Below are 113652 nucleotides of genomic sequence, written 5' to 3' on the forward strand. Positions count from 1 at the left end.
TCTACAACTCGCCGTTCAACGTCGTCGCGGTGCAGGCCATGGCCAAATGGCTGCATCCGGCGCTGTTCGCCGACATCGATCCGCGCCGCACGCTCGACACGATGGTGCAACGCTTCCAGCCGGTTCCGCTGCAGGGCGAATACTGGGTGCAGGAAGGGTCCTGACATGTCGCGCCCCGCTTCCACGATGCGTCGCTCGCTGCTCGTCGCCGGCCTCGCGGGCCCGCTCGGCGCCCACCTCACCCCCGCGCTCGCCGCGCGCGCACCGGACTGGCCCGCGCTCGACGCCGCGCCCGCCGTGCAGGTGCCGAACAGCCGCCAGTTCGACGTCACGGTCGGCGGCAAGCCCCGCCGCCTGTTCGTCGCGCTGCCCGCCGAGCGGGCCGTTACGGGATCCCATCCGGTACTGACCGTCCTCGACGGCAACGCGCTCTTCCCGCTCGCCGCGCAACTCGTGCGCAACCGGCGCGCACGCCCAGACGCCCCGGCCGATCCTGAACCCGTCGTGATCGGCATCGGTTATCCGACTGACGCCGCCTACGACATGACGGCCCGCGCGGACGACTACACGCTCGCGCCGCTGCCGGACGGCCGCGGTGTCGTCGCCGACCGCCTGCTCGATTTCATCGAGCACGACGTGCAGCCCTGGCTCGCGCAACAGGTGGCCGTCGACCCGGCACGCCAGACGCTGTTCGGTCATTCGTACGGCGGCCTGCTGACGCTGTACGCGATGCTGACGCGCCCGCACCTGTTCGCGCGGTATGTCGCGGCCAGCCCGTCGATCTGGTGGGGCGACCGCGCGCTGCTGCCCTATGCGGATCGTTTCGCCGCGCAAGCGGCGCCGCTTTCGCCCGCGCTGCGGCTGCTGGTCACCGCGGGCAGTCTCGAAGAAGGCACGCCGAATCCCGACGCCGAACGCATGCGCCGGCAGCAGGCGCGCAAGCAGGTCAGCTCCGCGCGCGACTTCGTCAGTCGCGTCGGCGCCCGCCCGGGCCTCGACGCGACGTTCCGCCTGATCGACGGAGAGGATCATGGCGGCGTCGTGGTGCCCAGCGCGATGCTGGCGGCGCGCATCGCGGCCGAAGCCGTCGCGGGAGCGGCCGCATGAGCACCGCGTCGCCCGCATCGTCGCCTTCGCGCCGCTCGTCCGCTTCGCTGAAGCTGCGTTACCGCGCAGTCGCCGCGCGGCGCGTCGGCGCGCTGATGTGCCTCGCCTGTGTGCTCGGCACGCTGCTCGTCGTCGACATCGGCACCGGCCCGTCGCCGTTCCCGATCGCGGATCTGGTCGCGGGGCTGTTCCGGCCGGACGCGCTGCCGCTCGAGCAGCGCGTGATCCTCTGGGACGTGCGCCTGCCTTATGCGCTGATGGCCGTGCTCGTCGGTGCGTCGCTCGGCCTCGCCGGCGCGGAAATGCAGACCGTGCTGAACAATCCGCTCGCGAGCCCGTTCACGCTCGGCATGTCGGCCGCCGCGAGCGTCGGTGCGTCGCTCGTCGTGATCTCGGGCTGGCATGTCGTGCTCTGGAACGAGAACATCGCGCTGTCGCTCGGCGCGTTCGGCTGCGCGAGCCTCGCGACGCTGCTGATCGTCTGGCTCGCGTGGCGCCACGGCGCGACGACCGAAACCGTGGTGCTGTTCGGCATCGGCCTGATGTTCAGCTTCGAGGCGCTGCTGTGGCTGCTGCAGTTTCTCGCGGACGCGAACGCGCTTCAGCAGATCGTCTTCTGGAGCATGGGCAGCCTCGCGCGCGCGACGTGGGGCAAGATCGCGCTGCTGTCGTGCATGCTCGCCGGGTGCGCGTTGTGGGCGAGCTTCGACGTCGCGTCGCTGACGGCGCTGCGCGCCGGCGACGAACAGGCGCGCAGCATGGGCATCGCGGTCGAGCGGCTGCGACTCGTCGCGCTGATCCGCATCAGCCTGCTGTCGGCCACCGCGCTATCGTTCGTCGGCACGATCGGGTTCATCGGTCTCGTCGGGCCGCACGTCGCACGCCTGCTCGTCGGCGACGAGCATCGCTACTACCTGCCCGGCGCCGCCCTCGCCGGCGCGATCATGCTGGCCGGCGCGTCCGTGCTCAGCAAGGCGCTGATCCCCGGCGTGACGCTGCCGATCGGGATCATCACCGCGCTGGTCGGCGTGCCGCTGTTCATGATCCTCGTCAGCCGGCGCAGGAGGCTCGATGGATAAGCGCACGCTGTGCGTCGACGACCTCGTCGTGCGGTATGGCGCGAAGGTCGTGCTCGACCGCTTGTCGCTCGCGCCCGTGGCGCCGGGCACGATGGTCGGATTGCTCGGACCGAACGGCGTCGGCAAATCGACGCTGCTGCGCGCCCTCGCGCGGCTCGCGGCCGCACGCGGCAACGCAGCGTTCGGCGGATTCGACCTGCTGCGCGGCGCGCGCCGGGAACACACGCGGCAGGTCGGCTACCTGCCGCAGACGCTGCCGCAACCGTCGTCGCTGCTCGTGTACGAAGCCGTCCGCAGTGCATTGCGCGCGACCTGCCCTGGTTTGTCCGACGCGGCGCGCGACCTGCGCCTGCAGAACGTGTTCGAGCGATTGCGGTTGCAAGCGCTTGCGATGTCGCCGCTCGACCGGCTGTCCGGCGGACAGCGGCAGATCGTCGGACTCGCGCAGGTGCTCGTGCGCGACACGCCGCTGCTGCTGCTCGACGAACCGACGAGCGCGCTCGATCTGCGCTGGCAATTGCTCGCGCTGGAGGCGGTCGGGGACGCGGCACGCCGACACGGTGCGGTCGTACTGGTCGCGATGCACGACCTGAATCTCGCATCGCGATTCTGCGACCGGCTCGCGCTGCTCGGCACCGACGGCCTCGTCGCCGACGGCACCCCCGCCGAAGTCCTGACACCGCCGCACCTGCGGCGCGCGTATCGCGTCGACGCCCGGGTCGAACGGACGGCAGCCGGCGATTACGTCGCGCTCGCGGAGCGAGCCATAACGGATGACGCGTGGGAAGCGTGCGACGCTTGAGCGCGGATCGGTCGTCGCGCTGACGACCGGTCCGGCTTGCGGTCATCAGGCCGCCATGCCCTTCGCGCGGCCGCATCGGACGCCGGTAACAACGCGTGCCGGCGCGGGCAAAGCGTCATAGAATCGCGCGGCGGGGCCGTCGGGTCCCGCCCCACCGCGACCTCGGCAAACGAATGCACGGCCGCCATGCGCGGGGCGACCTGTTCCTCTACCCTGCAAGGACGATCGCGTGATGCGCGCATACCGACTTCTGCTGACGGCCAGCACCATGGCCATGCTGGCCGGCTCGGCTGCGGCAGCGGCAGCGGCTGCCCAGCCGGTGCCCGTCACCGCGGCGGCCGCCCCAAACTGCCCGTCACCGTCGTTCGAACGTTATCCGGCGCGCACGGCACCCGCGCCGCACACCACGGCCCACGCGCCACGATTGACCAGCAAGGAAGCCCGCCTCTACCGCACCGTGATTCGCGACGAGTTCACGCAACCGGCGAATTTCGCCGGCCACTACCGCGTCGCGATCTGGGGTTGCGGAACCGATTGCCGGAATTTTGCGATCGTCGACAAGTACACGGGCGCGACCTACACGATGCCCGGCGTGCAGGCCGTCGCGGGTGTGATGGGCAACGACGACGAGCGCGTCGATTTCCGCGCCGACAGCAGGCTGCTGATCATCGCGGGTTGCTTCAACGACGACTGCGACTACGACAGCAAGAAAGCGGCCCGGCTCTTCTATGAGTGGACCGGCACACGGTTGCGCCGGGTCGGCACCTGTCCGCTGGCCATCGAGCGAATCCAGTAGCCGGCCGATGAACGCGCCGGCCGCCGCTCGCCGCGACTTGCGCTATCGTTCTTCCGGTACACCTTGAACGGCCCCCCCGCTCGCGATGTCCATTCACCTCAGTTTCGACGACGGCCCCGGCCCGTCAACGCCTGCCTTGCTCGATGTCCTGCGCGACGCGTCGTGCAAGGCGACCTTCTTCCTGCTCGGCAAGCACCTGACGGGCGGAGCGCTCGACGTCGCCGCAAGGATGGCGAGCGAAGGCCATCGGCTCGGCAATCACACCCGTTCGCACGCGAGGCCCGGCGCGCTGGCGGACGACGCGCTGATCGACGAGATCGAGACGACCGACGCGCTGATCCGCGACGCCTGTCGCCAGGCCGGCGTTCCTGTGCCGGACACGATCCCGCTGCGCCTGCCTTATGGACTGATGCCGCACGACAATCGCGCCGGCGTACTGGCGCGGCTGCAGCGCGAACACACGGGCTGGACCGCGATACTGGATGACTGGCAGCGGCCGGCGCCGTCGCCGCAGGCGCTGTTCGACGCGATGTGCGCGCATGTCGATGCCAGCACGGCACGACAGCGCGACGTGCTGTTCTGCCTGCACGACGGATCGCGGCACGGCGACGCGCGGCCCAATACGGTCGAAGCGGTGCGCCTGTTCCTGAATCGGCAGCGCTGAATCGGCAGCCGGCTAGCGTCCGGGCGCCGCGCCATCCAGCAACTGCCGCCAGCCGCCGAGAAAGCCGATGCCGGGCCCCGGCGTCCACAGGCCGCGCTGCGCGGCTTCGAGGTGGATCAGCGTCTGGTCTGCACAGAACAGGGCCATCAGCGCATCGCGGCGGGCATGCATCCAGTCCGGCGCAGGATCGGGCCGCGTCGCTGCATAGGCTTGCAGGCCGGCGTCCCAGCGCTGCATATCGAATACGAAGCGATCGTCCCTGCCCGCATCGCGCGACAGCGCGAACAGCGCAAAGGCCGCCTCGAGCCATTGCGCGCCCTGTCCGACATCGTCGAAATCGAGCACACCGTTCACTGCGTGCCCCACGTACAGCAGGTTGCCCGCGTGATAGTCGCCGTGCAGCCAGTGCACCGCCCCCGTCAGCCAGCGCGCTGCCGTGTCGAGCTGTGCGCCGATCAGCCGGATCATCGTCTCGTAGTGGTCGTTCAGGTCTCCCGGCAACGACGGCGCGGCACGCGCCGCTACGCGTGCGTGACGCGCCGACAGCCACGCCAGCGGCGCCGATTCGGTCGCGGGTATCGCCGCCAGCGCGGCATGCAACTGCGCGAGCGCACGCATCGCATCGATCGCGCCCGCGCGCCCCTCGTCCGGCAGGCCGGGAATGCCGTCGATATGCTCGAACAGATGCAGCCAGCTTCCATCGGGAAGCCGCACACCGGACTGTGCATCCACGGTCGGCCGCAGGCGCGGCAGCGCGGGCAGCATCGGCGCAGTACGCAGATGGCCGAGTATCGCTACCTCGCGATGCACCTGCTCGACCGGCTTCCCGGACCACGACACGCGCAGCACCGCGCGCGCCGAATCGCACTCGACGAGATACGTTTTGTTAGTATGGCCCGACGCCAGCGCCTGCAGGCGCGCCGGCCCGAGGTTCCAGTACCGGTGAAGCCACGGTTCCAGCGTTTTCACGTCACTCCTACTCGTTGCATTGACCATGTCAGAGCGTCCTTCGGCCCGCATGCGGGACATCAACATCGAATGGCTGACGCGCGCTGCCGAATTCGACCATCTGTTCCAGACGCGCTGGCTCGGCGAGCGCTTCTTCCATCTGCCCGGCGACATGCTCGCGCTCCAGGAACTGATCTGGCGCGTGCGTCCCGACTGCATCGTGCAGACCGGCATCGCGGCGGGCGGCGGCGTCGTATTCTCCGCGTCGATGCTGGAACTGGCGGGCGACAGCGGCCGCGTCGTCGCGATCGAGCCGCGCCTGCGCGACGAGGTCAGGCAGCGCCTGCAATCGCACCGGCTCGCCCACCGCATGACGCTGATCGAAGGCGAATCGTGCGCGGCCGACACGCTTGCGTCGGTGCGCGCACTGATACCGGACGGCGCACGCGTGATGGCGATCCTCGATCTCACGCACACTCACGCGCACGTGCTGCGCGAACTCGAATGCTATGCGCCGCTCGTGACGCCCGACAGCTACGCGATCGTGATGGATACCATCATGGAGTACCTGCCCGCGTCGATGTTCGACGGCAAGCCGTACGGCAAAGGCAACAACCCAGCCACCGCCGCGCATGAATTCCTCGCCCGCGACGACCGGTTCGAGGTCGACTACGACATCGAGGACCGCGTACTCATGACGCTGTCGCCAGGCGGTTTCCTGAAGCGAGTGCGCTGATCAGGCGCGCTGCCTCGGCCGACCCGTCGCGCGCATAGCTCGCACGGATCCGCGCCGCCTGCTCGCGCAGCGATCCAGGCCGCAACAGGCGTTCGAGCGCATCGGCGATGTCCGCCACGCCGGCCTGCTGCAGATCCAGCACGCACCCCGCGCCGGCCCGCTCGACGAAGTGCGCCGAATGGAACTGGTCATTGCAGAACGGCGACAGCAGCATCGGCACGCCGCATGCAAGCGACTCCATCACCGAATTCGCGCCGCCGTGGCTGACGAACGCGTGCGCGCGCTGCAACAGCGCCAGTTGCGGCACGTAGCGCACCGCGACGACGCGTTCGTCGTCGGTCGGCAGCAGATCCGAATCGACCAGTTCGCCCACCGACAACACCAGTTGCGCCGACGTCGCGCGCGCCGCCTCGATGACTTTCGCGAACACGTCGGGATGGTAGTAAAGCTGGCTGCCGAGCGACATGTAGACGAGCGGGCGATCGGCGTCGAGGCGCTCCCACGGAAACGGCGTCTCGTCGCCGCGCGCGCCGGACGGCAGTGCCGGACCGACCAGCTCGACACCGTGCGGCGGTGCGCCGACCAACGCATCGGTCGTGAACGCGAGCGTCAGGTGCGGAGAGAGAATGTCGCAACCGCGAAAACGCGCATCGAGCCCGTAGCGCGCGAACAGGCGCGTGCGTTCCGGCGCGAGCCATCGCACCGTGCGCAGCAGTTCGGAATCGAGATCGTCCGGCAGCACCGGATTCAGCGAATTCGACATCGAAACCCACGGCAGCCCTTCCAGCTCGGCGGCAATCGCCGCCGCATAGAGCAGCGGATCGATCACCACCACGTCGGGCCGCCAGTCGCGTAGCACCGCTCGGATGCCGTCCACCTGCGCGGGCGCGAGATCGATCAGCAGTGTGCGGATCCAGTGCCGCAGCCAGTCGGCGTCGCGAATGTTCGCGGCGAAGCTCGCGCCGCGCGACAGGTCGTGGCGCTCGGGCGTCTCGCGCGGCCCCACAAATGTGAAACCGCCAGCGCCGTCGAGCTGTGCGCTGATGTCGGCCGGCGCATAGAACGCGACGTCGCAGCCGGCATCGCGCAGATGCTGGGCCGGGCCGATGCACGGATTGACGTGCCCTTTCTCTGGCACCACGCAGAACAGGATGCGTTTCATGAGCGGCTCAGGTTGGGCGATGCGCGGCATCGAGGGCGTCGAAATGATCGAGGATCAGCGACAGCGTCGTCCACAGCACGCGTTCGTTGTCCGTCTGCAGCGTGGGGACGGCCAGACCGAGCTTGCCGGCCAGCGCATGCGTACGGTCGCGATCGAGCAGCGTCGCGAGGTCCATCGCCGGGGCGAGCCGACCGCGCTTGGGGCCGTGCACGAGCCGGTCCGGCAGGTTCAGGCGCGCACCGAGATCGCGCAGGCATTGCTTGTCCGGATCGGGCGCGATGCTCGTCAGATGCGCGACGACGGCATCGTCGACGAACGGCGGATGCAGCTCGACCGACGCCACATCGAACAACGCATGGCACAGCGGCAGATAGTTGGCCGACTGGTCGCGGCGCAGCACCTGGTCCGCGCCGTCGCCCGTGATGGCCACCTCGACACCGTCCGCGGCCATCGCGTCGGCGAGCAGCAGCTTCGCGACCGGATGCAAGTTGAACATCGGCTCCTCGACCGCATGCGTCGTTCTCGGCAGCGCCGCGACGAAATCGGCCTCGTTCGCGCGCACGATCTTCACGTTCGCCTGCATCTGCCCGGCCAGTTCGAGTGCGGCATCGCGCTCGCAATAGTCCGGCATGTCGGTCACGAGGATGTAGGACGTCACGTGCCGCTGCGCACCGAGTTCGCGCAGCAACGCGAGCAGCAGCGCCGAATCGAGCCCGCCGCTCAACGCCAGCGCAACACGCTTGCCGCTGTCGAGCGCGCGCTGCAGCGACGCACGCAGCACGGTTTCCAGATCCGCGTGCTGCGGCTGCTCGGGGGCCGGCTGCACGGTCAGCCCTTGCGGCGAACGGATCAGCGCATGGCCGGGCGGCACCGCGCGCACGTCGCGCAGCACGGTGCGGCCGATCAGACGCTCGCCGCTCAGATAGCCAGCAATGGCCGCCGCGTCCAGCTCGCCGGCCGGTTGCCCCGCTGCACGCAGGACGGCCCGGATGCCGGACGCCGTCGTACCGCTGCGCGGATGATAGTGAAGCCGGTCGAAGCCGAACAGGTCGCGCGTGCCGACGATCATGGATAACGTGCCTTCAAGGAGTCCACTTCAATGCGTTTGAGGATGCGATGCGGCGCCACCGGCGCGCTGCCGCCCTGGCAATGCAGACACGCTTCGAGCGGCGCGTCGCGGTGCAGATAGGCGAGCATCGCGTCGAGCATGTCCGCGTCGTCGCGCAGCGGCAGGCCGTCGGATTGAAAATCCTTCTCGCCCCTGTAGAGCGTATGGAAATGCGCCGGACGCGTGCACGTGTAGAACATGCCGTCGCGAATCATATGGCAGCGCTCGCGGATCCAGCAATCCTGATAGAGGCGCTGTGCTTCGTCGCGATCGGTGCCGGGTTGCGTGCGGTTCATCGTCGTGAACACGTCCTGCACCTTCCAGTTCAGACGCACGTCGAAGCGCGCGGCCTGATGCTCGATGTGCGCGACCAGCTCGGGCGACAGCGACGGCTTCGGATAGCGCGAGATCGTCAGCGCATCCACCGCCTGCCAGAACGCATCCGTCATCTCGCCGAGCTTCAGGCCGTTCGTCGTGACGGAGATCACGGGCGCGATGCCCGTGGCGCGCACGCGCTCGACGAGTTCGACGAGCGCCGGATGCAGCAGCGGCTCGCCGCCGACCAGCTTGAACATGCGCGGACGCAGCACCTTCGCGGCGCGGCGCAGATCGGCCTCGAGCGATGCGGGGCTCGCGTACCACTCGGGCAGCAGCGGCGACAGCGAGCAGCATTCCGCGCAGGTCAGGTTGCAGTGATCGACGATATGCGCTTCCAGCGAGCGCGTCAGCACGCGCCCGTCTTCGACGCGATAGTCGCGATCCAGCGGCGGCGGAAACACATGCTGCCGCTCGCCTGGCGGCGTCGGATTCGAGATCCGGTTCAGATTCGCATTCACTTCAGCGTCCTGCTTCGATGCATCGGGAAAAGAAATCGACGAGACGGTCGCGCGCATCCACCATCGCGGACGCCATCGTCACCGCGCCGCTCACATGCGATGCAAAGCGCGACGGATCGTCGAGCCAGCCGTGCACGATCCAGAGCTTGAGCGCGTGCTGCAGGCACGCGGCATCGACCGCCCATGCAATGCGTGCCGGATCCACCGGCCGGGCCCGCCGATACGCCAGCACGAACGCTTGCGCCAGATGCGGCGCCTCCAGCGGCAGATGGTTCAGGCAACGCACCAGTTCGTATTCGCGCGGCGCGCCGATTGACGCTTCCCAGTCGAGAATGAGCGGCGGCAGCGTGCCCGTGAACAGATAGTTGAACTGGTTGTAGTCGTTGTGGATCGGGTGCTGCGGATCGTCGGCGGGAAACGCGTCGATGCTGCCTGGATAGTAGCGATCGAGCAGGCGCAGCGCGAGATCGACGTAGCGGCGGAGGTTCTCGGCGGCGTCGCTCGAACGTGCGCGATCCAGCGCATCGAGCAGGCTGCGGCGCACCGCGTCCGCGTCGATCGCGGTCAGCCGGGCGTGGATCGTGTCGAGCGCCGGCAGATGAAGCTGTTCGAGGCTCGTGTGCAACGCGCCCAGACTCGCGCCGAGCGCATCCCATTCGGCCGGCGAAAACGTGTCGTAGGTCCTGGACTGGCCGGTTTCCCAGCGCGTCAGCATCGCGTGGGCGTTTGACCCCGTCCACATCGGTGTGCCGGCCACCGTGCGTTTCAACGCCTGCACATGGAAGCGTGTATCGCCGTGCGTCTCGAAGTGCGCGAGCACCGCAGCTTCCTTGGCCGCACGCGCATGATGTTCGGATGCGTAGAGCTTGATCGCTACGCCGCCGTCATCGGTCGGCAGATGCCACACGCGTTCGCCGACCTGGCGCGGCGGCCCGCTGCGGCCCAACGCATAGGCGTCGCGGATCTCGTCGAAGGTCGCGGCGAGCGAGTCCATTCAGATATGCTCGGCCGGCCCGAATCGATACGGATGGCCGCTCAGGAACGTGTTGTGCCCGACGTAGCGCACCTTGTACATCGCCGGGCGGAACAGCACCGAAGGCGCGTTGTTTGCGATGCCGAGCAACGGATACAGGTCCTGCCGCACGAAGAACGCGTTGTTGCCCATGTCGTCGCAGCACACGAGTTCATAGCCCTTCTGCTTGCCGAGATGCACAAGCGATTCGAGGCTCGCGCCGTAATAGGTCGAGCCGTCCCATTCATGTTCCGGGTTGAAGCACATGACCCAACGCTCGGGCGGTGTGTAGTACGGGTTGTATTCGATCACGACGATGCGCGGCTGGAATGCTTGCAGGCCGCGCCAGACCCAGTAGTCGTTGCCGTCGATGTCGATCGACAGCAGGTCGAAGTCGGTTGGCGTGTTTGCGTCGGCGAGCAACGTGTCGATCGTGTCGGGCTGAACGCGATCGTGGTGCAAGCGAACGCGATCCGCGCCCGCGTAATGGGCGGCAAGCTTGCCGAAGCGGTACGCGCTGCCTTCCACCAGCACGCCGGACCAATCCTGTTCGCGCAGCAGCCGCGCCGTGTTGCTGTTGCGCAGGCCGTCGCTTGCACCGATATCGACGCAGAAGCGGTTGGTCGGCGCGATCCGCTCCATCAGGCGCGACAGGATGCCTTCCTCGGTGCCTTGCGCGTACAGGCTTGGCGAAAGGCCGGATAGATCGAGCGGGAGAGGATGGTCCTGCATCGAGGGGGCGGCTCCGGGTCGGAAATTAGGTAGGTATTCGGAGCGTAATTTACCCGAAGTCGATTGACGGAAGGAAACGGGAATTCACGACGCCGCCGGGTCTCACCGGTGCGGCAATGAAAAAGCCCGCATCGACAATGTTGTCGATGCGGGCCCAATGCGTTTCTGGCAGCTTCGTTCTATGCGTCCCGGCTTCGTCCTACTGCCAGGCCGTGACGCATGAGCGGAAGCGTCAGGACAATTACTCCTGCCCCTGACTCGTCAGGAACTCCTCGTAATTCCCACCGAAGTCGAACAACGTCCCATCAGTCCGCACTTCAATAATCCGGTTCGCCAGCCCGCTCACGAACTCACGGTCGTGCGACACGAAAATCAGCGTGCCTTCGAACTGCTCGAGCGCGATCTGCAGCGACTCGATCGATTCCATGTCCATGTGGTTGGTCGGCTCGTCCATCAGCAGCACGTTGTGGCGGCCGAGCATCAGCTTGCCCCAGATCATGCGACCCTTCTCGCCGCCCGACAGCACCTTCACCGACTTCCTGATGTCGTCCGACGAGAACAGCAGGCGGCCCAGCGTGCCGCGCACCATCGTTTCGTCGTCGCCGTCCTTGCGGTACTGGTCGATCCAGTCCATCAGCGTGATGTCGTTCGGGAACTCCTCGTACGTGTCCTGCGGCATGTAGCCGACATTCGCGTTCTCGGACCACTTCACCGTACCGTGCTCGAGCGCGAGCGCGCCGAGCAGCGAACGCAGCAGCGTCGTCTTGCCCGCGCCGTTCTCGCCGATGATCGCGATGCGCTCACCCGGCTGCACCGACAGGTTGAAGTTCTGGAAGATCGTGCGCTCGTACTTCTTCGTGATGTCTTCCGCCACCACCGCGACGTTGTGCAGCTTCTTCTCGAACTCGAAACGGATGAACGGGTTCTGGCGCGACGACGGCTTGAATTCCTCGATCTTGATCTTGTCGATCTGCTTCGCGCGGCTGGTCGCCTGGCGGGCCTTCGACTTGTTCGCCGAGAAGCGGCGCACGAAGTCCTGCAGTTCGGCCACGCGCTCCTTCGCGCGCGTGTTCGCCGCGGCCTGACGCTCGCGCGCCTGTGCCGATGCGAGCATGTAGTCGTCGTAGTTGCCCGGCCAGACCTTCAGCGTGCCGAAGTCCATGTCGGCCATGTGCGTGCACACCGCGTTCAGGAAGTGACGATCGTGCGAGATGATGATCATCGTCGAGTTGTACTCGTTGAGCGTGTGCTCGAGCCAACGAATCGAGTTGATGTCGAGGTTGTTGGTCGGTTCGTCGAGCAGCAGCACGTCCGGCTTCGAGAACAGCGCCTGTGCGAGCAGCACGCGCAGCTTCCAGCCCGGCGCGACGTCGGCCATCGTGCCGGTATGGAACTTCTCCTCGATGCCGATGCCGAGCAGCAGTGCGCCCGCGCGCGCCTCGGCGTCGTAGCCGCCGTATTCGGCGAACTTGCCTTCGAGCTCGGCGGCGTGCATGTAGTCGTCGTCGGTGGCTTCCGGGTTCGCGTAGATCGCGTCACGCTCGGTCATCGCGGCCCACATCTCGGTGTGGCCCATCATCACGACGTCGAGCACGCGCACGTCTTCGTACGCGAACTGATCCTGGCGCAGCTTGCCGAGACGCACGTTCGGCTCCAGCGCGACGTTGCCGGCGCTCGACTCGAGGTCGCCGCCGAGGATCTTCATGAACGTCGACTTGCCGCAGCCGTTCGCGCCGATCAGACCATAGCGGTTGCCCTCGCCGAATTTGACCGAGATATTCTCGAACAAGGGCTTCGGCCCGAATTGCATCGTGATGTTGGCAGTAGAAAGCACGGCAGGTCCCGTTAAGAGAGAAATCGACGGAAAACCGTGTATTTTAGCAGGTGTCGGAGAAACTGCCGACCGCACCCGTTCCGGCCCCGCCAATTCACCCGCCGTGCGGGGCGACCGGCCACGCCTGAGCGCCCCGCCAGTCGCCGCACTGCTCCCTTACTTGCCGGCCTTCGCCGCCGCCCGCTGCGCCGCTTTCGCGTTCATCTGCCCGAACAGCTCCGAGCACGGCACGTCCTTGTTGTTGCTCGGCGCGATCAGCGGGATCAACGCGGCGAACGGATTGATCAGCCCGAGCCCGACCATCGCGCCGGCCCGCAGCGCGAGCGCGCCCGCATCGACGCCGACGTCCGGGTTCTTGAACGTGCCCTTTGCATACAGCGGCGAGCGCAGCGAGAAGATCCGGAAGCCCTTCGTGTGCGGATGGATCTTCAGGTTCAGCGTTTCGTCGCGCAGGCTGATCGGGCCGTCGACGTTGATCAGCGCGTCGTCGGTATCGAACGCGAACACCTTCGGGTCGAGGATCCCGTTGGTCGCGACGAAGTCGACCGCCGCGCAGTTGATCTTCACGTCGTTGTTGCCGAACAGCTTCTCGTAGACGACGTTCGCGACGTTCAGCCCCGCCGCTTCCATCAGCAGGCGGCTGATGCGGCCGTCCGTCACGAGCGCCTTCACTTCACCGTTCGACGTCGCGGCCAGCGCGGCCGGCGAGTTGCCGGTCGCCGACAGCGACGCATCGCCGTTGATCTCGCCGAGCGCCGACTGCATGACCTTCTGCGCCGGGAACAGCTGCTTGAGCTTCAGGTGTCGCGCGGCCACCGTGAAGCGGCCTTTCAGCGGCGTGCCGCTGCCGTCGAGATGCGCGGTCGTCGCGAGCGTGCCGCCTGCGACGCCGAACTGCAGCGGCTCGAGCGACAGCACGCCGTCCTGCATCACGATGTGCGTGTACAGGTTGGTGATCGGCAGGTCCGAACTCTTGACCAGCTTGCGGCCCGTGAACTTGACGTCCGCGTCGAGCGCGCGCCAGCGGTCGGTACGGAACGTCTCGACCGGCAGCACGCGGCTCGACGGCTGTTTCGTCGTGTCGCCGCGCTTGGCCTTGCTCGCGGCCGTATCCGCGCCGATCACCGGGGCGAGATCGGAGAACTGCAGCAGGTTCGACACGAGTTCGCCCGACAGCTTCGGCCGCGGCTCACGCTGCTCGTACGCAAGCGTGCCGCCGAGATCGCTGCCGCCGACGCGGCCGTTGAAATTCTCGTAGCGGAACGTGCTGGCCTTCCGTTTGAAGTTGCCGATCAGCCGCCCTTCGGTCGCGTAAGGCGGCGTATCGGGCAGCGTGATGCCGCTGAGCTGATAGAGATGCGACATCGACGTGCCCTGCAGCCACAGCCGCAGGTCGATGGCCGCAAGATGCATCGGATCGGTCAGCGTGCCGACGATCGCGAGCCGCGTGTCGCCGGCCTTCACGTCGGCCTGCAGCGGGAACGGCCGCGACGCATCCTGGATCGCGAGCACGCCGCCGAGCTTGCCGGTACCGCTGATCGGCACGTTCTTGTAGCGGCCGTCGACCGTCAGCCCGAACGCATAGGTCGGGCCGGACGGCTTCGCGGGCGCCGCGACGCTGCTCGCACCGCTGGCGCCGGACGCGGCGGCAGCGGCCGATTTCGAAGAGGCGGACGACGCGGACGAGGACGAAGCCGACGCCACGGCAGACGCAGCGGACGCACCCGCCGCCGACGCGCCACTCGCAGCCTGCGCGGCGGAAGCGCTCGACGCGGCCTCCGCGTTGGCCTTCGCGCTCAGCTGCGCGGCGCCGTGCTTGCCGACACGCTGCGCCGATGCCGCGCGCGACGTCTGCTCCTGCTCCTTCAGCACATCGCCGAGCGGAATCGGCTGCCCGAGCGTATCGATCGCGACGGTCAGGTCGGCCTTGGTGATCGCATCGCGATACGTGACGGTGCCCTTCGCGAAGCCGAAGCTGTCGAGCCGCACTTTCCACGGCGACGGCTGCGCCGATTGCTTGAACTGGAAGGTCCACGTGTTGCGGCCGTCCGCGAGCCGCTCAAGGTCGACGGCCGGATTCACGACGTCGATCGACGGGATCACGATTTCATGCGCGAGCAGCGGCAGGATCGCGAGATCGAAGTGCGCGGCATCGAGCGTGACGAACTTGGGCGTCTTCGCCCAGTCGGGGTTGCCGATTTCGAGGTGCGTGGCCGAAAAGCTCGGCCAAGGCACCCATGCGCGCCAGCCGGTTTCGCCGTCGGGGCGGCGCCAGCCGACCTTGAGGTCGCCGTTGATCGCGAACGGGCGGCCGAGTGCGGCTGTGACCTGCTCGTTGACCCACGGCTTCGCGCGATTCCAGTCGAAGGCGAAGAGAAAGACGCCGGCCGCCGCGATGAGCACCGCGACGATACCGACGATCCATGCAGCCGATTTGCCGATGGCTCGGGTTAGCGTCATGGCGGTTCCGTTGTTGTTCTGAAATGTTGCCGCACCATGCCGGGCCGCTTGCGTGGACGAACGGCGCACGACACCCGCGGCTTTTCAATCGGTATTATGACGCACGCCCTGGTGACGTTTCGGCGCCATTAACGCTTTTTTTCATTTGTGACATGACAGCCCCCACCGGCCTCATCGATGCACAGCGCATCACGCGGCGCGACGCCAGCAGCGGCAAGACCTTGCTCGCCCCGACCGATTTCAGCCTCGCGGCGGGATCGCGAATTGCTATCACCGGGCCGTCCGGGTCGGGCAAGAGCGTGCTGCTGCGCGCACTCGCGCTGCTCGATCCGCTCGACGGCGGCCACATCCTGTGGCGCGGCCACGGGATCCGGCGCAGCGCGATCCCGCGCTACCGGCGCAGCGTCGCCTATGTACGCCAGCGCCCCGCGCAGATGGACGGTACCGTCGAATCGCAGTTGCGCTATCCGTATTCGCTCGCGATCTATCGCGACGTTGGGTTCGATCGCGCGCGCGCCGAAGCGCTCGCCGCGCAGGCCGGCCGCGGCCCCGACTTTCTCGACAAGCGCGCGAGCGACCTGTCGGGCGGCGAAGCGCAGATCGCCGCGCTGCTGCGCGTGCTGCAACTCGATCCCGACGTGCTGCTGCTCGACGAGCCGACGTCCGCGCTCGACCCCGAATCGGCGCGCGCGATCGAGGCGCTCGTCGGCGCATGGTTCGACGCGGCGCCCGACGCCCGCGCGTACATGTGGATCTCGCACGATCCCGCCCAGGCCGCGCGAATCGGCACGATACGGCTCGTGATGCAGGCTGGCGTGATGCACGTGGCCAACCCGACGGAGGCAACGCAATGAGTCCCGTCCTGCAGGACCTGAGCCTCGTCGACGTCGGCATCGCCGCCGCGCTGGTCGCGGTCAACGGCGCGATCTCGATGGCACTGTCGCTCGGCCTCGGCCGCAAGCTTGGGCTCGCGGCCGTGCGCACCGTCGTGCAGTTGCTCGCGATCGGCTACGTGCTCGGCTGGGTGTTCGGCCATCCGCACTGGTACGTCGTGCTGCCGCTCACCGCACTGATGACGCTGATCGCCGGGTTCGCCGGCGCGGGGCGCGGCAAGCGCACGTATCGCGGCCAGCGCATCGACAGCATCGCGTCGATCTGGTTCAGCAGCTGGTTCGTCGCGGCGGTCGGCCTGTTCGTCGTGATCCGCATCCATCCGTGGTACGCACCGCAATACGCGATTCCGATCCTCGGGATGATTCTCGGCAATACGCTCACGGGCGTGTCGCTCGGCGTCGAACGGATGATGGAAGAGCTCACGGCGCGCCGCGACCGTGTCGAAACCGCACTCGCGCTCGGCGCGACGCGCTGGGAAGCCGCTCAGGACGCTGCACGCCAGGCCGTGCGGGCGGGCATGCTGCCGACGCTGAACCAGATGGCCGTCGTCGGCGTCGTGAGCCTGCCGGGGATGATGACGGGCCAGGTGCTGGCCGGCCAGTCGCCGCTGCAGGCCGTGCGCTACCAGATTGTGATCATGTTCCTGATTGCCGCGGCCTCCGCGCTCGGCACCGTCGGTGCAGTGCTGATGACCTACCGCCGGCTGTTCTCGGCCGATCACCGCTTTCTCGCCGCGCGGCTCGAAGAACGCGCGCACTGACACGCGGCGTCACCGCGCGATGCGTTCGCGCGGTTCGCCGGTCAGCGCACGCCGCGGCGCTTGCCGAGCGCCTGCCGCAACGCGGCCGCGATGTCCGCGTCCGGCGCGAGCCCGTCGACCGACGCAACGAGCCGCACCGCGCGCGGCGTCGTCACATAGGCCTGCGCACCGACATAGCCGCCACTGCCGGCCGAGCGCGTCGTCACGACGAGCGCCTGCGGCGCACGTGCACCGAGGTCGGCCGTGAATGCATCGGTGACCGTACCGTCACGCGCATGCAGCGCGCCCGTCACGTAATCGTCGGTATCGAAGCCAGGAGCCGCATGCGCGGTCGAATACACGCGCACCGCGTAACTGCCGGTCGAGCACGGCTCGAGCGCACCGCTCGACACGACGGCCACCTGCTGCCGCGACGGCAACTCGACCTTTTTCACAAAACCACAATCGTCGGCCGCGTGCGCGTGCGCGGCGACGAACGCAATGGCACACAGCCACGCGCGCATTCGGTATTTCATCGGGATGTCGTGACAGGAAGGTGATGATGCGGGCGAGCATAGCGTGACAATCGCATGACGTCACGCAGGTCGCCACGCGATGCTGTCGTACGTCGAACGGCTGCCATGCCGCTGAGGCAGCATGCATGCTACCGCGAAGCAGGTCGCGGGAATTCACCGTGACGGCGACACGAAACGGTCACGTGCGCGGGGCAGGCGCGAGTCGAAGCCGTTGTGCGCGCACCGGCTCCGGCACCAGCCCGCGCGCACCGCTCAGCGCTTGATCGACACCGTCACCTTCGTGCCATCGCTCATCGCGACGGACTTCGACCCGCCGTTGGTCGAGATCGACACCCACTTCACCTGGCTCACCGACACGACGTCCGGACACTGCAGCGACTTGCCGCCGACCGTCACGTTGCGCGTGCCCTTCGGCGCGGCCGCCTGGAAGCTCATCTGCACGTTGGCGATCCCCTTCGCGTCGATCGACGGCGCGAGCCGCACCTGGGTCTGGCGCACCATCGCGCCGTTCTCGTCGCGCGGCAGGCTGTCGGCGTTCGGGCACCCGTCCGGCATCGCGACCGCCCCGCTCGGCGGCACCGACTTCCAGTTGAAGTCGTCCGTCTCGCCCGAGCGGATCTTGCGGGTCTCCTGCGTATTGCCGAAGGTCTTCGAGTCGACCTTGACGGTGTATTCGAGCTGTCCGGTACCGCCGCCCTTCAGGCTGCCCTTGACCGGCGGCGCCGCGAATACGCTCGCGCTGACGCACGCCGCCGCGAGCACGACCGACCACGATGCGGCGACTGACAAGCTGCGTTGGCTCATGCTGACCTCCTTGGTATGCGGCGGCACGCGCGTGCCGCGCGGTTTTCGATGCATGATGCGCTGCCAGTCTACCGCCAAGCGGCGGGCAATGCGCCGCAAACGCATCGGGTGTTACCCCGCTTGCGTTCGCGGCGCCGCAACCTTACGTGCGATGCCGGCTCAGAAGCCGCTCAGCACGAGCTTGCCGATCGCGCGCCCGGCCTCGAGCAGCTGGTGCGCGCGCCGCACGTTCGCCGCATTGATCGGGCCGAGCTGCTCGCCGAGCGTCGTGCGCAGCGTGCCGCCGTCGACCAGCCGCGCCACTTCGCCGAGGATCCGGTGCTGCTCGATCATGTCCGGCGTCTCGAACATTGCACGCGTGAACATGAATTCCCAGTGAAACGCGGCGCTCTTCGCCTTCAGCAGTTCGACCGGCACCGGCTTGCCGTTCTCGACGATCGTGCAAATGCCGCCCTGCGGCCGGATGACTTCCGCCGCGGCAGGGAAATGACGATCCGTGTCGTTGAAAATCAGCACGTAGTCGACGTTCGGATGCCCGGCCTCGCGCAACTGTGCGGGCAAGTCGCCGAAATGGTCGACCACCGTATCCGCGCCCAGTGCGCGCACCCAGTCGGCCGAGGCCGGCCGCGACGCGGTCGCGATCACGTGCAGCTTGCCGAGCGTCTTCGCGAGCTGGATCGCGATCGAGCCCACGCCGCCCGCGCCGCCAATGATCAGCACCGACTTGCCGGCGTCCGCACCCTGCGGCGACACGCGCAGCCGGTCGAACAGCGCTTCCCAAGCGGTCAGCGCGGTGAGCGGTAGCGCGGCCGCCGCGGCGAAATCGAGCGTGCGCGGCTTCAGCGCGGCGATCCGCTCGTCGACCGTATGGAATTCACTGTTCGCGCCCGGCCGCGTGATGCTGCCCGCGTAGAACACTTCGTCGCCGGGCCGGAACAGCGTGACGTCGGCACCGACCGCGACCACCGTGCCGGCCGCATCCCAGCCGAGTACGCGCGGGGTGTCCTCGACCTGCGGCTTCGGCGCGCGCACCTTGGTGTCCACCGGGTTCACGGAAATCGCCTCGACCTTCACGAGCAGGTCGCGCGGGCCCGGCACGGGCTGCGGCAGCTCCACGTCGAGCAAGGCCTGCGGGTCGTCGATCGGCAGATAACGGGTCAGTCCAACGGCTTTCATCACGAAACTCCTTCAGGAAATCCTCCGGGCCACGGCGCGGCCCCATGAACGTCATCGTAGGCAACCCGATCATTTGAGAAAACCGCTATATTTCCTGAAACATTTTCAGGATTTTCAGAATAATGGCCTCCGATCCGATTCCGGCCCCCGACAAACCGCTCGACCTGCTCGACGTCGCGCTGTTCGTGCGCGCGGCGCTGCTCGCGAACGTCACCGCGGCCGGGCGCGAGTTCGGCGTGTCGGCCGCGGTCGCGAGCGCCCGCATCGCGCAGCTCGAGCGCCAGCTCGGCGCACGGCTGTTGCACCGCACCACGCGCCGCATCAGCCTCACGCAGGACGGCGAAGTCTTCATGGCGCACGCCGATACGCTGCTGTCGGTCGCCGACGCCGCGCGCGCGTCGGTCGGCCACGGCCGCACCGAGCCGTACGGGCGGCTGAAGGTGTCGATGTCGTCGTCGTTCGGCCGCCAGCATGTCGCGCCAGTGATTCCCGCGTTCCTGCGCCGTTATCCGTCCGTGTCGCTCGACCTGCGGCTGTCGGACGAGATCGTCGACCTCGTCGACGACGGCTACGACGTCGCGATCCGCCTCGGCACGCTAAAGGATTCGACGCTCGTCGCCCGCAAGCTCGCCGCGAACCGCCGCGTGCTGTGCTGCTCGCCCACCTATCTCGCCGAGCACGGCACGCCGCGCCATCCGGCCGACCTGGCTCAACACGAGTGCGTGATCCTCGGCGACCAGCGCGACTGGTCGTTCGCCACGCCCCAAGGCCCGCTCACGGTGCGGGTCGGCGGCCGGCTCGTCGCGAGCAACGGCGAGGCGATCCGCGAAGCGCTCGTCGACGGCTTCGGAATCGCGATCAAGTCGACCTGGGACGTCGGCCCGCTGCTCGCGAGCGGCGCGCTCGTCACGGTGCTCGACGACTATCCGTTCGCGGAAGACATCGCGATCTGGGCCGTCTACCCGAGCCGCGCGCACGTCCCGCTGAAAACGCTCGCCTTCATCGCGTTCCTGGCCGAGCATTTCGGCGATCCACCGTACTGGGATCGCGCGGACCAGTAATGACCGCCGCACCGCGCACGGTTTCGATCCGCCCCCGACCGCCGCGCGCGGCCAACCGGCTACAATGGCGCGTTCGCCACGCAAGGGCCCGACGCCGGACGGGGCCCGCATCGGCAGGCGGCCACCCGGTGGCCGCATCCGCACTTCATTCGCTTCCCAACCATCCCGTCATGACCCACAACCTCGTCATCCAGAGTCTTGCGCCGCTGTCGGACGCCCATCACAAACCGCTGCTCGCGCTGTCGCGCGGCACCCGCATCGTGCGGATCGACGATCACGCGCTGCGGATCGACGACGCGAGCCCGGCGCAACGCCTCGACATCGACGCGTACTGCGGCACGCACGCACTCGACTTCGCGTTCGTCGAGGCCGGCCGCACGCTCGGCGATTTCGGGCTCGCCGTGATGGACATGGATTCGACGCTGATCACGATCGAGTGCATCGACGAGATCGCCGATTTCTGCGGACTGAAAACGCAGGTCGCCGAGATCACCGAAGCGTCGATGCGCGGCGAGATCCGCGACTTCAACGAAAGCCTCACGCGCCGCGTCGCGCTGCTGGCCGGGCTCGACGCGCACGCGCTCGAACGCGTGTACGAGGAGCGGCTGCAATTGACGCCGGGCGCCGAGAAAATGCTCGCCGGCGTGAAGGCTGCCGGCATGAAGACGCTGCTCGTGTCGGGCGGCTTCACGTTCTTCACCGAGCGGCTGAAGGCGCGCCTCGGCCTCGACTACGCCCATGCGAACACGCTCGAGATCGTCGACGGCAAGCTGACCGGCAAGGTGCTCGGCGAGATCGTCAACGCCGACGTGAAAGCGCGCCTGCTGCGCGAGACGTGCGCGTCGCTCGGCCTCGAGCCGAGCCGTGCGATCGCGATGGGCGACGGGTCGAACGACCTGAAGATGATGGCCGAAGCCGGGCTGTCGGTCGCGTATCACGCGAAGCCCGTCGTGCGCGACGCGGCGACGGTCGCGTTCGATCACGTCGGCCTCGACGGGCTGCTGCGGCTGTTCTGATCCTGCGGAATCCGCAATGAAAAACGCCGGCGCGATATTGCATCGCGCCGGCGTTTTGTTTTTCTGCTGAACGTAATCGACTAGCGATCAGCCCAGCGCAGCCTGCATCGCGCGCTCGATGTCCGCACGCAGGTCGGCTTCGTCTTCCAGGCCGACATAGAAACGCACCAGCGTGCCGCGATGCGGCCAGTCCGGACGCATCGACGCGACGTCGTAAGGCATCGCAAGGCTGCACGCGCCGCCCCAGCTCCAGCCGATCGCGAAGAGTTCGAGCGACTCGACGAAGCGGTCGACCTGCTCCGCACTGTAGCGTTCGTCGAACACCACCGAGAACAACCCGCCCGCGCCGGTGAAGTCGCGCACGAACGATGCGTGCCCCGGGCAATCGGCGATCTGCGGGTGCAATACCGCCGCGATCTCCGGCCGCGCCTTCAGCCATTGCGCGAGCGCAAGCGCGCTCTTGCTGTGCGCGTCGAAGCGCACCTGCATGCTCGGCAGGCTGCGCAGCACGAGCGAGCAATCGTCGACCGACACGCCGACGCCGCAGCGCATCCGCGCGAGCTTCAGCTTTGCGTGCAGTTCCGCATTCGCGGTGATCGTCGCACCCATCAGCACGTCGCTGCCGCCCGACTGGTACTTGGTCAGCGCCTGCACCGAGATGTCGACGCCGTGTTCGAACGGCTTGAACGCGAGCCCGGCCGAGAACGTGTTGTCGATCGCGGTCACGACGCCGCGTGCCTTCGCGGCCGCCGCGATCGCCTGCACATCGGGCACTTCCATCGTCACCGAGCCGGGCGCCTCGATCCAGATCAGCCGCGTGTTCGGCTGGATCAGGTCGGCGATGCCGGCACCGATCAGCGGATCGTAGAAGCGCGCGGTGATGCCGAAATCCTTCGCGAGCCAGTTGCCGAAATCGGCGTTCGGCCCGTACACGTTGTGCGGAATCAGCACGTCGTCGCCGGCTTTCACGATCCCGAAGTAGACGTTCATGATGGCCGCGAGGCCCGACGGCTGCAGCAGCGCATGCGTGCCGCCCTCGATCTCGGCGAGCCGCTGCGCGAGCGCGAGCGACGTCGGCGTCGCATGCAGCCCGTAGCGCCACTGGTTGTCGTTGTGCCAGACGAGCGCACGCATCGTCGCGAGATCGGGGAACACGACCGTCGACGCGCGCGCGACGGGCGGCACGAACGAACGGAAGCCTTCCGGGATCACGTCGTCGGGTTGAACGATACGGGTTTGCAGCGCGCGCTTGGGAGTGGATGCAGTCATGACAGGAAGCCGGGCACGAGGCCGTTCGGTTGCGGAATATGTCGCTAGATTAGCCAAAATCGGCGCGGCTGGCCCGGTACAATGCGCGCCGCGCGCACCGAGCCAGCGCGGGTTCAGTCGTCGGTGCGCAGGTTGACGACGCCGCCCACCGTCTCGATTTCCTGCACGCGGCCGTCGCGCACCTGCAGCGCCGCGCGCTTGCCCGGCGCAAGCCGCAGCACGACGGGCTGCGGATCCGACTCGTCCGAATTCATCCGGTCGGCCTTCAGGTCGCCCGTCGCGTCGAAGCGGCCGATCCACACGCCGGTGATGTTCGTGCCGTCGTTCGATTCCTCGATTTCGAGCGTGTCGCCATCGCGATCGCCCGCGAGCAGCACGACTTCGCCCGTATCGGCGAACTGGTATTCGCCGTGCACGCCTTCCTCGTCCGTCTTCGGGCCGAGATGCACGACGATCGGCCGGTCGCCGAGCGTGCCTTCGTAGCGCGGCAGGCGGGCGAACTCGGGATTCGGCTTCAGCGGCCGCGCCAGTGCCGGTTCATCCTGCTGCACGCCCGGCGCGACGGCCTGCGCCGCGCTCACACCCGGCATCGCCATGCCCGCCGCCAGCGCGCCCGCGACGACGAGCGCCCGTTGCCATTGCGAATATCGACCCACCTTGTGTTGCTCCTTGCTTCAGATTCGCTCGAAAATCGCGGCGATGCGCTGCCCGCCGCCGATGCGCTGCAACTCGTACGGCGCCTCGACGGTGATCGGCGCGATGTCCTTCAGGCTGCCGCCGAAATCGCCGATCGCGGTACGCACGCCGCTCACCACCACCCCTTCACGTTGCATGTCGGCTCCTCATCCTGCTGATCGAATGAAGCGTTCGTGCGGTGCCGTGGCCGGCGTGCGCATGCCGCATCAGCCTTGCATCAGGCGCTCCACCGCATCGCGGTGCGGAATCGGCGCGACCGCGCCGTAGCCCGTCGTCGACAGTGCCGCCGCGGCGTTCGCATAACGCGCTGCCGCGAACGGATCGTCGCCCGCGACGATCCGCGCGACGAAAGCGCCGCCGAAGCAGTCGCCAGCACCTGTCGCGTCGACGGCGTTAACCGTGAAGCCCGGCACGACACGCCGTTCGTTCGGCGTCGCCACGTAAGCGCCTTCCTTGCCGAGCTTCAGCGCGACGACCTGCGGCCCGTGTTCGAGCATCGCATCGACGATCGCGTCGCGATCGTTCGCGCCCGTGAGCGCCGTCACGTCGTCCCAGCTGGGCAGGCAGATGTCCGTCTGGCGCAGCGCCTCGCGCATCACCGCGCGAGCGCGCGGCAGCGGCCACAGCTTCAGGCGCAGGTTCGTGTCGAAGCTGACCTTCGCGCCGTGGCGGCGCGCATGGTCGATCGCCGCGAACGCGGCGTCGCACGCAGCCGTGCTGATCGCGAGGCTGATGCCCGACAGGTGCACGGCCTTCGCGGCGGCCAGCGCGTCGAGCGGCAGGTCGCCCACCGCATAGCGGCTCGCCGCCGAGCCCGCGCGCAGGTAGTCGAACTGGTGACCGTCGGCGCCGTGCGTGACGAAATACACGCCGGTCGGCGCCGCACGGTCGATCCGCACGTACGTCGTGTCGACGCGTTCCGCGCGCCACATGTCGGCCAGCAAGCGGCCGAACGGATCGTCGCCGATCGCCGACACGAAGCCCGTCGACGCGCCCTGGCGCGCCGCGGCGATGCAGAAGTTCGACGTGTCGCCGCCGAAGCCCTGCAGGAATTCAGGCCGGCCCGGCTGCGACTGGTTGAATTCGATCATCGCCTCGCCGAGCGCGAGGATCTCCGGAAATGCGGCGCTCATCGCTTACACCTCGCCCCACAGATCGTGACCGTCGGCGCCCGTGATCTTCACGGACACGAAATCGCCGACCTTGTAGCGCTTCGATGCCTTCGCCGCCGGCTCGACATAGACGACACCGTCGATCTCCGGCGCATCGGCCGCCGTGCGGCCGATCCCGCCTTCCTCGCTGACTTCGTCGATCAGCACCTTGAGGGTCTTGCCGACCTTGCGCTGGATGCGGTTCGCCGACACTTCCTCGGCGACTTCCATGAAGCGCGCGCGGCGCTCTTCGCGGACTTCGTCCGGCAGCGCACCGTCGAGTTCGTTTGCAGTCGCGCCTTCGACCGGCGAATACGCGAAGCAACCGACGCGATCGAGTTCCGCCTCGCGGATGAAGTCGAGCAGCGTTTCGAACTGCTCTTCCGTCTCGCCGGGGAAGCCCGCGATGAACGTGCTGCGGATCGTCAGGTCCGGGCAGATCTCGCGCCACTTCTGCACGCGCTCGAGCACCTTCTCGGCGTTCGCCGGACGCTTCATGCGCTTCAGCACTTCCGGATGCGCGTGCTGGAACGGCACGTCGAGGTACGGCAGCACGTGGCCCTTGAACGGACCTTCGGCCATCAGCGGGATCACTTCGTCGACGCTCGGATACGGATACACATAGTGCAGGCGCACCCATGCGCCATACTGCGCGGCGAGTTCGCCGAGCGCGGCGACCAGGTCGGTCATGCGCGTCTTGATCGGCTTGCCGTTCCAGAAGCCCGTGCGGTACTTCACGTCGACGCCGTACGCGCTCGTATCCTGCGAGATCACGAGCAGTTCTTTCACGCCCGACTTGAACAGGTTCTCGGCTTCCAGCATCACTTCGGCGACCGGGCGCGACACGAGGTCGCCGCGCATCGACGGGATGATGCAGAACGTGCAGCGGTGGTTGCAGCCTTCGGAAATCTTCAGGTACGCGTAGTGGCGCGGCGTGAGCTTGATGCCGGCCGCGGGCACGAGATCGGTAAACGGGTCGTGCGGCTTCGGCAGGTGCGAATGCACGGCCTGCATCACTTCGCCCACTGCGTGCGGGCCGGTGACGGCGAGCACCTTCGGGTGGACTTCCTCGATCAGGTTCGAGCCGCTCGCGCTCGACTTCGCGCCGAGACAACCGGTGACGATCACCTTGCCGTTCTCGGTCAGCGCTTCGCCGATCGCGTCGAGGCTTTCCTGCACGGCTTCGTCGATGAAGCCGCAGGTGTTCACGACGACGAGGTCGGCACCGTCGTAGGTGCCGGAGATTTCATAACCTTCGGCGCGCAGTTGCGTGATGATCTGTTCGGAGTCGACGAGCGCTTTCGGGCACCCGAGGGATACGAACCCTACTTTGGGGGATTGGGACATCTGGAATGTGGGGGCGTGGCAGCAAAAGCGTGAGTTTACAGCGATTTAGTGTCCGGCGATCCAAAAACGAGCGGTTGACGACGATACGCGTCGCCCGCTCGAATGCCCGGTGCGTTCCGGGCCTGCTGCCGAGCCTGCTCCGATATGCCCCTTCATTTCTGGCGCAGCCGCGTTGCGGCTCTGTCCCCAACGCCCGTCAGCCAGCAAGAATCGCCCCGTCGCCGCAGCCCGCTATGAGAAAATCCACGCGTCCATCCTTTTCAATCGACCCAACGGGGCTCGCATGACCACCCACATCACGATCGAATTCACCGAGCACGCAGCGGAAGCCATCGGCGAACAGACCAGCACCAGCTTTTCGTATGACCAGGGCGCGCATGTGCCGCAACCGGGCGACTTCGTCGAACTCGAGAATTCGCGACAGACGTTTTTCGTGATCGGCCGCGTGTTTTCGCTCAAGGCCAACTACAGCGCCGTCAAGCTCGTGCTCGACCTGCCTCCGTCGGACGACGGGCAGGATTTCGATCCGATGCACTGACGGACTACGCGAGACGCGTGACTCTCGTCTGAACCGACAACGCTGCAGCGCCGCCCCTGGCGCTGCGCGCAGCATCACGACGCGTGTCACCCCTTCCTGATCTTCCTGACGGGCGCGTGCGTCGAATTACGCGCCCGTGATCGCGCTCGCTGCCAGTCGCCCAAGCTGCGGCGCCAGGATCACGCCGGGATGCGCGACGACGGCATAAACCCCTGCAACACCCGGCAGAAATCCGTTGATCGGCACCCCGTCGTTCGTCATCGGCCGAAGCGCCGATTTCGCGGAGAGTGGCGTCAGGGTCGGCGGATCGGCAAACAGCGCCGAAATGTCCGAGGCGGTACGGGCAGCGAGCGCGGCAAGCCCGCTGTCACCCTCTTCCGGAGCATCCGCGGCCGACACCAGGCTGCCCGACGGGCCGACACGCACTTCAAGATCCTGTCCGTAGAGCAGGTGGCTGATGAGGCCCGGCTCCGCAGCGAAACGCATCAACACGGCCGGCTTCTCGCGAACGGGCAAGGCCACGCCCAGGCCCGCGGCGATGGCAACCGCGGAAGCGGCATTCGCCAGGACGACGACATCCGCCGGCACATCCCCATGCGCGGTATGCACACCGACAGCGCGTCCATTGCGCGTTTCGACCGCGTCGACTGCGCAACCGCACCGAACCTGCGCGCCGGCCGCATGCGCACCGGCCAGCAACTGATGCGTCAAGTCGATCGGCTCGACCACGAAATCGTCCGGTGCCCATGCAATCAACTCGGGAAGCCGCGCAAGACGCGGCTCCATCCGGGCCACCTCTCGACGGCCCAACGCTTCCATGTGCACGCCGGCCGCGCGCTGTTCGTCGATCAATGCTGAGGTCTGCGCATCCGTGTCCAGCCAGACGAGCGCCCCGCGCGTCGTCACCGGCAACGGGCCCAGGTCGCGCGCCAGCCGGGCGAACTCCGGGAGCGCTGCGAGCGTGCGGGAGAAGCTGGACGGGTTTTCAGAAGGAAGCGCGCTGCCGGTACCCACCCAGCCGAACGACCAGTGGGTCGCGCCGACTGCGGCCGTCACCTGCTGTTCCAGCAGCGTGACCTGCGCGCCCGATCGCGCAAGATGCCATGCGGTGGATGCGCCGACGATGCCGCCGCCGACCACGACGACGCGGAGCATGTTGTTTCCCATGAATGACATTCGGACGTTGCGGGATTCCGACTATACCGTCCGCCCCTCTTCGCCGCTGGGCGGTTGCCTGCCGCCCGGCATCGCGAATCATCTCGCCCGCTCGCTCGGCCTGGCATCAAAACGATCAATCGATCGACATCCGCTGCGCCTGACGCGGACTAAGGAAACGAAAAAGCCCGCCGAGGCGGGCCCTGCTCAAACACTCGATCCGGCGCGTCACCGCATGTCCGGAAACACCGACGCCTTCAGGCACCGTTCGAACCACATCGCATCGTCTCCATCGCCGATCGGCCACATTTCCGCATCGAGTTGCGGCAACCCGGCTACCGGCGCTGACGCGTGATTATCGCCACCGGACGTCCCCGCCCGCATCCACGCCGAATGCGCTCCACCGTTGTCGCACGCACTCCCATGCGCCTGCGCTTCGCAGAACGCCACGGGGCGCACCTTCCCGCCGTCCGCCGCGCTCACCGACCGGTACTGATAGACCGCGCCGGTCGCCCAGTCCTCGCTCTGGCTGCAGACCCGCGCCCGATGCTGCACATGGACCGCACCAAAGCACGCGTAGGTAACGTGCGCGCCACTCGCATCGTCGGGAAGGAAATCGCAGTTTGCATCGAAACCGGTGAGCGGGCCGCCCGTATATTTCGCGAGCCACTGGCGCTCGGCCTGCGCACGCGCGATCAAGCCTTTGCTCGATTGATCGGCCAGCACGGCGGTGCGCCGATCGATGGCCTTGCGCACTTCGTCGACGGCCAGCGGGTGGCCTTCGTAATCGGCGTCGAGACGGTTGTTGCGCGCGTCGATCCAGCGGCGCTGGCTACGCACCAGCATGTCGCGGATAGCGGTATCCGGCGCGGCCTTCAACGCACCCGCATAAGCCGAATTCATGCGCGCGTCGGCCGCGCGCAGCGCGGCGTTCGCGCAGATGCGCTTCTCGATCGGTTGCACGGCTTTCGCGCAATCCATCGCAAAGGCCGGTACCGCCACGCCAACGCCCATCGTGAATATCGCAGCAAGACCGGCCAGCCTGCGGGCCCATGCCATTCGAATCCCTCGCATGCTCTCTCTCAATCGGTTTTTCTTGGTCGCACTGCATCGATGCCGCATCGCCCATCACGGCCTGTCGTGCCCGGTCGCCGATACGCATTTCGCAGAAGGCAGCGTCCATGCTTCGCCGTGCAGCGCCGCTCATGGTACGCGCGCCGGCAGGAATGCACACCATCCGGCGTGGCATGTTCCGGGTTTCCTGCGTAGGTGGCTGGATCTCGATCGACTGGACAACGGTCATGCACGCCCGACCCGGCGCGCGCATTCGGTACCGACGGCCATGAACGACCGTCGGCGAGAGGGTTCGGCAGGCGGCGGCCGCACATCGTCGCGCCCGTATGCACGATCGGCCGACCCGCACCGCGTGGCTTCGCGGCACCGACGCCCGACGGGTTGCCCGCCGCGGTCGGCCTGCCGCGAAACCGTTACTTCTTTTCCGGCTCCGTCGCGCCCGGCTGCTTGAACGGGAACGTGCTGAACATCGACTTCGCCTGGTTCTGCATCTGCTCCTGCATCTGCACGAACATGTTCTTCGACTGCTCGATGTAGCTGGTCATCATCCCTTGCATCATCGGCGCCTGCATGTTCATGAACTGCGACCAGACCTCCGGATTCATCGCATTGCCTTCGTACAGGTTCTTCGACTGATCCGCGAGCTTGTTCTGGATGTCGATGAACGCCTGGATGTTCTTTTCCAGGTACGTGCCCATCATGCCCTGCATCGCATGCCCGTAGAAACGGATGATCTGCGACAGCATCGACGACGAGAACATCGGCACGCCGCCGCTTTCCTCTTCGAGGATGATCTGCAGGAGGATGCTGCGCGTCAGGTCTTCGCTGGATTTCGCATCGACAACCTTGAAGTCCTCCTGCTCCAGCACGAGTTGCTTCACGTCGGTCAGCGTAATGTACGTGCTTGTCTCGGTATCGTAGAGCCGGCGGTTCGGGTACTTCTTGATGAGCCGTTCGGCCGTCTTCTTTGTAGTAGTCATGTAACGCCTTTGAGTGCAGCGTAGCGCAAGTGACGAATCCCCGCCGCCCGAATCCGGGAGGCGGGGGCCTTCGGAACACGCCCGGCTGCGCGGCCACCCGGCCCGCGCAGCGCGGACGCTCAGCCCATGTGCAGGCCGCCGTTCAGCGAGAAGTCGGCGCCCGTCGCGAAACCGGAATCGTTCGACGCGAGCCACGCGACGATCGAACCGATTTCCTCCGGCCCGCCGAGACGCCGCACCGGGATCGTCGCGACGATCTTCTCGAGTACATCCGGGCGAATCGCCTTCACCATGTCGGTGCCGATGTAGCCCGGCGACACGGTATTGACCGTCACGCCCTTCGTCGCGACTTCCTGTGCGAGCGACATCGTGAAGCCGTGGATGCCGGCCTTCGCGGTCGAATAGTTGGTCTGGCCGAATTGCCCTTTCTGGCCGTTCACCGACGAAATGTTGACGATCCGGCCCCAGCCGCGCTCGACCATCCCGTCGATCACCTGCTTCGTCACGTTGAACAGGCTCGTCAGGTTGGTGTCGATCACGGCGGTCCAGTCTTCGTGCGTCATCTTGCGGAACACGACGTCGCGCGTGATGCCCGCGTTGTTGACCAGCACGTCGATCTCGCCGACTTCGGCCTTGACCTTGTCGAACGCTTCCTTGGTCGAGTCCCAGTCGCCGACGTTGCCTTCCGACGCGATGAAATCGTACCCGAGCGCCTTCTGGTCCTCGAGCCATTTCACACGGCGCGGCGAGTTCGGGCCGCAACCTGCGACCACCTTGAAGCCGTCTTTCAACAGACGCTGGCAGATGCTGGTGCCGATGCCGCCCATCCCGCCCGTTACGTACGCAATTCGCTGAGACATAAATCTCACTCCATTTTTTGGTTTCGAGAGCTGCCTGAGGCCCCCTCTGACTTCACGGGACGCCGGCCGAAGCCGCAATCGGCCGGCACCCGGATTCGGTTCGCGGGTCGCGAATGGCCGGTTACGGACGCTCGACCGCGAGCGCGACGCCCATCCCGCCGCCGATGCACAGCGACGCCAGCCCGCGCTTCGCATCGCGCTTGGCCATCTCGTGCAGCAGCGTCACCAGGATCCGGCAGCCCGACGCGCCGATCGGGTGGCCGATCGCAATCGCCCCGCCGTTCACGTTCACCTTCGACGTGTCCCAGCCCATCTGCTTGTGCACCGCCAGCGCCTGCGCCGCAAATGCCTCGTTGATCTCCATCAGGTCCAGGTCGCCCGGCGTCCAGCCCGCGCGCTCCAGCGCACGGCGCGATGCCGGCACCGGGCCCATGCCCATCACGCTCGGATCCACGCCCGCGTTCGCGTATGCCTTGATCCGCGCCAGCGGCGTCAGACCGAGTGCCGCCGCCTTCTGCGCCGACATCACCAGCACCGCCGCCGCGCCGTCGTTCAGCCCCGACGCGTTTGCCGCCGTCACCGAGCCGTCCTTCGAGAACGCCGGCTTCAGCCCGGCCAGCGATTCCGCCGTCACGCCGTGACGCACGAACTCATCGGTGGCGAACTGCAGCGGCTCGCCCTTGCGTTGCGGAATCGCCACCGGCACGATCTCGTCGTCGAAGCGACCGGCCTTCTGCGCGGCTTCCGCCTTGTTCTGCGACAGCGCCGCGAACGCGTCCTGCTCTTCGCGCGTGATCCCGTATTCCTTCGCGACGTTCTCCGCCGTGATGCCCATGTGGTACTGGTTGTACACGTCCCACAGGCCGTCGACGATCATCGTGTCGACCAGCTTCGCGTCGCCCATCCGGAAGCCGTCGCGCGAGCCCGGCAGCACGTGCGGCGACGCGCTCATGTTCTCCTGACCGCCTGCGATCACGATCTCCGCGTCGCCCGCGACGATCGCGTTCGCCGCCAGCATCACGGCCTTCAGGCCCGAGCCGCACACCTTGTTGATCGTCATCCCCGGCACGGCCGTCGGCAGCCCGGCCTTGATCAGCGACTGGCGCGCCGGGTTCTGCCCGGAACCGGCCGTCAGCACCTGGCCCATGATCACTTCGCTGACCTGCTCGGGCTTCACGCCCGCACGCTCCAGCACCGCGCGGATCACCGTCGCGCCCAGCTCCGGCGCCGCAATCTTCGCAAGCGAACCGCCGAATTTGCCGACCGCGGTCCGCGCGGCCGATACGATCACTACGTCCGTCATTTCCCTTTCCTCCAGGCCCGCACGACACGGCGCATCGCTACCGGCCCTGTTAAAAAAACTGCGGTGCATCGGACAGCGTGCGCCGCTGTCCGGTTTTCGTCAATCGCGCTGCAACACGTAGCGGCCCGGCGCCGGTTCGATCACCGGGAACTGCGCAGTACCGGGCTGGGCGGGCGGCGCCACCTTGCGGCCGCCGTACTGGTCGAGCCATTCGACCCAGGTCGTCCACCAGCTGCCCGGTTGCTCGGCCGCACCGGCGAACCACGCGTCCGCCGACTCGGGCAGGTCGCCGTCGTTGACCCAGTAGCTGCGCTTTTTCTTTGCCGGCGGATTGATCACGCCCGCGATGTGCCCCGACGCGCCCAGCACGAACTTCAGCGGGCCCGACAGGATCGACGTCGACGCATAGGCCGTCTGCCACGGCACGATGTGATCCTCGCGCGAGCCGTAGATGAAGGTCGGCACGTCGATCAGCGTCAGGTCGACCGATTCGCCGCACACGGTCAGCGCACCCGGCTCGCGCAGCTTGTTCTCGAGATAGGTATGGCGCAGGTACCACGCGTACATCGGGCCCGGCAGGCTCGTCGAGTCGCTGTTCCAGTACAGCAGGTCGAACGCCGCCGGCGTGCGGCCCTTCAGGTAGTTGTCGACGACGTAGTTCCACACGAGGTCGTTCGGCCGCAGGAACGAGAACGTGTTCGCGAACTCGACGCCGCGCATCAGCCCCGGCTGCGTGCCGTTCTTGCCGCCGATGGTCTGCTCGCGCATCTGCACGTGCGCCTCGTCGACGAACACGTCGAGAATGCCGGTGTCGGTGAAGTCGAGCATCGCGGTGAGCAGCGTCATCGATGCAGCCGGATGTTCGCCGCGCGCAGCGAGCACCGCGAGCGCGGTCGCGAGCATCGTGCCGCCGACGCAGAAGCCGAGCGTGTTGATCTGCTCGCGCCCGCTGACCTGCTGCACCGCGTCGATCGCCGCGAGCAGCCCTTCGTTCATGTAGTCGTCCCACGTCTTGTGCGCGACCGACGCGTCCGCGTTGCGCCACGACACGAGGAACACCTGGTGCCCGTTCGACAGCGCATGCGCGACGAGCGAATTCTCGGGCTGCAGGTCGAGGATGTAGAACTTGTTGATGCACGGCGGCACGATCAGCAGCGGCCGCTCGAACACGGTGTCCGTCTTCGGCGTGTACTGGATCAGCTGGATCAGGTCGTTCTCATAAACGACCGCACCTTCCGTACACCCGAGGTTCCTGCCGACCACGAACTGCGATTCGTCGGTCTGCGAAATCTTGCCGCGCTGCATGTCGCCGAGCAGGTTCATCATCCCCTGCCGCAGGCTTTCGCCCTGCGTCTCGAGGATCGATTTCTGCGCGTCGGGGTTGAGGGCGAGGAAGTTGCTCGGCGCGGCCGCGGCCGTCCATTGCTGGACCGTGAAGCGAATGCGCTCGCGCGTCTTCGGATCGGCCTGAAGCGCGTCGGCCAGCTCCTGCAGATAACGCGCGTTGAGCAGATACCACGCCGCCGCGAACGCATGCGCCGGCGACGCCTTCCACGCATCGCCGCTGAAACGGCGGTCCTTCAGTTCGGGCGACTCGAGCTTCGCGGCGGCCGCCTGCTGCATCAGCGCCATGCAATCGCGCGCGTAGTCGGCCTGCAGCGCCTGCAGCCGCTCGGGCGGAATCGCGGCGGCCGGCAGCTTGAGCCCGGCGAACGGCGATGCCATCGCGCCGAGATCGGGCATCGATGGCATCGACGGCATCTGGAACGGAAACGATGTCGGAAACTGGAATGTTGCGAACGGATTCACGGTGGCCGACGCAGTCGCGGCGCGTGCCGGATCTGCAAAACCGCGCCACGCGTTCAACCACGACTCGAACATCTGCTGCATCGGCTGGGCGGCCGGATCGAAACCAATGCTGCCCGTGGAAGTGCCCGCCTGAGCGGACGTCGACGATTTTTTCGATGCTGTCATTACCTGCCTTACCGGTGATTCGTGAGCGTCTATCGTGAAATCCTGCTCGCGCGCGGCATGCCGGCGGCGAGCCGGGCCGTCATGCTCTGGAGAGGCGTCTCCAGATTCTGCCGCAGTGCGGTATTTTTATCATTATCGTTTTCCCCATGTGAAGCGCCATGTCAAACCACTGACCATTTCCGCACGGAGATAATCCTCGCGCAACAGACGGGACAAGGGTTCCGGCGAAACATAAAACATTTTGGCCGACTTGACTTTGCGATTTTTCATTCAATCGCGCATGCCGCGCGGCATGACCGCCTAAATATCGAGATAACCCGATTTTGCGGCGCAGCAAACCCCACGCGCATGCGCATCCCGTCAATCGGCCAGCCAGATCGCCGCCGCCATGCGACCCGTCACGCGGTCGCGCCGGTACGAATAGAAGCGCGCCTGTTCGGTGACCGTGCAGGCCGCCCCGCCGCTCACGTGCGCCACGCCCGCACGCGCGAGACGCAGGCGCGCGAGCGCATAGAGATCGGCCAGAAACTTGCCGGGCGCGCCATCGATCGCGACGAACGCAAGCCGGGTTTCATCATGCTCCGACTGCGGGGCCGTGTCGAGAAACGCGTCACGCACGTCGGCGCCGACCTCGAACGCCCGCGGGCCGATCGCCGGCCCGAGGTACGCATGAAGCGCGTCCGTCGCACCGCCCGCGAGTGCCGCGACACGCGCCGCGGTCTGCTCGACGATGCCGGCCGCCAGCCCGCGCCAGCCCGCATGCGCGGCGCCGACCGCGCGGCCCTGTGCGTCGCACAGCAGCACGGGCAGGCAATCCGCGACCATCACGACGCAGACGGCACCCGCCCGGTCGGTGACGCTCGCATCGGCCTGCACCGGCACCGCAGCCGCGGGCGCCGCTGCGATCACCTCGTCCGCGCGCACGATCTGCGCGCCGTGAACCTGCTCGAGCCAGGCAGCGCTCGACTGGCCTGCCAGCGCGAGCAGGCGCGCGCGATTCCCGGCGACATGGGCCGGGTCGTCACCGGTATGCAGGCCGAGATTCATCCCGCCCGGCAGCGCGTCTCCGCCCTGCCAGCGCCCGTACGGGCCTTCGCTCAGCCCGCCGTCGCGCGTCGTGATCAGCGCGCGCACGCGCGGCGACACCTGCCAGTCGGGCTGTACGCAGTCCTGCCACGTCAACGGCGCCAGGTTCGTCATCGGCACTCACTCCTCCTCATCGTCCAGGTCCGGCTCGTCATCCTGATACTCGTCGCCGAAATCGTCATCGTCGTAGACACCGTCATCGTCGTCGAATTCCTCGTCGCCCTGCCCGAAGCCGAGCGCCGCGACGAGTGCGTTCATGTCGTCCGGCAGCGGGCAGCGCCATTGCATCGCCTTGCCCGTGACCGGATGCACGAGACCGAGCCGCCACGCATGCAGCGCCTGCCGCGCGAACCCGTCCGGCAGCGGCGTGACCGAGCGCTTGCCACGCGCGCGCCCGTACACGGGATCGCCGAGCAGCGGGTGCCCGGCATGCGCGCAGTGCACGCGGATCTGGTGCGTGCGACCGGTCTCGAGATCGCACTGGATCGCCGAAACCGGCTGACGTTGCCACAGGCATGTGTCAACCGTGCGGAAATGCGTGCGCGCGGGCTTGCCCGACGCGCCCGTGACGACGGCCATGCGCGTGCGTTCGCGCGGATCGCGGCCGATCGGCGCGTCGATCGTGCCTTCCTCGGGCATCGTGCCCCACACGAGCGCGAAATAGCGGCGCTTCACCGTGCGGGCCTGCAACTGGCGCACGAGGTCCGTCTGTGCGGCCAGCGTGCGCGCCACCACCATCAGGCCCGACGTTTCCTTGTCGAGCCGGTGGACGATCCCTGCGCGCGGCAGGCCGGCCGCCGCGTCGCCATAGCGATGCAGCAGCCCGTTGAGGATCGTGCCGCTCCAGTTGCCGGCGGCCGGATGCACGACGAGGCCGGCCGGCTTGTTGATCACGACGAGCGCGTCGTCCTCGTAGATCACGTCGAGCGGCACGGGCTCCGGCGTAAAGGCGAGCTGCTCGGGGAGCAGGTCGGGCACGAGCTCGATCTTCGCGCCGAGCGGCACCGGCTGGCGGATCTTGGCCGGCGCGCCGTCGACGAGCACGCGCTGCGCCTCGATCCAGCTCTGCAGGCGGCTGCGCGAGAATTCGGGGAACAGTTGGGCAAGCGCCTTGTCGAGTCGTTCGCCCGCGAGCGACAGCGGCACTTCGACGACGCGCGGCGCCTCATCGACCGCCGCGGACGGCACGACGGGCGGCTGCATTGCGTCGCCGGTCAGATCGTCATCGAGGGAATCCCCCGAGGCAGCGTCGGCGGGCCGATCGCTTGGGCTATAATCTTCGCGATTTGGTGTGCCCGGCTGGGCATTCTGCGAACTTGAACGGGTCATTTAGACTGGGTCACCGAGACTTGAAGCTAGGACATGCGAGCATGATGAATTCGACCAAACGCACGGCCATCACCGTCGCCGCCCGGGCTGCGGCGGTAGCGGCCGCGGCCCTCATCGCCGGCTGCCACGGCTTGCCGCAGAAGCAGGACGAGACGGCTACCTGGTCGAACAACAAATTATACTCAGAGGCCCAGGACGCGCTGTCCGGCGGCGACTGGGGCAAGTGCGCGAAATATTTCGAATCGCTGCAAGGCCGCGATCCGTTCGGCCACTTCGCGCAACAGGCGCAGATCAACGTCGCGTACTGCAACTGGAAGGACAACGAAGCGGCCGCCGCCGACCAGGCCGTCGATCGCTTCATCCAGCTCCACCCCGATCACCCGGATATCCCGTACGCGTACTACCTGAAGGGGATGATCCACTTCAACGACGATCTCGGCCTGTTCGGACGCTTCTCCGGCCAGGACATGAGCGAGCGCGATCCGCAGGCACTGCGCGAATCGTACGATGCGTTCAAGGTCGTCGTCGACCGTTTCCCGAAGAGCAAGTACGCGCCCGACGCCGCCGCGCGGATGCGCTACATCGTCAACGCGCTCGCCTCGCACGAAGTGCACGCGGCCGACTACTACTACCGGCGCGGCGCCTACGTCGCGGCGATCAACCGTGCGCAGCTCGCGATCAAGGACTACAAGGGCGCCCCGGCGATCGAGGACGCGCTGCACATCATGATCCTGTCGTACGGCAAGCTGAACCAGCCGCAACTCGCCGAGGACACGAAGCGCGTGCTCGCAGGCACGTTCCCCGACAGCCCGTACGTCACGGGCCACTCGCGCCCCGGCACGAAGAAGTCGTGGTGGCAGTTCTGACGAACGCTCCGTGCAGCACCCGCTGCACGAACAAAAAACCCGGCCATCGAGCCGGGTTTTTTTATGGGCGCCGCATTCAGGCGGCGCCGGTGCGAGGGCGCGACGATCGCCGCGCACGCCGTCACGTGCGCTTTGCCGAACGGTGCTCGTCGAAGAAGTCCTGGACGACCGCGATCTCGCGGGTCCGCTTGAACGGCGGCAAGCTCTGCCAGATCCGGCGCCCGTACGGCTTGTCGACGAGCCGCGTGTCGCAGATCATCAGCACGCCGCGATCCGTCTCCGCGCGAATCAACCGGCCCGCCCCCTGCTTCAGCGTGATCACGGCCTGCGGCAACTGGTGCACGGCGAACGGGCTCAGCCCTTTCTTCGTCAGCGCGTCGAGCCGCGCAGCCAGCACCGGATCGTCCGGCGGCGCGAACGGCAGCTTGTCGATCACGACGAGCGACAGCGCATCGCCGCGCACGTCGACGCCTTCCCAGAAACTTTGGCTGCCGACCAGGATCGCGTTGCCGTAAGCGCGGAAACGGTCGAGCAGTTCGGTACGGCTCGCATCGCCCTGCACGAGCAGCGGCGTATTCCAGCCGCGCGATTCGATCACGTCGCGCAGCTTCGACGCGATCCGGTCGACCGCGCGCAGCGTCGTGCACAGCATGAACACGCCGCCACCGGACGCCTCGATCGCCGGCAGCGCGGCGTCGAAGACGGCATCGGTAAATGCCGGCGAAGACGGTTGCGGCAGGTTGCGCGGCACGTACAGCAGCCCTTGCGACTGGTAGTCGAACGGACTGGCGAGCGTCATCGAGCGACGCGAGCTGAGGCCCATCTGCGCCGCGTAGTGCGTGAAATCGCCGCGCACCGACAGCGTGGCCGACGTGAACACCCAGGCACGCGGCACGCCCGCGCGCTGCTTGGCAAAGATCGGCGCGACCGACAGCGGCGTTTCGTGCAGCTGGACGGTATGCGCGAACACTTCGACCCAGCGCACCTTCTCGTTCGGATCGCCGTCGGATGACGCCTTGTCGCCGGCCGCCGCCGCGTCGGCCTTCGCAGCCGCCTCCGTCGCGCCGGGCGCAACCCAGCCGGCCAGCAGGTCCTGCAGTTCGCGTGCGCGCCGCAGGCACGCGCCGAGCGATTCCGCCCGTTCGGCCTGGCTCGCAAGCGCCGATGCCAGCGCGTCGAGCGCCGCCTCGAGCGCGTCGAGCGCGCCGAACATCGGGTGATCGTCGCCGAGCTGGGCGAGCGACATGCGGACGATCTGGTCGTTCGCGAACGCAAGGCGCAAGTCGCGCGCCGCGCGCTCGAGATCGCCGCCGAGCTTCACCCACTCGACCGCGTCGCGCGCATGGCTCAAGCCTTCCGCCACCGTGTCGCGTGCGAGCTCGAGAATCTGCGTCGTCGACAGCGTCTCGCCGAAGAACAGCGTCGCCGTTTCCGGCAGCTGGTGCGCTTCGTCGAAGATGACCGTATTCGCGTTCGGCAGCAGCTCGGCCATCCCCGTATCGCGCAGCATGATGTCCGCGAAGAACAGGTGGTGGTTGACGACGACGACGTCGGCCTGCTGCGCCTCCCGCCGCGCCTGCATCACGAAGCAATCCTTGTAATGCGGGCATTCCTGGCCGAGGCAGTTGTCGCGCGTCGACGTGACCATCGACCACACGGGCGCCGTTTCCGGCACGCTTGCGAGCTCGGCCTTGTCGCCGCTCTTCGTGATCTTCGCGAAACGGACGATTTCCTGCAGATAGGCCGTATCCTGCCGCGACGGCAACCGGCCGTTGTCGGCCGTGCGTTGCAGGTAGTAGTGGCACAGGTAGTTGGCGCGGCCCTTCAGCATCGCGACCGACACCGGCACCGCGAGCGCGTTGCGCACGGTCGGGATATCGCGCTGGAACAGCTGATCCTGCAGGTGTTTCGTGCCGGTCGACACGATCACCTTGCCGCCCCACAGCATCGCGGGCACGAGGTACGCATAGGTCTTGCCGGTACCCGTGCCGGCCTCGACGATCAGCGTATTGTCGCCGGCGTCGCTGTCGGGCTCGGCCGCCGCAGCGGCGTCCGAGCCCGGTTCGGCCGTTTTGTCGCCGTCGCCAAGGCGACGCGCCGGCCGCTTGCGGGTTTCGAAGATCTCGGGCTCGGGCATCCGGCGCGCGGACGCTTCCATCGCGGACGCGACGGCACGCGCCATCTCGATCTGCGACGTACGCGGCCGATAGCCGTCGATCGCACGCGCCAGCAACCCGCCTTCGCCGAAGATCGTGTCGAGTTCGTCGACACGTTTGCGGCTCAGCTCAAAGGTGCCTTCGGGCGCACGAACACGCCCGGCGGACGACTCGTCGCGCCGGGCATCGGGGGTGGCTTCAAGCGGTGAATTCAAGGCAAGCGTTCCTGTGTCCAGCGCCCGGGCGGCGCCGGCGCTTGCCAGGCCGCGCTCAGGCGCGCTTATCCGGTTCCAGCTGCGATTGCAGCAAAATGATTTTGTCCTTGGCCGCCAGCTTTTCCTTCTTCAGCCGGTGCAGCGTGATGTCGTCGATGTCGGAGTGTCCTTCCTTCAGCTCGATCTCCCGAGCGAGCTGCTGGTGCTGCTCCTGCAATGCAGCCAAACGGTTGTGCAATTCCTGCTGCTGTTCCGTGGGACGGTTTTGCATACTTGCCTCCTCATCGAAGCAGCGCGCCGGCTGGCGTGCCAGCGCGCGAGACTGATTCCGGATCAATCCAACACGTTACTGCCCCTGCTGCTGCTTCTGCTGCGCCTTCTCGGCCGCTTCCTTCTGGCGCTGCTCGACATCGGCCTTGTGCTGCACGGCTTCCTTCTGCTTCTGCTCGTAGCGCGCGGCGTTGTCCGCCCGCTCCTGCGCCTTCTGCGCGGCCTGCTGGTGCGCCTGGTCGAGCTTGCGCTGGAAGTCGCCCTGCTTCTGGTCGTATGCCTGCTTGCTCGCCGCGCGCTGCGGCGCTTCCGCGCCGCGCTGCGCCTGCTTCAGCGCATTCTGCTCCTGCTTGTCGCGGAACGCAGCCGCGTTTGCCGCGTCGTTCGCCGCGCGCTGCGGCGCTTCCGCCGCATCCCGCGCTTGCTTCAGCGCCTGCTGCTGGTCGCGCTGCTGCGCGCGCACCGCCCGCTGCTCGTCGTTGAGCGCGAGCTGCTCCTGGCGGATGCTCGCCCGCTCGTCGCGCATCTGCTCACGCGCCTTGCCGAGACAGTGATTGACGAAGAACTTGCTGTAGCAATCGTGCTCGGCCACCGCATAACGATAATCGTTTTCCGCGGAGCGTTGATTGAGCACTTTTTGACGGGCGTCGAAATCCGGTGCGGTTGTGGCTGTCGTGGGCGCAGCCGCGGCGGCGGCCGGCGCGGTGGCGCCCGAAGCCTGCGCGAACGCGCCGGAAGGCCCCGCAGACAAAGCCGCGGCGAGCGCTGCGCCGAGCGCGACGAGAGAAATTCGGGAAGTTGGCAACGTCGTAGGAAAGCTGCGGGACATGTGTCAAATTCTATCACCCCCGGCTGGGCGCTCCGCCATTTATGGCAAAATGCCCCGCTTCACTCACCCGCGGCATCTGGCCCGTCGGGCCCGCCACGCAGCCCGCCGCTTCGGGCCTGCCGGCCCGCGCCGCGATTTCAGCAGGCAGATCATCCACGACATGACGGAAACCGTAGCACTCAAGATCGTACAGCGCATCGCCACCGAACTGTCCGTCCAGCCGCGCCAGGTCGCGGCGGCCGTGCAACTCCTCGACGAAGGCTCGACCGTTCCGTTCATTGCCCGGTACCGCAAGGAAGTGACCGGCAACCTGGACGACACGCAGTTGCGCCAGCTCGAGGAACGCCTCCTGTATCTGCGCGAACTCGAGGATCGCCGCGCGACGATCCTGGCGAGCATCGACGAACAGGGCAAGCTGACCGACGAACTGCGCGCCGCGATCGACGCGGCCGACAGCAAGCAGGTGCTCGAAGACCTTTATCTGCCGTACAAGCCGAAGCGCCGCACGCGTGCGCAGATCGCCCGCGAGGCCGGCCTCGAGCCGCTCGCCCAGGCGCTCCTCGCGAACCCGCTGCTCGACCCGCAGGCCGAGGCAGCCGCGTACGTCGACGCCGAGAAAGGCGTCGCCGACGTGAAGGCCGCGCTCGACGGCGCGCGCGACATCCTGTCCGAACAGTTCGGCGAGACGGCCGAGCTGCTCGGCAAGCTGCGCGACTACCTGCACAACCAGGGTGTCGTGTCGTCGGCCGTCGTCGAGGGCAAGGAAAACGAGGAAGGCGAGAAATTCCGCGACTATTACGACTACGCGGAAACGATCAAGACCGTGCCGTCGCACCGCGCCCTCGCGTTGTTCCGTGGCCGCAATGCCGGCGTGCTGACCGTCAAGCTCGGCCTCGGCGAAGAGCTCGACGCGCAGGTGCCGCATCCCGGCGAGGCGATGATCGCGCGCCATTTCGGCATCGCGAACCAGAACCGTCCGGCCGACAAGTGGCTGTCCGACGTGTGCCGCTGGTGCTGGCGCGTGAAGGTGCAGCCGCACATCGAGAACGAGCTGCTCACGCAACTGCGCGAAACGGCCGAAACGGAAGCGATCCGCGTGTTCGCGCGCAACCTGAACGACCTGCTGCTGGCCGCGCCGGCTGGCCCGAAGGCCGTGATCGGTCTCGACCCCGGCCTGCGCACGGGCGTGAAGGTCGCGGTCGTCGACCGTACCGGCAAGGTGCTCGCGACCGACACGATCTACCCGCACGAGCCGCGCCGCGACTGGGACGGCTCGATCGCGAAACTCGCCCGCATCGCCGCACAGACGCAAGCCGAGCTGATCAGCATCGGCAACGGCACCGCGTCGCGCGAAACCGACAAGCTCGCGAGCGAGCTGATCGCGAAACACCCGGAACTGCGCCTGCAGAAGATCGTCGTGTCGGAAGCCGGCGCGTCGGTCTACTCGGCGTCCGAACTCGCCGCGAAGGAATTCCCGGAGCTCGACGTATCGCTGCGCGGCGCCGTGTCGATCGCACGCCGCCTGCAGGACCCGCTCGCCGAGCTCGTGAAGATCGAGCCGAAGGCGATCGGCGTCGGCCAGTACCAGCACGACGTGAACCAGCGCGAACTCGCCCGCTCGCTCGACGCGGTCGTCGAGGATTGCGTGAACGCGGTCGGCGTCGACGCGAACACGGCGTCGGCCCCGCTGCTCGCCCGCGTATCGGGCCTGAACGCGACGCTCGCGCGCAACATCGTCGACTACCGCGATGCGAACGGCCCGTTCCCGTCGCGCGAGCACCTGCGCAAGGTGCCGCGCCTCGGCGACAAGACCTTCGAACAGGCCGCCGGCTTCCTGCGCATCAACGGCGGCGAGAATCCGCTCGACCGCTCGTCGGTGCACCCGGAAGCGTATCCGGTCGTCGAACGGATGCTCGCGAAGATCAGCAAGCGCATCGACGACGTGCTCGGCAACCGCGAAGCGCTGTCGGGCCTGTCCCCGACGGAATTTGTTGACGAACGTTTCGGCCTGCCGACCGTGCGCGACATCCTGTCCGAACTGGAGAAGCCGGGTCGCGATCCGCGCCCCGAATTCAAGACCGCAACGTTCCGCGAAGGCGTCGAGAAGGTGTCGGATCTCGTGCCGGGCATGACGCTCGAAGGCGTCGTGACGAACGTCGCCGCGTTCGGCGCGTTCGTGGACATCGGCGTCCACCAGGACGGCCTCGTCCACGTGTCCGCGATGTCGACGAAGTTCATCAAGGACCCGCACGAAGTCGTGAAGGCCGGCCAGGTCGTCAAGGTGAAGGTGATCGACGTCGACGTGAAGCGCCAGCGCATCGCGCTGACGATGCGCCTCGACGACGACGCGGCAGCACCCGGCATGTCGTCGCGCGGCGGCCAGGATCGCGGCAACGCGGGGCGCGGCGCCGCCCGCCCGCAGCGTTCGCGCGAGCCGGAACCGGCCGGCGCGATGGCTGCGGCGTTCGCGAAGCTGAAGCGCTGAGCACGCGCAAGCTTTCGCGACGCACAAAAAAGCCCGCCGAAAGGCGGGCTTTTTTATGGCTGCGGCGAACACGGTGCGCGGCCGGACGGCCCGCGCACACACCGCACATCAGATCTCGATCTTCGTCCCGAGCTCGACCACGCGGTTCGCCGGGATCGAGAAGAAGTCGGTCGGCTTCGCGGCATTCTGGTGCATCCACGCGAACACGCGCTCGCGCCAGATCGACATCCCGGGCAGATGCGTCGGCACGACCGTTTCGCGCGCGAGGAAGAACGACGTATCCATCAGCTCGAACGTCATGTCGTGCGTGCGGCCGAATTCCTCGAGCACCGCCTTCACGTCCGGCGTCTCGTTGAAGCCGTACTCCGCCTTGACGATGTACAGCCCGCCGCCCGCATCGCGCGAGGTCTGGCGCTTGTCGTCGCGCACGTAAGGAATGTCGCGCGTGACGAACGTGAGGAAAATGGTTCGCTCGTGCAGCACCTTGTTGTGCTTCAGGTTGTGCAGCAGGCTGACGGGCACGAGCTTGTCGTTGCCGGTCAGGTAGATCGCGGTGCCCGACACACGGTGCGGCGGGTGCGCGAGCAGCCCCTGCAGGAACGGCTCGAGCGGGATACCGTCGGCCGCCGTGCGCTCCTTGACGATGTGACGCCCCTTGTACCAGGTCATCAGCAGGAAGAACAGCAGCGCGCCGATGCCGAGCGGCAGCCAGCCGCCCTGCGCGACCTTCAGCAGGTTCGCGCCGAAGAAGCCGAGGTCGACCGCGAGGAACACCGCGATGATCGCGCCGACCAGCAGCCGGTTCCAGTTCCACACCTTCACCATCACGACCGCGGCGAGCACGGTCGTGATCACCATCGTCGCCGTCACCGCGATGCCGTACGCGGCCGCGAGGTTGTCGGAACTCTTGAAGCCGATGACGATGCAGAGGATCACGAACAGCAGCAGCCAGTTCACGACCGGCACGTAGATCTGGCCGATCGCGAGTTCCGACGTATGCAGCACCTTCATGCGCGGCACATAGCCGAGCTGGATAGCCTGCGACGTCAGCGAATACGCGCCCGAGATCACCGCCTGCGACGCAATGACGGTCGCGACCGTCGACAGCACGACGAGCGGCAGCAGCCCCCATTCGGGTGCCAGCAGGAAGAACGGGTTCTCGATCGCCTTCGGGTTCTGGATCAGCAGCGCGCCCTGGCCGAAGTAGTTCAGCACGAGCGACGGCATCACGAGCCCGTAGGCAGCGATGCGGATCGGCTTCGCGCCGAAGTGGCCCATGTCAGCGTAGAGCGCTTCCGCGCCAGTCAGCACCAGCACGACCGAGCCGAGCACGACGTAGGCCTGCAGCAGGTGATCGGCCATGAACGACGCCGCGTAATACGGGTTGATGGCCGCCATGATGCCCGGCACCCGCGCGATGTGATACACACCGAGCGCCGCGATCACGACGAACCACACCACCATGATCGGGCCGAACAGCTTGCCGACCAGTGCGGTGCCGTGACGCTGGATCCAGAACAGCGCGATCAGGATCACGATCGTGATCGGCAGTACGAGGTGGGACAGGTGCGGCGTCGCGATTTCGAGACCCTCGACCGCCGACATCACCGAGATCGCCGGTGTGATCACCGCGTCGCCGTAGAACATGCAGGCGCCGAAGATGCCGAGCGCCATCAGTGCGCCCGTCACACGGGATTTCGAGTTGAGCGGCCGCAACGACAGCGCCATCAGCGCGAGCACGCCGCCTTCGCCGTTGTTGTCGGCCCGCATCACGAACAGCAGGTACTTGATGCCGACCACCAGGATGATTGCCCAGAACAGCAGCGAGATCACGCCGAGAATCGATCCTTCGGTGAGCGGAATGCCGTGTGCGGGGCTGAACGCCTCCTTGAGCGAATACAGCGGGCTGGTGCCGATGTCGCCGAACACGACGCCGATGGCTGCTATCGCTAGCGCCCGCATCGAGTGTTGTTGCGTCGAATGCGGCGCGTGTGCTGCGTCGGTCGCTTGGATCGTGTCGTTCATATGAAGCGTAATAATCGGGTCCGGGTCGGACAAAACGAGCGCTATTCTACTCGCGCCCCCGTGAAACGCCGCCCTGCTCTGTTGCCGTGGAACCACGTAATCGACGCTGCGCATGCAATCCGGCGCAAGCTGTGGCAGGGCTGCCAATCATAGCCGCGGCAGCGCCGTCTGCCTACCGGATCCGCGGCGCGCACAGCGCCGGCGCGCATGTCGCCCCAATGAAAAACGGCGCCGCAAGCGGCGCCGTACAAGGCTTTCCTTCGATCGGCCGGCCGCTTACGCGCCCGAACCGTCGCGCTGTGCGCGACCGCGCTTGATCCACGCCTCGAGGTTGTGCGGGCGAACCGTGTCCCACTCCTCGAACGGCTGATGAATCCACGGATTCGTCGGCAGAAACTGCGTGTGATAGTCGGGCTTGACCTTCGAGCACCCCTTGTACCAGAGCACGGCCGAGCGCACGGCCGTCACCGACGGATAGCGCTCCTTCAGGTGCTCCTGCACGCGCGCAAGCGTGACGCCCGAATCGACGAGATCGTCGACCAGCAGCACGTTGCCCGCCAGGTTGCCGCGCGTCATCGTGATGTACTGCGCGATGTCGAGATCGCCCTGCTCCGTGCCGGCCGCTTCCCGGTACGAACTCGTCGCGAGAATCGCGAGCGGCACGTCGTAGATGCGCGACAGTTGATCGCCGACACGCAGGCCACCGCGCGCGAGGCACAGGATCTGGTCGAACTTCCAGCCCGATGCATGAACCTGGAGCGCGAGCAGCTCGATGAGACGGTGATACTCGTCCCAGCCTACCCACAGGTTCTTGTCGTCGTTGCGCGGATCAGTCATCAAGTCTGCCGCCGTCATCGTGATTTGCTGCGTCATCTGGAAATTACACCTTGAACGGATGGCGGAGCAGAATCGTTTCGTCGCGGTCCGGGCCCGTCGACACCATGTCGACCGGCACGCCAGCCACTTCCTGGACGCGGGTCAGGTAAGCCTGCGCATTCGCCGGCAGTGCTTCCCACGTCTTGATGCCGACCGTGCTTTCCTTCCAGCCTGCAAACGTTTCGTAGACGGGCTCGCAACGCGCCACGTCGGCGGCGCCACGCGGCAGGATGTCCGCATCCTTGCCGTCGATCTTGTAGCCGACGCACAGCTTGACTTCGTCGAGGCCGTCGAGCACGTCGAGCTTCGTCATGCACAGGCCCGACACGCCGTTGATCTGGATCGAGCGGCGCAGCGCGGCCGCGTCGAGCCAGCCCGTGCGGCGCGGACGGCCGGTGACCGAACCGAATTCCTTGCCGACGTTCGCGAGCGTGACGCCGACCTGCTCCTGACGCTGCGGATTGTCCGCATCGTACAGTTCGCTCGGGAACGGGCCCGAGCCGACGCGCGTGCAATAGGCCTTCGTGATGCCGAGGATGTAGTTGAGCTTCTGCGGACCGACGCCTGCGCCGGCCGACGCCGCACCTGCGACGCAGTTGCTCGACGTGACGAACGGATAGGTGCCGTGATCGATGTCGAGCAGCGTGCCCTGCGCGCCTTCGAACAGCAGGTTCTGGCCCGCATTGTTCGCGTCGTACAGGCGGCGCGACACGTCGGCCACCATCGGCTTCAGGCGATCGGCATAGCCAAGCATCGTGTCGAGCGTGGCCTGGAAATCGACGGCCGCGGCGCCCAGGTACTGGGTCAGCACGAAGTTGTGGAAATCGAGGTTTTCGCGCAGGCGGTCGGCGAAGGTCTTCGCGTCGAACAGGTCCTGCACGCGCAGCGCGCGGCGGCCGACCTTGTCTTCGTACGCGGGGCCGATGCCGCGGCCCGTCGTGCCGATCTTGCCCGCGCCCTTGCGCGCTTCGCGCGCCTGGTCGATCGCGATGTGGTACGGCAGGATCAGCGTCGTGGCTTCGGAAATGAACAGACGGTCGCGCACGTTCACGCCGGCTTCTTCCAGCTCGCCGATTTCCTTGAACAGTGCTTCGGGGGACAGGACGACGCCGTTGCCGATGTAGCAGGCGACGCCTTCACGCATGATGCCCGACGGAATGAGGCGCAAGATCGTTTTCTTGCCGCCGATGATGAGGGTGTGGCCGGCGTTGTGACCGCCCTGGAAACGCACGACGCCCTGAGCGTGGTCCGTCAGCCAGTCGACGATCTTGCCCTTGCCTTCATCACCCCATTGCGTTCCCACGACGACGACATTGCGCCCGGGAGTCACGTTCACTGCGCTGGCAGACATGTTGATTCGTTAGCTGGTTAAAAACGTATTCTACCTATGTTCGCGGGCGATTCCGAATTTTTCCGTTTCGCTTCAACGATATGCACGCCGAAGCACGTCCCGCGAACGCCTGTTTATCGGGGTTCGACCACCCATGCACCGTTGCGCTCGACGAGCGAACGGTCGCAGGCAAACTCGTCGAGCACATGATCGTGGCCCGGCAGCGCCTGGATCACGACTTCGCCCGCATCGCGCAGCGCCGCAACGGCCGTGCTCAGTGCGTCGTCCTGTGCCCACGGCGCGAGAATCGCGGTGCCGCGCGCCTCGACCGGCGAGATCCGCGCAAGCTCGCGCAGGTCGAGCGAGAAGCCCGTAGCCGGACGGGCACGGCCGTACGCCTGGCCGACGTGGTCGTAGCGGCCGCCCCGCGCGATCGCGTTCGGCACGCCATCGATGTAGGCGCTGAACATCGCACCGCTGTGGTACGCGTAGCCGCGCAGGTCGCCGAGATCGATCGCCACTTCGACACCCTTCGCCTGCGCCGCGAGTTGCGCCAGATCGTCGAGCGCCCGCGTGATTTCGGGCAGCACCGGCAACCGCGCGCGCGCCTCGGCGAGCACGCTCGCATCGCCGTAGAGATGCGGCAGCGCGCGCAGCGCGGCGCGCGTATCGGCGCCGAGATCGTCGGTGAGTTCGTTCAGCAGCGGCACGTCCTTGCCCGACAGCGCGTCGTACAGCGACTCGCCGCGCTCGGCAGCCTGCGCGTCGCGCGCCAGCAGTGCCGCGAGCACACCCGCGTGGCCGAGGTCGAGACGGATGCGCGACAGCCCCGCGAGATGCAGCGCGTCGAGCATCAGTTGCTGGATCTCGAGGTCGGCTTCCAGCCCACCATGCCCATAGATTTCGGCGCCGATCTGGATCTGCTCGCGCGTTGCGTGCAGGCCGCGCGGACGCGTATGCATCACGTGGCCCGCATAGCAGAGGCGCGTCACGCCCTGACGGTTCAACAGGTGCGCGTCGATCCGCGCGACCTGCGGCGTGATGTCGGCGCGCAGGCCGAGCGTGCGGCCCGACATCTGGTCGACCAGCTTGAAGGTGCGCAGGCGCAAGTCGGCGCCGCCGCTCGTCAGCAGCGACTCGAGATACTCGAGCAGCGGCGGCATCACCATTTCGTAGCCGTACGAACGGAAGCGGTCGAGCAGCCTGCGGCGCAGCTCCTCGATCTTGCGCGCTTCCGACGGCAGTACGTCGGCGATATTCTCGGGAAGTAACCAGGTCGACATCGGTACGGTCCTACGACGGGAAACAGCGCGCGACACGCGCGCCGCGATGTGAATCGGAAATTCTGAATTCGGGCGGGACGAACGGCGGATGCGCCGTCCGGATCGGGTGTCCGGTCAGGTCGCGAGCAGCAGCAGTACAAGCCCGAGCACCATCACGATCAGCCCGCCGATCCGGATATGATGCGGCGGCCGCTCAGCTATTCTACGAAACGTGTCGCGCCAGGCGACGGGAAACACGAAGGGGAACGCCCCCTCGATGATCAGCATCAGCGCTACTGCGAGCAACAACGAGCCAGCCAGGTCCATGCGAGCGACGGCGCCGCTCGACGCGGCGCCCCAAGGTCAGTGTTTGCGGGGAGCAGGCGCCGCCGGTGCGGCACCGCCCGTCGGGCTGCGCATGAAGCGGAAGAACTCGCTGTCGGGATCGACGACGATGATGTCGTTGCGCTTGAACGTGTTCCGGTAAGCCTGCAGGCTCGCGTAGAACTGATAGAACTGCGGATCGCGACCGAACGCGTCGGCGGCAATCGTCGCAGCCTTCGCATCGCCCTCGCCCTTGATCGTCTGCGCGGACTTGTACGCGTTCGCGAGCACGGCCTGCTGTTCGCGTTCGGCATCGGCCTTGATCTGCTCGACGTCCGCCGCGCCTTGCGCACGCACCTGCGCGGCCTGATCGCGCAGTGCGCCGATCATCCGCTGATAGACGGCATCGGTCTGCGCGGCGGGCAAGTCGACGCGCATCAGCTGGACGTCGACCACGTCAACGCCGAACCCGGACGCCTTCGCCTTCACTTCGTCGCGGGCCGCATCGGCGATCGCACGCTGGCCGCCGAGCGCGTCGTCGAGCGCGCGCTTGCCGAACGCGTCGCCGAGTGCGCTCTTCAGCGCGCCGGCCAGACGTTCGCCGGCTGCCGCCGGGTCGCCACCCGTCGCCGTGAAATACTTCATCGGATCGCTGATCCGGTATTTCACCGCATAGGCGACGAGCAGGTCGTGCTTGTCTTCCGTTGCCAGTTGCAGCGGATCCGACGACTCGAGCGATTGCAGGCGCGTGTCGATCAGCGTGGCCGTCTGCAGCGGCGGCGGCAACTTGAAATGGATGCCGGGGCCAGCCAGCTCGGGCTGCGCGCCGTCGCGCCCCGACAGCACGGCCGTGTGGCGCGGATCGACGGTAAGGACGGTCGACGATGCCGCGAAGGCAACGATCACGATTGCGACGACGAGCGCAATGATTCGGTTCATGTTCTGCGCTCCCCGTTACTTCAGATCGTCTTCGCGCGACCGGCTGCGAAACGCTTCGCGCGATCGCAGCACGTCGTTGCCCGACGCTGCCGACGCCGCACTCGCGGGTGCCGCTGCAGCCGGCGCGACGGCCGCCGGTGCCGACGCCGCATCGGGCGCGGCTGCGCCAGTGGACGCCGCGGCGTTTTGCCGCCCCTGCTCGACGAGCTTGTCGAGCGGCAGATACACGACGCTGTTGCCGCCCTTGTTGCCGACGAACACCTTCGTCGAGTTCGAATAGATTTCCTGCATCGTCTCGAGATACATCCGCTCGCGGATCACCGCGGGCGCCTTCGAGTACTGCGCATAGACCTGCTTGAAGCGATCGGCATCGCCTTCGGCTTCCGTGACCACGCGATCGGCATACGCCTTCGCTTCGTCGACGAGCTTCGCGGCATCGCCCTGCGCCTTCGGCAGCAGGTCGCTTGCATATGCCTGTGCAGCACGCTTCGCGGCCTCGCGTTCATCACGCGCCTTCGCGACTTCGCCGTACGCGGCCTGCGTCTGCTCGGGCGCCGCCACGCTCTGCATCGTGACGGCCGTCACCTCGAGCCCCGACTGGTAGCGATCGAGATCGCGCTGGATCGCGGTAGACAACTGCTCGCGCAGCGCATCGCGATCCTGGTTCAGCACGTCGGCCGCGCTGCGCGTACCGACGATCGCACGCACCGCGGCCTGGGCGGCCTGCGAGACGCTGCGCTCGGGATCGACGCTGCGGAACAGGTAATCGGTCGCGGAACGGATCCGGTACTGGACGATGAAACGCACGTCGACGATATCGGCATCGCGCGTCAGCATCGCCGCTTCCTTCACGTTCGCGAGGCGCACGACGTTGTTGCGGCCGATCTCGATCGAGCGGACCTGCGACGTATCGACGATCTCATGCGACGCGAACGGATACGGCGCGCGCCAGTGCACGCCCTGACCGACCGTGCCCGACAGCTTGCCGAGTTGCAGCACGACGCCCGTCTGGCCGTCCTGCACGACGAACAGCCCGCTGCCCGCGTAGACTGCGACCAGCACGCCGATCACGATGCCGACGCCGACTCGCGCGGCTCGCCCGTTGTCAGGACGGAAGCCGTTGCCGCCCTTGCCGCCGAACAGGCCGTTCAGGCGTCGGTTGAAGTTGCGCCACATCTCGTCGAGATCGGGCGGGCCATCGCCGTCGCCGCCTTGCGGCCGCTTCGATTCGTTCGCACGGGGACGGGATCCATCCTTGCCATTGCCTTCGCCGCGTCCCCAGCGGGGATCGTTGATCGACAGCAAGGCGCGCATCCGCCGCCAGGTACTCCGCTCGTTGTATTCGTTCACCAGAGTTTGTTCACCAGATTAGACGCCGGCGAACCGGCCGGGACCGGTTAGCGCCCGTGTTCGGAAATCGTGTGGTCTTCGTGTGGTTCAGCGGGAGCGCCGTCGAACGCGCCGTTGGGTAACGTCGCGCTGGAAAGGTGTTCCGCGGAGGCGATTTCGGCGATGGCGGCACGCAACGCGTCAAGACCCTGACCGGTGCGCGCGCTCAAAAAGACGCGCGAAATATTACCATACTCGTCCCGCTCGACCGCGTCGCCGCGGGCCGCCAGCTCAGGCACGGCGTCGATCTTGTTGAATACCAGCACCTGGCGGATCGTGTCCGCGCCGATCTCGTGCAGCACGCCGTTGACCTGCTCGATCTGTTCAAGCCTGACCGCGCTCGACGCATCGACCACGTGCAGCAGCAGATCCGCGTGGATCGTTTCCTCGAGGGTCGCGCGGAATGCGGCGACCAGTTGGTGAGGCAACTCGCGGATGAACCCGACCGTATCCGACACGACGATCTGGCCGACCTCGTCGCCGAGGTACACGCGACGCGACGTCGTGTCGAGCGTAGCGAACAGCTGGTCGGCCGCATACGCCTGCGCTTTCGTCAGCGCGTTGAACAGCGTCGACTTGCCCGCGTTCGTATAGCCGACGAGCGACACCGACATCGTGCCGCTGCGCGCGCGCTGCCGGCGTTGCGTACTGTGTTGCCGGCGCAGCCGGTCGAGCCGCGACTTCAGCATCTTGATGCGCTCGCCGATCAGCCGGCGGTCGGTTTCGAGCTGCGTTTCACCCGGGCCGCGCAGGCCGATACCGCCCTTCTGACGCTCGAGGTGGGTCCATGCGCGAATGAGTCGCGTCGACAGATACTGAAGCTGTGCGAGTTCGACCTGCAGCTTGCCTTCGTGGCTGCGGGCGCGCTGCGCAAAGATGTCGAGGATGAGGCTGGTGCGATCGACCACACGCCTGTTAAGTGCCTGCTCCAGATTACGTTGCTGGGCTGGCGCCAGTGCGTGGTTGAAGATGACGATTTCGACGTTGTGCGCGTCGCAGGCGAGCCGGAGTTCTTCGGCTTTGCCGCTGCCGATGAACATCTTGGCATCGGGACTGGCGCGACGGCCTGTGAGGGTGACGGCGGGACGGGCCCCGGCGCTGGAGGCGAGAAGACTGAGTTCTTCGAGACTGGCTTCGAAATCGGTCTTGCCGAAATCGATGCCGACGAGCGCTGCGTTGATCAAATTTTCAGGTGTCAAGATAAGGCGGCTGGCATCGGTCGCTCGCGGCGACCGGATGCCGGCCGCTGCGATAGGTTAGGACGAGGCTTCCGCGTCCGGGTGGAAATTCACCGGGCGCGCCGGCACGACCGTCGAGATGGCGTGCTTGTACACCATCTGGGTCACCGTATTACGGAGCAACACGACGTACTGGTCGAACGATTCAATGTTCCCTTGAAGCTTGATGCCGTTGACGAGATAGATCGAAACGGGAACGTGCTCTTTGCGCAGTGCGTTCAAAAACGGGTCTTGTAACAATTGCCCTTTGTTGCTCATGGCGTACTCCATCTTTTTTTGCAGGTTGATCTGGATTGGCGGCGAAGAAAAAGAGATCCGGCGCCAATCGCTACACTATAGCCGATTTTGCCTGGCCCGCCCGGGGCGTAGGCCTTGCGGCCAACCCCTTGCGGGACGCGTGAAACAGGCGTCTTCAGCTCTTGTCCGCGTACGGATTGTTCGACGAACGGAACTCTATGCGCAATGGAGTCCCTGTCAGTGAGAAAGTTTCGCGGAACCGGTTTTCCAGGTAACGCTTGTACGTTTCCGTCACGGCGTCGAGCGCGTTACCGTGGATGACGATGATCGGCGGATTCTGGCCGCCCTGGTGCGCGTAGCGCAGCTTCGGACGCACCGGGCCGCGACGGCGCGGCTGCTGGAACTCGACCGCCTCGATCAGCGCGCGCGTGAGCTTCGGCGTCGGCAGCTTCGCCATCGCCGCCGCGTATGCGTCGTCGACCGAGCGCATCAGCGTGCCGATACCCGTCTTCTTCGTGGCCGAAATGAAGTGCGATTTCGCGAAGTCGAGGAATTTCAGCTTGCGGGTCAAATCCGCTTTCGCGCGTTCGCGCGCATGCTCGTCGAGCCCGTCCCACTTGTTGACGCCGATCACGAGCGCGCGGCCCTGTTCGACGACGAAGCCGGCGATGTGCGCGTCCTGGTCGGAAATGTCCTGCTGCGCATCCAGCAGAAGAATGACGACGTTCGCGTCGGAGATCGACTGCAGCGTCTTCACGACCGAGAATTTCTCGATCGCCTCGAACACCTTGCCGCGGCGGCGCAAGCCGGCCGTATCGATCAGCGTGTATTTCTTGCCGTTACGTTCGAAGTCGACGTAGATCGAATCGCGCGTCGTGCCCGGCATGTCGAACGCGATCACGCGATCCTCGCCGATCAGCGCGTTCACGAGTGTCGACTTGCCGACGTTCGGGCGGCCGACGATCGCGATCTTGATGCCGCGCGACGGGTCGTTCTCGTCCTCTTCCTCCGGACGGTCCGCATACGCGACATCCAGCGCCTCGTTGATCATGTCGGTGACGCCGTCGCCGTGCGCCGCCGAGATCGCGCGCGGATCGCCGAGCCCGAGCTCGTAGAAGTCCGTCGCGACCGCCGTGTACTTCATCCCCTCGGCCTTGTTGACGACGAGGAAGATCGGCCGGCCGGTCTTGCGCAGGTAGTCGGCGATCGACTTGTCCTGCGGCGCGAGCCCGTTGCGGCCGTCGACGATGAACACGACGACGTCGGCTTCCTCGACGGCCTGCCGCGTCTGGCGTGCCATCTCGTGCAGGATGCCGTCCTTCGCGACGGGCTCGAAGCCGCCCGTATCGACGACCAGGTACGGCCGCTCGCCGACGCGCCCTTCGCCATAATGGCGATCGCGCGTCAGGCCCGGCAAGTCGGCGACCAGCGCATCACGCGAGCGCGTGAGCCGGTTGAACAGCGTGGATTTCCCCACATTGGGGCGCCCAACGAGGGCAATGACCGGTTTCATCTGTGTTTTCTACGGTGAAGCGCAGCAGCGGGAGGCCCGCTGCTGCGGGCGGCTGCGCTGAATGAAAATATCACGAATTCGCGCCGCGCCGGATGCGCGCGCCTGGCGCGCGTTGCGCGCCGTCGTCTTTCGTCTCGAACTGCCTTTCAAATACCGAGCGGCCGGGAGCACCGGCCGCCTTCAAATCGCGCGGCCGCGGTGCGCGGGACAAAGCCCGTCACACCGCGGCCGCGCATGTTTCCTGCGCGTCAGCGCGGACGGAATCCGTACAGGCCGCCGTCCTTCGTTTGCACGACGAGCGTATTGCCCGCGAGGACCGGCGCCGCCGTAATCGCGCTGCCGTCGGTCTTCATCCGTGCGATGAAGCTGCCGTCTTCGCGCGACAGGAAGTGCACGAAGCCCTTGTAATCGCCCATCACGACCGCGTGCCCGAGCAGATACGGCACGCCGACGTCACGGCTCTTCAGCTTGTCGTTGCGCCACAGCTCGTTGCCCGAAGCGGCATCGTACGCCGTCACGACCGACCAGTCGTCGCCGCCGGCGACCACCGAATCATCCTGCGCGAGACCGCTGCGGCTCGAGAACGCCTTTTCCCACAGCGGGCGGCCCGAGTTTGCATCGAAGCAGCCGAGCTGCCCCTGGAACGTCACCGCGCAGGCTTCCGCGCCCACGAGCGTCGGCGGGCCGCTGACGTCGTTGATGCGCTCGACCTCGGTCACGCCCTTCGGAAACGACACCGGCGTCTGCCAGAACGGCTCACCCGTCTGCAGGTTGATTGCGACCAGCCCGCCGCCCGGGAAGCCCGCCAGCACCGCCGCGTCACCCGCGAACGTCATGCCGGCCGACACGCGCAGGTTCAGCGGCACCGCGCGGTTGCGGTAGTTCCACTTCTGCTCGCCCGTCTGCGCGTTGAACGCGATCACCTGGCCATCGATCGTGCGGACGACGACAAGGCCGTTGCCGACGAGCGGCGGCGAGAAAATCTCGCCCTGCACGCTGGTCTTCCACAGTTGCTTGCCGTCCGGGCCCAGCACGAACACGCCGCCCTTCAGCGCGCCGACCGCGGTCAGGTTGCCGTCGCTGCCGACACCGGCCGACAGGTCGGAACCGACCTTCGCGCGCCAGAGCGTCTGGCCCGTCTTCGCGTCGATCTTCTCGACCGAACCGTTTTCGCCCGCCGCATAGACGGCGTCGCCTACGGCCACCGGCGAGAACAGGTAGCGCCCGCCCTTGCCGACGCCCGCCTTCCAGACCTGTTGCACGTCCATCTGGGGCTTGAACTCGGTGAGCGGCGTCGGCACGCGGCGCGCATCCTTCGTCGACGAGCAGGCCGTCAATGCGAGGACAGCCGCCGCGCAGGCAACGGGCACAGCGTAACGTTTCAGCAAATTCATCGGTTAGCGAAGCAGAGTTAAGAGGTTGAGGGGACCAGGGTTCAGCCGCCGAGCGCGTCCAGCTTGAACTGAACGAGCTGGCGCGCAGACTGGTCGTCCTTCGACAGGCCGTCGAGCGCAAGCTTGTAAGCCGCGCGCGCATCGTCGGTCTTGCCTTGCGCAGCAAGCAGATCGCCACGGCGATCGGCCACGAGGCCCTTGAATGCATCGACCGGCGTACCCGACAGCAGCGCGAGGCCCGCGTCGTACGCCTTCTCGTCGAGCAGCAGCGCCGCGAGACGCAGCTTCGCGATCTGCTTGTACTCGTCATCCTTGGCGTGATCGACGGCCCATTGCAACTGCGCCTTCGCACCTGCCGCGTCGCCGGCCGCGTACAGCGTCTTCGCGGCGGAGAGCGCCGTCATCTGCGCATACGGCGTGCTGCCGAACTTGTCTTCCATGTCGGCGGCCGCGCGGGCCATCGTCGCCTTGTCGTTCGCGGCGGCGGCCTTCTGGACCTGCTCGTACAGCCCGGACGCCTCGGCAGCCTGACGGCGCTGCCAGTAGTTCCAGCCGTTGAAACCGGCCGCGACGACGAGCGCCGCGAGCACGATCCACGTGGTGAGGTTACCCCAGCGGGCCCACCACGCCTTGAGACTTTCAATCGATTCTTGTTCGTCGTGATAACTCATCGGCGAGCGATTCCTTCCTGTTCAGGCCTTTCTTGTCGAGCGGATGCCAGCGCGATCAGTCGTCGCCGTCTTCGGCGGATGCAACCATCGCATTGATTAGGAATTCGGTCAAGCCTTCGACCGGTACGGTCTGCTGAACGTTCTTTTCCCCATCTCCGCCCGCACCGCGCAGCGCTTTCACGCCCACCGTCCCGTTCGCAACCTCTTCTTCACCGAAGATCACCGCGAACGCAGCGCCGCTTGCGTCGGCTCGCTTCATTTGCGACTTGAAGCTGGCCGGCGCACCGTCGGCGCTGCAGTGGAAGATCACGTCGAGGCCCGTATCGCGCAGGCGCTCGGCCGCGATGAACGCCTGTTCACGTGCGGTCTCGCCCTGGTGCACGACGTACACGTCGACACCTTCCTGCTCGGGCGCGAGATCCTCTTCCTTCAGCAGTTCGAGGATCCGCTCGATGCCCATCGCCCAGCCGCACGCGGCGGTCGGCTTGCCGCCGAGCTGCTCGATCAGCGGATCGTAGCGGCCACCGGCCGCAACCGTGCCCTGCGCGCCGAGCTTGTCGGTGACCCACTCGAACACGGTCAGGTTGTAGTAGTCGAGGCCGCGCACGAGACGCGGGTTGATCTTGAACGGGATGTTGTTCGCGAGCAGCAGGCGCTGCAGCCCTTCGAAGTGCGCGCGCGACTCGTCGCCGAGGAAGTCGATCAGCTTCGGCGCGTTCTGCGCGATTTCCTGCAGCGCGGGGTTCTTCGTATCGAGCACGCGCAGCGGGTTCGTATACAGGCGACGCTTCGCATCCTCGTCGAGCACGTCGGCGAACTGCTCGAGGTACTTGATCAGTTCGACGCGGTGCGCGGCACGCTCTTCGGCGAGGCCGAGCGAGTTGATCTCGAGCTTGATGCCGGTCAGGCCGAGGTCGTCCCACAGGCGCTGGCACATCATGATGATCTCGGCATCCGCATCGGGACCCGCAAAGCCGAGCGCCTCGACGCCGACCTGGTGGAACTGGCGGTAGCGGCCGCGCTGCGGACGCTCGTGACGGAACATCGGGCCGATGTACCACAGGCGCTTCGGGCCGTCGTACAGCATGTTGTGCTCGATCGACGCGCGCACGACCGCCGCGGTGTTTTCCGGGCGCATCGTCAGGTTCTCGCCGTTCAGCGCGTCGGTGAAGCTGTACATCTCCTTCTCGACGATGTCGGTGACCTCACCGATGCCGCGCGTGAAGAGCTGCGTGTGCTCGACGATCGGCGTGCGGATGTTCTGGTAACCGTATGCGCGCAGCAGCGATTTCACGGTGGCTTCGAAGAACTCCCAAAGGCCGGCATCCTGCGGGAGGATGTCGTTCATGCCCTTGACGCCGGTGAGCTTCTCGATCTTGCGTTTTTGTTCAGTCATCGTGTGTGTGGACGAATTAGTTCGTGGCCTCAGCGCGGCCGTAATTGCGTGCGACGTAGTCGCTGACGATCTGCTGGAATTCCTCGGCGATCCGCTCGCCGCGCAGCGTCTTGACCTTCTCGCCGTCGATGAAGACGGGTGCGGCCGGGTTTTCGCCCGAACCCGGCAGGCTGATGCCGATGTTCGCGTGTTTCGATTCGCCCGGGCCGTTGACGATGCAGCCCATCACCGCGACGTTCATTTTCTCGACGCCCGGATATTCCTTGCGCCAGACCGGCATCTGCTCGCGCAGGTAGGTCTGGATCTGCATCGCGAGTTCCTGGAACAACGTGCTCGTCGTGCGGCCGCAGCCCGGGCACGCGATCACCATCGGCGCGAACGAGCGCAGGCCCATCGTCTGCAGGATTTCCTGGCCGACGATCACCTCGCCCGTGCGCGGCGCGCCCGGCTCCGGCGTCAGCGAGATGCGGATCGTGTCGCCGATCCCTTCCTGCAGCAGCACGCCGAGCGCAGCCGTCGACGCGACGATGCCCTTCGAGCCCATGCCCGCCTCGGTCAGCCCGAGGTGCAGCGCGAAGCCGCAGCGGCGGCCGAGCTCGCGGTACACGGCGATCAGGTCCTGCACGCCGCTGACCTTGCACGACAGCACGATGCGGTCGCGGCCGAGGCCCAGTTCGACCGCACGCTCGGCCGAGCCGATCGCCGACTGGATCAGCGCCTCGTACATCACGCTCTGCGCATCCCACGGCTGCGCACGCGCGCCGTTCTCGTCCATCATGCGCGCGAGCAGGTCCTGGTCGAGGCTGCCCCAGTTCACGCCGATCCGCACCGCCTTGTCGTACTTGGCGGCCGCTTCGATCATCAGCGCGAACTGCGTGTCGCGCTTCGCGCCCTGGCCGACGTTGCCCGGGTTGATCCGGTACTTCGACAGCGACTCCGCGCAGCCCGGGTAGTCGCGCAGCAGCAGGTGGCCGTTGTAGTGGAAATCGCCGACGAGCGGCACCGTCACGCCCATCCGGTCGAGCTGCTCGCGGATCGCCGGCACGGCGGCCGCGGCCTCGGGCGTATTGACCGTGATGCGCACCAGTTCGGAGCCCGCATTCGCGAGATCCTTGATCTGGATTGCCGTGCCGATCGCGTCGGCCGTGTCGGTATTCGTCATCGACTGCACGCGCACCGGCGCGTCGCCGCCGATCGTCACGAGCTGCCCGCCCCAACGGACATCCACCGCATGCGATACGCGGCGCGGCTGATGCCCGCCGAACACCGGCTCGGTTGAACAAATCTGACTGCTGCGTGGGGATTGAGCTTCGGATTGCATCGATAGATCCATTTACGCGGAATGCGCCGCGGCGCGGCGCATGAATTGAAAAAGCGCCGTGCCCTCACGGCCTGCCGATATCGACGACAGGCCTTCGCCACGGCGCTTGACGTCAGGGCAACGTGAACCGCGCCACATTACCCCGCGCTGCCGAATATTTTGCCGGATCGACAGGTTTTCCGTCGAACGCAACCGTATCGAGGCCTGCCTTATTGCCGATCGTGACCTTGAACGGCCCGTCGCCAGCGACCTGCTTCGCCTCGCCGCCGTGCACCAGCCCGGAGAACAGCTCCTTGCCGCTCTTGTCACGCACGCTGAACCAGCTGTCCTGCTTGACCTTCAACTCGATCATCGACTGGCCGGCCGCCACCACGACACTCGCCGGCTGGGCCGGCGCAGCGGCGCTGGCCGCCGTCGTTGCCACGACGGGCTGCGACGCAGCCGCCGTCACGACCGGCGCCACGGGTGCAGGTGCCGGAGCAGCCGACGCCACGACCGGCGCCGGGGCGGCAGAAGCAGCAGCCGGGGCCGGAACCTCATTCGCGACCACGGCAGACGCACCACTCGATGCCGCCTCTTCGACTGACGACGAGGATCCAGCCGGCACGCTCGCGGCCGACGCATGCTCCGCGTCGCCGCTCTTGAAGCGCGCGAGCAGGCTCGCCGAATCGCCGCCAGTGTGCCACATCAGTACCGCAACCACCGCGACGACGACGATCGCCGTGCCCCACAGCCACGGGTGATGCCGCGACGACCCGCCCAGCGGAATCGACACGCGGCCGCGCGGCAGATCCGTCCCCGACGACGCGGGCATCGACAGGTCGACTTCCGGCACCCCGCGCTCACGGCGCAACGCCTGCGCGAACGGTTCCGGATCGACGCCGAGCATCTTCGCGTAGCTGCGCACGACGCCGAGCGCAAACGTCACACCGGGCAAATGGCTGATGTCACCGGCCTCGAGCGCCCGAAGCTTCTGCGGTGCGACCTTGAGTCGCGCCGACACGTCGTCGACGGTCCAACCCCTCGCCTCCCGAAGCTGCGCCAGCCGGCTGCCGACCGCCGCAAGCGATTCCAACCCTGCCGGTGCCGGCTTCGCGCCATTCGTCTCTGCGCCGTTAGACGGCTGCGGCTCACTCATCCTTGTCCTCGCGTCGATTCTTCTTCACTGGCGGCCGCCGCCGGCTCCTGCCGGCAGCACCCGCAACTGTCCATACCATGCGCGACGCCGAGGCGCCGCGACCGATCGCTATTCGCGTGTTGTACCGCCCAAAGGTCCTGGCATCCCCGGCCAGGCGTCCATGTCAAACCGACCGAACTTCGATGATTTTTCCTGCCACACCCGTTCGTTCCGCGAGGCGCGTGCGGTCCTTCACTGCGCCGGCCAGCTGGCCGCACGCGGCATCGATGTCGTCGCCGCGCGTCTTGCGCACGGTCGTGACGACACCCGCGTCGAGAAGAACCTGTGCAAAGCGCTTGATCTGCTCCGGCTTCGAGCGGATGAGGCCCGATTCCGGAAACGGATTGAACGGGATCAGATTGAACTTGCACGGCACGTCGCGCGTGACGGCCAGCAGTTCGCGCGCATGCGCTTCGGTGTCGTTGACGCCGTCCAGCATGCAGTATTCGAAAGTAATGAAGTCGCGCGGGGCGACTTTCAGATAACGCTGGCAAGCCGCCATGAGCTCGCGCAGCGGATACTTCTTGTTGAGCGGCACCAGCTCGTCGCGCAGCGCATCGTTCGGCGCGTGCAGCGAAACGGCCAGCGCGACCGGCAACTCGGCGCCGAGACGATCCATCATCGGCACCACGCCGGACGTCGACAGCGTGACGCGGCGGCGCGACAGGCCGTACGCGTTGTCGTCGAGCATCAGCCGCATCGCCGGCACGACCGCGCTGTAATTCAGCAGCGGCTCGCCCATGCCCATCATCACCACGTTGGTGACGACCCGTTCGGCCTTGCCGTTCGGGCCGGGCGCGCGGCCCAGCGACGCTCGCAACGCAAATTCGGCCATCCGTAGCTGGCCGATGATTTCGGCTGTCGACAGGTTGCGGGAAAAGCCCTGCTTGCCCGTCGAACAGAAGCGGCAGTTGACCGCACACCCGGCCTGCGACGACACGCACAGCGTGCCGCGCGTCTCTTCCGGGATGAACACGGTTTCGACCGCATTGCCGTTTCCGACGTCGATCAGCCACTTGCGTGTGCCGTCGGCGGAAACGTGATCGCTGGCGATCTCGGGCATGCCGATCGACGCGCGGCCCTTGAGTTTTTCTCTCAAGGACTTCGCGAGATCGGTCATGCCGTCGAAATCGCCAGCGTTGTACTGATGGATCCAGCGCTGCAACTGCTTGGCGCGGAACGGCTTCTCGCCGAGGCTGCCGCAGTACGCGACAAGACCCTCGGCATCGAAGTCGAGAAGATTGACGGAAGTTTCGCTCGTCATGATGTGCTGCCTTGCCGCGTGCGCTGAATCCTGCCTACTTGCTGCCAGCCAGGGCTTAGCGCGAGTAAACGTTCATTTCCGGGAAGAAGAACGCGACTTCGACCGCTGCCGTTTCAGCAGCGTCCGAGCCGTGAACGGCGTTCGCGTCGATGCTGTCGGCGAAGTCGGCGCGGATCGTGCCCTTTTCTGCCTTCTTCGGATCCGTCGCGCCCATCAGGTCGCGGTTCTTCAGGATCGCGCCTTCACCTTCCAGAACCTGGATCATCACCGGGCCCGAGATCATGAAATCGACGAGGTCCTTGAAGAACGGACGCGCTGCGTGAACCGCGTAGAACTTCTCTGCGTCAGCACGCGACAGGTGTGCCATGCGCGATGCGACGATCTTCAGGCCGGCGCCTTCGAAACGGCTGTAGATCTGGCCGATCACGTTCTTTGCCACCGCATCCGGCTTGATGATCGACAGGGTGCGCTCGATTGCCATAAAAACTCCAAAAAATTAAGAAGTTACAGGTTCAAATGAATCCGCTATTGTAGCACGATCCCGTGTATCATTGCGATTGAACCCTTACACGCATGAAAGGTTCAGAATCCATATGTTTTGTGCCGCCCGGCCATTGAAACCTCCCGGCACGGAACGTATCTTAGCCATAGCTGCTCCGGTTTGCTGCGCCGCACACCGCGCGCGCCGAACCGGCCCCGGACGCCCATGCGTTCAATGTTAGGAGAAACCATGAACGACTATCCGTACAATTTCGGCCGCGGCGGTTCCGTCAGCACCGCCGAGGTTCGCAACCGCGTGCTGCGGAACACGTACTGGCTGCTCGCGCTGTCGATGGTGCCGACCGTGCTGGGCGCCTGGGTCGGCGTCGCGACGGGCTTCTCGCTGTTCGCGGCCACGAGCCCGATGATGAGCCTGCTCGCGTTCTTCGCGATCGCGTTCGGCTTCATGTTCGCGATCGAGCGGACGAAAAACAGCGCGGCCGGCGTGTTCGTGCTGCTCGGCTTCACGTTCTTCATGGGCCTGATGCTGTCGCGGCTGCTGAGCTTCATCCTCGGCTTCTCGAACGGCCCGTCGCTGATCATGCTCGCGTTCGGCGGCACCGGCATCATCTTCGCCGCGATGGCGACGATCGCCACCGTCAGCAAGCGCGACTTCTCGGGGCTCGGCAAGTGGCTGTTCATGGGCGTGATCGTGATCCTGCTCGCCTCGGTCGCGAACATCTTCCTGCAACTCCCGGCGCTGATGCTCACCGTGTCGGTACTCGCGATCGCGATCTTCTCCGCGTACATGCTGTTCGACGTCCAGCGCGTCGTGAACGGCGGCGAGACGAACTACATCTCGGCCACGCTCGCGATCTACCTCGACCTGTACAACGTGTTCACGAACCTGCTCGCGCTGCTCGGCATCTTCGGCGGCAACCGCAACTGACGTTCGCCACGCAACATGAAAAAACCGGCCCGCGGGCCGGTTTTTTTTCGTCCGCCGCCCGGCGTTCAGTCGCGCTCGAACAGCGCGATCGATTCGACGTGCGACGTATTCGGGAACATGTTCACGACACCGGCGCCCTTCAGGCGGTAGCCGGCCTCGTGCACGAGCAGGCCCGCGTCGCGCGCCAGCGTCGACGGGTTGCACGACACATAGACGATCCGCTTCGGCAGCGGGCCCTCACCGCTCTGCGCGATCTCGGCCAGCGCCTTCGACACCGCGAGCGCGCCTTCGCGCGGCGGGTCGATCAGGAACTTGTCGAATGCGCCGAGCGCACGCATGTCGTCGCCCGTCACTTCGAACAGGTTCCGGCACGCGAACGTCGTGTGGCCGTCGACACCGTTCTCGCGCGCATTCGCCAGCGCACGCGTCGTCAGCGTGTCGCTGCCCTCGATGCCCATCACTTCGCGCGACAGCCGCGCGAGCGGCAGCGTGAAGTTGCCGATCCCACAGAACAGGTCGAGCACGCGGTCGTCGCGCGACGGCGCGAGCAGGCGCAGCGCGCGGCCCACCAGCACGCGGTTGATCTGATGGTTGACCTGCGTGAAATCGGTCGGCTTGAACGGCATGCGGATACCGAATTCCGGCAGCGTGTAGTCGAGCGACACGTCGAGCGGATAGAACGGCGCCACCGTATCGGGGCCCTTCGGCTGCAGCCAGAACTGCACCTTGTGCTCGTCCGCGAACGCGCGCAGCAGCGCCTCGTCGTCCGCGTTGATCGGCTCCAGCACGCGCAGCACGAGCGCCGTGACTTCCGAGCCGACCGCGAGCTCGATCTGCGGCATCCGATCGCGGATCGACAGCCCTTCGACGAGCCGGCGCAGTGGCACGAGCATCGCCGACACATGCGGCGGCAGCACTTCGCAGCTCGTCATGTCGGCAACGTAGCTGCTCTTCTTCTCGTGGAATCCGACCAGCACGCCGCCCTTCTTCGCGACGTTGCGTACGGTCAGGCGTGCACGGTAGCGATAGCCCCACGACGGGCCGTGGATCGGTGCGAACATCGTTTCCGCGCGCAGCTTTGCCAGGTGCCACAGGTTGTCTTCGAGCACGCGCTGCTTGACCGCCACCTGCGCGCGCATGTCGAGATGCTGCATCGAACAGCCGCCACAGGTGCCGAAGAACGTGCACTTCGGCTGCGTGCGCATCACGCTCGGGCGCAGAATGTCGACAACCGTCGCCTGCTCGTAGCTCGGCTTGCGGCGGAAGCTCGAATAGGTCACGCGCTCGCCCGGCAGCGCCCCCTCGACGAAGATGACCTTGCCCGGCTCGCCGTCCTCGGTGATCGTGCGGCCGACACCGCGCGCTTCCATGTCGAGCGATTCGATCTCGAGAACCGGGGCGGGCCCGGGCGCGACGGGCGCATTTCTTGATTTGCGCGCAGAAGTGGGGACGGCTTCGGACACCAGCTTTTCCTGACAAACGTTGAAGAAGGCGAGATTGTAGACGACGAAGGCCCGCATCGCCCGCTTTGCATGAGGCAAGCGTCGATACTTAAGCATAGGCGCCCCGGCATTGCGCGGGAGCGGCCACACAGGCGGCCCGGGAGCACCCTTGGCCAGGGCGACCGCGGAGCCGGTCAGGACCCGCCCTCGCCCGCAATCCGCCCGACAGGAGATTCGACCATGCGACTGATCGACTGGAACATCCAATGGGGTCGGGACGCGGACGGCGCCGTCGATCTTTCGCGGACCGTCGCGGCAATCCGCGGGCTCGGCGACTTCGACGTGCTATGCCTGCAGGAAGTCACGCGCGGCTTCGGCGCACTGCCCGGCCGGCCCGGCAACGACCAGTTCGCCGAACTCGCGGCGTTGCTGCCCGGCCATACGATCGTCGAAGCGATCGGCGCCGACCTGCCGCCCATCGAAGCCGGTGCACCGCGCCGCCAGTTCGGCAACGCGATCGCGACCCGGCTCCCGGTCGGGCGCGTGCTCCGCCAGTTGCTGCCGTGGCCGGCCGACGCCGACGCGCCGTCGATGCCGCGCGTCGCGCTCGACGTCGAGCTGCAGGCACCCTTCGGGCCGCTGCGGGTGGTCACCACGCATCTGGAATATTATTCGGCGCGCCAGCGGCTCGCTCAGGTCGACGCACTGCGCGGCCGGCATCGCGAGGCCTGCGCGCACGCGGCACGACCGGCGCCCGCCGAAACCGCCGAGGGACCATTCAGCGCGACCGGCCAGCCGTGCGATGCGATCGTCTGCGGCGATTTCAACAGCGCATTCGGCAGCGAAGCCTATTGCCGCTTCCTGGAGCCGATCGCAGACGCGCCGCGTTTCGTCGACGCATGGGTCGCTCGGCACCCCGGCCGCACGCCACCGCCGACGGCGGGCGTCTACGATACGGTGCAATGGTCGGAGGGGCCGCTCGCGTGCGACTTCGTGTTCGTGACCGATACGCTACTGCCGCGCATCACGCGCTGCGAGATCGACGGCGATGTGCGCGCGTCGGATCACCAGCCGGTGCTGCTCGAACTCGATTGATCAAGACGCCGGCCGCGGCGCGCCCCGCCCGCGCTACGCGTCGAAGCCGGCCAGGTATTCGGCCCAGTGCGACGCAGGCTCCTGTGCAAGCGAGTTCTTCACGAGCAGGATTTCATCCGCGTATTCGCTCGGCGTGAGACCGCCGCGCATCAACTGGAACCGGCAATACAGCAGGTAGGTATTGACGACGTCGGTTTCGCAATAATTGCGGATTTCCTCGATCTGCCCGTTCTGGAACGCCGGCCACACCTGGCTGCCGTCCATCCCGAGCTTGCCCGGAAAGCCGCACATCTTCGCGAGCGCGTCGAGCGGCGCGTTTGCACGTGCCTGGTACATCGCGAGCACATCCATCAGGTCGGTATGCCGCGAGTGGTAGCGCGAGATGTAGTTGTTCCACTTGAATTCGCGATCGTCTTCGCCGAGATCCCAGTAGCGGGACGCGGGGATGCCGTGCACGAGCGCGCGGTAATGGAGCACCGGCAGATCGAAGCCGCCGCCGTTCCACGACACGAGTTGCGGCGTGTATTTCTCGATCACGCGGTAGAACGACTGGATCAGCGTCGCCTCGTTGTCCTGCATCGTGCCGAGCGAGCGCACGCGAAAACCGTTGTTGTCGCGGAACACGCACGAGATCGCTGCGATACGCTGCAGGTGGTGCGGCAGGAAATCGCTGCCGGTCTTCTCGCGACGGGCGGCGAACGCATGTTCGGCCACCGCGGCATCGTCGAGCGTCGCAGGCAGGTCTTCCAGACGGCGAATGCCGTCGACATCGGGAATCGTCTCGATGTCAAAAACAAGAATCGGAGTCATCAGTTACAGAACGGCGTCCTTGCGCACGCCGTTGGAGGCAAAAAACCGCTTGAGGCGCACCAGCGCTTCTTGCTGGATCTGGCGCACGCGCTCGCGCGTGAGCCCCATCTCGTCGGCCAGCTCCTCGAGCGTCGCCGGTTCGATGTGGTTCAGGCCGAAGCGGCGCTCGATCACATGGCGATGCTTGTCGGACAGCCGCGACAGCCACGCGCGCGTCAGCGTCTCGAGCTCGCGGTGTTGCACCTCGGCGTCGGGCGACTGGCTCTGGTCGTCGGGCAGCAGGTCGAGCAGGCTGCTCGCAGGATCGAGGTCGAGCGGCGCGTCGAGCGACGCCGTGTGCTCGTTGAGCGCGAGGATATCGGTGACTTCCTCGGCGGTCTTGCCGGTGAGATAGGCGATGTCGTCGATGCTGGCTTCCCGGCGCTCGGCCGCTTCGCCCGTCGACATCGAATTCTTTTCGAGGTGGCGCTTCGCGCGCAACACCTGGTTCAGCTCGCGGATCACGTGCACGGGCAGGCGCACCGTGCGGGCCTGGTTCATGATCGCCCGCTCGATGCTCTGCCGGATCCACCACGTCGCGTAGGTCGAAAAACGAAAGCCGCGCGTCGGGTCGAATTTTTCGATCGCGTGCATCAGGCCGAGGTTGCCTTCCTCGATCAGGTCGAGCAGCGGCACGCCACGGTTCAGATACCCCTTCGCGATGCTGACGACGAGGCGCAGGTTGCGCTCGATCATCACTTGCCGCGCCTCGAATTCGCCGGCCTTGGCCAGACGCGAATAGCGCTGCTCCTCCTCGACGGTGAGCAGCGGCTTCACGCTGATGCGGTTCAGGTAATGCTGGATCGTGTCGGCCGTGAGCTCGGCCTGCAGCATCGTGCGGAAATCGTCGACGTCGGGCGCCGCCTCCGGGCGGCCTTCGCGCTCATCGTCGCCACCGTCCGCGTCGGCGTCGCGTGCCTCGAGGTCACGCTCGTTGTCCGCGACGTCGTCTTCGTCGTCCGTCGAAGCACCAGCTCGCCCCACCGACGCTTGCGTGGCACGACTGATCTTCTCAGACTCGGCTTGCGGCTCGTGGCGCTTCGATTTCGGCATGGTCGTCTCGGTTATTGAGGCGGCAAATACTTCAGCGGATCGACAGGTTTACCCTGCCGGCGAACCTCGAAATGCAGCATCACGCGGTCGGAATCGCTATTCCCCATCTCGGCGATCTTCTGCCCCTTCGTTACCGCGTCCCCCTCTTTTACCATCAAAGCGCGATTGTGTGCATACGCCGTGAGGTAAGTTGCATCGTGCTTGATGATAATGAGGTTGCCGTAGCCGCGCAGGCCATTGCCGGAGTAGACGACGCGGCCGTCGGCCGCCGCCTTCACGGTCTCGCCGGCCGTACCGCCGATATTGACGCCCTTGTTCTTCGCGTCGTCGAAACCGTTCAGCACGGGACCGCGCGCGGGCCACGCGAACGTCACGGGGCCGCTCGGCGCGGCGGCCGTATCGCTCGATGCGGCTGCCGCGGCAGGCGGCGGCGCAACCGAGGACGACGTGCCGGCGGACGGCGTTGCCGGGCCGCTGCTGAGCGGCGCGGTCGCAACGGCTGCGCCCGCGATCGGCGCGGCGACCTGCGTGCCCGCAACGGCGGCACCGGCCTGCGGCGAAACGCGCAGCAGCTGGTCGACTTCAATCTGATTCGGGTTCGCCAGGTTGTTCCATGCGGCGATGTCGCGATAGTTCTGCCCGTTTTCGAGTGCGATCCGGTACAGCGTGTCGCCCGGCTTCACCCGGTAGTAACCCGGTGGCGCAGGGGGAAGCGGCGCCGCGGGCTGCGCGGTGCCGGTCGTGCCGAGCGAACCGGAGCGATCGACGACGGGCGCGTTGTCGAGCCGCGTCGCACAGGCGGCCAGTAGCGTGGAGAACGCAGCTACGCAGATCGCGCGCTGGGCGAGCGTGAGCGGTTCCCTGGAACGGTTGTTTTGCATCGCGCGCAACATACTCATCGGTTTCAAATTACTCCGGATTTTAAAGGGACAAAGAAAACGCGATCAAGCCGTGACTCTCTCCATTGCGCGTGCGCGACGCGCTCGACGAGCGTGAGCACCTGGTGCTGCCCGCTCTGCGCGCCGACCGGCGCGACGAGCCGCCCGCCGATCGCGAGCTGCTCGAGCAGCGCCTGCGGCACGTCGAGCCCCGCCGCCGCGATCACGATCGCGTCGAACGGGGCCGCGGACGGCAGGCCGACACGCCCGTCGCCGTAGTGCAGACGGATGTTCGGCACGCGCAGCGGCCGCAGGTTCAGCTTCGCGCGCTCGTAGAGCGGCTTGATGCGTTCAATCGAATACACGTCGCGTGCCACGTGGCTCAGCACGGCGGCCTGGTAGCCGCAGCCCGTGCCGATCTCGAGGACGCGCTCGAGTGTGCGGCCGGCCATCGCGAGCTCGATCATGCGCGCGACAACCGACGGCTTTGAAATGGTCTGCTGATGGCCGATCGGCAGCGCCGAATCCTCGTAGGCCTGCGTCGCAAGCCCGGGATCCACGAACAGGTGACGCGGCACTGCCGCCATCGCTTCCAGCACGCGCGCGTCGGTCACGCCGTTCGCGCGCAACCGTTCGACCATCCGTTCGCGCACACGTTCCGACGTGAGCGCGAACGCGCCGGCCGGCGCGACGCTCGGTGCGGCCGGCTTCGGCATCGCAGGCTTCAGCACGGTCGGCTTCGGCGCGGTCGCGGGCTTCGCGGCCGCGGAGCCGGGCAACGCCGTGCGCGCCGCAGCAGGCTTCACCGCAACCGGTTTCAGCGCGGCGGCGGGCTTGTCGGCGGCCTTCGATACCGCGACCGCCGCATGGCGTTCGCCGGCCCGACCTTCCGACTTGCGTGGCGCTCGCTTGAGATCTTCGAGCGCGAGCGGGAACCGCTTCGCGCGCTCGCCGCTCATGAAGCCCGCCCTCCGGCGCGCGCCCATTCGCGCGTCGCGGGAAGCATCTGCGTATGCGTGAGGTCCAGTTGCAGCGGCGTGATCGACACGAAACCGTTTGCGACCGCGTGGAAATCGGTGCCTTCGCTGGCGTCCATCGCGTCGCCCGCCGCGCCGATCCAGTAGATCGGTTCGCCGCGCGGGTCGGTCTGGCGAATCACCGGCTGCGACGGATGACGCTTGCCGAGGCGCGTGACCTTCCAGCCTTTCAGTTCGTCGTAAGGCAGGTTCGGAATGTTCACGTTCAGCAGCGGCTGGCCCGGCAGCGGATGCGCAAGGTAGTGCGCGACGATTTCCGCGGCGACGCGCGCGGCGTCCGCCAGATGAGCCCAGCCCTTGTCGGCCAGCGAGAACGCAATGGCCGGCACGCCGAACATGATGCCTTCGGTGGCGGCCGCAACTGTCCCCGAATAGAGCGTGTCTTCGCCCATGTTCTGGCCGTTGTTGATCCCGGAAACGACGAGATCCGGCCGGGCGTCGGCCATCCCGGTCAACGCGACGTGCACCGAATCGGTCGGCGTGCCGTTCACGTAGAAGAAACCCGTACTCGCCGCGCGCTGCACCGACAGCGGCCGCGACAGCGTGAGGGAATTCGACGCGCCGCTGCAGTTCTGCTCGGGCGCGATCACCGTGAGTTCGGCCAGCGGCTGCAGCGCGTCGCTGAGCGCGGCGAGACCGGGGGCGAGATAGCCGTCGTCGTTGCTGAGTAGGATTCGCATCCGGCGATTGTAACCGAGGAAAGATGGCGCGAGAGCGACAGTCCGGCGGCTGCGGATGGACCGTTGCGGGCGCCCGCGCACGCTGTGCCGCCGCGTTGCGCGGCGGCGTTCCGCGCGCTCAGGAAAGCGTCGAACCGCCCCGGGTGTTCCGCCGCCAACGGCGCCCCCTTGGGGAATACCCCCTTCGGGGAGCCCGGCGTGAAGCGACAGGCCCGAGGATGCTCAAATTGCACCCGCGTCGCGCAGTGCGGCGATCGCTTGCGCATCGTAGCCGAGGCCCCGCAGCACCTCGTCCGTGTGCTCGCCGAGTTCCGGCCCGAGCCAGCGCGTTTCGCCCGGCGTGTCCGACAGCTTCGGCGTGATGTTCGGCAGCGGAATGTCGGTGCCGTCGGCCAGCTTGAAGCGCTGGATCATCTGCCGCGCGACGAACTGCGGATCGGTGAACATGTCGGCGGCGCTGTAGATGCGCCCGGCCGGCACATCGGCCGCGTTGAGCACGACGAGCGCTTCGTCGATCGTGCGCGGCGCGAGCCACGCGGCAATCGCGTCGTCGATCTCCTGCGTGCGCGGCACGCGTCCGTCGTTTTGCGCGAGCGCGGGATCGTCGGCGAGGTCGTCGCGCTCGATCGCCTTCATCAGCCGCTTGAAGATCGGATCGCTGTTGCCGCCGATCACGATGCTACCGTCGCGGCACGCATAGGTATTCGACGGCACGATGCCCGGCAGCGACGCGCCGGTGCGCTCGCGCACCATCCCGTACACGCCGTATTCGGGCACCACGCTTTCCATCATGTTGAAGACGGCTTCATACAGTGCAACGTCGACCACCTGCCCCGCACCGCCGTTGACCTTGCGGTGATGCAATGCCATCAGCGCGCCGATCACGCCGTGCAGCGCGGCGATCGAGTCGCCGATCGAAATGCCGATGCGCGGCGGCGGCAGGTCGGGATACCCGGTGATGTGACGCAGCCCGCCCATCGATTCGGCGATCGCGCCGAAGCCGGGCCGGTCGCGGTACGGGCCCGTCTGCCCGTAGCCGGACAGGCGCACCATCACGAGACCCGGGTTGTCGGCCGACAGCACGTCGTAGCCGAGCCCGAGCTTTTCGAGCAGGCCCGGGCGGAAGTTCTCGATCACGATGTCGGCCTCGCGCGCGAGCTGCCGCGCGATCGCCTTGCCGGCATCGGCCTTCAGGTTGAGCGTGACCGATTTCTTGTTGCGCGCCTGGACGGACCACCACAGCGACGTGCCGCCCTGCTCCGGGTGCAGCTTGCGCCACTTGCGCAGCGGGTCGCCGCCGTTCGGATCCTCGATCTTGATCACTTCCGCGCCGAATTCGGCAAACAGCCGCGACGCGAACGGTCCCGCGATCAGCGTCCCGAATTCGAGCACTTTGACGCCCGCGAGCGGGCCCTGGCTGGTGCTCATGTGTCTCCCTGGCATGAGGAACGGCGCCGCCGGCCGGCGGCGCCCGGCTTACATCGTGCGACGGTCGAGCATCGCGCGGGCGATGGTGCCCGCGTCGACATATTCGAGCTCGCCGCCCACCGGCACACCGCGCGCGAGGCGCGTGACCGCGAGCCCGCGCGCCTTCAGCGTCTGGCCGAGGTAGTGCGCGGTGGCTTCGCCCTCGTTCGTGAAGTTGGTCGCGAGCACGACTTCCTTGACGACGCCATCGGACGCGCGCCGCACGAGACGGTCGAAATGGATTTCCTTCGGGCCGATCCCGTCGAGCGGGCTCAGCCGGCCCATCAGCACGAAATACAGCCCGCGGTAAGTCATCGTCTGCTCGAGCATGATCTGGTCGGCAGGCGTCTCGACGACGCACAGCAGCGTCGGATCACGCTCTTCGTCGCTGCAGACCTCGCAGATCTGCGCTTCGGTGAACGTGTTGCACTTCTCGCAGTGCTGCAGGTGCTCGGTTGCGAACAGCAGCGACCGGCCGAGCCGCTCCGCGCCCTCCCGATCGTGCTGCATCAGGTGGACCGCCATGCGCTGGGCGGATTTCGGCCCGACGCCGGGCAGCACGCGCAACGCTTCGACGAGAGCGGACAGGGCGGACGGCTGTTTCATACGGCAGCAAAAAGTGGCACGGACGCTGCGCTCAGAACGGCAGCTTGAAGCCCGGGGGCAGCGGCAGGCCCGACGTCATGCCGCTCATCTTTTCCTGCGACGTCGCTTCGGCCTTGCGCACGGCGTCGTTGACCGCAGCCGCGACGAGATCCTCGAGCATGTCCTTGTCGTCCGCGAGCAGGCTCGGGTCGATCGACACGCGACGCACTTCGTTGCGGCACGTCATCGTCACCTTGACGAGGCCGGCGCCCGACTGCCCTTCGACTTCGATCAGCGCAAGCTGCTCCTGCATCTTCTTCATGTTTTCCTGCATTTGCTGCGCTTGCTTCATCAGTCCGGCGAGGTTGCCTTTCAACATGGGAATACTCCTTCTTGATCGTGTGAAAACCGGCACGCGGCGCGTGCCGGCCAATGTGTGGGCGTGATTGTGCCTGTCGCGGGGCGGTCAGTTCAATGCAGCGTCGGCGGCGGGCCGTCCGGCGCCGCGTCGGCGAGCGGGCGCACCGAACCCTCGACGATGCGCGCACCGAATTCGCGCACGAGTTGCTGGACGAACGGATCGCCGTGAATCTCCTGCTCGGCCTCGCGCTGGCGCGCCGCGCGCGCGGCCGCATCGAGTGCCGCCGCCGTGCGCCGTGCGGGCCCGACTTCGACGGCCACCTCGACCGGCTTGCCGAGCGCATCGGCCAGCGCGGCCTTCAGCTTCGCCACCTGCGCGGCGTCCGCATATTGCGGCACCGGCACGGAAAGTTTCAACGTCGTCGCATCGACGGCCGTCAGTTCGCTGTTGAATGCGAGCTGGTACGCGACGCCCTTGAGCGGCAGCCGCGCGGCCAGCGCCGGCCATTCGCCGTCGAAGCCAACCGGATCGAGTGCGATCGCGGGCGGCAACGGGCGCGTGTCGGCCGGTGCGGACGGACGGGTGTCCGCCGGCTGCGGCATCACGCGCACATCGTCGGGGCCGCTGTCGAACACCGGCACGAAGCCATCGTCGGGCGGGCCGCCGAACATCTCGTCGGCGCTGAGCGGTACGTAGTCGTCCGGCGGAATGTCTTCCCACGGCGGCGAGGCCTGGCGCGATTCGGCCGCCTGCGGCGCACGGGCCGCAGCGCGCGGCGTCGGCACCTGTACGGCGGCGGGACGCGGCGCGGCCGGCTTCTCGGCAGCCGGCTGGGCTGCCGGTTTCGCGGCGGCGCCTGCGCGCCCGCGGTCGGACGACACGCGCATCCCCGCATTGCGCAGCACGTCGAGCGCGGCGGCGGCACCGCCGGAACGCGCTGCCGGACGCGCGGCGGGCTCGGGCGGCGCAGCGCGCGGCACCGGTTCGGCCGGCACGGCCGGTTCGTCGCTTCGCTGCGCAACGGCAGCAGGCGGCTCGGGTTCCTTGCGGACGGGTGCCGGATTGTCACCGGCCGGCTCTGCTTGCGGTGCTGCGGCCGCCTGCGGCTGGGGCGTCTCGATGACGGGCGCGTCAACCGGGGCCGGCGCAGATGCCTGCACGGCAGCCGGCTTCACGGGCGGCTTGCCTGCTTCGTCGCCGGACTGCACCGGCGCTGCACGCACAACCGGCGCCGCGGGCGCAGCCGGTGCAGCAGCTTGCGGCCGCGATGCTTCGACAGGTGCGGCCGATACCGGCTTCGCCGCAGCGGCCGATGCCGCCACCACGCGCGGACCCGGCACCGCACGCGGCACCGCCGGCTGGCCACCCGGCGCACTGCCGGCGGCAACCGCCGGCTCGAACGCGAGCATCCGCAGCAGCGTCATCGTGAAACCGGCGTATTCGTCCGGCGCCAGGCCGAGCTCGGCGCGACCGACCGTCGCGATCTGATAGAACAATTGGACCTGCTCGGGGCTCAGCGTCTCGGCGAAGCGGCGCAGGTCGCTCGCTTCGGGCCATTCGTCGAGCACCGAACCCGGCGCGAACTGTGCCCACGCAATCCGGTGCAGCAGGCTCGCGAGATCCTGAAGCGCGGTCGAGAACGACAGGCTGCGCAGCGACATCTCGTCGGCAATCGCGAGGATTTCCGGGCCGCTGGCCGCGGCAAGCGCGTCGAGCAAGCGCACCATGTAAGTCTGGTCGAGCGCGCCGAGCATGCCCGACACGGCCGACTCGGTCACCTCGTTCGCCGAATAGGCGATCGCCTGGTCGGTGAGCGACAGCGCGTCGCGCATGCTGCCCTGCGCGGCACGCGCGAGCAGGCGCAATGCTTGCGGCTCGAACGTGATCTGCTCTTCGCCGAGAATCCGTTCGAGATGCGACACGATGTGCCCGGCCGGCATCTGCTTCAGGTTGAACTGCAGGCAGCGCGACAGCACGGTGACGGGAATTTTCTGCGGATCGGTCGTCGCGAGGATGAACTTGACGTGCGGCGGCGGCTCCTCGAGCGTCTTCAACATCGCGTTGAACGCGTGATTCGTCAGCATGTGCACTTCGTCGATCATGTAGACCTTGAAGCGCGCATCGACGGGCGCGTACACCGCGCGCTCGAGCAGCGCGGCCATTTCATCGACGCCGCGGTTGCTCGCAGCATCCATCTCGACGTAATCGACGAAACGCCCTTCGTCGATCTCGCGACAGGCGCGGCACACGCCGCACGGCTGCGACGTGACGCCGGTTTCACAGTTGAGTGCCTTGGCGAAGATCCGCGACAGCGTCGTCTTGCCGACACCGCGGGTTCCGGTAAACAGATAGGCGTGATGGAGACGCCCGCCGTCGAGCGCGTGCGTAAGCGCCCTGACAACGTGCTCCTGGCCGACGAGCGAAGCGAAATCCTTCGGACGCCACTTGCGTGCGAGAACTTGATAGGTCATCGGGAAATTGTATCAGTAACGCTGCGTCGCGCCGACACGCGAAACGGTGCGGAAGACAGGCAATGCGCAGGCAAAAACGGAGTGTGATGCAGAAATAAAAAACGCCCGGCGAACGGGGCGAGAAGGAAGGTGACGAGCCCAACCCTCGGCACTGGCGGAAAACGATTGTGGCTGCTTCGTTCCCGACCTGACCAGGTTCACCGCCCCACCATGCGAGGAGGCCCGTCACGGCATATTCTATCACCGCTTCCGAACGAATGCGACCGTTTGTTCGCACCAATGCGAATTTGACCAGACAAACCGTCGTGCGCCGGGCTGCACGATGGCCGCCCGAATCGAATCGCCTGCGCACCCACCTCTTGTAATTTGCGGGCCGGCCTCCATCTGCTGGACACAACGGTCGAACGTCGCGTCGTACCCCTACTCGCGTAGCGGCTACTATCGCCGCCCGCAGCAGATAGCAATTTAGGCTAATATGACGCCCGAACGACCCGCGAGCCGCGGCATGCAGCGCTTACACCCCTCCTTTCCGGAGAGCGGAGTGACCTGCCGCAGCGGCCGGCAGCCCACGGCGGCCGGCGCGCCGCAACGCGCAAGCAGGCAGTCCCCGAACCGTAAGAGGTATTGACCCAATGAGCGAACAGATCAAACACATCAGCGACGCATCGTTCGAACAGGACGTCGTCAAGTCCGACAAGCCCGTGCTCGTCGATTTCTGGGCCGAATGGTGCGGCCCGTGCAAGATGATCGCCCCGATCCTCGACGAAGTCGCGAAGGACTACGGCGACAAGCTGCAGATCGCGAAGATCAACGTCGACGACAACCAGGCAACGCCCGCGAAGTTCGGCGTGCGCGGCATCCCGACGCTGATCCTGTTCAAGAACGGCGCAGCCGCTGCGCAGAAGGTCGGCGCGCTGTCGAAGTCGCAGCTCACCGCATTCCTGGACAGCCACCTGTAATACAGGCAGTTCCGCGGACGTGTTGTCAACCGGCAACACGTCCGGCATCAAGCCGCCGATCGCTCGCTCAAGCGCGAATCGGCCTATGCTAGAATTAAAAAACGTCTACAAGACGCATTTAAGTCTCTGAGCGCTTCCGCTCGCCCTCCTCCCTTTATTTCTTTCGTCGTCTCCTCCCTGGCGGGTTCTCCGTATGCATTTATCCGAGCTCAAGTCTCTGCACGTCTCCGAACTGATCGAAATGGCCAATGGCCTGGAGATCGAAAACGCGAACCGCCTGCGCAAGCAGGAGTTGATGTTCGCCATTCTCAAAAAGCGCGCCAAGACGGGTGAGACGATCTTCGGCGACGGTACGCTCGAAGTGCTGCCGGACGGCTTCGGCTTCCTGCGCTCGCCGGAAATGTCGTACCTCGCGAGCACCGACGACATCTACATCAGCCCGTCGCAGATCCGCCGCTTCAACCTGCATACCGGCGACACCATCGAAGGCGAAGTCCGCACGCCGAAGGACGGCGAGCGCTACTTCGCGCTGGTGAAGGTCGACAAAGTCAACGGGCAGCCGCCCGAGGCCTCGAAACACAAGATCATGTTCGAGAACCTCACGCCGCTGCACCCGAACAAGCCGCTGTCGCTCGAACGCGAAATGCGCGGCGAGGAAAACGTCACGGGCCGCATCATCGACATGATCGCGCCGATCGGCAAAGGCCAGCGCGGCCTGCTCGTCGCGTCGCCGAAGTCCGGCAAGACCGTGATGCTCCAGCACATCGCACACGCGATCAAGCAGAACCACCCGGACGTGATCCTGTTCGTGCTGCTGATCGACGAACGCCCTGAAGAAGTGACCGAAATGCAGCGCTCGGTCGCCGGCGAAGTGATCGCATCGACGTTCGACGAACCGGCCACGCGCCACGTCCAGGTTGCCGAAATGGTGATCGAGAAGGCCAAGCGCCTCGTCGAAATGAAGCACGACGTCGTGATTCTGCTCGACTCGATCACGCGTCTCGCACGCGCGTACAACACCGTGATCCCGGCATCGGGCAAGGTGCTGACGGGTGGTGTCGACGCGAACGCACTGCAGCGTCCGAAGCGCTTCTTCGGCGCGGCGCGCAACATCGAGGAAGGCGGTTCGCTGACGATCATCGGCACCGCGCTGATCGAAACCGGCAGCCGCATGGACGACGTGATCTACGAAGAGTTCAAGGGCACCGGCAACATGGAAGTGCACCTCGAGCGCCGTCTCGCGGAAAAGCGCGTGTATCCGTCGATCAACCTGAACAAGTCGGGCACGCGTCGCGAAGAAATGCTGATCAAGCCCGAGATCCTTCAAAAGATCTGGGTGCTGCGCAAGTTCATCCACGACATGGACGAAGTCGAAGCAATGGAATTCCTGCTCGACAAGATCCGCCAGACGAAGAGCAACTCCGAGTTCTTCGACCTGATGCGCCGCGGCGGCTGATCCCCCCGCCCCGCACCAAAAGAACGGCCGCCCGCGCATTCTGCCCGGCGGCCGTTTTTCGGTGCCAACCTGAACGTGAACGTACAGGTTGATCTATAATCGCGTCATCGTCCCAACCCACGCCGCGCCTCCCGATGTCGAACGACGCCTCCGCCCCGCTGCTGACCGTGAGCGATGCCGCATCGCGGCTCGGCGTCACGCCGCGCACGCTGAAGTATTACGAAGAGCGCGGGCTCGTCACGCCGACGCGCAGCGAAGGCCGCTACCGTCTCTACGACGAAGCCGACCTCGAGCGCTTCGCGCGCATCCTGCGGCTGCGCGCACTCGGCTTCTCGCTGCACGGCATCACCGAGATGCTGAAGCGCCCGCTGGAAGAAACGGGCGACGGCCGGCGCCGCTATTCGGACGCGTCGCTGCGCGACATCCGTACCGGCCTGGCCGAGCAGGTCGACACGCTCGACCGGCGGATCGCGGCCGTCCAGCGCGAACTGAAGGAAGCCGTCGCACTGCGCAAGGAACTGCAGCACGACATCGACTACGTCGAACGGCGTCTTGCCGGCGAAAACGCCGATGCGTTGATCGCACAGCGGCAGGCCGAAGCCGGCACGCGGCGCACGCGCAAGGCTCGCGAATGAATGCGATGCCCGGTCGCCCGCCGCTATGGAGCCGCGCGAACCTGCGCGCGGACCTGTTCCCGTGGGCGCTCGCGCTCGTCACCGGCATCGACTACTTCGACAACGCGATCTTCTCGTTCTTCGCGAGCTACATCGCGGGCGGCATCAATGCGTCGCCCGACGAACTCGTGTGGTCGTCGAGCGCCTACGCGGTCACGGCCGTGCTCGGCATCCTGCAACAGCAATGGTGGGTCGACCGGCTCGGCCATCGCCGCTACGTCGCCGGCTGCATGCTGATGTTCTCGTTCGGCGCGATCGCGGCCGCGCTCGCCGATACGTCGCTCGAACTCGCGTTCGCGCGCGGCTTCCAGGGGTATTTCATCGGCCCGATGATGGGCGCGTGCCGGATCCTGATCCAGATCAGTTTCAAGCCGCAGGAACGGCCGCCCGCGACGCGCGCGTTCCTGATCATGATCCTGCTCGGCAGCGCGCTCGCGCCCATCGTGGGCGGCCTGCTCGTCGCGCATTCGACGTGGCGCGCGCTGTTCGCGTGCTCGGCGCCCGCCGGCATCGCGTTCGCGATCCTCGCGCTGCTCACGCTGCCCGATTCGGGCCGGACACCCGACGACGAACGCGGCTCCGGACACTTCTGGCCGTATGTCGTGTTCGCGCTCGCGCAAGGCGCGCTGCAGATCGTGCTGCAGCAGGTGCATTACCAGCTCTACAGCGGCTCGCCGATGCTGATCCTGCTGACGATCGCGGGAATCGGTGCGCTTGCGTGGTTCGCGTATCACCAGTGGAACCATCCGACGCCGCTCGTGCGGCTGCACGCGTTCCGCGAACGGACGTTCCAGGTCGGGCTGCTGCTGTACATGTTCTATTACTACGAGTCGACGGGCTTCAGCTACCTGACGTCACGGTTTCTCGAAGGCGGGCTCGGCTACCCGGTCGAGAATTCCGGGCGGCTGGTCGGTACGATGTCGCTGATTTCGGCCACCGCGCTGTTCGCGTACCTGCGCTACGCGAAATTCGTCACGCACAAGAAATGGTTCGTCGTGCCGGGGTTCGCGATCGCCGTCACGGCCGCGCTGTGGATGACGCGGATGACGCCGCAGGTCGGTGAAGCCGCGCTGATCGTCCCGCTGTTGCTGCGCGGACTGCTGCTGCTCTTCATCGTGCTGCCGGTGGCCAACCTGACGTTCCGGATCTTCGCGATCGACGAATATACGCACGGCTACCGGCTGAAGAACATCGTGCGGCAACTGACGATCTCGTTCGCGACGTCGTCGGTGATCATCGTCGAGCAGCACCGGCTCGCCTTGCACCAGACACGGCTCGTCGAGCGCGCGAACGTGTTCGACCCGCTGTTCCAGCAGACCGTCGACACGCTCACGCGCAGCTACGCGGCCGCCGGTCACGCACTGAACGAAGCGCACGCGCTCGCGATCGCGTCGATCGCGCGGATGGTCGCGCAACAGGCGTCGTTCCTCGCGTCGCTCGACGGCTTTTACTTCCTGGCGGGCGTGGCACTCGTCGGCGGCCTCTTCGCGGCATGGCAAAAAGAGATCGATTGAGTTAAAAGACAGGCTTTGGATTTCCGCGAGCCGCCTTCATGCTCTCGAAACTGACCCGCTGGCTCGACGACCGCCGCCGCGACCGCGCGCTGCGCAGCCACCCGATCCCCGACGCGCTGTGGCAGGACACCGTCGAGCGCCTGCCGTTCCTCGCGGCGCTGGCGCCCGACGCGCTCGGCCGGCTGCGCGAACTGACGAGCCTGTTCATCGCGAAGAAATCGTTCTCGACCGCGCACGGGCTCGAGCTGACCGACGCGATGATCGTCGCGATCGCCGCGCAGGCCTGCCTGCCGGTGCTCAATCTCGATCTGTCGCTATACGACGGCTGGCGCGACATCGTGCTGTACCCGGGCGGCTTCCTGATCCGCAAGACCGTGCAGGACGAAGACGGCGTCGTGCACGAAGTCGAGGAAGAGGCAGCCGGCGAGGCGTGGGAAGGCGGACAGCTGTTCCTGTCGTGGGAGGATGCCCAGATCACCGACGGCTACAGCGCGTACAACCCGGTGATCCATGAATTCGCGCACATGATCGACATGATCAACGGCGCGGCCGACGGCTATCCGCCCCTATTTCGCCGCTGGCATGCGCCGCACCTCGACGCCCAGGCGTGGGCCGACGTGTTCGAGCACGCGTACGACCAGTTCTGCGCACGCGTCGACGCGGTGCCGGACCGCGCGTGGGCGCGCTTCGAGCGTGACTCGCTGATCGACCCTTACGCGGCCGAGCACCCGTCGGAATTCTTCGCGATCTGCAGCGAAGCGCTGTTCGTACGGCCAAAAGCGTTCGAGTCCGAATTTCCGGAGCTGTACCGGCTGCTCGCGCGCTACTACCGGCAGGATCCGGCCGGCACCGGCGCGCTCGACGCACCATGAAAATTATTCGTCAACCATCTGATTTTCTGGCATAATCGCCGTTTTTCGACCTTAGGCAAGTGGCTCGCGCCGGGCTTGGCGTCGTCTGGTATGCGCAATCTGCGCGTTCCGGCACGGCAAGCGGCGGGTTGGCTACCGCTCTCACCAAGGAAAGACCATGAAAGAAGGCATCCACCCGAACTACCGCGAAGTCGTCTTCCAAGACATGTCGAACGGCTTCAAGTTCATCACGCGCTCGACGATCCAGACGCGCGAAAACATCGAACTCGACGGCAAGACCTACCCGCTCGCCAAGATCGAAGTGTCGTCGGAATCGCACTCGTTCTACACGGGTCAGCAAAAGATCATGGACACGGCAGGCCGTGTCGAGAAGTTCAAGAACAAGTTCGGCGTTCGCGCCAGCGGCAAGGCGAAGTAAGCTTCGCATTGCATCCGGTGGTTGCAACGCACCGGTGTCGCACAAAAGGGCAGCCCAGGCTGCCCTTTTTTGTCTCTGCTCGCCCGGCAGGCGCCAGCCGACGCCCGGCAACGACCTGACGCGCAACAGCGGGCGCGTCTACAATGCCGGATGCTCGAAACCGGCTCGACCGCGCGCATCCGCGCCGGCCACCCGCCCATAACAAATCGCTCATCTGCATGAAGCCTGTCGTCCGTCTCACCGCCTCCGCCACGCGCGCGCTGCCGCGCTGGCTGCTGCTCACGCTCTGCTTCGTCTACGCAGCGTTCGGCCTGTTCGGCCGCGACCCGTGGAAGAACGAGGACGCGGCGGGCTTCGGCGTGATGTGGACGATGGCCAAGGGCGGCTGGCACGACTGGCTGCTGCCGAACCTGGTCGGCAAGTACATCACGACCGACGGGCCGCTCAGCTACTGGCTCGGTGCGCTGTCGATCCGCGGCCTCGGCCCATGGGTCGACGCGAGCAACGCGTCGCGTGTCGATACCGGCGTGCTGTTCTGCGTCGCGTGTGCATTCGTCTGGTACGCGGCCTACCTGCTCGGCCGGCGCGCCGAAGTCCAGCCGTTCAAATACGCATTCGGCGGCGAACCCGAGCCGCGCGACTACGGCCGCACGCTCGCCGACGGCGCGCTGCTGGTGCTCGTCGCCTGCTTCGGCCTCGCGGAGCGCGGCCACGAAACGACGCCGCAGCTGGCGCAATTCGCGTGGATCGCGATGCTCGTCTACGGGATCGTGCGCGGCATCGACAAGCCGATGCAGGGCGCGCTGTGGTGGGGCCTCGCAATCGGCCTCGTCGCGCTGTCCGGCAACCCGGTGCTGGTCGTCGCCCTGCTCGCCGGTACGGCCGTCCTGTGGCTCGTTACGCCCGAGATGCGCAACCTGCGCCTGCCGCTCATCGGCGTGCCGCTCGCGGCCGCGATCTTCGCGCTGTGGCCGCTGGCCGCGTTCGTCGCGGCGCCCGACGACGCCGCATGGTTCTTCAACCAGTGGATCCACGGCAGCCTGATGCGCTTTTCGGGCCCGCCGACCACGGTGCTCGGCTATGCGGCGAAGAACCTGCCGCTGTTCACGTGGCCTGCCTGGCCGCTCGCGATCTGGGCGTGGTGGAGCTGGGCCGGCATGCGCCGCCGGGCGCACATCGCGATTCCGCTGTCGGTCGCCGTGCCGCTCGTCGCACTCGTGATCCTCCAGAGCCAGCAGTCGAACCGCATGTACATGCTGCTGCTGCCGCCGCTCGCAGTGCTCGCGACGTTCGCGCTGCCGACCCTCAAGCGCGGCGCGATCAACGCGATCGACTGGTTCGCGGTGCTGAGCTTCACGATCCTCGGCACCTTCGTGTGGCTCGTGTGGCTCGCGTCGCTCACGGGCTTCCCGCATCCGCTCGCGCGCAACCTCGCGCGCCTCGTGCCCGGCTACGAGCCCCACTTCAAGATCCTGTCGTTCATCTGCGCGGTGATCGCCACCGTGTGCTGGTGCTTCCTCGTGCGCTGGCGCATCTCGCGGCATCCGAAGGTGCTGTGGCGCAGCGTCGTGCTGTCGGGCGCCGGTACCACGCTGATGTGGGTGCTGCTGATGACGTTGTGGCTGCCGATCGTCAACTACGGCCGGACTTATCGCGATGTCGCCCAGCAGATCGCCGTGCACCTGCCGTCCGACTACGAGTGCATCTCGCCCGTGCGGCTCGGTGACGCGCAGATCGCGACCTTCGCGTATTTCGGCAACATGCGCTTCGATTTCTCCGGCGACTGCGACTTGATCCTGCGTCAGGACCATGCGGACTTCGGCGAGCCGAGCTCGATGTCGCAATACGTGTGGCGTCTCGTGTGGGAAGGCCGCCGCGTCGCCGACCGCGACGAGCGCTTCCGCCTGTACGAGCGCATCGAACGGCCGAAGACTCCCGTCAAGCGACGTCCGCCGCGCCGCCAGCCGGCCGATTGACGATGTTCGGCGACATCCGCCGGATCGTCGGTCTCGCGTGGCCGGTGCTCGTCGGCCAGCTCGCGATCATCGCGTTCGGCGTGATCGACACCGCGATGGTCGGGCGCTACTCGGCCGTCGACCTAGCCGCGCTCGGGCTCGGCTCGTCGATCTACATATCGATCTATATCGGCCTGACGGGCATCCTGTCCGCGCTGCAGCCGATCACCGGGCAACTGTACGGCGCGCGCCGCTATGCCGAGATCGGCGAGGAAGTGCGCCAGGCGCTGTGGCTCGCGCTGCTGCTCGCGGTGCCCGGCTTTCTCCTGCTGCATTTTCCCGAGCCGCTGCTGCGCGTCGCGCACACGCCCGCCGCGCTGCACGACCGCACCGTCGACTACCTGCGCATCCTGTCGTACGGGCTGCCCGCCAGCCTCGTGTTCCGCATCTACAACGCGTTGACCAATGCGGCCGGCAAGCCGCGCCTCGCGATGATCCTGCAGATCGGCGCGCTGCTGCTCAAGTTTCCGCTCAACGTGTGGTTCATCTTCGGCGGGTTCGGCGTGCCCGCTCTCGGCGGCCCGGGCTGCGGGCTCGCGAGCACGCTGATCAACTGGGCGCTCGCGCTGATCGGCTACACGCTGCTCGCGAAGCTCGACGTGTTCGCGCCGCTCGCGATCTTCTCGCGCTTCTGCTGGCCGGTCTGGGAACGCCAGAAGGCAATCCTGAAACTCGGCGTGCCGATGGGCCTGTCGTACCTGATCGAGGTCACGTCGTACACGTGCATGGCGCTGTTCATCGCGCAGTTCGGCACGACGACGCTCGCCGGCCACCAGATCGCCGGCAACATCGGCGCGGTGCTGTACATGACACCGCTGTCGATCGGCGTGGCGGCGTCGACGCTGGTCGCGCGCGCGCTCGGCGCCGGACGGCCCGAGGAAGCCCGGCTGCTCGGCCGGCACAGCGTGATCTTCGCGTGCGGCATTGCCGCAACCTACGGCCTGCTCGTGTTCGTGCTGCGACCGCTGATCATCGGCGGCTATACGCCGAACCCGGCCGTCGCCGCGGCCGCGATGCCGCTGGTCGCGATCGTCGCGTGCTACCACGTCTTCGACGCGGTGCAGGTCACGTCGGCGTTCGTGCTGCGCGCCTACAAGGTCGCGGTCGTGCCGACCGTGATCTATGCGGTCGCGCTGTGGGGCGTCGGGCTCAGCGGCGGCTACGCGCTCGGCTTCGACGTGGGCGGCATCGCACCCGCGTGGCTGACCGGCGCGCGCGGCTTCTGGTTTGCGAACACGATCAGCCTGGTGCTCGCGGGCGCCGGGCTCGTGCTGTATCTGCGCCGCGTCAGTCGCGCGCATGCGGCCGCATCCACGTCCGCCTGACGCGCCGCCCGTTACGTCTCCTCCAGCACGTCCGCCGCGTGATACGACGACCGCACGAGCGGGCCGGCGACGACTTCCCTGAAACCGAGCAACAGCGCTTCGTCGCGCCATGCGGCGAATGCGTCCGGGCTCACGTAGCGTCGCACGGGCAGATGGTGCGCGGACGGCGCGAGATACTGGCCGAGCGTCAGCACGTCGACGTCATGCGCACGCAGGTCGCGCAGCGTGTCGCGCACTTCGTCGTCGCACTCGCCCAGCCCGAGCATCAACCCCGATTTCGTCACCAGCCCCGGCCGCGCCCGCTTCGCCTGCGCGAGCAGTTCGAGCGAGCCGCGATAGTCGGCGCCCGGCCGTGCCGCACGATACAGCGATGGCACCGTCTCGATGTTGTGGTTGAACACGTCGGGCCACGCCGTCGACAGCGCCTCCAGCGCGCGGGCCACGCGGCCGCGGAAGTCCGGCGTCAGGACTTCGACGCCGATGCCCGGCACGCTCGCGCGCACCGCCGCGATACACGCGGCGAAATGCGCGGCGCCGCCGTCGCGCAGATCGTCACGGTCGACCGACGTGATCACGACGTAGCGCAGCCCGAGCGCCGCGGCCGCCTCGGCCAGCCGCGCCGGCTCGTCGGGATCGAGCGGCTCGGGACGGCCGTGCGCGACGTCGCAGAACGGGCAGCGCCGCGTGCACAACCCGCCCATGATCATGAAGGTCGCGGTGCGCTGCGCGAAGCATTCGCCGATGTTCGGGCACATCGCCTCCTCGCAGACGGAATGCAGCCGATGGTCGCGCAGCACGGTCGCCATGTCGGCGACCGCCGCGCTCATCATCGGCCGCGCGCGCAGCCACGGCGGCTTCGGCAACGCCGCGCCGGCCGCGGGCTCGACGCGCACCGGAATGCGCGCGAGCTTGTCGCGGCTTCGCGCGCCCGGCTGGCCGAGCGCCGTGAGGCTGGGTCGTTCGAGCGCGGCGGCCATCGTCAGCCTCCGAGAAACGCGACGATCAGGCGGTTCACGTCGGCGGCCGCCTCCATCTGCACCATGTGCCCGCTGCCGGCGATCACCTCGGCACGCACGCCGTCCGGCAGGCCCTGCGCATGCTGCGCGGGGATCACCTGGTCGCGCTCGCCCCAGATCACGAGCGTGCGCGGCGCAAGCGCCGCGAGCCGGTCGCGGAACACGCGCCGCTGTGCGGCGCCATCGAACGCGGCCTGCGCGATCTTCTCGAGCGCGGCCTGCACGCCTTCGAGCCGCTTGTACTTGACCAGATCCTCGACGAGTTGCCGCGTGACCAGCGCGTTGTCCGCGAACAGCGCGCCGAGGTGCGGCTTCAGCGTGTTGCGGCTGTTGCCGGCGACGAAGCCGTCGATGTAAGCGCGGTTGATGTCGGTGCCGAGCCCCGCGCTCGCGATCAGCGTCAGCGACGCAACGCGTTGCGGTGCGCGCTCGGCCGCCGCCATCGCGACCGCGCCGCCCATCGAATGGCCGATCAGGTGGGCTTGGTCGATGCCCTTCGCATCGAGCAGCGCGAGCACCGCGTCGGCCAGTTCGTCGAGGCTGCCCGTCTCGACCGCCTTGCCCGATTCCCCGTGACCGGGCAGGTCGAGCGCCCACACCGGCCGGTGCGCGGCGAGATCCGCGTGATTGAACAGCCAGTTGTTCAGGTCGCCGCCGAAGCCGTGGATCAGCACGGCGGGCGTGCCGCTGCCTTCGCCGAGCTTCAGGAAACGCACCGTCCGGCCGCCGATCTGCGCCTTTTCGGGCTGCGGTCCCGCCGCTTCGTCGGTGGCCGCGCTCGGCACGAAATCACGCTGGAAATCGGCGATTGCCGCATCGATGTCCGCATCGCTCGCGTCGGTGGCCGCGACGACGCCGAGCAGCGCGCCGACCGGCAGCGTCTCGCCTTCCTGCGCGACCTGCCGGCGCAGCGTGCCGTCGAACGCGCATTCGACGCCCGACGAGATCTTGTCGGTCTCGACGTCGAGCACTTCGTCGCCCTTCGTCACGCGTTCGCCGATCGCCTTCAGCCAGCCGTTGACCTGCCCCTGCTCCATCGACAGCCCCCACTTGGGCATCGTGATCATGTGAATCGACATCGTGTCAGCTCCTCGTCTTCAGGACCGCCTGCGCAATCGCATCGGCGGACGGGATATACAGGTCTTCCAGCACGCTCGCGAACGGCGTGGGCGTATGCGGCGCGGTCACCAGCTCGATCGGTGCCTTCAGCGCATGGAACGCGCGTTTTGCGACGAGCGCGGCGATATCGGTCGCGATCGAGCAGCGCGGGTTCGCTTCGTCGACGACCACCACACGCCCGGTGCGCTCCGCGCTTTCGAGGATCGTTTCCTCGTCGAGCGGCGACGTCGTGCGCAGGTCGATCACGTCGACCTGGATGCCGTCCTTCGCGAGCTTCGCGGCCGCGTCCATCGCGAGGTGCACCATGCGGCCGTAGGTGACGATCGTCGCGTCGTCGCCGTCGCGCATCACGTTGGCTTCACCGAACGGAATCGCATAGGACTCCTCCGGCACATCGCCTTCGCGGGTATAGAGCAGCTTGTGTTCGAGGAAGATCACCGGATCGTTGTCGCGGATCGCCTGGATCAGCAGCCCCTTCGCGTCATACGGCGTCGACGGGCACACGACCTTCAGCCCCGGAATGTGCGTGAACAGCGACGTGAGCATCTGCGAATGCTGCGCGGCCGCGCGCAAGCCGGCGCCGTACATCGCGCGGATCACGACCGGCGTCACGGCCTTGCCGCCGAACATGTAGCGGAACTTGGCGGCCTGGTTGAAGATCTGGTCGAAGCACACGCCCATGAAATCGATGAACATCAGCTCCGCGACGGGCCGCATCCCGCACGCGGCCGCGCCGACCGCCGCGCCGATGTAGCCGCCTTCGGACAGCGGCGTATCGAGCACGCGGCCCGGAAATTTGTGGAACAGCCCCTTCGTCACGCCGAGCACGCCGCCCCACGCGTCGTCCTCGCCCGGCGCGCCCGCGCCGCCTGCATTGTCTTCGCCCATCACGATCACGCTGTCGTCGCGCGCCATTTCCTGCGCGAGCGCCTCGTTGATCGCCTGCGAATAAGTGATCTTCCTTGCCATGTCTGTCTCCTGGAATGTTCGGTTCGCCGTGCCGGCCGCGGTGTCAGGCCGCGCTCACGGGTACGACACGTAGACGTCGGCCAGCAGGTCGGCCGCGTCGGGCAGCGGTGCGGCCTTGGCCTGCGCGACCGCATCGTCGATCAGCGCCTTCACCTGTGCATCGACCGCGCGCAGGTCGGTGGTCGTCAGCGCTTCGGCACGCACGACACACGTTTCGAAATGCTTCAGGCAGTCCTTCTCGTCGCGCAGCTTCTGCACCTCGCCGGGTGCGCGATAGGTTTGCGCATCGCCTTCGAAGTGGCCGAAATAGCGGGTGAGCTTCACCTCGACGAGCGTCGGGCCGCCGCCGTTGCGCGCGCGCTCGACGGCCTCGCCAAGCGCTTCGTGCACCGCGAAGAAGTCGAAGCCGTCGACGATCACGCCCGGCATCCCGAACCCGTTCGCGCGATCGGCGATGTTGTCGGTCGCGACCGACCAGCTCGACGACGTCGCTTCCGCGTAGCCGTTGTTTTCGGCAACGAAGATCGCGGGCAGCCGCCACACCGACGCGAGGTTCATCGATTCGAAGATCACGCCCTGGTTCGACGCGCCGTCGCCGAAGAAGCACACGCCGACACCGCCGGTCTTCTTGTGCTTCGCCGCGAGCGCCGCGCCGCAGACGAGCGGGCCGCCCGCGCCGACGATCCCGTTGGCGCCGAGCATCCCCATCGACAGGTCGGCGATGTGCATCGAGCCGCCTTTGCCGTGGCAGACGCCCGTCTTCTTGCCGTAGATCTCGGCCATCATCCCGTGCACGTCGACGCCCTTCGCGATGCAATGGCCGTGGCCGCGGTGGGTGGTCGCGACGTAGTCGTCGAGGCCGAGGTGCAGCATCGTGCCGACCGCGGACGCCTCCTCGCCCGCGTACAGGTGAACGAAACCGGGGATCTCGCCGGTCGCGAATTCGACGTGCAGGCGTTCCTCGAATTCGCGGATCGTGCGCATCAGCCGGTAGGCGTCCAGCAGCTTGTCCCTGCTGAGCTGTGTCGAAGCTGTCATGTGTGTCTCCTGGGTAGGTCTGACTGCGAATGCCGCCTCGGCCGGGCCGCGGCGGCGGATTGTCGGGCCCGCGGCCGTCAGTGGAACGTGAAGCCGCCGTCGACGTTCACGGCCTGGCCCGTCACGTTGTCCATCGTCGCGAAGAACAGCGCGAGCCGGCCCATGTCTTCCGACGTCTGCGCGCGGCCCTGCGGGATCAGCGTCAACTGGTGCCGCTGCCACGACTCCTCGACCGATTCGCCGTCGGTCTTCCATTCGTCGGACAGCCGGTCCCACATGTAGGTGCGCACGATGCCGGGGCAGATCGCGTTGACGGTCACGCCGTCGCGTGCGAGCTCCTTCGCGAGCGCGTTCGTGAAGCCGACGACCGCGAATTTCGACGCGCTGTAATGCGCGAGATTCGGAAAGCCTTCCTTGCCGGCGATCGACGCGACGTTGATGATCCGGCCGCGACCCTGCGCCTTCAGATGCGTGAGCGCCGCGCGACAGCCGAGGAACGTGCCCTTCGCATTCACGTCCATCACGAAATCCCAGTCGCGCTCGGTCAGCTCGGCAACCGGATGAATGCTGATCACGCCCGCGCAGTTCACGAGGATGTCGAGCCGGCCGAGGTCGGCGAGCGCTTGCGCGACCATCGCGTCGACCTGTGCGGCTTGCGTGACGTCGACTTTCGCGACCGTCGCCCGGCGGCCGAGCGCGCGGATCTCGCGTGCGGTGGCGTCGAGTGCGTCGTCGAGCAGATCGGCCAGCAGGATGTCGGCGCCCGCGCCGGCGAGCGTCAGTGCAATGCCTCGGCCGATACCGCGCGCGCCGCCCGTGACGATGGCGACCTGTCCTTCGAGTGAAGCTGTCATGGCGATGTCTCCTTGATGATCGTTATGGATGCCGAAATGCCGCTCGGTAAAACGGTGTCTCAATAGCGCCACTCGCCCGCCTCGCGCAGCAATTGGCGTGACGACGCGTAGCGCAGCGTGCGGCCGACGTCGACCGTCAGCGGCCCACGCCAGTCGAGCGAGATCTCGTAGCGATCGCCGCGCGCGACTTCGATCTCGCGCTCGCCGTCGAACGCGAGCGTGCCGCGCTCGAACGGGATCGTCTGCCACGCGCCCGGCTCGAGCCGCTCGCAACTGCGCATCACGACGCGATCGACGCGGCCCGGCGCAATCGGCGCGACGAGCGGCGTGCCGGCCGTCTTGCCTTCGGCCGCGAAGCGCATCGCGAGCCCGTGCGGCGCGCTACGTTCGAGCGGCGCCCACGCGCCGCCGAGCGCGGACAGGCCGATCCCGTCCGGTTCCGCAAACGTCAGGTAGAGCGAATCGATGTCGTCGGATCCCGAGATCGCGCGGGCACCGATGAAGCGCTGTCGCGCGGCGCACACGTCGACGAGCGCGATCTCCTCGCGCCCCGGCTGCGCGCCCGCCACGCAGCGCACGACGAGCCGCTTGTTGCGCGTGAACGCGACTTCGGCCGGCACGGCGCCGGTCGCGGCGAGCCCTGCCGCGACGCCCGCGACGGTGGCTTCGCGATGTTCTGGAAACGCGTTGTTGGTGCCGGTGGACAGCGCGACGAGCGGTGTCGCACCGCAGTGCGCGGCAACCGCGCGATGGGTGCCGTCGCCGCCGAGCACGACGATCAGCGCGACTTCCATCCGGTGCAGGTACGCGGCACCGGCCTGCGTATCGGCGACGGTATCGGTGATCGGCAGGTCGACGAATTCGACCTCGGGCCAGCGCTCGTGCGGCGCGACCGCACGATGCGTGTCGATCGCGCGCAGCAGCAGCGTCGCAATGCCCGTGCGGTCGCGCAGCGTCAGCACGCGCTCGACGCCCATCGCGCCGAGGCCGGCCAGCAGGCGCACGATCATGTTCGCCTTCTCGGCCGTGGGAAACACGGAGGCATGCGTCGTGAGGCGGCGGATGTCGCGCCCCGATGCGGGGTTCGCGATCACACCGACGGTAACGGGCGTCGTCACGGGTTCGTCTCCATCCAGTTGGCCGGCCGCGGTGCATTGGCGTGCGCCGCGGTCCTGCCTGTCTCGTCCGCTGCCATCACCGGGCGGCGGATCGTCGTCATCGACGCGACCGCGCCGACTTGCCCGTGATCTCTGCAAGCGGCGTGCCATCGTGCATGCGATGAACGTGAAACCCTTGTGAATGCTGGAGCAGCCGGTATGCAGGTGTTCCTGATTCGATGCTGGAAGGACGGAACACGCGGCAATTCGGCCTGTTCGTCTCACATCGCCGATGCGACCAAACGACCACCGCGACGCTGGTGCAAGCGCACCGTTCCGCCTGCAAACCCCGCGGTATCGCGGCGCCGAGCATGCCGCGTCATGCCGGACGACCGCCACCTGTCGCAGATGAGCGCGTCTCAACGACACGAGACAGCCCGCGATACCGGTGAGACGAACGTCTCACGCCCGCCGCGTGCTGCGATGCAATGTGATCCGCCGTGCGGGATGTGCTACAAGAACATCGCATTCCCCGCCGTACGGAACCGGAGCCGACCATGCCCTACGCCGTCCCCCAGGCCCAGCACGCCGACCGTGTGCTCGGCGCGCTCGCCGGACGCCTGCCCGCGCCGGCCGATTCCACGCGCCTCGTGTCGTCGTGGCAACGATCGCTGGAGCGCTACCGTCTCGACCCCGCTTCGTCGATCGGCCCGCGCGTGCTGACCGCGGCCGAGCTGCGCGAAGTGCGCGACAAGGAGGAAGCCTTCCTGCGCGCGTCGGGCCAGTGCCTGACGCGGCTGCACGACATGATTCGCGTCGCCGACTACTGCGTGATGCTGACCGATGCGCACGGCGTGACGATCGACTACCGGATCGATCGTGAGCGCCGCAACGACTTCCGCCACGCGGGGCTGCACATCGGCTCGTGCTGGTCGGAAAGCGAGGAAGGCACCTGCGGTGTCGCGAACGTGCTGACCGATCTCGCGCCGATCACCGTGCACAAGACCGATCACTTTCGCGCGGCGTTCACGACGCTCACCTGCAGCGCGGCGCCGATCTTCTCGCCGTGCGGCGAACTGATCGGCGTGCTCGACGCGTCGGCCGTTCATTCGCCCGACGGCCGCGACAGTCAGCGTCTCGTCTATCAGCTCGTGCGGCAGAGCGCGGCACTGATCGAGGACGGCTACTTCGTGCACAGCACCGCGCAGCACTGGATCCTGTTCGGGCATCCGAATCGTCACTACGTCGAAGCGCAACCGGAGTGGCTGATCGCGTTCGACGAATGCGGCAATATCGTCGCCGCGAACCGGCAGGCGCGCGATGCGCTGCCGGCACTGCGCGAACCGCGCCATATCGACGAGATCTTCGATGCGACCGAGATGCCGCTGCGCGATGCCGCGCGGCTCGATGCGATCGTCGCGCTGCGGCTGCGCGCGACCGGCGCGCCGCTCTATGCGCGGCTGCGTGCGCCGCTACGGCGCATCGGCCGCGAACCCGGCACGGCCACGCGCCGCCCGGGCACCGCGCAACGCCACGTCGGCGCGCTGACACCGTTCCTGAACAGCAGCGACTCACATATCGCGCAGCAGGCCGAACTCGCGCTGCGGGTCGCGAGCAAGCGGCTGCCGATTCTCGTGCTCGGCGAAACCGGTGCGGGGAAGGAAGTGTTCGCGCGCGCGATCCACGACGCCGGGGCGCGGCGCGCGCGACCGTTCGTCGCGGTCAACTGCGGCGCGCTACCGGAAGCGCTGATCGAGAGCGAATTGTTCGGCTATGCGGCCGGCGCGTTCACCGGCGCGCGCAAGCACGGCGCGCGCGGCAAGATCGCACTCGCCGACGGCGGCACGCTGTTCCTCGACGAAATCGGCGACATGCCGCTCGCGCTGCAGACCCGCCTGTTGCGCGTGCTCGCGGATGGCGAAGTCGTGCCGCTCGGCAGCGATACGCCCGTACGCGTCGATCTCGACGTGATTTGCGCGACGCACCGCGATCTCGCGCGGATGGTGGCCGACGGCACGTTCCGCGAGGATCTGTACTACCGGCTGAGCGGCGCGACGTTCGAACTGCCACCGCTGCGCGAGCGCGCCGACGTGCGCGACGTGATTGCCGCCGTGTTCGCCGAGGAGGCGCAGGCCACCGGCCACGTGCTGACGCTCGATGCAACGCTCGCCGAACAGCTTGCCGCGTACCCGTGGCCCGGCAACGTGCGGCAGTTGCGCAACGTGCTGCGCTATGCGTGCGCGGTGTGCGACGCCGCACGCGTCACGCGGCATGACCTGCCGGCCGATATCGCCGCGCAACTCGGTGGCGTGGCGCCCGGCGCGCTGCCCGACGACGAACGCGGCCGTATCGTCGCGGCGCTCACCGCGCACCGCTGGCGGCCCGACCCGGCCGCGCAGGCACTCGGCATCTCGCGCGCGACGCTGTACCGGCGTATCGCGAAGCACCGGATCGTCGCGCCGCACCGCGCGTGACGCGCCGCCGGCGCGTCTACCACTCATGACGCATGCGCCGCCGCTTCACGCGCGTTCGCGGTGTCACCCGACTTGCTGGCGGCTTCGGCTTCGTCGCGCCGCACGAACACCTCGTGCGCGGCGAACAGCGCGTTGAGCGCGGCCGGAAAACCTGCATAGACGGCCATCTGCATGAACACCTCGACGATCTCGTCGCGCGTGCAGCCGACGTTCAGCGCGGCCTCGATATGCACTTTGAGTTGCGGCTGCGCGTTGCCGAGCGAGGCCAGCGCCGCGATCGTCGCAATTTCGCGCGCTTTCAGGTCGAGCTGCGGCCGGCTGTAGATGTCGCCGAAACCGAATTCGACCAGGAGCCGCCCGAAGTCCGGCGCGATCGGCGCGAGGGCCGCGATCACGCGCTCGCCCACTTCGCCGTCGATTTCCTTCAGTTTGTTCCAGCCGCGCGTGTAGCGGTCTTCAACGAGTCGTTCCATTGTGTCCGTCCTGTTCCGAGGGAGAGTGAGAAGGTTTCGCCCGTCGCGCCGCATCCCGCTCCTGTGCCTCGTAGTACGCAATCTTGTCGCTGATCACGTCGAGGCTCGCCTGCAGCTCCGCGATATGCGCGCGCACCGCGTCGCGATGCGTGACCAGCAGGCTGCGCCGCGCACCGAAGGTCGGCTCGCCTTGCGCGCGCAGCGCCGCGAATGCCTGCATCTGCGCGATCGGCATGCCGGTCGCCTTCAGGCGCATCACGAAGGCCAGCCAGTCAAGGTCGGCCGGTGCATAGAGCCGGTGCCCGGCCGCCGTGCGCGAAATCGCGCGCAGCAGGCCCGCCTGCTCGTAGTACCGCAGCGTATGCGTCGACAGGCCGGTCATTTCGGCGACCTGGCCGATCGTCAGCGGGCCGGCGGAGGAAGGTTGGGATACGGTTTTCGACATGGCAGGAACAAGGTTAGGAGTTAGAGTTCACTCTAAGTCAAGCCCTGTCGAACAGCCAGTGCGACGATCATCGGCGACACCCCTGCGACACCGTAAACAATGGTCAAAATCGCCGCGCGGCGCGGGTTTCGGTCTTTACAGCGCCGCAAGCCTTCAGCAAGATTCGGTCAGCCTGTCTTAAAAAGGGCACGCATTTGTCCTATGCTTAACGGCGACGCCCGGCCGCGCCTCGTCCCGCCGTCCGTTGCAACAGCCATTCATCCGTCAGAACCAGGGAGCCTTTGCCATGCTGAAGAAGCTGCTGATGCTGTTCGTCGCGCTATCGCTGTCGCTCGCCGCAGGCCTCGCCGCGGCCGTCGAAGTCAACTCGGCTGACCAGGCCACGCTCGAATCCGTGAAGGGTCTCGGGCCCGTGAAGTCGAAGGCGATCATCGACGAACGCACCAAGAACGGCCCGTTCAAGGACGCGGACGATCTCGCGAACCGCGTCAAGGGCCTCGGCACGAAGTCGGTCGGGCATCTCGAAGAAAACGGTCTGACGATCGGCGGCTCGTCGACGCCGCCGAAGGGCGTGAAGCTGTCGAAGCCGGCCGCGACGACGTCGGCGACCACGTCGGCCACGACGTCGGCAGGCACCGCGTCGACGTCCACGACCGCGACGGCCGGCACGACGGCCACCGCACCCGCACCGGCGGCAAGCGCGCCGGATGCGGCGGCAAAGCCGGCCAAGGCCAAGCGCATGACGAAGAAGGAAAAAGCGGCCGCAGCAGCGGCGGCATCCGCCGATGCGGGTGCGAGCGCACCGGCCACAGCATCGTCGACGAAAGCGACGAAGGGTTCCAAGAAGAAAAGCAAGAAGGACAAGGCAGCCTCCGCCGCCGCGGCGTCGGGCGCCTGATATGCGCCGCGCGCGCGACGGCGTGCGCGCGGCATTCGTTCAACGGGCGCCCGCTGCGTGGCGCCCTTTTCAGTAAAGGTGAAGAACCATGGGTCTCCTCGACATCGTTGGCGGTCTGATCGGCGGCCAGGCCGGCGGCAACTCGCAAAGCGCGCTGATCACGACCGCGCTCGAATTCATCAACAACCAGCCGGGCGGCCTGAACGGCCTGATCGAGAAGTTCAAGGCTGGCGGCGCCGGCGACATCATCGGCTCGTGGGTCGGCAACGGCCAGAACCAGCCGATCTCGCCGGACGCACTGCAGAACGTGCTCGGCTCGGACGCGATCGGTGCGCTCGCGAGCAAGTTCGGTGTCGATCCGTCGATGGCCTCGACCGTGCTCGCGCAGGTGCTGCCGCACGTCGTCAACCACGCGACGCCGGACGGCGCGGTGCCGGCCGACGGCCAGGCGCAGGTCGACCCGTCGAACGTGCTCGGCTCGCTGTCGCAGATCGCCGGCATGTTCGGCGGCAACAAGCAGGGCTGACGCGCCGCGTCGTTGCGACGCTCCATAAGCAAACACCCCGCCGAGGCGGGGTGTTTGTTTTTGCGCGCCCGGTGCGAACCGGGCGGCGGCCAATGGCCTGCGATCAGTGAACGACGCGGTCGAACACGAACTTGCCGTCGTGGACGTCGACCGGAATCACGTCCTTCGGACCGAAGCGGCCCGCGAGGATGAGCTTCGCGACCGGGTTCTCGATCTCCTGCTGGATCGCGCGCTTCAGCGGACGCGCACCGAACAGCGGATCGTAGCCGACCTTGCCGATCTGTTCGAGCGCTGCTTCCGACACGTCGAGCGCCATGTCGAGCTTCGCGAGCCGTTCGTGCAGGCGTGCGAGCTGGATCTTCGCGATCGACTCGATGTTGCTGCGGTCGAGCGCATGGAACACGACGACGTCGTCGATCCGGTTCAGGAACTCGGGGCGGAAATGCTGCTTCACCTCGAGCCACACTGCGTCCTTGATCTCTTCCTGCGGCGCACCCGTCATCGCCTGGATCACCTGCGAGCCGAGGTTCGACGTCATCACGATCACCGTGTTCTTGAAGTCGACCGTGCGCCCCTGCCCGTCCGTCATGCGGCCGTCGTCGAGCACCTGCAGCAGCACGTTGAACACGTCCGGATGCGCCTTCTCGATCTCGTCGAGCAGGATCACGCTGTACGGCTTGCGGCGCACGGCTTCCGTCAGGTAGCCGCCTTCCTCGTAGCCGACATAGCCCGGCGGCGCGCCGATCAGCCGCGCGACGCTGTGCTTCTCCATGAACTCGCTCATGTCGATGCGGATCAGGTGCTCTTCCGAATCGAACAGGAACGACGCCAGCGCCTTGCACAGCTCGGTCTTGCCGACCCCCGTCGGGCCGAGGAACAGGAACGAGCCGTACGGACGGTTCGGATCGGCGAGACCCGCACGCGAACGGCGGATCGCATCGGCCACCGCACTGATCGCCTCGTGCTGGCCGACCACGCGCTCATGCAGCTTTTCCTCGATGTGCAGCAGCTTCTCGCGTTCGCCCTGCATCATCCGCGACACCGGGATCCCGGTCGAACGCGACACGACTTCCGCGATTTCCTCGGCGCCGACCTGCGTGCGCAGCAGGCGCGGACGCGTCGGGTTGTGCTGCTCCTGCTCTTCGGCCTGCGTGACCTGCTTCAGTTGCGCCTCGAGCTGCGGCAGCTTGCCGTACTGCAACTCGGCAACCTTCTCCAGCTTGCCGTCACGCTGCAGCCGCGCGATGTCCGCACGCACCTTCTCGATTTCTTCCTTGAGCTGCGCGCTACCCTGCACCGCGGCCTTCTCGGCGGTCCAGATCTCCTCGAGGTCCGCATATTCGCGGCCGAGGCGGTCGATCTCTTCCTCGATCAGCTGCAGGCGCTTCTGCGACGCTTCGTCCTGCTCCTTCTTCACGGCTTCGCGCTCGATCTTCAGCTGGATCAGACGACGGTCGAGCTTGTCCATCTCTTCGGGCTTCGAATCGATTTCCATCTTGATCTTCGAAGCGGCTTCGTCGATCAGGTCGATGGCCTTGTCGGGCAGGAAACGATCCGTGATGTAGCGGTGCGACAGCTCGGCCGCGGCGACGATCGCCGGGTCGGTGATGTCGACGCCGTGGTGCAGTTCGTACTTCTCCTGCAGCCCGCGCAGGATCGCAATCGTCGCCTCGACGCTCGGCTCGTCGACGAGCACCTTCTGGAAGCGGCGTTCGAGCGCAGCATCCTTCTCGATGTACTTGCGGTATTCGTCGAGCGTGGTCGCGCCGATGCAGTGCAGCTCGCCGCGCGACAGCGCCGGCTTCAGCATGTTGCCCGCATCCATCGCGCCTTCGGCCTTGCCCGCGCCGACCATCGTGTGGATTTCGTCGATGAAGACGATCGTCTGGCCTTCGTCCTTCGCGATGTCGTTGAGCACCGCCTTCAGGCGCTCCTCGAATTCACCGCGATACTTCGCGCCTGCGAGCAGTGCGGCCATGTCGAGCGACAGCACGCGCTTGCCCTTCAGCGTCTCGGGCACTTCGCCGTTGACGATCCGCTGCGCGAGCCCTTCGACGATCGCGGTCTTGCCGACGCCCGGCTCGCCGATCAGCACCGGGTTGTTCTTGGTGCGGCGCTGCAGGATCTGGATCGACCGGCGGATTTCGTCGTCGCGGCCGATCACCGGATCGAGCTTGCCCGCACGGGCGCGCTCGGTCAGGTCGACGGTGTATTTCTTCAGCGCCTCGCGCTGGCTTTCCGCGTCCTGGCTGTGCACCTGCGAGCCGCCGCGCACGGCGGCGATCGCGGCTTCCAGCGCCTTGCGCGTGAGGCCGTGCTGGCGCGCGAGCTTGCCGGCGTCGCCCTTGTCGTCGGACACGGCGAGCAGGAACATCTCGCTCGCGATGAACGTGTCGTTGAGCTTCTGCGCTTCCTTGTCGGCCTGGTTCAGCAGCCCGGCCAGCTCACGGCCGATCTGGATGTCGCCACCCGTGCCCGTCACTTGCGGCAGGCGCGAGATGGCCTCGTTCAGCGCGCCTTGCAGCGCCTGAATGTGAACGCCCGCGCGCGACATCAGCGAGCGGGCGGAGCCGTCCTGCTGCGCGACCAGCGCCGCGAGAACGTGAACGGGTTCGATGTATTGATTGTCGCGGCCTGCCGCGAGGCTTTGCGCGTCCGCGAGTGCTTCCTGGAACTTGGTGGTGAGCTTGTCGATTCTCATTTAGTCGAGACCTCCAATTTTCGATTAACACCAAGATGAGGATGGTTATGCGGCTTTCAAGCGAAATTCGGGTTGATTCAGCGCAAAAATCGATGGATGTCCCTGAAGCGGCCCGGGGACGGGCCACGGCCGGATCGCAACGCTCGGCGCGTGCTTGTCAGCCCGCCGTCGACGGCGGCTCGATGGATGCGGCCGCGTCTTCCGTCACGACACGCACGCGCACGGCCGGACGGATGCCGAGCAATGCGACGAGCGGCTCAGCGTGTTCGACCAGCTCGCCGAGCGTGTGACGGTCGAGTTCGGCGAAGAACGCATCGCGCGCGGCCGCCAGCACACCCTTCAGGCGGCACTGCGGCTCGATCACGCAGCCACGCGACTCGCCCTCGGCCGCGAAGCAGCCGACCAGCGCGAAATCGTTCTCGGTTTCGCGCACGACCTGGCCGACGGTCAGTTGCAGCGATTCGGGGAACAGTCGCAGCCCGCCGTTGCGGCCGCGAACGGTGTCGACCCATCCGAGCTCGCCGAGCTGCTGCACGACTTTCATCAGATGGTTCTTCGAGATGCCGTAGGCATCCGAGATCTCCTGGATCGTCGCGAGTCCATCGCCGCGCACGGCAAGGTACAGCATCACGCGAAGCGAATAGTCGGTGTAGTCGGTGAGTCTCATGGGCGAATACGGAAAAGATCGATCATGCCCCGATTACGTGAGCCGGGCCGATCGGGATGCGCACGGGGCCGACTAGTGGCCCTGTTCCGCGGCCCCGGGTTGCCGGGATGGCGCGCGCGCAATAAGATTCATGACATCTACACGTTTTTCAGGGGGTGCTGGACGCTATTTTGCGTCAAAATCCGGCCGGCGTCCTCCACGATGCCCGCGCCGCCACCCCGTCGTTGCCCCTCTCTCCCGGCCCTTTTGCCATGACCGTCCTGCCCGCCTCGCCCGATACCGCACCGGCCCGCCCTCGCGACACCGAGCCGACCGAAGAGAACATTCGCGATCTCGTCTACGCGTTCTACGACCGCGTACGCGCCGATCCGCTGCTCGGGCCCGTGTTCGACGCGAAGCTGGCCGGCCGCTGGGACGACCACCTGCCGAAGATGGTCACGTTCTGGTCGAGCCTCGTGCTCGGCACCAAGGGCTATCGCGGCAACGTGCAGCAGGCGCACCAGCCGCTCGACGGGATCGAGCCGACCCATTTCAGCCGCTGGCTGTCGCTGTTCCTGAAGACCGTCGAGGCGCGCTACGCGCCGCCCGCGGCGATCCGCTTCATGGAACCCGCGCTGCGGATCGCGCAGAGCCTGCAGTTGAGCCGGTTCGGCTGGGACTACCAGATTCCGCCCGAGCAGCAGGCGCTGCTCGACGCGATCGCGCCGCGCCGTCGCGACGCGGGCGACGATCCGCACGCGTTGCCGTCGCGTGCCCGCGGCGAGCCGTTTCCGACGAAGATCATCGGGCGCAGCACCGACCCGGACGCGTAACGGGTAGCCGCCACGCGCGACCCTTGCGCGCATGTGGCATCTCGCCGCACGACGCAGGCGCCACGCTCAGCGCCGCGTGTTGCCCGATTCGATGCCCCAGCGCGCGAGCGCGGCATCGTCGGTGCTGCGCGCATCGACCCAGCGCTCGCCATCCGGCGTGGTTTCCTTCTTCCAGAACGGCGCTTCGGTCTTCAGGTAGTCCATCACGAACTCGCACGACGCGAACGCATCGCCGCGGTGCGACGCAACCGTCGCAACCATCACGATCTGGTCGAGCGGCAAAAGCCTGCCGACCCGATGCACGATCGCGACGTCGATGCCCGGCCAGCGCCGGCCGGCCTCGGCGGCGATCTTCTCGAGCGCCTTCTCGGTCATTCCCGGATAGTGCTCGAGCTCCATCGCGGCCACCGAATCGCCTTCGTTCAGGTCGCGCACCGTGCCGACGAAGCACGCGACCGCGCCGATCTTCGGGTTGCGCGCGCGCAATGCCGCGACTTCGGCGTTCAGGTCGAAGTCGTCGGTCTGGATTCGTACCGTTGCCATCGCCGGTGCCTCAACCGCCCGTCACCGGCGGAAAGAACGCGACTTCGCAGCCCTCGGTGAGCCGCGTGTCGGGATCGGTCATCTCGTGATTGCACGCCATGCGCAGGGCGCGCCCTTCCGCGAGCGTCTCGGCCCACGCACCGCCGCGCACGCGCAGCCACGCGCGCACGTCGCCCACGGTCGTGACGCTGTCCGGCACGTCGGCCTGTTCGTCGGCAACACCCAGTGCTTCGCGCACGCTTGCAAAAAATTTCAGCTGAATCTTCATGGTTCGGGAAGCCGCCGGGTTACGACAGCAGTTCGGAAAACGGAATGAAACGCACGGTCTCGCCGGCGCTGATCGCGTGCTGCGGCGGATTGTCGATCAGGCCGTCGCCCCACACCGTCGACGTCAGCACCGCCGAGCTCTGGTTCGGGAACAGGTCGAGGCCGCCCGCCGCGTTCACGCGCGCACGCAGGAATTCGTTGCGCCGGTCGCCCTTGCTCTGCGAGAAGTCGGCGCGCAGCGACAGCGCGCGCGGCGCAACGTCGCGCACGCCGGACAGGCGCAGCAGGAACGGTCGCACGAACAGCAGGAACGTGACGAAGCTCGACACCGGGTTGCCGGGCAACCCGATGAAATGCGCATCGGGGCGTTCATCGCCGCGGCGCACCGCGCCGTATGCAAGCGGCTTGCCTGGCTTCATCGCGATCTGCCACAGCGCGAGCCGCCCTTCGGCCTCGACGGCCGGCTTCACGTGATCCTCATCGCCGACCGACACGCCGCCGCTCGTCAGGATCACGTCGTGATCGCGTACGGCCTCGCGCAGCGTGTCGCGCGTCGCGGCGAGCGAATCGGGCACGATCCCGTAGTCGGTCACGTGGCAGCCGAGCCGCTCCAGCAGCCCGCGCAGCGTGAAGCGGTTCGAGTTGTAGATCGCGCCGGGCTTCAGCGGCTCGCCCGGCATCGTCAACTCGTCGCCGGTGAAGAACACCGCGACGCGAATCCGCCGCGCGACCGGCAACTGCGCACAGCCGACCGATGCGGCCAGGCCGAGCGCCTGCGGCGTGAGCCGCGTACCGGCCGGCAGGATCACCGAGCCCTGCCGGATATCCGCGCCCTGCGCGGTGATCCATTCGCCGGCCTTCGGCGTGTGCAGGATCTCGACCGCATCGCCGTCGGCCGACGCCTGCTCCTGCATCACGACGGCGTCGGCGCCGGGCGGCACCGTCGCGCCGGTGAAGATCCGTGCGGCCGTACCGGCTGCGAGCGGCGCGGCCGGATGCCCGGCCGGAATACGCTGCGACACCGGCAAGCGCCGCTCGCCATGCAGCAGGTCGGCGACGCGCACTGCATAGCCGTCCATCGCACTCGTATGCATCGGCGGCACGTCGAGCGGCGAGCTCACATCGGCCGCCAGCACGCGGCCGAGCGCGTCGAGCGTGGCGACGGTTTCGGTGCCGGGCAACGGCTTCGCGGCCTCGAGCAGCGCGGCGAGCGCCTCGGCGGTCGACAGCATCGGCGCGCGCGGCGCCGCGGGATTCGGGTTCGACATCGATGGAATCGGGGATCGTGGGAGGCAATACGTCATTGTAGCGACGCCGTCGCGCGGGCGCGCGATATGGCGGACATGCGGAAACTGTGATTCGCGCGAACGCGCGGGTCTGGCACTTGTTTCGCGCGCGGTACGGCGGCAATCGTGCGGCAGTGACCAAACGAAACGGCCGGAACCCCGATCCGTTCGACGAATCGGCATTCCGGCCGTCCTGCGCAGCCGGGCCCGCGGCCCGGCCGTGCGTCATGCGCCCGTATGGGCAGCGATGAAGTCCTTCACCTGCTGCGCGTCGGCCTTCACGACCTCGAAGCGCTGCGGCAGCGCCTCGAGCCCGTCGAATGCAGCCGGACGCTCGGCTTCGCGATCGAGCGCTTCGCGGATCGTCTCGCCGAACTTGATCGGCTGCGCCGTCTCGAGCACGACCATCGGCACGCCTGCGTCGAGATGCTCGCGCGCGACCTTCACGCCGTCGGCCGTGTGCGTATCGATCATCGTGTCGTAGTGCGAGAACACGTCGCGGATCGTCGCGATGCGGTCGGTGTGGCTGCTGCGGCCCGACACGAAGCCGAACTCGGCGACGCGCGCGAAATCGCCGCTCGCCGCGAGATCGAAACCGCCCTTCTCCTCGACGTCGCGGAACAGCTGCATCACGCGCGCCGGATCGCGACCGAGCAGGTCGAACACGAAGCGCTCGAAGTTCGATGCCTTCGAGATGTCCATGCTCGGGCTGCTCGTGTGATAGGTGTTCTCGGCGCTGCGCACGCGGTATGCGCCGGTGCGGAAGAACTCGTCGAGCACGTCGTTTTCGTTGGTCGCGACCACCAGCTTCGCGATCGGCAGCCCCATCATCCGCGCGATGTGGCCCGCGCAGACGTTGCCGAAGTTGCCCGACGGCACCGTGAACGACACGCGCTCGTCATTGGATTGGGTCGCTGCGAAGTAACCCTTGAAGTAGTACACGACCTGCGCGACGACGCGCGCCCAGTTGATCGAGTTGACCGTACCGATCTTCTGCTGCGCCTTGAACGCGTGATCGTTCGACACGGCCTTGACGATGTCCTGGCAATCGTCGAACACACCTTCGACCGCGAGATTGAAGATGTTCGGATCCTGCAGGCTGAACATCTGCGCCGTCTGGAACGCGCTCATCTTCTTGTGCGGCGACAGCATGAACACGCGCACGCCGGCCTTGCCGCGCATCGCGTATTCGGCCGCGCTGCCGGTGTCGCCGGACGTCGCGCCGAGAATGTTCAGCGTTTGCCCGTGCTTCGCGAGCGTGTACTCGAACAGGTTGCCGAGCAGCTGCATCGCCATGTCCTTGAACGCGAGCGTCGGGCCGTTCGACAGTTCGAGCAGCGAGATCGGCGCGCCGTTTTCGGTACCGAGCGTCTTCAGCGGCGTGATGTCGGCTGCGTTCTCGCCGTGGCGCGTGTTGCTGTACACGTCGGCCGTGTACGTGCGGCGCGTGATCGCGCGCAGGTCGTCGGCCGGCACGTCGTCGCAGAACTTCGACAGGATCTCGAACGCGAGATCCGCGTACGACAGCGTGCGCCAGCGTGCGAGCTCCTCGGCGGACACCTGCGGATACTCGGTCGGCAGGTAGAGCCCGCCGTCCTTCGCGAGACCGCCGAGCAGGATGTCGGAGAACGTGTGGCGCTCGCCGATGCCGGCGCCGCGCGTGGAGATGTAGTTCATGTCGTCCTCAGCTCAGTTCAGCGCTTCCATGCGCAGCTTCGTCACCTTCGATACCACCGTCTCGAGGCTCTCGATTTGCGCGATCGCCGCATTCACGTTCTTCTCGAGCGTGACGTGCGTGATCAGGATGATGTCGGTTTCGCCGTTCGCGTCGTCGACCTGCTCCGATTCCTTCTGCAGCAGCGCGTCGATCGAGATGCCCGACGCAGCAAGGATGCGCGTGATGTCGGCCAGCACGCCGGTCTGGTCGGCGACGCGCAGGCGCAGGTAATAGCCGCTCGTCACTTCCTCGATCGGCAGGATCGGCGTGTTCGACAGGCTGTCGGGCTGGAACGCGAGATGCGGCACGCGGTGCTCGGGGTCCGCCGTGTGCAGGCGCGTGACGTCGACGAGATCCGCGACCACGGCCGATGCGGTCGGCTCCGCGCCCGCGCCCTTGCCGTAGTACAGCGTCGTGCCGACCGCGTCGCCGTGCACGACGACCGCGTTCATCGCACCCTCGACGTTCGCGAGCAGGCGCTTCTCCGGGATCAGCGTCGGGTGCACACGCAGCTCGATGCCGTTTTCGGCACGGCGCGTGATGCCGAGCAGCTTGATCCGGTAGCCGAGCTCTTCCGCGTAGCGGATGTCGGTCGCGTCGAGCTTGCTGATGCCCTCGACGTACGCGCGGTCGAACTGCACCGGCACGCCGAACGCGATCGCGCTCATGATCGTCGCCTTGTGCGCGGCGTCGACGCCTTCGATGTCGAAGGTCGGATCGGCTTCCGCGTAGCCGAGCTCCTGCGCGGCCTTCAGCGCGGTCGCGAAGTCGAGCCCGCGGTCGCGCATTTCCGACAGGATGTAGTTGGTCGTGCCGTTGATGATGCCCGCGATGTACTGGATGCGGTTCGCGGTCAGGCCTTCGCGCAGCGCCTTGATGATCGGGATGCCGCCGGCGACGGCCGCTTCGAACGCGACCATCACGCCCTTCGCGCGCGCGGCCTCGAAGATCTCGGTGCCGTGCACCGCGAGCAACGCCTTGTTGGCCGTCACGACGTGCTTGCCGTTCGCGATCGCGCGCAGCACGAGCTCGCGCGCGATGCCCGTGCCGCCGATCATCTCGGCGACGATTGCGATCGACGGATCATCGACGACTGCGTTGAAATCGTCGGTGATCTGCGCGGCGCCGGCGTCGCCGCCGAGCGCAGCCAGCGCCTTGGCCGGGTTGCGCACCGCAATGCGCGTCACCTCGATGCCGCGCCCCGCGCGTCGCTTGATTTCTTCCTGGTTGCGGCCCAGCACCGTGAAGGTGCCGCTGCCTACCGTGCCGAAGCCCAACAGGCCAACTTTGATCGGTTCCATGCTGCGTGTGATCGATGAGTAAAAAGAATAGGTTTCGTCCGGGCTGCCGCTTACGCCGTATGGCGCTTGCGATAGCCGTCGAGGAAGCGTGCGATCCGGTTGATCGAATCGGTCAGATCGTCGAGGTTCGGCAGGAAGACCACGCGGAAGTGGTCCGGCGTCGTCCAGTTGAAGCCCGTGCCCTGCACGAGCAATACGCGCTCCTCGAGCAGCAGGTCGAGAATGAACTGCTGGTCGTTCTGGATCGGATAAAGCTTCGGGTCGAGGCGCGGGAACATGTACAGCGCGGCCTGCGGCTTCACGCAGGTCACGCCCGGGATCGACGTGAGCATGTCATACGCGAGTTCGCGCTGCTTGTACAGGCGCCCGCTCGGCACGATCAGCTCGTTGATGCTCTGGTAGCCGCCGAGCGCCGTCTGGATCGCGAACTGCCCGGGCACGTTCGCGCACAGGCGCATCGACGACAGGATGCCGAGCCCCTCGAGGTAGTCCTTCGCGTGCCGGCGGTTGTCGCCGCCCAGGCCCGACACAGCCATCCAGCCCGCGCGGTAGCCGCACGAGCGATAGCTCTTCGACAGGCTGTTGAACGTGACGGTGATCACGTCCTCCGACAGCGAGCCCAGCGCCGTGTGCTCGAGGCCGTCGTAGACGATCTTGTCGTACACCTCGTCGGCGAACACGATCAGCCCGTGCTGGCGCGCGATTGCGAGCAGTTCGAGCAGCAATTCGTCTGAATAAAGTGCGCCCGTCGGGTTGTTCGGGTTGATCACGACGATCGCCTTCGTGTTCGGCGTGATCTTGCGGCGGATGTCGTCGAGATCGGGCATCCACGCGTTCTGCTCGTCGCAGATGTAATGCACCGGCGTGCCGCCCGACAGGCTGACCGCCGCCGTCCACAGCGGGTAGTCGGGCGCGGGCAGCAGCACTTCGTCGCCGTCGTTCAGGAGCGCCTGGGTCGCCATCACGATCAGCTCGGACGCGCCGTTGCCGATGTAGATGTCGTCGAGGCCGACGCCCACGACGCCCTTTTCCTGCGTGTAATGCATCACGGCCTTGCGCGCCGAGAACACGCCCTTCGAATCCGAATAGCCGGACGACGTCGGCAGGTTGCGGATCATGTCCTGGATGATCTCGTCCGGCGCGTCGAAACCGAACGGCGCGAGGTTGCCGATGTTCAGCTTGATGATGCGGTGGCCTTCTTCCTCGAGGCGCTTCGCGTGCTCGAGCACCGGGCCACGGATGTCGTAGCAGACGTTGAGCAGCTTGTTCGACTTCTGAATCGGTTTCACGACGACACGGTTCCTGGGTTGGCCTTGCGGCCGGGGGGACGGGATCAAAACTGGAAAGCGGCCGGTCTGTGCGCGCTGTCTAGACTGGGAAAAAGCGGGCGGTCGGGCGCGGCTTGTGGCGACGCGCGACGCAAGTGGCGCCCGGGGGCGACCAAAAAGTTATAATTTAGCGGATTTTGGCTGACTTTCGCAATGCACCATAGCCGCGCCGGGGCCGCGCCGTCAGGCGTCCCGCGTGCTCAGGCAAGCGAAACCGGCCATCCGGGCCCGTGTGGCCCTGCACCACATTCCCCTACGGAACCGCGGAATACCGATTTGAAACTGCACCAGGACGCGAGCGGCGCGCTCAACACCGTCACCGGCTACGGCCCCGATTATGTCGACGTCAATCTCGAACGCCATGAAACGAGCGTCATCGTACTGCCCGGCGCGCCGGTCCAGGTATGGCCCGTGTCGTCGTTCGACGCGCTCGCGCCCGAGCATTTCGCGATGCTGCTCGACCCGACGCCCGAACTCGTGATCTTCGGCAGCGGCGCGCGGCTGCGCTTCCCGCACCCGCGGCTCGTCGCGGCGCTCACCGCGAAGCGGATCGGCGTCGAGACGATGGATTTCCAGGCCGCCTGCCGCACCTACAACATCCTGATGGCCGAAGGCCGCAAAGTCGCCGCCGCGCTCTTAATTGAACGTTAATCCCCGATGCGGTAAAACTCGGGCCGGCGCAGCGGGTCGATCCCCCGGATCGGCCCGGCCAGGCCGCCCGCCCCCGGCGCAACCCGCCGGCGGCCCGTCACAATAACCAACAGGCTGAAAATCCATGAACGATACGCCGTCGAGGCTACCGCTCAATCGCATCACGCTCGTCCTCCTCGTCATCGCGCTCGCGATCGTCTGGTTCGCGCCGCTCGGGCTGCGCCACCTGATCCCGAGCGACGAGGGCCGCTACGCGGAAATGGCGCGCGAGATGTTCGTCACCGGCGACTGGATCACGCCGCGCTACAACGGCTACAAGTACTTCGAGAAGCCGCCGCTGCAGACCTGGATGAACGCGCTCACGTTCGCGTGGTTCGGCATCGGCGAATGGCAGGCCCGCCTCTACACGGCCGTCGCCAGCTTCGCCGGCATCCTGCTGATCGGCTTCACCGGCGCGCGCCTGTTCAACCCGCTGTCGGGCTTCCTCGCGGCCGTCGTGCTCGCGTCGTCGCCGTACTGGAACCTGATGGGCCACTTCAACGCGCTCGACATGGGGCTGGCGTTCTGGATGACGCTGTCGCTGTGCTCGCTGCTGCTCGCGCAGCGGCCCGGGCTGCGCCCGGCCGCGGCGCGCGGCTGGATGTGGGCATGCTGGGCCGCGATGGCGTTCGCGGTGCTGTCGAAGGGCCTCGTCGGCCTGATCCTGCCGGGCGCCGTGCTGGTGCTCTACACGCTGATCGCGCGCGACTGGGCGCTGTGGAAGCGCCTGTACCTGGTGAGCGGCCTCGTGATCTTCTTCGCGATCGTCACGCCGTGGTTCGTGCTCGTCCAGCAGCGCAACCCCGAGTTCTTCAACTTCTTCTTCATCGTCCAGCAGTTCCGCCGGTATCTGACCCCGGAACAGAACCGCCCGGGCCCGCTCTACTACTTCGTGCCCGTGTTGCTGGTCGGCTTCCTGCCGTGGCTGTCGGTCGCGTGGCAGAGCATCCGCCATGCGCTGCGGATGCCGCGCCAGCCGAACGGCTTCTCGCCGATGCTCGTGCTGCTGATCTGGAGCGCATTCATCTTCCTGTTCTTCAGCGCGTCGCATTCGAAGCTGATCTCGTACGTGCTGCCGGTCGCGCCGGCGCTCGCGCTGATCATCGGCGCGTACCTGCCGCTGATGAGCGCCGACCGGTTCCGCCGCCATCTGCTCGGCTATCTCGTTTTCTTCGTCGTCGCGGCGTTCGGGATCATCGCGCTCGCGTACCAGGGCGACGCCCGCACGCCGAACGCGCTGTACCGCGCGTTCCAGATGTGGCTGTACGCGGGCCTCGCGATCGCGGCCGCCCTGACGCTCGCGGCCGCGTGGCTGAACCGCCGCGCGAGCGTGGCCGCCGCGCTCGTCGCGTTCGGCGCCGCCTGGTTCGCGTTCGGCACGATCGGCGGTACCGGCCACGACGAGTTCGGCCGCTACAGCTCGGGCGCGCTGCTCGCGCCCGCGGTACGCGCCGAACTCGCGAAGCTGCCGGCCGACACGCCGTTCTACTCGATCGAGATGCTCGACCACACGTTCCCGTTCTATATGGGCCACACGACGATCATGGTCCAGCGCCAGGACGAGCTCGCGTTCGGGATCTCGATGGAGCCGAACAAGTGGATTCCGACCGTCGACGAGTGGATCACGCGCTGGAAGCAGGAAACCCATGCACTCGCGATCATGTCGCCCGGCCAGTACGACACCCTGGTCAAGCAAGGCGTGCCGATGCGCGTCGTTGCGCGCGACAACCGCCGCGTGATCGTCGAGAAACCGCAATCGTAAGGACGCCCGCCGCATGAATCCCGTTTCGTTCGTCTGCATCATCACTGGCGTGATGCTCAACGCCTGTGCGCAACTTCTGCTGAAAGCCGGCGTCAACGCCGTTGGACACTTCGAATTCAGCCGTGCGAACATCATCCCGGTCGGCCTGAAGATCGCGACCCAATTGCCGATCATCGGCGGCCTCGGCTGCTACGTGCTGAGCGTCGTGGTCTGGATCCTCGGGCTGTCGCGGGTCGACGTGTCGATCGCGTACCCGATGCTGTCGCTCGGCTACGTCGTCAACGCGTTCGCCGCCTGGTACCTGTTCGGCGAAGTGCTGTCGGTCCAGCGGCTCATCGGCATCGGCATCATCCTGATCGGCGTGCTGGTCCTCGCGCGAAGCTGAGCAAGGCCGCCGCGTTAAGCGTCCGCCTACAAAAAATCACGGTGCGATTCCGCCAACCGGTGTCTAATGCCGGTTTCGGCCGGGACCGCCCGACCCTTTTATTACACGCCATTACAGGCCAAAGCGTACATGAGCCAGACTACCGCTCCGTTTCTGCCGTTCACCCGCCCCGAGATCGATGAGGAAACCATCCAGGGCGTCGTCGAAGTGCTGCGCTCGGGCTGGATCACCACCGGCCCGCAGAGCCAGAAATTCGAAGCGGCGCTGTCCGAGTACTGCGGCGGCCGTCCGGTCCGCGCGTTCAACTCGGGCACCTGCACGCTCGAGATCGGCCTGCGCATCGCGGGCGTCGGTGCCGGCGACGAGGTGATCACGACGCCGGCGTCGTGGGTCTCGACCAGCAACGTGATCATCGAAACCGGCGCGACGCCCGTGTTCGCCGACATCGACCCCGTCACGCGCAACATCGACCTCGACAAGCTCGAGCAGGCGATCACGCCGCGCACGAAGGCGATCATCCCCGTGTTCCTGTCCGGCCTGCCGGTCGACATGGACCGCCTGTACGCGATCGCGCGCGCGCACAAGCTGCGCGTGATCGAGGATGCGGCGCAGGCGTTCGGCTCGACGTGGAACGGCAAGCGCATCGGCGCGATCGGCGACATCGTGTCGTTCAGCTTCCACGCGAACAAGAACCTGACGACGATCGAAGGCGGCGCCCTCGTGCTGAACAACGAGGAAGAAGCGACGCTCGCGCAGAAGTACCGGCTGCAGGGCATCACGCGCACCGGCTTCGACGGGATGGACTGCGACGTGCTCGGCGGCAAGTACAACCTGACCGACGTCGCGGCGCGCGTCGGCCTCGGCCAGTTGCCCCACCTCGAGCGCTTCACCGCGCAGCGCCGCGCGCTCGCGCGCGCGTATTTCGCCGCGTTCGACGGCAGTGCGGCCGTGAAGCTCGGCGTCGGCCTGCCGATCGCCGAATTCGAGAACGGCAACTGGCACATGTTCCTGATCACGCTCCCGCTCGAACGGCTGACGATCTCGCGCGCCGAGTTCATGGCGCAGCTGAAGGAACGCGGCATCGGCACCGGCATCCACTACCCGGCGATCCATCTTTTCACGCTGTACCGTGCGCGCGGCTTCAAGGAGGGCATGTTCCCCCACGCCGAACGGTACGGCGCGTCGACCGTCACGCTGCCGCTCTTCACGCAGATGACGGAAGGCGACGTGCGTCGCGTGGTCGACGCCATCAACCAGATTTGCGAACAATACGGAAAATAAGCGTACATGAGTCACCTTGAAGCACGCGCCGGGCATCCGGTCGCCGGGCAGCCCGAAGTATCGATCATCATCCCCGTGTACAACGAGGAAGACGGCCTCGCTGCGCTGTTCGCGCGGCTGTATCCGGCGCTCGACGCACTCGACACATCGTACGAAGTGATCCTGATCAACGACGGCAGCCGCGACCGCTCGGCCGCGATGCTCGCCGATCAGTTCCACGTACGGCCCGACACGACGCGCATCGTGCTGCTCAACGGCAACTACGGCCAGCACATGGCGATCCTCGCCGGCTTCGCGCAATCGCGCGGCGAGATTGTCATCACGCTCGATGCCGACCTGCAGAACCCGCCCGAGGAAATCGGCAAGCTGATCGCGAAGATGCGCGAGGGCTACGACTACGTCGGCTCGATCCGCAAGCAGCGCCAGGACAGCCTGTGGCGGCGCAAGGCGTCGCAGATGATGAACCGTCTGCGCGAGCGCATCACGCGCATCAAGATGACCGACCAGGGCTGCATGCTGCGCGCGTACAGCCGCCGCATCATCGACACGATCAACGTGTGCGGCGAAGTCAACACGTTCATCCCCGCACTCGCGTATACGTTCGCGCAGAACCCGACCGAGATCGAGGTCGCGCACGAGGAGCGTTTCGCCGGCGAGTCGAAGTACTCGCTGTACAGCCTGATCCGGCTGAACTTCGACCTCGTGACGGGCTTCTCGGTCGTGCCGCTGCAGTGGCTGTCGTTCATCGGCGTGATCCTGTCGATCGGCTCCGCCGCGCTGTTCGTGCTGCTGCTCGTGCGCCGCTTCATCGTCGGCGCGGAAGTGCAAGGCGTGTTCACGCTGTTCGCCATCACGTTCTTCCTGCTCGGCGTGATCATCTTCGCGCTCGGCCTGCTCGGCGAATACGTCGGCCGCATCTACCAGCAGGTGCGCGCGCGGCCGCGCTACCTGATCCAGGCCGTGCTCGAACAGCACGACGGCGTGCCGGCGGTGCCGGCCGGCGCAAACCGCTCGGAGGCCACGCAATGAAGCCACGCGCAGTCGTCTTCGCCTATCACAACGTCGGCGTGCGGTGCCTGCAGGTGCTGCTCGCGCGCGGTGTCGACGTCGCACTCGTCGTCACGCACGAGGACAACCCGAACGAGAACATCTGGTTCGGCAGTGTCGCGTCCGTCGCCGCCGAGCACGGGATTCCGGTCGTCACGCCGGCCGATCCCGCCGATCCGGCGCTGCGCCGCGCGGTATCCGACGCGCAGCCCGACTTCATCTTCTCGTTCTATTACCGGCACATGCTGCCGGTGGACCTGCTCGCGATCGCACCGCGCGGTGCGTACAACATGCATGGTTCGATGCTGCCGAAATACCGGGGTCGGGTACCGACCAACTGGGCGGTGCTGAACGGCGAAACCGAAACCGGCGCGACGCTGCACGAGATGGCCGCCAAGCCCGACGCGGGTGCAATCATCGGACAAACCGCGGTGCCGATCCTGCCGGACGACACGGCCACGCAGGTGTTCGACAAGGTCACGGTAGCCGCCGAACAGACGCTCTGGCGCGTCCTGCCCGCACTGCTCGCAGGCGAGGCGCCGCACCTGCCGAACGATCTCGCAACCGGCAGCTACTACGGCGGACGCAAGCCCGAGGATGGCCGCGTCGACTGGTCGAAGCCGGCCGCGCAGGTCTATAACCTGGTGCGCGCGGTCGCGCCCCCGTATCCGGGCGCGTTCACGGACGTCGACGGCACGCGTTTCGTGATCGCGCGCGCGCGCCTCGCGGCACCCGGCAGCGCGGCCGCCGCCGCCGCGGCGGATTTGCCGCCCGGCCTGCACGTAAGCGATAATGCGCTATTCGGCGTCTGCGGCGACAGCCGCGCCCTATCCATTCTCGAGCTGTGGCAGCAGCGCGACGGCAGCGAAACCGTCGTGACGCCCGCGGAATTCGCGCAGTTCATTCATTCTTCCCGTCATTCATGAAAGCAAAAAAAGTCCTGATCCTGGGTGTGAACGGCTTCATCGGCCATCACCTGTCCAAGCGCATTCTTGAAACCACCGATTGGGAAGTGTTCGGCATGGACATGCAGACCGATCGACTGGGTGACCTCGTCAACCACGAGCGGATGCATTTCTTCGAAGGCGACATCACGATCAACAAGGAGTGGGTCGAGTATCACGTGAAGAAGTGCGACGTGATCCTGCCGCTCGTCGCGATCGCGACGCCCGCCACCTACGTCCAGCAGCCGCTGCGCGTGTTCGAACTCGACTTCGAGGCGAACCTGCCGATCGTGCGTTCCGCCGTCAAGTACGGCAAGCACCTCGTGTTCCCGTCGACCTCCGAGGTCTACGGCATGTGCTCGGACGAGCAGTTCGACCCGGATGCATCGGCCCTCACCTACGGCCCGATCAACAAGCCGCGCTGGATCTACGCGTGCTCGAAGCAGCTGATGGACCGCGTGATCTGGGGTTACGGGATGGAAGGCCTGAACTTCACGCTGTTCCGCCCGTTCAACTGGATCGGCCCGGGCCTCGACTCGATCTACACGCCGAAGGAAGGCAGCTCGCGCGTGGTCACGCAGTTCCTCGGCCACATCGTGCGCGGCGAGAACATCAGCCTCGTCGACGGCGGCTCGCAGAAGCGCGCGTTCACCGACATCGGCGACGGCATCAGCGCGCTGATGAAGATCATCGAGAACAAGGACGGCGTCGCGTCGGGCAAGATCTACAACATCGGGAATCCGAAGAACAATTTCTCGGTTCGCGAACTCGCGCACAAGATGCTCGAACTGGCGGCCGAATTCCCGGAGTACGCCGATTCGGCCAAGCAGGTGAAGCTCGTCGAGACGACGTCCGGCGCCTACTACGGCAACGGCTACCAGGACGTGCAGAACCGCGTGCCGAAGATCGAGAACACGATGCAGGAACTCAGCTGGGCGCCGCAAGCGACGTTCGACGACGCACTGCGCAACATCTTCGAAGCGTATCGCGGCCACGTCGCCGACGCGCGCGCGCTCGTCGAACAGCAAGGCTGATCGGGACGCTCGCTTGGCTCGTATCGTCCTCAAGATCGACGTCGACACGCTGCGCGGCACGCGCGAAGGCGTGCCGAACCTCGCGCGCATCTTCGACCGTTTCAGTGCGCGCGCGACCTTCCTCTTCAGCCTCGGCCCGGATCACACGGGCTGGGCGCTGCGGCGCGTGTTCCGCCCCGGCTTCCTGAAGAAAGTGTCGCGCACGTCGGTGGTCGAGCACTACGGCGTGAAGCAGCTGATGTACGGCGTGCTGCTGCCGGGCCCCGACATCGGCCGCCGTGCGATCGCCGACATGCGCGCGATTCACGAAGCCGGCTTCGAATGCGGGATCCACACGTGGGATCACGTGTACTGGCAGGACAACGTCCGCGTGCGCGACCGCGACTGGACCGCGCGAGAAATGCAGAAGAGTCACGCGCGCTTCATCGATATCTTCGGTGCGCCGCCCGTCACGCACGGCGCAGCGGGCTGGCAGATGAACGATTCCGCATTCGAGCAGATCGACGCCTGGGGGATGCGCTATGCGTCCGATGGTCGCGGCCACTCGCCGTACCTGCCGGTCGTCGATGGCCGCACGCTGTCGCACGTGCAGATGCCCACCACGCTGCCGACGCTCGACGAAGTGCTCGGCATCGACGGCGTCGACACGCACAACGTCGCCGCGCACATCCTCAAGTTCACCGAAACCAATCCGCACGACCAGGTGTTCACGCTGCATGCGGAACTGGAAGGCCAGAAGCTCGCGCCCGTGTTCGAGCAACTGCTCGCCGGCTGGCGTGCGCAAGGCCACACGTTTGCGACGATGGGCGACTATCACGCGACGCTGGACCGCGACTCGCTGCCATCGTACCCTGTCACGTGGGGCGAAATCCCCGGCCGCTCCGGCGAACTGATCGTCCAGCCCGACTGAGTTCGTCCAGGCGCACGCCGGCGCCGCTCTCCAGACCTTCCCGCACA

General features: G+C 66.9%; 106 protein-coding genes and 1 other RNA gene (1 of these 107 running past the window's edge). 36 read left to right on the forward strand and 71 right to left on the reverse strand.

The features are described 5' to 3' along the window. The 6 genes from ACN8ZM_RS09485 to ACN8ZM_RS09510 all read left to right on the forward strand — a co-directional run. Window positions 1–164 carry the end of an ABC transporter substrate-binding protein gene (locus ACN8ZM_RS09485; RefSeq protein ID WP_089450584.1) on the forward strand. It extends 952 nt beyond the left edge of the window, so the window shows 164 of its 1116 coding nt (coding positions 953–1116); its start codon lies off the left edge, out of view; the stop codon is at window positions 162–164. A gap of 1 nt (window position 165) precedes the next feature. Further along, on the forward strand, window positions 166–1107 hold the full coding sequence (locus tag ACN8ZM_RS09490) for an alpha/beta hydrolase (protein ID WP_420209872.1): 942 nt from the start codon (window positions 166–168) through the stop codon (window positions 1105–1107). Next, window positions 1104–2186 (forward strand): FecCD family ABC transporter permease, encoded by a 1083-nt coding sequence (locus tag ACN8ZM_RS09495; protein WP_420209873.1) that lies wholly within the window; start codon window positions 1104–1106, stop codon window positions 2184–2186. Before ACN8ZM_RS09490 ends, ACN8ZM_RS09495 begins: the two co-directional genes overlap by 4 nt. Continuing rightward, a complete protein-coding gene (locus ACN8ZM_RS09500; RefSeq protein WP_420209874.1) occupies window positions 2179–2988 on the forward strand; it encodes an ABC transporter ATP-binding protein in 810 nt (269 codons plus the stop codon). Before ACN8ZM_RS09495 ends, ACN8ZM_RS09500 begins: the two co-directional genes overlap by 8 nt. A 268-nt stretch (window positions 2989–3256) precedes the next feature. Continuing rightward, entirely contained in the window at window positions 3257–3784 is a 528-nt protein-coding gene (locus tag ACN8ZM_RS09505) for a hypothetical protein (RefSeq protein WP_420209875.1), read from the forward strand. Window positions 3785–3869: 85 nt separating this feature from the next. Further along, window positions 3870–4448: a polysaccharide deacetylase family protein gene (locus ACN8ZM_RS09510; protein WP_420209876.1), complete on the forward strand. Its 579-nt coding sequence runs from the start codon at window positions 3870–3872 to the stop codon at window positions 4446–4448. A 12-nt stretch (window positions 4449–4460) separates the two neighbouring features. Here the strand turns inward: ACN8ZM_RS09510 and ACN8ZM_RS09515 are convergent, their stop codons facing one another. Next, complete coding sequence (locus tag ACN8ZM_RS09515) at window positions 4461–5417, reverse strand: phosphotransferase (protein ID WP_420209877.1); 957 nt, start codon at window positions 5415–5417, stop codon at window positions 4461–4463. A 25-nt stretch (window positions 5418–5442) separates the two neighbouring features. On the opposite strand from ACN8ZM_RS09515, the gene ACN8ZM_RS09520 reads away from it, so the two are divergent. Continuing rightward, window positions 5443–6132 (forward strand): cephalosporin hydroxylase family protein, encoded by a 690-nt coding sequence (locus ACN8ZM_RS09520; protein WP_420209878.1) that lies wholly within the window; start codon window positions 5443–5445, stop codon window positions 6130–6132. Here ACN8ZM_RS09520 and ACN8ZM_RS09525 read toward each other — a convergent pair. The 7 genes from ACN8ZM_RS09525 to ACN8ZM_RS09555 all read right to left on the reverse strand — a co-directional run bounded on the left by ACN8ZM_RS09525 (window position 6089) and on the right by ACN8ZM_RS09555 (window position 15276). Beyond that, complete coding sequence (locus tag ACN8ZM_RS09525; RefSeq protein ID WP_420209879.1) at window positions 6089–7294, reverse strand: glycosyltransferase; 1206 nt, start codon at window positions 7292–7294, stop codon at window positions 6089–6091. The genes ACN8ZM_RS09520 and ACN8ZM_RS09525 overlap by 44 nt on opposite strands. A 7-nt stretch (window positions 7295–7301) precedes the next feature. Continuing rightward, complete coding sequence (locus ACN8ZM_RS09530) at window positions 7302–8363, reverse strand: asparagine synthase-related protein (protein WP_420209880.1); 1062 nt, start codon at window positions 8361–8363, stop codon at window positions 7302–7304. Next, the gene (locus tag ACN8ZM_RS09535; RefSeq protein WP_420209881.1) at window positions 8360–9238 is read right to left on the reverse strand and encodes a 4Fe-4S cluster-binding domain-containing protein; all 879 of its coding nucleotides are present in this window, start codon (window positions 9236–9238) and stop codon (window positions 8360–8362) included. The genes ACN8ZM_RS09530 and ACN8ZM_RS09535 overlap by 4 nt, the downstream gene beginning before the upstream one ends. Before the next feature lies 1 nt (window position 9239). Continuing rightward, window positions 9240–10232: a phosphotransferase enzyme family protein gene (locus ACN8ZM_RS09540; RefSeq protein WP_420209882.1), complete on the reverse strand. Its 993-nt coding sequence runs from the start codon at window positions 10230–10232 to the stop codon at window positions 9240–9242. Further along, a complete protein-coding gene (locus ACN8ZM_RS09545) occupies window positions 10233–10982 on the reverse strand; it encodes an FkbM family methyltransferase (RefSeq protein WP_420209883.1) in 750 nt (249 codons plus the stop codon). Between the two features lie 241 nt (window positions 10983–11223). After that, entirely contained in the window at window positions 11224–12816 is a 1593-nt protein-coding gene (locus tag ACN8ZM_RS09550; protein ID WP_043188363.1) for an ABC-F family ATPase, read from the reverse strand. 156 nt (window positions 12817–12972) lie between these two features. After that, entirely contained in the window at window positions 12973–15276 is a 2304-nt protein-coding gene (locus ACN8ZM_RS09555) for an AsmA family protein (protein WP_420209884.1), read from the reverse strand. A 152-nt stretch (window positions 15277–15428) separates the two neighbouring features. Here ACN8ZM_RS09555 and ACN8ZM_RS09560 point away from each other — a divergent pair, with 152 nt between their 5' ends. Both ACN8ZM_RS09560 and ACN8ZM_RS09565 read left to right on the forward strand, forming a co-directional pair. Continuing rightward, window positions 15429–16130 carry an ABC transporter ATP-binding protein gene (locus ACN8ZM_RS09560; RefSeq protein WP_205821982.1) on the forward strand — a complete coding sequence of 234 codons (702 nt, stop codon included), beginning with the start codon at window positions 15429–15431 and terminating at the stop codon, window positions 16128–16130. Further along, on the forward strand, window positions 16127–16930 hold the full coding sequence (locus ACN8ZM_RS09565; RefSeq protein WP_043188354.1) for an ABC transporter permease: 804 nt from the start codon (window positions 16127–16129) through the stop codon (window positions 16928–16930). The genes ACN8ZM_RS09560 and ACN8ZM_RS09565 overlap by 4 nt, the downstream gene beginning before the upstream one ends. A 41-nt stretch (window positions 16931–16971) precedes the next feature. On the opposite strand, the gene ACN8ZM_RS09570 is transcribed toward ACN8ZM_RS09565, so the two are convergent. The 3 genes from ACN8ZM_RS09570 to ACN8ZM_RS09580 form a co-directional block, all read right to left on the reverse strand. Then, on the reverse strand, window positions 16972–17445 hold the full coding sequence (locus tag ACN8ZM_RS09570; protein WP_089450597.1) for a PliI family lysozyme inhibitor of I-type lysozyme: 474 nt from the start codon (window positions 17443–17445) through the stop codon (window positions 16972–16974). A 252-nt stretch (window positions 17446–17697) separates the two neighbouring features. After that, window positions 17698–18249, reverse strand: coding sequence for a DUF6013 family protein (locus ACN8ZM_RS09575; RefSeq protein ID WP_089450715.1), 552 nt, complete (start codon window positions 18247–18249; stop codon window positions 17698–17700). 159 nt (window positions 18250–18408) lie between these two features. After that, on the reverse strand, window positions 18409–19425 hold the full coding sequence (locus ACN8ZM_RS09580) for a zinc-binding alcohol dehydrogenase family protein (RefSeq protein ID WP_420209885.1): 1017 nt from the start codon (window positions 19423–19425) through the stop codon (window positions 18409–18411). A 122-nt stretch (window positions 19426–19547) separates the two neighbouring features. Between ACN8ZM_RS09580 and ACN8ZM_RS09585 the strand changes: the two genes are divergently transcribed. Both ACN8ZM_RS09585 and serB read left to right on the forward strand, forming a co-directional pair. Beyond that, the gene (locus ACN8ZM_RS09585; protein ID WP_420209886.1) at window positions 19548–20486 is read left to right on the forward strand and encodes a LysR family transcriptional regulator; all 939 of its coding nucleotides are present in this window, start codon (window positions 19548–19550) and stop codon (window positions 20484–20486) included. A gap of 170 nt (window positions 20487–20656) precedes the next feature. Next, entirely contained in the window at window positions 20657–21502 is an 846-nt protein-coding gene (gene serB / locus ACN8ZM_RS09590) for a phosphoserine phosphatase SerB (protein WP_043188424.1), read from the forward strand. Window positions 21503–21589: 87 nt separating this feature from the next. Here serB and ACN8ZM_RS09595 read toward each other — a convergent pair whose 3' ends face one another. From ACN8ZM_RS09595 to rimO, 5 genes are all read right to left on the reverse strand, one after another. Continuing rightward, window positions 21590–22771, reverse strand: coding sequence for a cystathionine beta-lyase (locus ACN8ZM_RS09595; protein ID WP_089450600.1), 1182 nt, complete (start codon window positions 22769–22771; stop codon window positions 21590–21592). Window positions 22772–22884: 113 nt separating this feature from the next. Continuing rightward, entirely contained in the window at window positions 22885–23427 is a 543-nt protein-coding gene (locus tag ACN8ZM_RS09600) for a hypothetical protein (RefSeq protein WP_043188342.1), read from the reverse strand. Between the two features lie 18 nt (window positions 23428–23445). Beyond that, window positions 23446–23604 (reverse strand): hypothetical protein, encoded by a 159-nt coding sequence (locus ACN8ZM_RS09605; protein WP_205821989.1) that lies wholly within the window; start codon window positions 23602–23604, stop codon window positions 23446–23448. Between the two features lie 69 nt (window positions 23605–23673). Beyond that, entirely contained in the window at window positions 23674–24600 is a 927-nt protein-coding gene (locus tag ACN8ZM_RS09610) for a sugar kinase (protein WP_420209887.1), read from the reverse strand. A gap of 3 nt (window positions 24601–24603) precedes the next feature. Then, window positions 24604–25965 carry a 30S ribosomal protein S12 methylthiotransferase RimO gene (rimO, locus tag ACN8ZM_RS09615; RefSeq protein WP_027787268.1) on the reverse strand — a complete coding sequence of 454 codons (1362 nt, stop codon included), beginning with the start codon at window positions 25963–25965 and terminating at the stop codon, window positions 24604–24606. A gap of 283 nt (window positions 25966–26248) precedes the next feature. Between rimO and ACN8ZM_RS09620 the strand changes: the two genes are divergently transcribed. Next, on the forward strand, window positions 26249–26503 hold the full coding sequence (locus ACN8ZM_RS09620; RefSeq protein WP_420209888.1) for a hypothetical protein: 255 nt from the start codon (window positions 26249–26251) through the stop codon (window positions 26501–26503). 126 nt (window positions 26504–26629) lie between these two features. Here the strand turns inward: ACN8ZM_RS09620 and ACN8ZM_RS09625 are convergent, their stop codons facing one another. The 8 genes from ACN8ZM_RS09625 to ACN8ZM_RS09660 form a co-directional block, all read right to left on the reverse strand. After that, a complete protein-coding gene (locus tag ACN8ZM_RS09625; RefSeq protein ID WP_420209889.1) occupies window positions 26630–27670 on the reverse strand; it encodes an NAD(P)/FAD-dependent oxidoreductase in 1041 nt (346 codons plus the stop codon). Between the two features lie 216 nt (window positions 27671–27886). Then, complete coding sequence (locus tag ACN8ZM_RS09630; protein ID WP_420209890.1) at window positions 27887–28672, reverse strand: lysozyme inhibitor LprI family protein; 786 nt, start codon at window positions 28670–28672, stop codon at window positions 27887–27889. Window positions 28673–29145: 473 nt separating this feature from the next. Then, on the reverse strand, window positions 29146–29712 hold the full coding sequence (gene phaR, locus ACN8ZM_RS09635) for a polyhydroxyalkanoate synthesis repressor PhaR (protein WP_043188325.1): 567 nt from the start codon (window positions 29710–29712) through the stop codon (window positions 29146–29148). Window positions 29713–29831: 119 nt separating this feature from the next. Further along, on the reverse strand, window positions 29832–30572 hold the full coding sequence (locus ACN8ZM_RS09640; protein ID WP_011352240.1) for a 3-ketoacyl-ACP reductase: 741 nt from the start codon (window positions 30570–30572) through the stop codon (window positions 29832–29834). A 121-nt stretch (window positions 30573–30693) separates the two neighbouring features. Beyond that, the gene (locus ACN8ZM_RS09645) at window positions 30694–31875 is read right to left on the reverse strand and encodes an acetyl-CoA C-acetyltransferase (RefSeq protein WP_046197065.1); all 1182 of its coding nucleotides are present in this window, start codon (window positions 31873–31875) and stop codon (window positions 30694–30696) included. 99 nt (window positions 31876–31974) lie between these two features. Then, window positions 31975–33849, reverse strand: a complete 1875-nt coding sequence (gene phaC, locus ACN8ZM_RS09650; RefSeq protein WP_420209891.1) for a class I poly(R)-hydroxyalkanoic acid synthase — start codon at window positions 33847–33849, stop codon at window positions 31975–31977. Between the two features lie 360 nt (window positions 33850–34209). Then, the gene (gene pgeF, locus ACN8ZM_RS09655) at window positions 34210–35049 is read right to left on the reverse strand and encodes a peptidoglycan editing factor PgeF (protein WP_420209892.1); all 840 of its coding nucleotides are present in this window, start codon (window positions 35047–35049) and stop codon (window positions 34210–34212) included. 6 nt (window positions 35050–35055) lie between these two features. Then, window positions 35056–36264: an RluA family pseudouridine synthase gene (locus ACN8ZM_RS09660; RefSeq protein ID WP_043188317.1), complete on the reverse strand. Its 1209-nt coding sequence runs from the start codon at window positions 36262–36264 to the stop codon at window positions 35056–35058. A gap of 41 nt (window positions 36265–36305) precedes the next feature. Here ACN8ZM_RS09660 and ACN8ZM_RS09665 point away from each other — a divergent pair, with 41 nt between their 5' ends. Beyond that, window positions 36306–37130 carry an outer membrane protein assembly factor BamD gene (locus ACN8ZM_RS09665; RefSeq protein ID WP_043188314.1) on the forward strand — a complete coding sequence of 275 codons (825 nt, stop codon included), beginning with the start codon at window positions 36306–36308 and terminating at the stop codon, window positions 37128–37130. 121 nt (window positions 37131–37251) lie between these two features. On the opposite strand, the gene ACN8ZM_RS09670 is transcribed toward ACN8ZM_RS09665, so the two are convergent. The 3 genes from ACN8ZM_RS09670 to ACN8ZM_RS09680 all read right to left on the reverse strand — a co-directional run bounded on the left by ACN8ZM_RS09670 (window position 37252) and on the right by ACN8ZM_RS09680 (window position 40600). Continuing rightward, window positions 37252–39501: an ATP-dependent DNA helicase gene (locus ACN8ZM_RS09670; protein WP_420209893.1), complete on the reverse strand. Its 2250-nt coding sequence runs from the start codon at window positions 39499–39501 to the stop codon at window positions 37252–37254. A gap of 55 nt (window positions 39502–39556) precedes the next feature. Then, window positions 39557–39772: a YdcH family protein gene (locus tag ACN8ZM_RS09675; RefSeq protein ID WP_006755091.1), complete on the reverse strand. Its 216-nt coding sequence runs from the start codon at window positions 39770–39772 to the stop codon at window positions 39557–39559. A 75-nt stretch (window positions 39773–39847) separates the two neighbouring features. Further along, complete coding sequence (locus tag ACN8ZM_RS09680) at window positions 39848–40600, reverse strand: hypothetical protein (RefSeq protein WP_043188311.1); 753 nt, start codon at window positions 40598–40600, stop codon at window positions 39848–39850. Window positions 40601–40760: 160 nt separating this feature from the next. On the opposite strand from ACN8ZM_RS09680, the gene ACN8ZM_RS09685 reads away from it, so the two are divergent. Next, window positions 40761–43085 carry a Tex family protein gene (locus ACN8ZM_RS09685; RefSeq protein WP_043188308.1) on the forward strand — a complete coding sequence of 775 codons (2325 nt, stop codon included), beginning with the start codon at window positions 40761–40763 and terminating at the stop codon, window positions 43083–43085. A gap of 108 nt (window positions 43086–43193) precedes the next feature. Here the strand turns inward: ACN8ZM_RS09685 and ACN8ZM_RS09690 are convergent, their stop codons facing one another. From ACN8ZM_RS09690 to ndk, 17 genes are all read right to left on the reverse strand, one after another. Beyond that, entirely contained in the window at window positions 43194–45110 is a 1917-nt protein-coding gene (locus tag ACN8ZM_RS09690) for a potassium transporter Kup (protein WP_089450607.1), read from the reverse strand. A 276-nt stretch (window positions 45111–45386) separates the two neighbouring features. Beyond that, window positions 45387–45983 (reverse strand): phosphoribosyltransferase, encoded by a 597-nt coding sequence (locus tag ACN8ZM_RS09695; RefSeq protein ID WP_011352251.1) that lies wholly within the window; start codon window positions 45981–45983, stop codon window positions 45387–45389. A 7-nt stretch (window positions 45984–45990) separates the two neighbouring features. Further along, on the reverse strand, window positions 45991–47337 hold the full coding sequence (locus ACN8ZM_RS09700; RefSeq protein ID WP_043188303.1) for an adenylosuccinate synthase: 1347 nt from the start codon (window positions 47335–47337) through the stop codon (window positions 45991–45993). Between the two features lie 113 nt (window positions 47338–47450). Next, window positions 47451–48599: an ATP phosphoribosyltransferase regulatory subunit gene (locus ACN8ZM_RS09705; protein ID WP_043188302.1), complete on the reverse strand. Its 1149-nt coding sequence runs from the start codon at window positions 48597–48599 to the stop codon at window positions 47451–47453. A gap of 114 nt (window positions 48600–48713) precedes the next feature. Next, entirely contained in the window at window positions 48714–48905 is a 192-nt protein-coding gene (locus ACN8ZM_RS09710) for a DUF2065 domain-containing protein (protein ID WP_006478685.1), read from the reverse strand. A 36-nt stretch (window positions 48906–48941) separates the two neighbouring features. Continuing rightward, window positions 48942–49841, reverse strand: a complete 900-nt coding sequence (gene hflC, locus ACN8ZM_RS09715; protein ID WP_089450608.1) for a protease modulator HflC — start codon at window positions 49839–49841, stop codon at window positions 48942–48944. A gap of 15 nt (window positions 49842–49856) precedes the next feature. After that, window positions 49857–51191 carry an FtsH protease activity modulator HflK gene (gene hflK / locus ACN8ZM_RS09720; protein ID WP_420209894.1) on the reverse strand — a complete coding sequence of 445 codons (1335 nt, stop codon included), beginning with the start codon at window positions 51189–51191 and terminating at the stop codon, window positions 49857–49859. A 47-nt stretch (window positions 51192–51238) separates the two neighbouring features. Next, the gene (hflX, locus tag ACN8ZM_RS09725) at window positions 51239–52414 is read right to left on the reverse strand and encodes a GTPase HflX (RefSeq protein ID WP_175021157.1); all 1176 of its coding nucleotides are present in this window, start codon (window positions 52412–52414) and stop codon (window positions 51239–51241) included. 72 nt (window positions 52415–52486) lie between these two features. Then, window positions 52487–52726 carry an RNA chaperone Hfq gene (gene hfq / locus ACN8ZM_RS09730; protein ID WP_006399927.1) on the reverse strand — a complete coding sequence of 80 codons (240 nt, stop codon included), beginning with the start codon at window positions 52724–52726 and terminating at the stop codon, window positions 52487–52489. Between the two features lie 154 nt (window positions 52727–52880). Continuing rightward, window positions 52881–54218, reverse strand: a complete 1338-nt coding sequence (gene der, locus ACN8ZM_RS09735) for a ribosome biogenesis GTPase Der (protein ID WP_051890220.1) — start codon at window positions 54216–54218, stop codon at window positions 52881–52883. A gap of 248 nt (window positions 54219–54466) precedes the next feature. Continuing rightward, entirely contained in the window at window positions 54467–55612 is a 1146-nt protein-coding gene (bamB, locus tag ACN8ZM_RS09740; RefSeq protein WP_043188291.1) for an outer membrane protein assembly factor BamB, read from the reverse strand. Window positions 55613–55653: 41 nt separating this feature from the next. Next, the gene (locus ACN8ZM_RS09745; RefSeq protein ID WP_043188288.1) at window positions 55654–56283 is read right to left on the reverse strand and encodes a tetratricopeptide repeat protein; all 630 of its coding nucleotides are present in this window, start codon (window positions 56281–56283) and stop codon (window positions 55654–55656) included. A gap of 55 nt (window positions 56284–56338) precedes the next feature. Beyond that, on the reverse strand, window positions 56339–57679 hold the full coding sequence (gene hisS / locus ACN8ZM_RS09750) for a histidine--tRNA ligase (protein ID WP_039360260.1): 1341 nt from the start codon (window positions 57677–57679) through the stop codon (window positions 56339–56341). A gap of 16 nt (window positions 57680–57695) precedes the next feature. Then, window positions 57696–59000, reverse strand: coding sequence for a flavodoxin-dependent (E)-4-hydroxy-3-methylbut-2-enyl-diphosphate synthase (gene ispG, locus ACN8ZM_RS09755; RefSeq protein WP_043188280.1), 1305 nt, complete (start codon window positions 58998–59000; stop codon window positions 57696–57698). A 112-nt stretch (window positions 59001–59112) separates the two neighbouring features. Next, window positions 59113–60138 carry a helix-turn-helix domain-containing protein gene (locus ACN8ZM_RS09760; RefSeq protein WP_420209895.1) on the reverse strand — a complete coding sequence of 342 codons (1026 nt, stop codon included), beginning with the start codon at window positions 60136–60138 and terminating at the stop codon, window positions 59113–59115. A gap of 163 nt (window positions 60139–60301) precedes the next feature. After that, window positions 60302–61441, reverse strand: coding sequence for a 23S rRNA (adenine(2503)-C(2))-methyltransferase RlmN (rlmN, locus tag ACN8ZM_RS09765; RefSeq protein WP_043188276.1), 1140 nt, complete (start codon window positions 61439–61441; stop codon window positions 60302–60304). Between the two features lie 55 nt (window positions 61442–61496). After that, on the reverse strand, window positions 61497–61922 hold the full coding sequence (ndk, locus tag ACN8ZM_RS09770) for a nucleoside-diphosphate kinase (RefSeq protein ID WP_011352265.1): 426 nt from the start codon (window positions 61920–61922) through the stop codon (window positions 61497–61499). 249 nt (window positions 61923–62171) lie between these two features. On the opposite strand from ndk, the gene ACN8ZM_RS09775 reads away from it, so the two are divergent. Continuing rightward, on the forward strand, window positions 62172–62870 hold the full coding sequence (locus ACN8ZM_RS09775) for a Bax inhibitor-1/YccA family protein (RefSeq protein WP_006761414.1): 699 nt from the start codon (window positions 62172–62174) through the stop codon (window positions 62868–62870). Window positions 62871–62935: 65 nt separating this feature from the next. On the opposite strand, the gene rlmD is transcribed toward ACN8ZM_RS09775, so the two are convergent. After that, window positions 62936–64333, reverse strand: coding sequence for a 23S rRNA (uracil(1939)-C(5))-methyltransferase RlmD (gene rlmD, locus ACN8ZM_RS09780; RefSeq protein ID WP_080741774.1), 1398 nt, complete (start codon window positions 64331–64333; stop codon window positions 62936–62938). A 219-nt stretch (window positions 64334–64552) separates the two neighbouring features. Here rlmD and ACN8ZM_RS09785 point away from each other — a divergent pair, with 219 nt between their 5' ends. Further along, window positions 64553–65407 (forward strand): endonuclease/exonuclease/phosphatase family protein, encoded by an 855-nt coding sequence (locus ACN8ZM_RS09785; RefSeq protein ID WP_420209896.1) that lies wholly within the window; start codon window positions 64553–64555, stop codon window positions 65405–65407. 33 nt (window positions 65408–65440) lie between these two features. Here ACN8ZM_RS09785 and ACN8ZM_RS09790 read toward each other — a convergent pair whose 3' ends face one another. The 10 genes from ACN8ZM_RS09790 to ffs form a co-directional block, all read right to left on the reverse strand. Beyond that, window positions 65441–66217 carry a 3'-5' exonuclease gene (locus tag ACN8ZM_RS09790; RefSeq protein ID WP_043188263.1) on the reverse strand — a complete coding sequence of 259 codons (777 nt, stop codon included), beginning with the start codon at window positions 66215–66217 and terminating at the stop codon, window positions 65441–65443. A 3-nt stretch (window positions 66218–66220) separates the two neighbouring features. Beyond that, the gene (gene rpoS / locus ACN8ZM_RS09795) at window positions 66221–67309 is read right to left on the reverse strand and encodes an RNA polymerase sigma factor RpoS (protein ID WP_089450612.1); all 1089 of its coding nucleotides are present in this window, start codon (window positions 67307–67309) and stop codon (window positions 66221–66223) included. 11 nt (window positions 67310–67320) lie between these two features. Continuing rightward, on the reverse strand, window positions 67321–68208 hold the full coding sequence (locus tag ACN8ZM_RS09800) for a peptidoglycan DD-metalloendopeptidase family protein (protein WP_043188256.1): 888 nt from the start codon (window positions 68206–68208) through the stop codon (window positions 67321–67323). Between the two features lie 5 nt (window positions 68209–68213). After that, window positions 68214–69146 carry a protein-L-isoaspartate(D-aspartate) O-methyltransferase gene (locus tag ACN8ZM_RS09805; protein WP_043188419.1) on the reverse strand — a complete coding sequence of 311 codons (933 nt, stop codon included), beginning with the start codon at window positions 69144–69146 and terminating at the stop codon, window positions 68214–68216. After that, entirely contained in the window at window positions 69143–69904 is a 762-nt protein-coding gene (surE, locus tag ACN8ZM_RS09810; RefSeq protein WP_089450614.1) for a 5'/3'-nucleotidase SurE, read from the reverse strand. The genes ACN8ZM_RS09805 and surE overlap by 4 nt, the downstream gene beginning before the upstream one ends. A gap of 222 nt (window positions 69905–70126) precedes the next feature. Further along, the gene (locus ACN8ZM_RS09815; protein WP_043188252.1) at window positions 70127–71332 is read right to left on the reverse strand and encodes a CaiB/BaiF CoA transferase family protein; all 1206 of its coding nucleotides are present in this window, start codon (window positions 71330–71332) and stop codon (window positions 70127–70129) included. A gap of 48 nt (window positions 71333–71380) precedes the next feature. After that, the gene (gene recR, locus ACN8ZM_RS09820) at window positions 71381–71977 is read right to left on the reverse strand and encodes a recombination mediator RecR (RefSeq protein WP_006478665.1); all 597 of its coding nucleotides are present in this window, start codon (window positions 71975–71977) and stop codon (window positions 71381–71383) included. A 31-nt stretch (window positions 71978–72008) separates the two neighbouring features. Beyond that, a complete protein-coding gene (locus ACN8ZM_RS09825; RefSeq protein ID WP_043188249.1) occupies window positions 72009–72335 on the reverse strand; it encodes a YbaB/EbfC family nucleoid-associated protein in 327 nt (108 codons plus the stop codon). Between the two features lie 92 nt (window positions 72336–72427). After that, window positions 72428–74788, reverse strand: a complete 2361-nt coding sequence (locus ACN8ZM_RS09830) for a DNA polymerase III subunit gamma/tau (RefSeq protein ID WP_420209897.1) — start codon at window positions 74786–74788, stop codon at window positions 72428–72430. 128 nt (window positions 74789–74916) lie between these two features. Continuing rightward, window positions 74917–75015, reverse strand: an RNA gene (gene ffs, locus ACN8ZM_RS09835) — signal recognition particle sRNA small type. A 405-nt stretch (window positions 75016–75420) separates the two neighbouring features. Here ffs and trxA point away from each other — a divergent pair. From trxA to ACN8ZM_RS09875, 8 genes are all read left to right on the forward strand, one after another. Next, entirely contained in the window at window positions 75421–75747 is a 327-nt protein-coding gene (trxA, locus tag ACN8ZM_RS09840) for a thioredoxin TrxA (RefSeq protein ID WP_006402348.1), read from the forward strand. 193 nt (window positions 75748–75940) lie between these two features. Continuing rightward, window positions 75941–77203 (forward strand): transcription termination factor Rho, encoded by a 1263-nt coding sequence (gene rho, locus ACN8ZM_RS09845; RefSeq protein WP_006478662.1) that lies wholly within the window; start codon window positions 75941–75943, stop codon window positions 77201–77203. A gap of 134 nt (window positions 77204–77337) precedes the next feature. Beyond that, a complete protein-coding gene (locus tag ACN8ZM_RS09850; RefSeq protein WP_043188244.1) occupies window positions 77338–77838 on the forward strand; it encodes a MerR family transcriptional regulator in 501 nt (166 codons plus the stop codon). Further along, the gene (locus ACN8ZM_RS09855) at window positions 77835–79391 is read left to right on the forward strand and encodes an MFS transporter (RefSeq protein WP_420209898.1); all 1557 of its coding nucleotides are present in this window, start codon (window positions 77835–77837) and stop codon (window positions 79389–79391) included. Before ACN8ZM_RS09850 ends, ACN8ZM_RS09855 begins: the two co-directional genes overlap by 4 nt. Window positions 79392–79429: 38 nt before the next feature. After that, window positions 79430–80263: a zinc-dependent peptidase gene (locus ACN8ZM_RS09860; RefSeq protein WP_420209899.1), complete on the forward strand. Its 834-nt coding sequence runs from the start codon at window positions 79430–79432 to the stop codon at window positions 80261–80263. A 157-nt stretch (window positions 80264–80420) separates the two neighbouring features. Further along, window positions 80421–80681: a type B 50S ribosomal protein L31 gene (locus tag ACN8ZM_RS09865; protein ID WP_006753671.1), complete on the forward strand. Its 261-nt coding sequence runs from the start codon at window positions 80421–80423 to the stop codon at window positions 80679–80681. A gap of 143 nt (window positions 80682–80824) precedes the next feature. Then, window positions 80825–82657 (forward strand): ArnT family glycosyltransferase, encoded by a 1833-nt coding sequence (locus ACN8ZM_RS09870; RefSeq protein ID WP_089450618.1) that lies wholly within the window; start codon window positions 80825–80827, stop codon window positions 82655–82657. Window positions 82658–82659: 2 nt separating this feature from the next. Continuing rightward, window positions 82660–84021, forward strand: coding sequence for an MATE family efflux transporter (locus ACN8ZM_RS09875; RefSeq protein WP_205824687.1), 1362 nt, complete (start codon window positions 82660–82662; stop codon window positions 84019–84021). An 11-nt stretch (window positions 84022–84032) separates the two neighbouring features. Here the strand turns inward: ACN8ZM_RS09875 and lipA are convergent, their stop codons facing one another. From lipA to ACN8ZM_RS09905, 6 genes are all read right to left on the reverse strand, one after another. After that, window positions 84033–84998: a lipoyl synthase gene (gene lipA, locus ACN8ZM_RS09880; protein ID WP_420209900.1), complete on the reverse strand. Its 966-nt coding sequence runs from the start codon at window positions 84996–84998 to the stop codon at window positions 84033–84035. A 2-nt stretch (window positions 84999–85000) separates the two neighbouring features. Next, window positions 85001–86116, reverse strand: a complete 1116-nt coding sequence (locus tag ACN8ZM_RS09885; RefSeq protein ID WP_420209901.1) for an acetoin dehydrogenase dihydrolipoyllysine-residue acetyltransferase subunit — start codon at window positions 86114–86116, stop codon at window positions 85001–85003. Between the two features lie 4 nt (window positions 86117–86120). Then, window positions 86121–87125: an alpha-ketoacid dehydrogenase subunit beta gene (locus tag ACN8ZM_RS09890; RefSeq protein ID WP_420209902.1), complete on the reverse strand. Its 1005-nt coding sequence runs from the start codon at window positions 87123–87125 to the stop codon at window positions 86121–86123. Window positions 87126–87179: 54 nt separating this feature from the next. Then, the gene (locus tag ACN8ZM_RS09895; protein WP_420209903.1) at window positions 87180–88163 is read right to left on the reverse strand and encodes a thiamine pyrophosphate-dependent dehydrogenase E1 component subunit alpha; all 984 of its coding nucleotides are present in this window, start codon (window positions 88161–88163) and stop codon (window positions 87180–87182) included. A gap of 77 nt (window positions 88164–88240) precedes the next feature. Next, a complete protein-coding gene (locus tag ACN8ZM_RS09900) occupies window positions 88241–89017 on the reverse strand; it encodes an SDR family NAD(P)-dependent oxidoreductase (protein WP_420209904.1) in 777 nt (258 codons plus the stop codon). Between the two features lie 59 nt (window positions 89018–89076). After that, window positions 89077–90135, reverse strand: coding sequence for an ATP-NAD kinase family protein (locus ACN8ZM_RS09905; protein ID WP_175025746.1), 1059 nt, complete (start codon window positions 90133–90135; stop codon window positions 89077–89079). Window positions 90136–90671: 536 nt separating this feature from the next. Between ACN8ZM_RS09905 and ACN8ZM_RS09910 the strand changes: the two genes are divergently transcribed. Beyond that, window positions 90672–92588, forward strand: a complete 1917-nt coding sequence (locus ACN8ZM_RS09910) for a sigma-54-dependent Fis family transcriptional regulator (RefSeq protein WP_205823705.1) — start codon at window positions 90672–90674, stop codon at window positions 92586–92588. A gap of 23 nt (window positions 92589–92611) precedes the next feature. Here ACN8ZM_RS09910 and ACN8ZM_RS09915 read toward each other — a convergent pair whose 3' ends face one another. Further along, entirely contained in the window at window positions 92612–93061 is a 450-nt protein-coding gene (locus ACN8ZM_RS09915; RefSeq protein ID WP_301770396.1) for a carboxymuconolactone decarboxylase family protein, read from the reverse strand. Then, window positions 93045–93506, reverse strand: coding sequence for a MerR family transcriptional regulator (locus tag ACN8ZM_RS09920; protein ID WP_420209905.1), 462 nt, complete (start codon window positions 93504–93506; stop codon window positions 93045–93047). The genes ACN8ZM_RS09915 and ACN8ZM_RS09920 overlap by 17 nt, the downstream gene beginning before the upstream one ends. 286 nt (window positions 93507–93792) lie before the next feature. Here ACN8ZM_RS09920 and ACN8ZM_RS09925 point away from each other — a divergent pair, with 286 nt between their 5' ends. Together ACN8ZM_RS09925 and ACN8ZM_RS09930 are read left to right on the forward strand one after the other, a co-directional pair. Beyond that, window positions 93793–94404, forward strand: a complete 612-nt coding sequence (locus ACN8ZM_RS09925; RefSeq protein WP_420209906.1) for a ComEA family DNA-binding protein — start codon at window positions 93793–93795, stop codon at window positions 94402–94404. A gap of 88 nt (window positions 94405–94492) precedes the next feature. Next, the gene (locus tag ACN8ZM_RS09930; protein ID WP_043188214.1) at window positions 94493–94930 is read left to right on the forward strand and encodes a YidB family protein; all 438 of its coding nucleotides are present in this window, start codon (window positions 94493–94495) and stop codon (window positions 94928–94930) included. Between the two features lie 103 nt (window positions 94931–95033). Here the strand turns inward: ACN8ZM_RS09930 and clpB are convergent, their stop codons facing one another. Further along, the gene (gene clpB, locus ACN8ZM_RS09935) at window positions 95034–97631 is read right to left on the reverse strand and encodes an ATP-dependent chaperone ClpB (RefSeq protein ID WP_043188212.1); all 2598 of its coding nucleotides are present in this window, start codon (window positions 97629–97631) and stop codon (window positions 95034–95036) included. Window positions 97632–97788: 157 nt separating this feature from the next. Then, the gene (locus tag ACN8ZM_RS09940; RefSeq protein ID WP_420209907.1) at window positions 97789–98298 is read right to left on the reverse strand and encodes an Rrf2 family transcriptional regulator; all 510 of its coding nucleotides are present in this window, start codon (window positions 98296–98298) and stop codon (window positions 97789–97791) included. A 251-nt stretch (window positions 98299–98549) separates the two neighbouring features. Here ACN8ZM_RS09940 and ACN8ZM_RS09945 point away from each other — a divergent pair, with 251 nt between their 5' ends. Further along, window positions 98550–99110 (forward strand): group III truncated hemoglobin, encoded by a 561-nt coding sequence (locus ACN8ZM_RS09945; protein WP_205823703.1) that lies wholly within the window; start codon window positions 98550–98552, stop codon window positions 99108–99110. A 66-nt stretch (window positions 99111–99176) separates the two neighbouring features. On the opposite strand, the gene ACN8ZM_RS09950 is transcribed toward ACN8ZM_RS09945, so the two are convergent. From ACN8ZM_RS09950 to ACN8ZM_RS09975, 6 genes are all read right to left on the reverse strand, one after another. Next, entirely contained in the window at window positions 99177–99653 is a 477-nt protein-coding gene (locus tag ACN8ZM_RS09950; RefSeq protein WP_043188206.1) for a molybdenum cofactor biosynthesis protein MoaE, read from the reverse strand. Between the two features lie 10 nt (window positions 99654–99663). Further along, complete coding sequence (gene moaD, locus ACN8ZM_RS09955) at window positions 99664–99921, reverse strand: molybdopterin converting factor subunit 1 (protein WP_011352296.1); 258 nt, start codon at window positions 99919–99921, stop codon at window positions 99664–99666. A 19-nt stretch (window positions 99922–99940) separates the two neighbouring features. Further along, window positions 99941–101188 carry a gephyrin-like molybdotransferase Glp gene (gene glp / locus ACN8ZM_RS09960; protein WP_301770393.1) on the reverse strand — a complete coding sequence of 416 codons (1248 nt, stop codon included), beginning with the start codon at window positions 101186–101188 and terminating at the stop codon, window positions 99941–99943. 243 nt (window positions 101189–101431) lie between these two features. After that, window positions 101432–102883 (reverse strand): threonine synthase, encoded by a 1452-nt coding sequence (gene thrC / locus ACN8ZM_RS09965; RefSeq protein ID WP_420209908.1) that lies wholly within the window; start codon window positions 102881–102883, stop codon window positions 101432–101434. Window positions 102884–102895: 12 nt separating this feature from the next. Then, window positions 102896–104224, reverse strand: coding sequence for a homoserine dehydrogenase (locus ACN8ZM_RS09970; protein WP_043188196.1), 1329 nt, complete (start codon window positions 104222–104224; stop codon window positions 102896–102898). Window positions 104225–104274: 50 nt separating this feature from the next. Continuing rightward, window positions 104275–105513, reverse strand: coding sequence for a pyridoxal phosphate-dependent aminotransferase (locus ACN8ZM_RS09975; protein WP_043188194.1), 1239 nt, complete (start codon window positions 105511–105513; stop codon window positions 104275–104277). A gap of 315 nt (window positions 105514–105828) precedes the next feature. On the opposite strand from ACN8ZM_RS09975, the gene ACN8ZM_RS09980 reads away from it, so the two are divergent. From ACN8ZM_RS09980 to ACN8ZM_RS10015, 8 genes are all read left to right on the forward strand, one after another. Next, complete coding sequence (locus ACN8ZM_RS09980) at window positions 105829–106203, forward strand: Mth938-like domain-containing protein (RefSeq protein ID WP_043188192.1); 375 nt, start codon at window positions 105829–105831, stop codon at window positions 106201–106203. Window positions 106204–106327: 124 nt separating this feature from the next. Continuing rightward, entirely contained in the window at window positions 106328–108004 is a 1677-nt protein-coding gene (locus tag ACN8ZM_RS09985; protein ID WP_089450629.1) for a glycosyltransferase family 39 protein, read from the forward strand. 13 nt (window positions 108005–108017) lie between these two features. After that, entirely contained in the window at window positions 108018–108389 is a 372-nt protein-coding gene (locus ACN8ZM_RS09990; protein ID WP_059464372.1) for an SMR family transporter, read from the forward strand. 129 nt (window positions 108390–108518) lie between these two features. Beyond that, complete coding sequence (locus tag ACN8ZM_RS09995) at window positions 108519–109670, forward strand: DegT/DnrJ/EryC1/StrS family aminotransferase (RefSeq protein WP_043188188.1); 1152 nt, start codon at window positions 108519–108521, stop codon at window positions 109668–109670. A 6-nt stretch (window positions 109671–109676) separates the two neighbouring features. Further along, window positions 109677–110699 (forward strand): glycosyltransferase, encoded by a 1023-nt coding sequence (locus ACN8ZM_RS10000; protein WP_420209909.1) that lies wholly within the window; start codon window positions 109677–109679, stop codon window positions 110697–110699. After that, the gene (locus ACN8ZM_RS10005; RefSeq protein ID WP_043188183.1) at window positions 110696–111643 is read left to right on the forward strand and encodes a formyltransferase; all 948 of its coding nucleotides are present in this window, start codon (window positions 110696–110698) and stop codon (window positions 111641–111643) included. Before ACN8ZM_RS10000 ends, ACN8ZM_RS10005 begins: the two co-directional genes overlap by 4 nt. Continuing rightward, window positions 111640–112695: a bifunctional UDP-4-keto-pentose/UDP-xylose synthase gene (locus tag ACN8ZM_RS10010; RefSeq protein WP_051890217.1), complete on the forward strand. Its 1056-nt coding sequence runs from the start codon at window positions 111640–111642 to the stop codon at window positions 112693–112695. Before ACN8ZM_RS10005 ends, ACN8ZM_RS10010 begins: the two co-directional genes overlap by 4 nt. Before the next feature lie 13 nt (window positions 112696–112708). After that, window positions 112709–113605 (forward strand): polysaccharide deacetylase family protein, encoded by an 897-nt coding sequence (locus ACN8ZM_RS10015; protein WP_043188182.1) that lies wholly within the window; start codon window positions 112709–112711, stop codon window positions 113603–113605. The last annotated feature ends 47 nt before the right edge of the window (window positions 113606–113652 follow it).

The organism is Burkholderia aenigmatica (assembly GCF_048627025.1).
Taxonomy (GTDB): domain Bacteria; phylum Pseudomonadota; class Gammaproteobacteria; order Burkholderiales; family Burkholderiaceae; genus Burkholderia; species Burkholderia aenigmatica.

Coding starts and splice junctions, on each gene's coding strand:
- ACN8ZM_RS09490 (WP_420209872.1), top strand. CDS start 166: ATGTCGCGCCCCGCTTCCACGATGCGTCGCTCGCTGCTCGTCGCCGGC.
- ACN8ZM_RS09495 (WP_420209873.1), top strand. CDS start 1,104: ATGAGCACCGCGTCGCCCGCATCGTCGCCTTCGCGCCGCTCGTCCGCT.
- ACN8ZM_RS09500 (WP_420209874.1), top strand. CDS start 2,179: ATGGATAAGCGCACGCTGTGCGTCGACGACCTCGTCGTGCGGTATGGC.
- ACN8ZM_RS09505 (WP_420209875.1), top strand. CDS start 3,257: ATGGCCATGCTGGCCGGCTCGGCTGCGGCAGCGGCAGCGGCTGCCCAG.
- ACN8ZM_RS09510 (WP_420209876.1), top strand. CDS start 3,870: ATGTCCATTCACCTCAGTTTCGACGACGGCCCCGGCCCGTCAACGCCT.
- ACN8ZM_RS09520 (WP_420209878.1), top strand. CDS start 5,443: ATGTCAGAGCGTCCTTCGGCCCGCATGCGGGACATCAACATCGAATGG.
- ACN8ZM_RS09525 (WP_420209879.1), bottom strand. CDS start 7,294: ATGAAACGCATCCTGTTCTGCGTGGTGCCAGAGAAAGGGCACGTCAAT.
- ACN8ZM_RS09530 (WP_420209880.1), bottom strand. CDS start 8,363: ATGATCGTCGGCACGCGCGACCTGTTCGGCTTCGACCGGCTTCACTAT.
- ACN8ZM_RS09540 (WP_420209882.1), bottom strand. CDS start 10,232: ATGGACTCGCTCGCCGCGACCTTCGACGAGATCCGCGACGCCTATGCG.
- ACN8ZM_RS09545 (WP_420209883.1), bottom strand. CDS start 10,982: ATGCAGGACCATCCTCTCCCGCTCGATCTATCCGGCCTTTCGCCAAGC.
- ACN8ZM_RS09555 (WP_420209884.1), bottom strand. CDS start 15,276: ATGACGCTAACCCGAGCCATCGGCAAATCGGCTGCATGGATCGTCGGT.
- ACN8ZM_RS09560 (WP_205821982.1), top strand. CDS start 15,429: ATGACAGCCCCCACCGGCCTCATCGATGCACAGCGCATCACGCGGCGC.
- ACN8ZM_RS09565 (WP_043188354.1), top strand. CDS start 16,127: ATGAGTCCCGTCCTGCAGGACCTGAGCCTCGTCGACGTCGGCATCGCC.
- ACN8ZM_RS09570 (WP_089450597.1), bottom strand. CDS start 17,445: ATGAAATACCGAATGCGCGCGTGGCTGTGTGCCATTGCGTTCGTCGCC.
- ACN8ZM_RS09575 (WP_089450715.1), bottom strand. CDS start 18,249: ATGAGCCAACGCAGCTTGTCAGTCGCCGCATCGTGGTCGGTCGTGCTC.
- ACN8ZM_RS09580 (WP_420209885.1), bottom strand. CDS start 19,425: ATGAAAGCCGTTGGACTGACCCGTTATCTGCCGATCGACGACCCGCAG.
- ACN8ZM_RS09585 (WP_420209886.1), top strand. CDS start 19,548: ATGGCCTCCGATCCGATTCCGGCCCCCGACAAACCGCTCGACCTGCTC.
- serB (WP_043188424.1), top strand. CDS start 20,657: ATGACCCACAACCTCGTCATCCAGAGTCTTGCGCCGCTGTCGGACGCC.
- ACN8ZM_RS09595 (WP_089450600.1), bottom strand. CDS start 22,771: ATGACTGCATCCACTCCCAAGCGCGCGCTGCAAACCCGTATCGTTCAA.
- ACN8ZM_RS09605 (WP_205821989.1), bottom strand. CDS start 23,604: ATGCAACGTGAAGGGGTGGTGGTGAGCGGCGTGCGTACCGCGATCGGC.
- ACN8ZM_RS09610 (WP_420209887.1), bottom strand. CDS start 24,600: ATGAGCGCCGCATTTCCGGAGATCCTCGCGCTCGGCGAGGCGATGATC.
- rimO (WP_027787268.1), bottom strand. CDS start 25,965: ATGTCCCAATCCCCCAAAGTAGGGTTCGTATCCCTCGGGTGCCCGAAA.
- ACN8ZM_RS09620 (WP_420209888.1), top strand. CDS start 26,249: ATGACCACCCACATCACGATCGAATTCACCGAGCACGCAGCGGAAGCC.
- ACN8ZM_RS09625 (WP_420209889.1), bottom strand. CDS start 27,670: ATGGGAAACAACATGCTCCGCGTCGTCGTGGTCGGCGGCGGCATCGTC.
- ACN8ZM_RS09630 (WP_420209890.1), bottom strand. CDS start 28,672: ATGGGCGTTGGCGTGGCGGTACCGGCCTTTGCGATGGATTGCGCGAAA.
- phaR (WP_043188325.1), bottom strand. CDS start 29,712: ATGACTACTACAAAGAAGACGGCCGAACGGCTCATCAAGAAGTACCCG.
- ACN8ZM_RS09640 (WP_011352240.1), bottom strand. CDS start 30,572: ATGTCTCAGCGAATTGCGTACGTAACGGGCGGGATGGGCGGCATCGGC.
- ACN8ZM_RS09645 (WP_046197065.1), bottom strand. CDS start 31,875: ATGACGGACGTAGTGATCGTATCGGCCGCGCGGACCGCGGTCGGCAAA.
- phaC (WP_420209891.1), bottom strand. CDS start 33,849: ATGACAGCATCGAAAAAATCGTCGACGTCCGCTCAGGCGGGCACTTCC.
- pgeF (WP_420209892.1), bottom strand. CDS start 35,049: ATGACGAACCTGGCGCCGTTGACGTGGCAGGACTGCGTACAGCCCGAC.
- ACN8ZM_RS09660 (WP_043188317.1), bottom strand. CDS start 36,264: ATGACCCGTTCAAGTTCGCAGAATGCCCAGCCGGGCACACCAAATCGC.
- ACN8ZM_RS09665 (WP_043188314.1), top strand. CDS start 36,306: ATGATGAATTCGACCAAACGCACGGCCATCACCGTCGCCGCCCGGGCT.
- ACN8ZM_RS09675 (WP_006755091.1), bottom strand. CDS start 39,772: ATGCAAAACCGTCCCACGGAACAGCAGCAGGAATTGCACAACCGTTTG.
- ACN8ZM_RS09680 (WP_043188311.1), bottom strand. CDS start 40,600: ATGTCCCGCAGCTTTCCTACGACGTTGCCAACTTCCCGAATTTCTCTC.
- ACN8ZM_RS09685 (WP_043188308.1), top strand. CDS start 40,761: ATGACGGAAACCGTAGCACTCAAGATCGTACAGCGCATCGCCACCGAA.
- ACN8ZM_RS09690 (WP_089450607.1), bottom strand. CDS start 45,110: ATGAACGACACGATCCAAGCGACCGACGCAGCACACGCGCCGCATTCG.
- ACN8ZM_RS09695 (WP_011352251.1), bottom strand. CDS start 45,983: ATGACGCAGCAAATCACGATGACGGCGGCAGACTTGATGACTGATCCG.
- ACN8ZM_RS09700 (WP_043188303.1), bottom strand. CDS start 47,337: ATGTCTGCCAGCGCAGTGAACGTGACTCCCGGGCGCAATGTCGTCGTC.
- ACN8ZM_RS09705 (WP_043188302.1), bottom strand. CDS start 48,599: ATGTCGACCTGGTTACTTCCCGAGAATATCGCCGACGTACTGCCGTCG.
- ACN8ZM_RS09710 (WP_006478685.1), bottom strand. CDS start 48,905: ATGGACCTGGCTGGCTCGTTGTTGCTCGCAGTAGCGCTGATGCTGATC.
- hflC (WP_089450608.1), bottom strand. CDS start 49,841: ATGAACCGAATCATTGCGCTCGTCGTCGCAATCGTGATCGTTGCCTTC.
- hfq (WP_006399927.1), bottom strand. CDS start 52,726: ATGAGCAACAAAGGGCAATTGTTACAAGACCCGTTTTTGAACGCACTG.
- der (WP_051890220.1), bottom strand. CDS start 54,218: ATGAAACCGGTCATTGCCCTCGTTGGGCGCCCCAATGTGGGGAAATCC.
- bamB (WP_043188291.1), bottom strand. CDS start 55,612: ATGAATTTGCTGAAACGTTACGCTGTGCCCGTTGCCTGCGCGGCGGCT.
- ACN8ZM_RS09745 (WP_043188288.1), bottom strand. CDS start 56,283: ATGAGTTATCACGACGAACAAGAATCGATTGAAAGTCTCAAGGCGTGG.
- hisS (WP_039360260.1), bottom strand. CDS start 57,679: ATGACTGAACAAAAACGCAAGATCGAGAAGCTCACCGGCGTCAAGGGC.
- ispG (WP_043188280.1), bottom strand. CDS start 59,000: ATGCAATCCGAAGCTCAATCCCCACGCAGCAGTCAGATTTGTTCAACC.
- ACN8ZM_RS09760 (WP_420209895.1), bottom strand. CDS start 60,138: ATGAGTGAGCCGCAGCCGTCTAACGGCGCAGAGACGAATGGCGCGAAG.
- rlmN (WP_043188276.1), bottom strand. CDS start 61,441: ATGACGAGCGAAACTTCCGTCAATCTTCTCGACTTCGATGCCGAGGGT.
- ndk (WP_011352265.1), bottom strand. CDS start 61,922: ATGGCAATCGAGCGCACCCTGTCGATCATCAAGCCGGATGCGGTGGCA.
- ACN8ZM_RS09775 (WP_006761414.1), top strand. CDS start 62,172: ATGAACGACTATCCGTACAATTTCGGCCGCGGCGGTTCCGTCAGCACC.
- ACN8ZM_RS09785 (WP_420209896.1), top strand. CDS start 64,553: ATGCGACTGATCGACTGGAACATCCAATGGGGTCGGGACGCGGACGGC.
- ACN8ZM_RS09790 (WP_043188263.1), bottom strand. CDS start 66,217: ATGACTCCGATTCTTGTTTTTGACATCGAGACGATTCCCGATGTCGAC.
- rpoS (WP_089450612.1), bottom strand. CDS start 67,309: ATGCCGAAATCGAAGCGCCACGAGCCGCAAGCCGAGTCTGAGAAGATC.
- ACN8ZM_RS09800 (WP_043188256.1), bottom strand. CDS start 68,208: ATGAGTATGTTGCGCGCGATGCAAAACAACCGTTCCAGGGAACCGCTC.
- ACN8ZM_RS09805 (WP_043188419.1), bottom strand. CDS start 69,146: ATGAGCGGCGAGCGCGCGAAGCGGTTCCCGCTCGCGCTCGAAGATCTC.
- surE (WP_089450614.1), bottom strand. CDS start 69,904: ATGCGAATCCTACTCAGCAACGACGACGGCTATCTCGCCCCCGGTCTC.
- ACN8ZM_RS09815 (WP_043188252.1), bottom strand. CDS start 71,332: ATGAGCACCAGCCAGGGCCCGCTCGCGGGCGTCAAAGTGCTCGAATTC.
- recR (WP_006478665.1), bottom strand. CDS start 71,977: ATGAAACAGCCGTCCGCCCTGTCCGCTCTCGTCGAAGCGTTGCGCGTG.
- ACN8ZM_RS09825 (WP_043188249.1), bottom strand. CDS start 72,335: ATGTTGAAAGGCAACCTCGCCGGACTGATGAAGCAAGCGCAGCAAATG.
- ACN8ZM_RS09830 (WP_420209897.1), bottom strand. CDS start 74,788: ATGACCTATCAAGTTCTCGCACGCAAGTGGCGTCCGAAGGATTTCGCT.
- trxA (WP_006402348.1), top strand. CDS start 75,421: ATGAGCGAACAGATCAAACACATCAGCGACGCATCGTTCGAACAGGAC.
- rho (WP_006478662.1), top strand. CDS start 75,941: ATGCATTTATCCGAGCTCAAGTCTCTGCACGTCTCCGAACTGATCGAA.
- ACN8ZM_RS09850 (WP_043188244.1), top strand. CDS start 77,338: ATGTCGAACGACGCCTCCGCCCCGCTGCTGACCGTGAGCGATGCCGCA.
- ACN8ZM_RS09855 (WP_420209898.1), top strand. CDS start 77,835: ATGAATGCGATGCCCGGTCGCCCGCCGCTATGGAGCCGCGCGAACCTG.
- ACN8ZM_RS09860 (WP_420209899.1), top strand. CDS start 79,430: ATGCTCTCGAAACTGACCCGCTGGCTCGACGACCGCCGCCGCGACCGC.
- ACN8ZM_RS09865 (WP_006753671.1), top strand. CDS start 80,421: ATGAAAGAAGGCATCCACCCGAACTACCGCGAAGTCGTCTTCCAAGAC.
- ACN8ZM_RS09870 (WP_089450618.1), top strand. CDS start 80,825: ATGCCGGATGCTCGAAACCGGCTCGACCGCGCGCATCCGCGCCGGCCA.
- ACN8ZM_RS09875 (WP_205824687.1), top strand. CDS start 82,660: ATGTTCGGCGACATCCGCCGGATCGTCGGTCTCGCGTGGCCGGTGCTC.
- lipA (WP_420209900.1), bottom strand. CDS start 84,998: ATGGCCGCCGCGCTCGAACGACCCAGCCTCACGGCGCTCGGCCAGCCG.
- ACN8ZM_RS09885 (WP_420209901.1), bottom strand. CDS start 86,116: ATGTCGATTCACATGATCACGATGCCCAAGTGGGGGCTGTCGATGGAG.
- ACN8ZM_RS09890 (WP_420209902.1), bottom strand. CDS start 87,125: ATGGCAAGGAAGATCACTTATTCGCAGGCGATCAACGAGGCGCTCGCG.
- ACN8ZM_RS09895 (WP_420209903.1), bottom strand. CDS start 88,163: ATGACAGCTTCGACACAGCTCAGCAGGGACAAGCTGCTGGACGCCTAC.
- ACN8ZM_RS09900 (WP_420209904.1), bottom strand. CDS start 89,017: ATGACAGCTTCACTCGAAGGACAGGTCGCCATCGTCACGGGCGGCGCG.
- ACN8ZM_RS09910 (WP_205823705.1), top strand. CDS start 90,672: ATGCCCTACGCCGTCCCCCAGGCCCAGCACGCCGACCGTGTGCTCGGC.
- ACN8ZM_RS09915 (WP_301770396.1), bottom strand. CDS start 93,061: ATGGAACGACTCGTTGAAGACCGCTACACGCGCGGCTGGAACAAACTG.
- ACN8ZM_RS09920 (WP_420209905.1), bottom strand. CDS start 93,506: ATGTCGAAAACCGTATCCCAACCTTCCTCCGCCGGCCCGCTGACGATC.
- ACN8ZM_RS09925 (WP_420209906.1), top strand. CDS start 93,793: ATGCTGAAGAAGCTGCTGATGCTGTTCGTCGCGCTATCGCTGTCGCTC.
- ACN8ZM_RS09930 (WP_043188214.1), top strand. CDS start 94,493: ATGGGTCTCCTCGACATCGTTGGCGGTCTGATCGGCGGCCAGGCCGGC.
- clpB (WP_043188212.1), bottom strand. CDS start 97,631: ATGAGAATCGACAAGCTCACCACCAAGTTCCAGGAAGCACTCGCGGAC.
- ACN8ZM_RS09940 (WP_420209907.1), bottom strand. CDS start 98,298: ATGAGACTCACCGACTACACCGACTATTCGCTTCGCGTGATGCTGTAC.
- ACN8ZM_RS09945 (WP_205823703.1), top strand. CDS start 98,550: ATGACCGTCCTGCCCGCCTCGCCCGATACCGCACCGGCCCGCCCTCGC.
- ACN8ZM_RS09950 (WP_043188206.1), bottom strand. CDS start 99,653: ATGGCAACGGTACGAATCCAGACCGACGACTTCGACCTGAACGCCGAA.
- moaD (WP_011352296.1), bottom strand. CDS start 99,921: ATGAAGATTCAGCTGAAATTTTTTGCAAGCGTGCGCGAAGCACTGGGT.
- glp (WP_301770393.1), bottom strand. CDS start 101,188: ATGTCGAACCCGAATCCCGCGGCGCCGCGCGCGCCGATGCTGTCGACC.
- thrC (WP_420209908.1), bottom strand. CDS start 102,883: ATGAACTACATCTCCACGCGCGGCGCCGGCATCGGCGAGCGCCACACG.
- ACN8ZM_RS09970 (WP_043188196.1), bottom strand. CDS start 104,224: ATGGAACCGATCAAAGTTGGCCTGTTGGGCTTCGGCACGGTAGGCAGC.
- ACN8ZM_RS09985 (WP_089450629.1), top strand. CDS start 106,328: ATGAACGATACGCCGTCGAGGCTACCGCTCAATCGCATCACGCTCGTC.
- ACN8ZM_RS09990 (WP_059464372.1), top strand. CDS start 108,018: ATGAATCCCGTTTCGTTCGTCTGCATCATCACTGGCGTGATGCTCAAC.
- ACN8ZM_RS09995 (WP_043188188.1), top strand. CDS start 108,519: ATGAGCCAGACTACCGCTCCGTTTCTGCCGTTCACCCGCCCCGAGATC.
- ACN8ZM_RS10000 (WP_420209909.1), top strand. CDS start 109,677: ATGAGTCACCTTGAAGCACGCGCCGGGCATCCGGTCGCCGGGCAGCCC.
- ACN8ZM_RS10005 (WP_043188183.1), top strand. CDS start 110,696: ATGAAGCCACGCGCAGTCGTCTTCGCCTATCACAACGTCGGCGTGCGG.
- ACN8ZM_RS10010 (WP_051890217.1), top strand. CDS start 111,640: ATGAAAGCAAAAAAAGTCCTGATCCTGGGTGTGAACGGCTTCATCGGC.